Genomic DNA, 115,343 nt, shown 5'->3' on the forward strand with positions numbered 1-115,343 from the left:
CGAATGCGGTGTGTCAGTCACCTAAAATATTGACTGATCTACCGCATTCGCGAGCAAGCCCGCTCCCACATTAACCCGATGCTGTTTCCGGAATCAGCGGCTCTGGCGTTGTTGTAACAACAGGTTGCTAAACCCGGCGCCGGCCAGTTGCTTCTGCGCCACGGTCAGCTGTTCACGGTTGCTGAACGGCCCCACCAGCACGCGATACCAGGTCGCATCCTTAACCGTCCCGGACTCCACCGTCACCGCCTGCCCCAGCAAAATAATCTGCGCGCGTACCCGGTCCGCATCCGCCTGTTTCGGGAACGAGCCCGCCTGCAGGAAGAACTTGGTCACGGGCGCGGCCTTGGTGGTGGCGACCGGCGGCGGTGGCGGCGGGGTAATTCCGGCCAGCGCAGCCTGGGCCCGGGCCGTGTCGATCTTCGCTGCTTCCGCCGGGGTAACCGGCGTAGTCGGCACCGGCTGCGGCGTCGGCAGGGTTTTCTCCGGCACGGCGTCCGGCGGCACGATCACTTCCGATTCCGGCAGCAGCGTGTAGAAGTCGTACTTCGGCTTCACCGGCGCAGTCGGGCTAGGCGGTGTCTTGTTCGCCTCGGCCATTTTCGTGGCCTTCTGCTGTTCTTGCTTGACCCGTTTGACGTCATCGCCCTTGCCCGGGTCGAGCTTCATCAGGAACACCACAAACGCGCCGACCGTCAGGCCGATGGCCATCCACAACCAGCCCGGAATAGGCTTCTTCGCCGGTGCCTGGTAGCGGCTGGCGCCGCGCTTGGGTGCAGGTTTTTTCTTGGCAGCCAACTTACATACGCTCCAGAGTTTCCAGGCCCAACAATTCCAGGCCTTGCTTGAGGGTCCGTCCTGCCAGTGCGGCGAGGCGCAGGCGGCTCTGCTTTTGGGCTTCGTCGTCTGCGGTCAGGATCGGGCAGTTCTCGTAGAAGCTGGAGAACAAACCGGCGACTTCGTACAAATAGGTGCAGAGGATGTGCGGTGTGCCTTTTTCGCCGACGCTGTTCAGCACTTCGCCGAATTGCGCCAGTTTGGCGGCCAGTTCCTGCTCGTGTGGCGCCTCAAGGTTGATCTGGCCTTCGACTTCGCTGAAGTCCTTGCCCAGCTTGCGGAACACACCGGCCACCCGCGTGTAGGCATACAGCAGGTACGGCGCGGTGTTGCCTTCGAAGTTGAGCATCAGTTCGAAGTTGAAGCTGTAGTCGCTGGTGCGGTGCTTGGACAGGTCGGCGTATTTCACCGCGCCAATCCCCACGACGCGGGCGATGTTGCGCAGGTCGGCTTCGGCCAGCTCCGGGTTCTTTTCCTTCACCAGGTTGTAGGCGCGGTCCTGGGCTTCGTTCAGCAGGTCGATCAGCTTCACGGTGCCGCCGTCACGGGTCTTGAACGGGCGGCCATCGGCGCCGTTCATGGTGCCGAAGCCCATGTGTTCCATCTGCATCGGGTGGGTCACGAAACCGGCGCGGCGCGCCACTTCGAACACTTGCTGGAAGTGCAGGGCCTGGCGCTGGTCAACGAAATACAGGGCACGGTCGGCTTTCAGCACGCCGCTGCGGTAGCGCACGGCGGCCAGGTCGGTGGTGGCGTAGAGGTAGCCGCCATCGGCCTTGACGATGATCACCGGCAGCGGGTCGCCGTCGGCGGTCTTGAATTCTTCGAGGAACACGCACTGCGCGCCGTTGCTTTCAACCAGCAGGCCCTTGGCCTTGAGGTCGTTGACCACGTTGATCAGGTCGTCGTTGTAGGCGCTTTCGCCCATCACGTCGGCCATGGTCAATTTGACGTTGAGCAGCTCGTAGATTTCCTGGCAGTGGGACAGCGAGATCTCGCGGAAGCGGCCCCACAGTTCCAGGCATTCGGCATCGCCGGCTTGCAGCTTGACCACCAGGCCACGGGCGCGGTCGGCGAATTCTTCGGATTCGTCGAAACGCTTCTTGGCGGCGCGGTAGAAGTTCTCCAGGTCCGACAGCTCGTTGCTGGTGATCGGGTTTTCCTGCAGATAGGCCATCAGCATGCCGAACTGGGTACCCCAGTCGCCCACGTGGTTCTGGCGGATCACGTCATCGCCGAGGAACTCCAGGACCCGCGCCACGCCGTCACCGATGATGGTGGAGCGCAGGTGGCCCACGTGCATTTCCTTGGCCAGGTTCGGTGCCGACAGGTCGATGGCCACGCGCTGTGCCGGGCCGGCCTTGCGCACGCCGATTTTCGCGTCGGCCAGGGCCGCGTCCAGGCGCGAAGCCAGGGCCTGGGTGTTCTGGAAGAAGTTGATGAAGCCTGGGCCGGCGATTTCAGCCTTGGTTACCTGAGGGTCGGCCGGCAGCGCGGCGATGATTTTTTCCGCCAGGTCGCGCGGCTTCAGGCCGGCCGGCTTGGCCAGCATCATCGCGATGTTGCTGGCGAAATCACCGTGGGTCTTGTCGCGGGTATTTTCCACCTGGATCGCCGGCGTCAGGCCTTCAGGCAACACACCTTCGTTGACGAGTTGGGTGAGGGCTTGTTGGATCAGCTGGCGAATGGTGTCTTTCATGGTGTTCTCTTTCGACCGCAAGCGGTGGCGCGCGATGCGCAGGTGGAAAAACTGGGCATTATCCGTGGCGAGGGCGGGCTTGCCAACCTTCGCGGGACCTTGACGGACGATTAACCTGTGGCGAGGGAGCNNCTTGCTCCCGCTGGAGTGCGTAGCGCTCCCGGCTTTTTTGGGGCTGCTACGCAGCCCAGCGGGAGCAAGCTCCCTCGCCACAGGGGGTTAATACAAATCTACCGGGTCTACGTCCAGCGACCATCTCACTTGTCGCCCGCTTGGCATTTGCTCCAGCGCAAGTAACCAGCTGCTTAATAAACGATGCAGCGGCGCGCGGGCACTGGCTTGCAAGAGTAGCTGGGCGCGGTAGCGCCCGGCGCGGCGTTCCATCGGTGCTGGCACCGGGCCCAATAGCTCGATGCCGGTCAGACCCAGTTCCCCCAGCAAACGTTCAGCCTCGCTGCACGCTTCATCCAGGAAACCTTCGGCCTGCCCTGGCTTGTGCGCTTCGGCCCGCAGCAGCGCCAGATGCGCAAACGGCGGCAAGCCGGCCGAGCGGCGTTCGCTCAAGGCCTGTTCGGCGAAGGCAAAGTAGCCTTGTTCTGTCAGTTGAATCAGCAGCGGGTGGTCGGCCAGGTGCGTCTGGATGATCACCTTGCCCGGCTCTTCGGCCCGCCCGGCCCGGCCTGCGACCTGCACGATCAACTGCGCCATGCGCTCGCTGGCGCGAAAATCCCCGGAGAACAGCCCGCCGTCGGCATCCAGGATCGACACCAGGGTCACCCGTGGGAAGTGATGCCCTTTGGCAAGCATCTGCGTGCCCACCAGAATGCACGGCTGGCCCTTCTGGATCGTGGCGAACAACTGATTCATCGCGTCCTTGCGCGAGGTGCTGTCGCGGTCGACCCGCAGCACCGGGTAATCCGGGAACAGGATGCCCAGTCGTTCTTCGGCGCGCTCGGTGCCCGCACCCACCGGTCGCAAGTCGACTTTGCCGCACTGTGGGCAGTGCCGCGGCACCCGTTCCACATGGCCGCAGTGATGGCAGCGCAACTCGCCGGAGCGCTGGTGCACGGTCATTCGCGCATCGCAGCGATTGCACTCGGACATCCAGCCGCAGTCGTGGCACAGCAGCGTCGGCGCAAAACCCCGGCGGTTGAGGAACACCAGCACTTGCTGGCCCGCCGCGAGGGTTTGCCCGATGGCTTGCTGCATCGGCCCGGAAATGCCGCTGTCCAGCGGGCGACTTTTTACATCCAGGCGCAGGAAGCGGGGCTGCTTGGCACCGCCGGCACGTTCATTGAGACGCAGCAGGCCGTAGCGCCCGGTGTAGGCGTTGTGCAGGCTTTCCAGGGACGGCGTGGCCGAGCCCAGCACAATCGGGATGTTTTCCTGGCGAGCACGCACCAGCGCCAGGTCGCGGGCGTGGTAGCGCAGGCCTTCCTGCTGTTTATAGGAGCCGTCGTGTTCTTCGTCGATGATGATCAGCCCGGGATTTTTCATCGGGGTGAACAGCGCCGAACGGGTGCCGATAATAATGTCGGCCTCGCCGTCCCGGGCGGCGAGCCAGGATTCCAGGCGCTCGCGGTCGTTGACCGCCGAGTGCACCAGGGCGATGCGCGCGTTGAAACGCTGCTCGAAACGCGCCAGGGTTTGCGGGCCGAGGTTGATCTCGGGGATCAGCACCAGTGCCTGTTTGCCGGCTTCGAGGGTTTCGCGGATCAGTTGCAAATAGACTTCGGTCTTGCCGCTGCCGGTGACGCCCGCCAGCAGGAACGCGTGGAAACTGTCGAAACCGGCGCGAATCGCTTCATAGGCGGCACGTTGTTCGGGGTTGAGCGGCAGTTCCGGCTGGGCCAGCCAGTGTTCGTGGCGCTCGCCGGGAGCATGCTTGCGAATCTCCACCTGCACCAGACCCTTGGCCAGCAGCAAGTCCAGGCTGTCCTTGCTCAGCATCAGCTTGCTTAAAAGCTGATGGGCGACGCCGTGGGGATGCTGGGCCAGGGTTGCCAGGGCTTCACGCTGGCGCGGGGCGCGGGCGATGCGCGGGTCGTCCATGCGCGCCCCCGGGACCATCGACCAGAAACGCTCCTGGCGCGCCTCGGCCAGTTCGCCCTGGCGCAACAGCACCGGCAGCGCCCAGCTCAAGGTGTCGCCGAGGCTGTGCTGGTAATACTGCGAGGTCCACAGGCACAGCTTGAACAGCGCAGGCGGCAGCGGCGGCGTGCTGTCGAGGATGGCCACGGCCGGCTTGAGCTTCTCGGCGGACACTTCGCTGTGATCGGCGACCTCCACCAGGATGCCGATCATCTCCCGCCGGCCAAACGGTACCCGTACGCGCATGCCGGGCTGCAACTGCGACCGCAATACGCCGGCAGGGGCCCGATAATCGAACAGGCGGCGCAGGGGCGAGGGCAGGGCGAGGCGCAAAATGGCGTCGGGCACGCGGGGGTTCTCATATGACGGGCGGCGAAGAAGGGCGGGAGCCTAGCAGACCAGCGGTGGATGTGGGAGCCGGGCTTGCCCGCGATAGTATCGACACGGTGCACCTGAGGCACCGCAGCGCCTGCATCGCGGGCAAGCCCGGCTCCCACAGGGCCTTGTGTATGCCGCGCTTTTCTGATGAAAGGGGCCGTTGTGCTTCTTGCGCGTTTAAAAAGGTCTGGTAGAATCCGCGGCCTAATTACGTGCGGTATTCAACAATAGTGTTGATTGGCGGCACGCTAGCCTGAGGAATACACCATGAAAGCCGATATCCATCCAAACTATGTTGCCATCGACGTTACCTGCAGCTGCGGTAACAAGTTCGAAACCCGTTCGACTTTCGGCAAAGCTCTGCCAATCGACGTGTGCAACGAGTGCCACCCGTTCTACACCGGTAAGCAGAAGACTCTGGATGTTGGCGGCCGTGTTGACCGCTTCAAGACCCGCTTCGGTGCTTTCGGCGCTAAAGCTGCTCCTAAAGCCGAGTAAGGCTGGTCCGCTTGGATGGCCTGTATGGCTTGTCCTCGCTGATGAAAAAGGCGTCCCTTGTGGGCGCCTTTTTTGTGTCTGCGATTTGGCTGGCGCCCGCCCAGGCCGAGGTATTCTGCCCGGCGCCCGGCGATGTCGCGACCTTCGACGTGCAGCGGGTAGTGGATGGTGACACCGTGCGCCTCAAGGACGGCCGCAGCATACGCATGATCGGCGTCAATGCCCCGGAAACCGGCAAGCAGGGGCGCACTGATGAGCCCTTCGCCGTGGCCGCTCGCGAGCGCCTGCAAAGTCTGGTGGACGCGAGCGGTGGGCGCATTGGCGTGGTGCCCGGACGGGAGAGCAAGGACCGTTACGGCCGCACCCTGGCCCATCTCTACGGTGCCAATGGAGCAAATCTGGAAGCGCAGTTGCTCGCCGAAGGCCTTGGCTTCCAGGTGGCGGTCGCGCCGAATGTGGAACTGGTGGCCTGCCAGCAAGCCGCCGAACGCAGCGCCCGGCAGGCCCGGCTGGGGGTGTGGCGCCAGTCACCGGTGGTCGATGCGGCGAAGATCCGGCGCTCGGGCTTTGCCGTGGTCAACGGCCGAGTGAGCAAAATCGAACGCAATCGCGGCGGAGTCTGGATTGAGTTGCAGGGCTCACTGGTACTGCGCATTGCACCCAATCTGGTGGGCCGATTCGACAGTGCGCTGTTGAAGGGTTTGCAGGGCCAGTCCATCGAAGCCCGCGGCTGGGTGCTGGACCGCTCCCGACGCGGCGGCCTGGAAAAGGGCCAGGCACGCTGGCTGTTGCCACTGACCGATCCCGGCATGCTCGAGCAGGCGCCGTAAGAAAAAATTGTAGACATTTTTCAGGTCGATTGTGAACAGTTGAGCCCTTGTATCCCGTGGCTCTTGGCCAAAAGTCGTAGGGCAGGGCCCTTGACACCTGTGACTGCCCAGTCTTGTGGGGACTTTGCGACACGCGTATCCTCGGCGGTCCGTCGACCAACAGTAAAAGCGGAATGCCGATATGTCTGATTTGAAAACTGCCGCTCTCGAATATCATGCCCATCCTCGTCCAGGAAAGCTGAGTGTAGAGCTCACCAAAGCCACTGCCACCGCCCGCGACCTGTCGCTGGCCTACAGCCCTGGCGTTGCCGAGCCCGTACGTGAAATCGCCCGCGATCCTGAACTGGCCTACAAGTACACCGGCAAAGGCAACCTGGTTGCAGTGATCTCTGATGGCACCGCGATCCTCGGCCTGGGTAACCTCGGCCCATTGGCTTCCAAGCCAGTCATGGAAGGTAAGGGCGTGCTGTTCAAGCGCTTCGCCGGCATTGACGTATTCGATATCGAAGTCGATTCCGAAAGCCCGCAGGCTTTCATCGACACCGTCAAGCGCATCTCCATCACCTTCGGTGGCATCAACCTGGAAGACATCAAGGCACCTGAGTGCTTCGAGATCGAAAAGGCCCTGATCGAACAGTGCGACATCCCGGTATTCCACGATGACCAGCACGGCACCGCGATCGTTACCGCGGCCGGCATGATCAACGCCCTGGAAATCGCCGGCAAAACCCTTGGCGAAGCCAAGATCGTTTGCCTGGGCGCCGGCGCCGCGGCCATCTCCTGCATGAAGTTGCTGGTGAGCATGGGCGCCAAGCTGGAAAACATCTACATGGTCGACAGCAAGGGCGTTGTGCAGTCCGAGCGTACCGACCTGAACCAGTACAAGGCGATGTTCGCGCATCCGTCCTCCAAGCGTACCCTGGCTGACGCCCTGGACGGTGCAGACGTGTTCGTTGGCCTGTCCGGCCCGAACCTGCTGAGCGCCGAAGGCCTCAAGTCCATGGCCGCCAACCCGATCGTGTTCGCGTGCTCCAACCCGGATCCGGAAATCTCCCCGGAGCTGGCCCACGCCACCCGTAGCGACGTGATCATGGCTACCGGCCGTTCGGACTACCCGAACCAGGTCAACAACGTACTGGGCTTCCCGTTCATCTTCCGTGGTGCCCTGGACGTTCGCGCCAAGCGCATCAACGAAGAGATGAAAGTCGCGGCCGCCAACGCCCTGCGCGAACTGGCCAAACTGCCGGTTCCTCAGGAAGTGTGCGACGCCTACGGCGGCATCAAGCTGGAATTCGGTCGTGAGTACATCATCCCGAAACCAATGGACAAGCGCCTGATCACCCTGATCTCCGATGCCGTGGCCAAAGCCGCAATCGAGACGGGTGTGGCCACCCTGCCGTATCCGAAGAACTACCCGCTGCAAAGCGTGGATGATGTGTTCAACGGCTAAGCCGTTGTAGCGCACCACCAAAAAGCCCCGGCTCTTGCGAGTCGGGGCTTTTTTTGTGGCTGGCAATTGGCTCGAGCCTGGCGGTGATCCAACTGTGGGAGCGGGCTTGCTCGCGAAGACGGTGTGTCAGTCGGCCCATGTGAGCCTGATACTCCGCTTTCGCGAGCAAGCCCGCTCCCACATTGGAACTGCGTGTTAGAACAAGTCGATCGGCGCCGCCTCGTCCGCCGGCAGCGGGCTGCCCGGTGCAACACCATTGCCCAGCTCGTTGACCGACGGCGGCGTGTCCTCGCTCTTGAACAGCTCGAAGTACGCATTCGGCGTGCTCGGCGCTGCTGCACGGCCGCTAACCGGGTCGATCCGCAGGCTCAGGATGCCTTCCGGTTCCGGCTGGGTATGCAGCGGCATATCCTTCAGCGCGGCGCCCATGTAGCTCATCCAGATCGGCAGCGCGACAGTGCCGCCGAACTCCCGGCGACCGAGGCTTTCCGGCTGGTCGTAACCGGTCCATACAGTGGTCACGTAGTCGGCGTTGTAGCCGGAGAACCAGGCATCCTTGGAATCGTTGGTGGTACCGGTCTTGCCGGCGATATCGGCACGGCCCAGGGCCAGGGCGCGACGCCCCGTACCTTTCTTGATCACGTCTTCCAGGATGCTGTTGAGGATGTAGGTGGTACGGCCATCCACAACGCGTTCGGCTACCGCTGGCGCTTGTGGTGCGGCGGGAGCACCGGCTGCCGGGGCTTCGCCTGGCGTCGGCTCGATGGTGATGCCGCCGTTGGCCGGTGCTGCCTGGCCGTCAGTGGCCGCGACGCCATTGACCACGTCGCCCGGGACCCGTGGTGGGTTGGCGGTGAACAGGGTTTCGCCGCTACGGCTTTCGATCTTGTCGATCAGGTACGGGGTGATCTTGTAGCCGCCGTTGGCAAAGGTGCTCCAGCCGGTGGCGATTTCCATCGGCGTCAGCGTGGCGGTACCCAGTGCCAGGGACAGGTTGGGCGGCAGGTCCGACTTGTTGAAGCCGAAGCGGGTGATGTAGTCGATGGTCTTGCCTACGCCCATCGCCTGCAGCAGGCGGATCGACACCAGGTTACGCGACTTGTACAGCGCCTCGCGGACGCGGATCGGGCCGAGGAAGGTGTTGGTGTCGTTCTTCGGGCGCCAGACCTTGTCCAGATACTCGTCGACGAACACGATCGGTGCATCGTTGACCAGGCTGGCGGCGGTGTAGCCGTTATCCAGTGCAGCGCTGTAGATGAACGGCTTGAAGCTGGAACCCGGCTGGCGCTTGGCCTGGGTGGCGCGGTTGTAGTTGCTCTGCTCGAAGGCAAAGCCGCCGACCAGGGCACGGATTGCACCGTTCTGCGGGTCAAGCGACACCAGCGCGCCCTGTGCCACGGGCACCTGGCTGAATTTCAGGCTGTCGTCCTTCTGGCGCTGCACGCGAACCAGGTCACCGACCTGGGCCACGTCCGACGGCTGCTTGGGCATCGGGCCCATGCTGTTGGTGTTCAGGAAAGGGCGGGCCCATTTCATGCTGTCCCACGACACATGCTCTTCGCCGGTGCGCGTCAGTACCTGCACGCCATCTTTCTTCACCTGGGTGACGATGGCGGGTTCAAGGCCGCTGATCGGGCGCTGTTTGCCCAGCTCGACGGTCCAGGCGCTCAGGGTCTTGCCCGGCAGGCGCGATTCAGGGCCGCGGTAGCCATGGCGCTGGTCATAGGCGACCAGGCCATCGTGTACCGACTTGTTGGCGATTTCCTGCAGGTTGCTCGGAATCGTCGTGGTCACGCGGAAACCTTCGGTGTACGCCTCGCCGCCATAGCGGCCGACCATCTCGGCACGGGCCATTTCGGCGATATACGGGGCATTCACTTCCGGGGTCGGCACGTGATAGCTGGCGTTCAGCGGCTCGGCCACCGCACTTTCGTACGCGGCCTGGTCGATCTTGCCCAGCTTGTACATGCGGCCCAGGATCCAGTCGCGGCGCTCTTTGCTGCGCGCCGGGTTGGCCAGCGGGTTAAAGCGTGAAGGCGCCTTGGGCAGGCCGGCAATCATCGCCATCTGCGCCAGGCTGGCGTCACGAATCGACTTGCCGTAGTAAACCTGCGAAGCCGCCTCGATGCCGTAGGCGCGGTTGCCCAGATAGATCTTGTTGACGTACAGCTCAAGGATCTCGTCCTTGGTCAGCTGACGTTCGATCTGCAACGCCAGGAGGATTTCCGTGGCTTTGCGGGAAAAGCTGCGTTCGCTGGTGAGGAAGAAGTTCTTCGCCACCTGCATGGTGATGGTGCTGCCACCGGATTGAATGTGTCCGCTTTTGACCAATTGCGTGGCCGCCCGCACCAGGCTGCTTGGGTCGACGCCATAGTGATTGGCGAAGTTATCGTCTTCAGCCGACAGCAGGGCGTTGATGAAATTGGGTGGAATGTCGGCGAAACGGATCGGTGTGCGGCGCATTTCGCCGAACTCCGCGATCAGTTTTTCATCGCTGCTGTAGACCCGCAAAGGAATCTGCAACTGGATACTTCTCAGGGCCTCTACGGAGGGCAAACCCGGACTAAGGTAGAGATAGGCCCCGCTGAGCACGAGCATCAGCCCGCAGACGATCGCGACAATGGAGTACCCGAAAAACTTCAGCAGACGAATCAAGGCTTTTGGATTTCCAAGGAAAAGAATGGGTTAGGCGTCGGGGCATGCACGGCAAGTGGTGGATCGACCCGGCCAGCAGATAAACGCGGGAAAAAACGCTGGGCATTAAAGCATTTTTCGGCTTCGGGCGTCATTCGCGCCGCTCATACAAGCCGACCGAATGCAGGAAGCCTGGCAGCAATCAGTCCGTAAGACAGGGAAAGTTTTGGGGAGTTTTATGAGAAAGGGATTTTTCAGGCGAAAAGCCGATGCCGTCCTGGGTATCGACATCAATGACACCGGCGTCAGGCTGGTGGAGCTGGAGGCTTCAGGCACTGGCTACAGCGTGCGGGGCTACGCCATGCAGCAGTTGCCGGCCCATGCGGTGGTCGACAGCAGCGTGGTTGATTTCGATGCCGTCGCGCAGGCACTTTCCCGGGCGCTGGTACAGGCGCATACATCACTCAGGCATGCCGCCGTGGCCGTGGCAGGGCCCTCGGTGATTACCCGCGTGCTGGAGATGGACACGGGGCTGACGGATGCTGAAATGGTGCGTCGAATCCATGGGGAAGCAGACCAGTACATTCCTTATCCGCTGGAGGATGTGGCTATCGACTTCCAGGTGCAGGGCCCGTCGGCCCATGACCCGCAAAGCGTCGATGTGCTGCTGGTTGCCTGCCTCAAGGAACAGGTGGAGGCCCGTGAGGCGGTTTTGGCCCTTGCGGGGCTGGCGACGCGGATAGTGGATGTCGAAGCATTTGCATTGGCTCGCGCGGGCAGGCAGGCTTCGGACAGCATCACGCCGGGCCGTCGTGTCGATGGCGCGCAATGGGCCGTGGATGCCCAGGGAATGGGAGTGGCCTGCGGGCTGGCCCTGAGGAGTTTCGACTGATGACACGAATCAACCTGTTGCCGTGGCGCGCAGAACGGAATGAGCGGCGGCGCAAATATTTTCTGGTGTTTTTGGCAGGGGCTGCAGCGGTGGCGCTGGCTGCGGTTTGGCTGGCAGACCAGGTGATCGACCGTGCAATCGATCGGCAGTTGGCTCGCAATAACCAGTTGAGCCAGGGTGTCACCGGGCTCGACTCGCGGATCAAGGCCATCGACGAACTGCATGAGCAGCGCCAGCAGTTGATGGAACGGATGAAAGTTGTGCAGGGTTTGCAGGACGATCGTGCGGCGGGTGCTCAGTTGCTGGACCAGTTGGCCCGTGCCGTGCCGGAGGGGGTGCAGTTGCGCGAAGTGAGCGTCGACGGCGGTTCTGTTTCCATCAGCGGCACGGCCGGATCGAACCGGGACATTGCTCAGTTCATGCGTGGCCTCGAAGCTGCCGAAGACTTGGAAGCGCCCCGGCTTCAACGGGTTCGCGGCGCGCAGGAGGGCGACGACAATGGCTTCCAGTTGACGGTTCGCCATGGTCACTCGGATGAGGTGCGCCAATGAGAGGGGCGTCAGGCCTGCCAGGGCTGACAGAATCCGATATAACCCAGCTCTGCCAGAACGCCGCCAACTGGCCCATGCCGGGCAAGGCGTTGCTGGCTGGCGCGGTGGTTTGCCTGCTGTGGGCGGTGGGCAATACCTTCTACTTGAGTGGGGCGCGGGAGCAACTGCGCCAGCTTGAGTCGCAGGAAGTGGCGCTTGAACAGCAGGTCGCGCTGAAAACCAGCCAGGCTGCCGGCCTGGAGTCCCTGGTCCGCGAACTCGAAACAATGCGAGGCCATTTCGCCAACCTGTTACGGCGGCTGCCTGCCGACACCCAGGTACCCGGCCTGCTTGAAGATATTGGCCGCCTGAGTGCCGCCAATGGCTTGGTGCTGGAGGCCATCGAACTTCGGGATGACCAGCCTCGCGCCCTGTACATCGAATCGCCCATGCAGATTGGCGTCACCGGGACTTTTCACGACCTGGCGGCGTTCATCAACGGCATGGCCAGCTTGCGAGGAATTGTCACGGTGCATGACTTGGCATTCAGTCCTGTCGATCCCTCGGAGTTGCATCTCAGTCTGGTAGCCAGGACCTATCGTCACAACCGCCAGGCGGGCGATGACCCGAAGGTTGATTTGCACCCGCCGGCACAGGCTGTCGCCGAGCCCGGGCCGCAGCAAGTGGCCTACGATTTTGCAGCCTTGCGCGACCCTTTCCAGCCGCTCTCTCGCCAACTGGTTCGACCCGCCGGGCGACCGGCTGCCGGACCTGATCTCGCCAGACCTCGCGGAATCCTCGAAGGCTTCGCCGTGGAGCAGTTCGAAATGGTCGGGACCTTGTCCCTGGGGGCTCAAACCTTCGCCCTGCTGCGCGGAGTGTCGTCTGTCCATCGCCTGGCAATCGGCGATTACCTGGGCCCGGACCACGGGCGCATCACGGCGATTCATGACTCCCATGTCGAACTGGCCGAGCTTTTCCCGGATGGTCAGGGCGCGTGGCTGGAACGCTCGCAAACCCTTGCCCTGAACGTGAACTCATAACGGAAACAAACAATGAAAAGGACTTTTTCGTCCTTCGGTGTGGCGCTATGGATAGCGTTCACGGCACCGATGGTCATGGCTGTGCCCAATCGAATCGACTTGATTCACCTGCCGCCACCTGGCAATGCGCCCCTGAGTACCGGACGCGTGGCATTCACCGGGGACAAGCTGTCCCTCAACTTCCAGAACATCGAGTTGCGCGCGGTGCTGCAGCAGATTGCTGACGTTGCCGGCCTCAATCTGGTGACCAGCGACGACGTGCAGGGTTCGATCACCCTGCGCCTCAAGGACGTGCCCTGGGACCAGGCCCTGGACCTGGTGCTGCAAACCAAGGGGCTGGACAAGCGTGTGACGGCCAATGTGCTGCTGGTCGCGCCGGCCGAGGAGTTGGCCGCCCGCGAGTTGCTGGCGATGGAGTCGCGCAAGCAAATGACTGAGTTGGCACCGCTGCGCCGCGAGTTGCTGCAAGTCAATTACGCCAAGGCGTCGGACCTGGCCAAGCTCTTCCAGTCGGCCGTGGGCCTGGAAGGTGCAACCGATGAGCGCGGCTCGGTGGCGGTGGATGACCGCACCAACAACATCATTGCCTACCAGACCCGGGAGCGGCTGGAGGAGCTGCGCACGATTGTGGCGCAACTGGATATTCCGGTAAGGCAGGTGATGATCGAGGCGCGGATCGTCGAGGCCAATGTGGATTACGACAAAAGCCTTGGCGTGCGCTGGGGCGGGCAACTGAATCGGGGTAACTGGAGCGCTGGCGGGATCAGGAAACCGCTGGCCGAAGGCACCGAGCCGCCTGAAATCCCGCCCAGCTCGCCGTTTGTGGACCTGGGGGCGGTCAACGGCAGCGCCGGCCTGGGTGTCGCGTTTATCACCGACAACCTGCTGCTGGACCTGGAACTGACCACCATGGAAAAAACCGGCAATGGTGAAATCGTTTCGCAGCCCAAGGTCGTCACCTCCGACAAGGAAACCGCGCGAATCCTCAAGGGCACCGAGATTCCCTATCAGGAGTCCAGCTCCACCGGCGCGACCTCGGTGTCGTTCAAGGAGGCCTCCTTGTCATTGGAAGTGACCCCGCAAATCACCCCGGACGGCTGGGTGATCATGGAGGTCAAGGTCACCAAGGACGAGCCCGACTACCTGAACAGGCTCAACGATGTGCCGCCGATCAAGAAAAACGAGGTCAATGCCAAGGTGCTGGTCAAGGACGGGGAGACCATCGTGATCGGCGGGGTTTTCTCCAATACTCAAAGCAAAGTGGTAGATAAAGTGCCATTTTTGGGCGATGTGCCGTATCTTGGCCGCCTTTTCCGGCGGGATGTGGTTTCGGAGAAAAAATCCGAGCTGCTGGTATTCCTGACTCCGCGTATTATGAATAACCAGGCGATTGCTGTGAGTCGTTGATTCTGTGCGAAATTTGATTCTTGTAGGACCGATGGGGGCTGGAAAAAGCACCATCGGCCGTTTGCTGGCCAAAGAGCTGCGCCTGCCATTCAAAGACTCCGATAAGGAAATTGAATTGCGCACGGGCGCCAATATCCCGTGGATCTTCGATAAGGAAGGCGAACTGGGCTTTCGCGACCGCGAGCAGGCGATGATTGCCGAACTGTGCGGCTGCGATGGCGTGGTATTGGCCACCGGCGGTGGCGCAGTGATGCGCGACGAGAACCGCCGGGCGCTGCACGCCGGCGGTCGCGTGGTTTATCTGCACGCGTCTGTCGAGCAGCAGGTGGGCCGCACCGCTCGCGACCGCAATCGCCCATTGCTGCGCACCGCCGACCCGGCAAAAACCCTGCGGGACCTGCTGACGCTGCGCGACCCGCTTTATCGGGAAATCGCCGATCTGGTGGTGGAAACCGATGAGCGGCCGCCACGAATGGTGGTTCTCGACATTCTCGAGCGCCTGGCACAGTTGCCACCCCGTTAAAGCCAGGGCCGAAATGCGCTATCCTCGGCGGCGCGTCATGACCGTCCGAGTTGTGGCGTAGAGCCATCAGGCAGCGTCAGATCCCGACGTTGCCGACAACGTTAATGTAGGGCAGGACGCCTGCTTTCATCTTCAACGCGGGGACACATGCAGACACTTAAGGTCGATCTTGGCGAGCGCAGCTACCCGATCCATATTGGCGAAGGTTTGTTGGACCAGCCCGAGTTGCTCGCACCGCATATTGCCGGGCGGCAAGTGGCGATCATCTCCAATGAAACGGTCGCGCCGCTGTATCTTGAGCGTCTGAGCCGCAGCCTGGCGGCGTACTCGGTGATCTCGGTGGTGCTGCCGGACGGCGAGGCCTTCAAGACCTGGGAAACCCTGCAACTGATCTTTGATGGCCTGCTGACGGCCCGTCATGACCGGCGCACCACGGTGGTGGCCCTGGGTGGCGGTGTGATCGGCGACATGGCCGGCTTTGCAGCCGCCTGCTATCAGCGCGGCGTGGACTTTATCCAGGTACCGACCACCTTGCTGTCCCAGGTCGATTCGTCGGTGGGCGGCAAGACCGGCATCAACCACCCGCTGGGCAAGAACATGGTCGGCGCGTTCTATCAGCCGAATGTGGTGCTGATCGACACTGCCACCCTCAATACCCTGCCACCCCGCGAGCTGTCGGCGGGCCTGGCGGAAGTCATCAAGTACGGGCTGATCTGCGACGAGCCGTTCCTGACCTGGCTGGAAGAACACGTCGACGCCCTGCGCGCCCTCGACCAGGTGGCACTCACCGAAGCGATTTCGCGCTCCTGCGCCGCCAAGGCGCTGGTGGTGAATGCCGACGAGCGTGAGTCCGGCGTGCGCGCCACCTTGAACCTCGGCCACACCTTCGGCCATGCGATCGAGACCCACATGGGCTATGGTGTGTGGTTGCATGGAGAGGCCGTAGCGGCTGGCACAGTGATGGCATTGGAGATGTCGCAACGCCTGGGCTGGATCAGCGCCCAGGAGCGTGATCGCGGGATCCGCCTGTTCCAGCGCGCCGGGTTGCCGGTCATTCCTCCCGAGGAGATGACCGAGGCAGATTTTCTCGAACATATGGCAATAGACAAGAAAGTGATCGACGGTCGACTGCGACTGGTGCTGTTGCGCCGAATGGGCGAAGCGGTAGTGACCGACGATTATCCGAAAGAGATTTTACAGGCCACGCTGGGAGCGGATTACCGCGCCCTGGCCCAGCTTAAAGGTTAATAAGATCCCGATGACTAGTTTGCATGCCGACGAGGCGTTCCTCGGCCATTACCAGTTAAGCCACGACCCTTTTGCTCCTCGGGTGCCTGGTTTCAAGTTTTTCCCTGCGCAACGCAAGCCGGTGCTGGGACAACTGCACCACCTGGCGCGCTACAGCCAGTTGCTGCTGGTGGTCACCGGCCCATTGGGCAGCGGCAAGACCTTGCTGCGCCAGGCACTGGTGGCCAGCACCAACAAGCAATCGGTACAGAGCGTGGTGGTTTCCGCCCGTGGTGCCGGTGATGCGGCAGGCGTGTTGCGTCAAGTGGCCCAGGCCCTCGACGTGTCCACTGCCGAGCCGAATGCGATCCTCAAGCAAGTGGTGCAACTGGGCCTGACCGGCCAGGAAGTCTACCTGCTGGTGGATGACGCCGAGCAGCTCGACGAATCTGCCCTGGAAGCGTTGCTGGCCCTGGCGGCCGGTACGCCTGAAGGGCGCCCGCATGTGTTCCTGTTTGGCGAGTCTTCGCTGATCGCCGAACTTGAACAGATCAGCGGTGAGCAGGAGCTGTTCCACGTCATCGAACTGCAGCCTTACGAAGAAGAAGAAACCCGCGAATACCTGGCCCAGCGGCTGGAAGGCGCAGGGCAGGGCATCGAACTTTTCTCCGCTTCGCAGATCTCTGATATTCACGAAAGCTCCGACGGCTGGCCTGGCACCATCAACCAGGTTGCCCGGGATGCCATGATCGAAGCCATGATTGCCAGCCGCTCAGCGGTAAAGCGTCCAAAGATGGGGTTTACTATGCCGAAGAAGCACGTATTGGCAATTTCTGCCGTTGTCGTGGTTGCCGTCGCCGCCGCCTGGTTGATTCCAGGTCGCAACAAGGCACCGACCACCGCTGGCGCGCCAACCGAACAGGCGCAGTTGCCACTGGGCAAGCCAACGCCGAACGTTGAGTTTGCCAACTCCGGCCAACCCACCAACCTGCCAATGGTCGGCCAACCGGTGATGCGCGGCCCGCTCGCCGAAGAAGCTGGCGGCATCTCCGAAGGCGACGATGGGGTGCCCGTGGAAGGCTCCAGCGCCACGCCGCCGACCGTGACCACCACCGCGCCACCTGCGGGCGTGCCAGCCGGTCAGCCAGCGGCCAAGCCGACGCCAGCGCCAGCCCAGGTCGCCACCGCCAAGCCTGCGCCTGTTGCCAAGCCGGTCGCCCCGGCGCCTGCGGCCAAGCCGGCTCCAGCCGCCAAGCCTGCCGAAAAACCGGCCGTCGTGGCCAAGGCCGCGACTGGCGCTGCCGGCAGCAGCTGGTATGCCAGCCAGCCTACCGGTAACTTCGTGGTGCAGATCCTCGGCACCAGCTCCGAAGCCAACGCCCAGGCGTTCGTGAAAGAGCAGGGCGGCGAGTACCGTTATTTCAAGAAAGTGCTCAACGGCAAGCCTCTCTACGTGATCACTTACGGCAACTTCTCCAGCCGTACAGCAGCGGAATCCGCTATCAAGGCCTTGCCAGCGAAGGTTCAGGCTGGTAAACCTTGGCCTCGCACTGTCGCCAGCGTTCAACAAGAACTGGCAACAACTCGCTGAAGATCCGGCGGCCTTACCCAGGCCGCCCTCTCGGCACCTCAAAAAAAACAACACAGCGTGCAGCCCTGAAGGCCGCGCGCTTTGTGGTGTCTGCGTCACAGTGGCTTTTGAGTCGTAGCGGTCAAAATTAAAAAAGTTTTGACTAGCACAGCATATCGCTTTAAACCTTTCATAAATGCGACATAGATTTGCGACATTTCGTCGCTAAATTTGTGAGCGTCTGTGTCGGTGTGTACAATGACCTCCCTTTTGCCCCCGCTAAGCCGGCGTACGTTCGGCGTGGAAGGTAACCGGTTGAATTGAAAAGAAATTTGCCTCGAAATAAGAGGCAGCCTGGTGAGAAAGTGTCTATGAAAGCAGGTCTGTACCAACCCGATGAATTCAAGGATAACTGCGGTTTCGGCCTGATAGCCCACATGCAGGGCGAGCCCAGTCATACCCTTTTGCAAACGGCCATCGAGGCCCTGACCTGCATGACCCACCGCGGTGGGATCAACGCCGACGGCAAGACCGGTGACGGTTGCGGCTTGCTGATTCAAAAGCCCGACCAGTTCCTGCGCGCAGTCGCCAAGGAACATTTCGGCGCCGATTTGCCCAAGCAGTACGCTGTGGGCATGGTGTTCTTCAACCAGGACCCGGTAAAAGCCGAAGCTGCTCGCGAGAACATGAACCGCGAGATCCTGGCCGCTGGCCTGCAGCTCGTCGGCTGGCGCAAAGTGCCGATCGACACCAGCGTACTGGGCCGCCTGGCCCTGGAGCGCCTGCCGCAGATCGAACAAGTGTTCATCGCAGGCGACGGCCTGAGCGACCAGGACATGGCGATCAAGCTGTTCACCTCTCGTCGTCGCTCGTCCGTGGCCAATGCCGCCGACACCGACCACTACATCTGCAGCTTTTCCCACAAGACCATCATTTATAAAGGCCTGATGATGCCGGCGGACTTGACCGCCTTCTATCCAGACCTGAGCGATGAGCGCCTGCAAACCGCAATCTGCGTGTTCCACCAGCGCTTCTCCACCAACACCCTGCCGAAATGGCCGCTGGCCCAGCCATTCCGCTTCCTCGCCCACAACGGCGAGATCAACACCATCACCGGCAACCGCAACTGGGCCGTGGCCCGTCGCACCAAGTTCGCCAACGACCTGATGGACCTGGAAGAGCTCGGCCCGCTGGTCAACCGCGTGGGTTCCGACTCCTCCAGCATGGACAACATGCTCGAACTGATGGTCACCGGCGGCATCGACCTGTTCCGTGGCGTGCGCATGATCATTCCGCCAGCGTGGCAGAACGTCGAGACCATGGACCCCGACCTGCGGGCGTTCTATGAGTACAACTCGATGCACATGGAACCGTGGGACGGCCCGGCTGGCGTGGTAATGACCGACGGTCGCTACGCCGTGTGCCTGCTCGACCGTAACGGCCTGCGCCCGGCGCGTTGGGTGACCACCACCAACGGCTTCATCACCCTGGCGTCGGAAATCGGCGTGTGGAACTACAAGCCGGAAGACGTGATCGCCAAGGGCCGCGTTGGCCCGGGCCAGATCCTCGCCGTGGACACCGAGACCGGTCAGATTCTCGACACCGATGCCATCGACAACCGCTTGAAGTCCCGTCATCCGTACAAGCAATGGCTGCGCAAGAATGCCCTGCGCATCCAGGCAACCATGGAAGACAACGACCACGGTTCTGCCTTCTACGACGTCGACCAGCTCAAGCAGTACATGAAGATGTACCAGGTCACCTTCGAAGAACGTGACCAGGTGCTGCGCCCACTGGGCGAGCAGGGCTACGAAGCCGTCGGCTCCATGGGCGATGACACGCCAATGGCTGTGCTGTCCCAGCGCGTGCGCACGCCGTACGACTATTTCCGCCAGCAGTTCGCCCAGGTGACCAACCCGCCGATCGACCCGCTGCGCGAAGCCATCGTGATGTCCCTGGAAGTGTGCCTCGGTGCCGAGCGCAACATCTTCCAGGAATCGCCTGAGCACGCTTCCCGCGTGATCCTCAGCTCGCCGGTCATTTCCCCGGCCAAGTGGCGCTCGTTGATGACCCTGGATCGCCCAGGCTTCGACCGGCAGATCATCGACCTGAACTACGACGAGAGCCTCGGCCTGGAAGCCGCGGTGCGCAATGTCGCCGATCAGGCTGAAGAAGCCGTGCGTGCCGGCCGTACCCAGATCGTGCTGACCGACCGCCATATCGCCCCGGGCAAGCTGCCGATCCACGCTTCCCTGGCCACCGGCGCGGTACACCACCGCCTGACCGAAAAGGGCCTGCGTTGCGATTCCAACATCCTGGTTGAAACCGCCACCGCCCGCGACCCGCATCACTTTGCGGTGTTGATCGGCTTCGGCGCCTCGGCGGTGTATCCGTTCCTGGCTTACGAAGTACTCGGCGACCTGATCCGTACCGGCGAAGTCCTGGGCGACCTCTACGAGGTGTTCAAGAACTACCGTAAGGGCATCACCAAGGGCCTGCTGAAGATCCTGTCGAAGATGGGCATCTCCACCGTCACGTCCTACCGCGGCGCGCAATTGTTCGAAGCCATCGGCCTGTCGGAAGAAGTTTGCGAGATGAGCTTCCGTGGTGTGCCGAGCCGCATCAAGGGTGCGCGTTTCGTCGACATCGAAGCCGAGCAGAAAGCCCTGGCCGCCGAAGCCTGGAGCGCGCGCAAGCCGATCCAGCAAGGCGGCCTGCTGAAGTTCGTGCACGGTGGCGAATACCACGCCTACAACCCGGACGTGGTCAACACCCTGCAAGCCGCCGTGCAGCAAGGCGACTACGCCAAGTTCAAGGAATACACCGCGCTGGTGGATAACCGCCCGGTGTCGATGATCCGCGATTTGTTCAAGGTGAAAACCCTGGACACGCCGCTGGCCATCAGCGAGATCGAGCCACTGGAATCGATCCTCAAGCGTTTCGACTCCGCCGGTATTTCCCTGGGCGCCTTGTCGCCTGAGGCTCACGAAGCCCTGGCCGAAGCCATGAACCGCCTGGGTGCGCGTTCAAACTCCGGCGAAGGCGGTGAAGACCCGGCGCGCTACGGCACCATCAAGAGCTCGAAAATCAAGCAGGTCGCCACTGGCCGCTTTGGTGTGACCCCGGAATACCTGGTCAACGCCGAAGTGCTGCAGATCAAGGTTGCCCAGGGCGCCAAGCCGGGCGAAGGCGGGCAACTGCCAGGCGGCAAGGTCAACGGCCTGATCGCCAAGCTGCGTTATGCAGTGCCGGGCGTGACGTTGATTTCACCGCCGCCGCACCACGACATCTACTCGATCGAGGATTTGTCGCAGCTGATTTTCGACCTCAAACAAGTCAACCCGCAGGCCCTGGTCTCGGTGAAACTGGTCGCGGAAGCCGGCGTGGGCACCATCGCCGCCGGTGTGGCCAAGGCCTATGCCGACCTGATCACCATCTCCGGCTACGACGGCGGCACCGGCGCTTCGCCGCTGACCTCCATCAAGTACGCCGGCGCACCGTGGGAACTGGGCCTGGCTGAAACCCACCAGACCCTGCGCGGCAACGACCTGCGCGGCAAAGTCCGGGTGCAGACCGACGGTGGCCTGAAAACCGGCCTCGACGTGATCAAGGCCGCAATCCTCGGCGCCGAAAGCTTCGGCTTCGGCACCGCGCCAATGATCGCCCTGGGCTGCAAATACCTGCGCATCTGCCACCTGAACAACTGCGCCACCGGCGTGGCCACTCAGAACGAGAAGCTGCGCAAGGACCACTACATCGGTACCGTCGACATGGTGGTGAATTTCTTCACCTACGTCGCCGAGGAAACCCGTGAGTGGCTGGCCAAGCTGGGCGTGCGTTCCCTGGAAGAGCTGATCGGCCGTACCGACCTGCTGGACATCCTTGAAGGCCAGACCGCCAAGCAACAGCACCTGGACCTGACGCCGCTGTTGGGCAGCGATCACATCCCGGCCGACAAGCCACAGTTCTGCCAGGTTGACCGCAACCCGCCGTTCGACAAGGGCCTGCTGGCCGAGAAGATGGTCGAGATGGCCACTTCGTCGATCAACGACGCAAGCGGCGGCGAATTCGCCCTGGATATCTGCAACTGCGACCGTTCCATCGGCGCACGCATCTCCGGCGAAATCGCGCGCAAGCACGGCAACCAGGGCATGGCCAAGGCGCCGATCACCTTCCGCTTCAAGGGCACCGCTGGCCAGAGCTTCGGTGTGTGGAACGCCGGTGGCCTGAACATGTACCTCGAAGGCGACGCCAACGACTACGTGGGCAAGGGCATGACCGGCGGCAAGCTGGTGATCGTCCCGCCAGTGGGCAGCGTCTACAAGACTCAAGACAGTGCCATCATCGGCAACACCTGCCTGTACGGCGCAACCGGCGGCAAGCTGTTTGCCGCGGGCACGGCCGGTGAGCGTTTCGCAGTGCGTAACTCCGGTGCCCACACCGTGGTTGAAGGCACGGGCGATCACTGCTGCGAGTACATGACCGGTGGTTTTGTCGCGGTGCTGGGCAAGACCGGCTACAACTTCGGTTCGGGCATGACCGGCGGTTTCGCCTACGTGCTCGACCAGGACAACACCTTCGTCGACAAGGTGAACCACGAGTTGGTGGAGATCCAGCGGATCAGCGGCGAAGCGATGGAATCCTATCGCAACCACTTGCAGCATGTGCTGGACGAATATGTCGAGGAAACCAACAGCGAATGGGGTCGCAACCTCGCTGAAAACCTCGATGACTACCTGCGTCGTTTCTGGCTGGTCAAGCCCAAGGCTGCCAACCTGAAATCGTTGCTTTCCAGCATCCGTGCCAACCCGCAGTGATATGCGCCTGAAGAGTTTGATGAGGTTTTAACATGGCTGAACGTCTGAATAACGACTTCCAGTTCATCGATGTCGGGCGCAAAGATCCGAAGAAGAAACTGTTGCGTCAACGCAAGAAAGAGTTCGTGGAAATCTACGAGCCCTTCAAACCCCAGCACTCGGCCGACCAGGCCCACCGCTGCCTGGGTTGCGGTAACCCGTATTGCGAATGGAAGTGCCCGGTGCACAACTTCATTCCGAACTGGCTGAAGCTGGTGGCCGAGGGCAACATCCTCGCCGCCGCCGAGCTGTCTCACCAGACCAACACCCTGCCGGAAGTGTGCGGCCGGGTGTGCCCGCAGGACCGTCTGTGCGAGGGTGCGTGCACCCTCAACGACGGCTTCGGCGCGGTGACCATCGGTTCGGTGGAGAAGTACATCACCGACACCGCGTTCGCCATGGGCTGGCGCCCGGACATGTCCAAGGTCAAGCCGACCGGCAAGCGCGTCGCGATCATCGGCGCGGGCCCGGCGGGCCTGGGCTGTGCCGACGTGCTGGTGCGTGGCGGCGTGACCCCGGTGGTGTTCGACAAGAACCCGGAAATCGGTGGCCTGCTGACCTTCGGCATCCCCGAGTTCAAGCTGGAAAAAACCGTACTGAGCCATCGTCGCGAAGTCTTCACCGGCATGGGTATCGAGTTCCGCCTCAATACCGAAATCGGCAAGGACGTGACCATGGAGCAACTGCTCGAAGAATACGATGCCGTGTTCATGGGCATGGGCACCTACACCTACATGAAGGGTGGCTTCGCCGGTGAAGACCTGCCGGGCGTGTACGACGCTCTGGACTTCCTGATCGCCAACGTCAACCGCAACCTGGGCTTTGAAAAGTCGCCGGAAGATTTCGTCGACATGAAAGGCAAGAAGGTCGTGGTGCTGGGCGGTGGTGATACCGCGATGGACTGCAACCGCACTTCGATTCGCCAGGGCGCCAAGTCGGTGACCTGTGCCTACCGTCGTGACGAAGCCAACATGCCGGGTTCGCGCAAAGAGGTGAAGAACGCCAAGGAAGAAGGCGTGAAATTCCTCTACAACCGCCAGCCGATCGCTATCGTCGGTGAAGACCGTGTCGAAGGCGTGAAAGTGGTCGAGACCCGTCTCGGCGAACCGGATGCCCGTGGCCGTCGCAGCCCTGAGCCGATCCCGGGTTCCGAAGAGATCATCCCGGCAGACGCCGTGGTCATCGCCTTCGGTTTCCGCCCAAGCCCGGCGCCTTGGTTCGAGCAGTTCGAAATCCAGACCGACAGCCAGGGCCGTGTTGTAGCCCCGGAACAAGGCCAGTACAAACACCAGACCAGCAACCCGAAAATCTTCGCCGGTGGCGACATGGTGCGCGGGTCTGACCTGGTAGTGACGGCCATCTTCGAAGGCCGCAACGCCGCCGAAGGGATCCTGGATTACCTGCAGGTCTGACCCCGATCCCGGATTGAAATGGGATCAAAATGTGGGAGCGGGCTTGCTCGCGAATGCGGTATATCAGTCACCAGATGTGTTGGCTGACCCACCGCTTTCGCGAGCAAGCCCGCTCCCACATTTGTTTTGTGGCGCTTTCATATCCGCGACAAATTGACCCGATAGACAAAAGGCACGGCTCTTGCCGTGCCTTTTGCGTCGCGCTCTGAGAAAATGCCCGCACTTTTTTTGCGGATGCCGACATGACTGCCCTCAAGAACGACCGTTTCCTTCGTGCCCTGCTCAAGCAACCCGTGGACGTCACCCCTGTGTGGATGATGCGCCAGGCCGGTCGCTACCTGCCGGAATACCGCGCCAGTCGCGCCCACGCCGGCGACTTCATGAGCCTGTGCATGAACCCGGAGTTCGCCTGCGAAGTCACCATGCAACCGCTGGACCGCTATCCACAGCTGGATGCGGCCATCCTGTTCTCCGATATCCTGACCATCCCTGACGCCATGGGCCAGGGCCTGTACTTCGAAACCGGCGAAGGCCCGCGTTTCAAGAAAGTCGTCAGCACCCTGGCCGACATCGAAGCCCTGCCGATCCCCGATCCCCACAAGGACCTGGGCTACGTCATGGATGCGGTCAGCACCATCCGCCGCGAGCTGAATGGCCGCGTGCCGCTGATCGGCTTCTCCGGCAGCCCGTGGACCCTGGCCACCTACATGGTCGAAGGCGGCTCGTCGAAAGACTTCCGCAAGACCAAGGCCATGCTGTACGACAACCCGCAAGCCATGCACCTGCTGCTGGACAAGCTGGCGCAGTCGGTCACCTCCTACCTCAACGGCCAGATCATGGCCGGCGCTCAGGCGGTGCAGATCTTCGACACCTGGGGTGGCAACCTGTCGGCGGCGGCGTACCAGGAGTTCTCCCTGGCCTACATGCGCAAGATCGTCAGCGGCCTGATCCGCGAACACGAAGGCCGCAAGGTGCCGGTGATCATGTTCACCAAGGGCGGCGGCCTGTGGCTGGAAAGCATCGCCGACGCCGGCGCCGACGCGCTGGGCCTGGACTGGACCTGCGACCTCGGCGAAGCCCGTCGCCGCGTGGGCAACAAGGTTGCGCTGCAAGGCAACATGGACCCGACCGTGCTGTACGCCAAGCCGGAAGCCATCCGTACTGAAGTGGGCCGCATCCTCGCCAGCTACGGCAAAGGCAGTGGTCACGTGTTCAACCTTGGCCACGGCATTACTCCGGAAGTTGATCCGGAGCACGCAGGTGCGTTCCTGCGGGCGGTGCACGAGTTGTCGGCGCAGTATCACGAGTGATCGCGCGGCAATGAAAAAGCCCGGCAGATGCCGGGCTTTTTTGTAAGCGCTGGTTAAGCTTTGGCTTCCTGCAACGGCGGCAGCTTCGCCAGCTTCAACGCCACCAGCAGCGCGACGATCAACAGCGCAACGATGAACCCGCCAATCCCGTTCCACCCGGCGTAGTGCCAGAAGAAACCACCCGCCGTCCCCGCAATACTCGACCCCACGTAGTAACTGAACAGGTACAGCGACGACGCCTGGCCCTTGGCTTTCAGCGCGCGGCGGCCGATCCAGCTGCTGGCTACCGAGTGGGCGCCGAAGAAGCCGAAGGTGAAGATCAGCATGCCGGGCACTACCAGCCACAGCGGAGTAAACAGCGTCAGGGCGATACCGCCGAGCATCAGCACGATGGTGCCCCAGAGCACGCGACGACGGCCCAGGCGGTCGGCCAGGGAGCCGATTTTCGCCGAGCTGTAGATACCCGAGAGGTAGACCAGCGACAGCAGGCCTACCACGGCCTGGCTCAAATCGTACGGGTCCGCCAGCAAGCGGTAGCCGATGTAGTTGAACATCGTCACAAAGGCGCCCATCAGCACGAAGGCTTCGAGGAACAGCCACGGCAGGCCGGCGTCCTTGAAGTGCATGGTGAAGCCGTCCACCAGGCTGCGCGGGTGCAGGGTGCTGGCGCGGAAGTTGCGCGATTCGGGGAGGATCTTCCAGAACACCGTGGCCGCGATCAGCGCCAGGGCGCCGATGATCAGCATCGCGGTGTGCCAGCTGACGAAGTCGATCAGTACGCCGATGATCAAGCGCCCGCTCATCCCGCCAATGGCGTTACCACCGATGTACAAACCCATGGCCAGGCCGATGTGTTGCGGGTGGATCTCTTCACTCAGGTAGGTCATGGCCACCGCTGCCAGGCCGCTGAGGGACAGGCCCACCAGTGCGCGCATCAGCAGGATGCCTTCCCAGCTTGGCATCAGGCCGCTGGCGATGGTGCACAACGCGGCGCAGAACAGTGCGGCAACCATCACCGGCTTGCGCCCCAGGGTGTCGGAAATCGGCCCGGTGATCAGCAGGCCAATGGCGAGCATGCCGGTGGCCACCGAGAGAATCAGGCTGCTTTGCGCGGCATTGATGGAAAATTCGTGGGACAGCGCCGGCATCATCGGCTGTACGCAGTAGAGCAGGGCGAAAGTGGCGAAACCGCCGGAGAACAGCGCCAGCACCGTGCGCATGAACATCGGAGTGCCTTTTTCGATGTACTGCTCGTTGAGCTGTGCCACCACTTCATCGAGGGCGGTGGGCGGTACTTCTTGAGCAAGCGGAGCGACAGCAGATTTCACGCGGGACCTCGGGGAGGAAAGGCTGCCAGGGCTGGCAATGCAAAAAAGAATATAGCTCCCTATTGATTCTTTCCAATATATTGTTCGACCTGTTTAAGAGTTTTTACGACCTAATGAGGTTTTCATGGAACTGCGCCACCTGCGTTACTTCATCGCCGTGGCTGAAGAGCTGCATTTTGGCCGCGCCGCGCAGGTGCTGGGGATCTCCCAGCCGCCCCTGAGCCAGCAGATCCAGGCGCTGGAGCAGGAGATAGGTGCGCGGTTGTTTGAGCGTACCAATCGTCGGGTCGAGCTGAGCGAGGCCGGCAGGTTGTTCCTGCAAGAGGCACGGTTGGTGCTGGCGCAGGTGGATAAAGCGGCGGACGTGGCACGTCGGGCGCAGTTGGGGGAACTGGGGGAGTTGAAGATTGGCTTCACCTCTTCTGCGCCGTTCAACTCCAGCATCCCACAGGCGATCTTCGCGTTTCGCCAGGCATTCCCGGCGGTGCATTTGAATCTGCAGGAGATGAGCAGCACGGAGGTGGCCGAGTCGCTGGTGGATGAGTCGATTCAGGTGGGGTTGATGCGACCGTTGCCGTTGCCCGATTCCCTGAGCGTCGTGGAACTGATGCGCGAGCCCTTGGTGGCCGTGCTGAACGCCGGGCATCCGCTGGTGGAGGGGAGCGAGCGGGGTTTGCACCTGGCGCAATTGGCCGAAGAACCGTTTGTGTTTTTCCCGCGGACTTACGGCAGCGGGTTGTATGCCCAATTGATGAGCCTGGCGCGTGATGCCGGCTTCAGCCCGCACTTCGCGCAGGAGGCTGGGGAGGCGATGACCATCATCGGCCTGGTGGCGGCGGGGTTGGGTGTCTCGGTGTTGCCGGCGTCGTATCAGCGGATCCGCATTGATGGCGTGGTGTATCGCACGTTGCTGGATCAGGAGGCGGTGACGGCGGTGTGGCTGGTGCAGCGCAAGGGTCAGCAGACGCCGATGGCCAAGGCGTTTGTCGAGCTGCTGACCCGCAAGGCATTGGTATGACCGACGCATAACCTGTGGCGAGGGAGCTTGCTCCCGCTGGGCTGCGCAGCAGCCCCGAAACCCGACGACTGAGTTTTACCAGGCAACCCTCAATCGCAGGTTTCAGGGGCGCTTCGCGCCCCAACGGGAGCAAGCTCCCTCGCCACAGGGAAGCGGGTGTTTCAGTTCTGCTTCGACGTCCCGGTCTGCTGGAGCAACTGCGCCGTGTCACTCACACCATTGGTGCGCAACGCCGCCAGGATGTCACGGTCCAGCATGCTCACCCAGCGGTTGTAGTTGCGGTGAATCTTGCCGTCCTTGTAGCCCAGGTCGCGGCTGTCGCGGTAGGTGATGGCGTAGCTGGTGGCGGTGTAGCGGATGTCGATTTCAGCGTGGAACTGGTTGCGCACGTTGATCTCGGCCTGCACCAGTTGCGGGCTCAGGCGCTGCACCACCCATTGGCGTTTGTTCAAGGCCGCGATAATGGTCTGCTTCATTTTTTCTTCGTTGACCTGCGGGTTCGCCGGCAAGTCGTGCTGGGTGTTGAGCACCGGTTTGTTGGTGCAGCCAGCGGTGGTGAGCAGGGCCAAAGCGACCAGTGTTGCGCGTAGCAGGGAAGACATTCCATTTCTCCAGTCAGTAAAAAAACTTAGACCCAGCGGCGGAAGATCAGCGAAGTGTTGACGCCGCCAAAGGCAAAATTGTTGTTCATCACGTAGTCGCTGTGCAGCTCGCGGAACTCACCTTGCAGGTAGTCCAGCTCGCCGCAGCGCGGGTCGACTTCGTCGAGGTTGAAGGTGTGCACGTATTGGTTGCGGTTCATCATCTCGATGCTGAACCACGACTCCAGCGCGCCGCATGCACCCAGGGTGTGGCCGAGGAAACTCTTCTGCGAACTGATGGGCATGCGGCTGCCGAACAGGCTGCTGGTGGCCAGGGTTTCGGCGATGTCGCCCTGGTCGGTGGCGGTGCCATGGCCGTTCACATAGCCGATCGCGTCGGGCGCAAGCCCCGCATCTTCCAATGCCAGTTCCATGGCGCGGCGCATGGTGGCCTGTTCCGGGCGGGTGGTGTGCTGGCCGTCGGCGTTGCTGCCGAAGCCGACGATTTCGGCGTGGATATGCGCGCCACGGGCCAGTGCATGTTCCAGCTCTTCGAGTACCAGGATGCCGCCGCCTTCGCCGATCACCAGGCCGTCGCGGCCACTGTCGTAGGGACGCGGGCTGGTTTGTGGTGCATCGTTTTTCAGGCTGGTGGCGTACAGCGCATCGAACACCATGGCTTCGGTAGGGCACAGCTCTTCGGCGCCACCTGCCAACATCAGCGGCAGGCGGCCGAACTTGATGGCCTCATAGGCGTAGCCGATGCCCTGGCTGCCGCTGGTGCACGCGCTGGACGTGGGGATCAGCCGGCCGGTGAGGCCGAAGAAAATGCTGATATTCGCCGCCGTGGTGTGGGGCATCATCCGCACGTAGGAGTTGGCGTTCAGCCCCTCGGCCACCGAGTTCAGCAGCATATTGCCGAAGGCCTTGATCTCGTCGGTGCTGCCGGTGGACGAGCCACAGGCCACGCCCATGCGCCCGTCCTTGATCGACTCGTCGCCCAGCAAGCCGGCGTCTTTGAGCGCCTGCTCCGCCGCCCATACCGCCAGCCGGGAAACCCGGCCCATGCTGCGCAGTTGCTTGCGGGTCCAGTGGGCGGGCACCACGAAATCATCGATCGGCCCGGCCAGCCGGGTGTTCAGTTCGGTGAAACGGTCCCACTCGTCCATGCGCCGGATGCCGCTGCGGTTGGCGCGGAAGTTGGCGGCGATGGTTGCCCAATCGCTGCCCAGGGACGTAACGCCGGCCATGCCGGTGACCACCACACGTTTCATCAGCACAGGCCTCCATTCACGGCCAGCACTTGGCGGGTGATGTAGCCGGCTTCTGCCGACATCAGGAAATTCACCGCCCCGGCGACTTCTTCCGGAGTGCCCATGCGCTGGGCGGGGATCATTTTCATCAGCTCTTCCACCGGTACGTTCTCATCGAGCATCGCGGTGTCGATCAGCCCGGGGGCCACGCAATTGACGGTGATCTTGCGCTTGCCCAGCTCGATGGCCAGGGCCTTGGCGGCGCCGATCAGGCCGGCCTTGGACGCGCTGTAGTTGACCTGGCCGCGGTTGCCGATCAGCCCGGATACCGAGGTGATGCACACGATCCGCCCGGCGGCGCGACGACGAATCATCGGCATCATCACCGGGTGCAGCACGTTGTAGAAACCGTCGAGGTTGGTGCGCATCACCACGTCCCAATCGTCTTCTGACAGCGCTGGAAACGCGCCGTCGCGCGTCAGGCCCGCATTGAGCACCACGCCGTAATACGCGCCATGGGCTTCCACGTCGGCTTCAAGGATCTCCTTGCAGCTGGCGCGGTCCGCCACATCGAATTGCAACACCCGGGCCTTGCGCCCCAGCGCTTCGATTTCGACCTGCACCGCATCCGCCTCGGCACGCCCGCTGCGGCAGTGCAGCACGATGTCGTGCCCGGCCTGGGCCAGGCGCACAGCGATAGCGCGGCCGATGCCACGGCTGGAGCCGGTCACCAATACGGATTCAGTCATGGCGTGGTGTCCTTCGATTCATCTAAATAGTTGGCCGCCTGGGGCGGTCGAAATACGTTCAAGCGCGCGCTGGCCTGGATGCCGTGACCGGTGAGGTGGCATTCGAACACACCCATGCCGTTGTCGTCTTCCAGGGAGCGCAGGCCGTGGATGGTCAGCTCGGTGCCTGCGGGAAAGTGCTCGACGTTGCACTCGAACTTGCGCGTGCCCAGCAGGAAGCCCAACTCCACGGCTTCACCTTTCTGGCGCGCGCGGCAACCGGCGTAGGCCGCGACGCTTTGCGCCATCAACTCAATGCCGACCCACGCGGGCAGGCTGCCATCGGCGCGGTTGAAAAGACCGCCGGGCTTGACCGTCAGGCGGGTCTGGATCTGTTCTTCATCAAAGCTCAAGACCTGATCGATCAGGATCATGTCACCGGCGTGGGGCAGCAGTTCGGCGAGCGGCCAATCAGTCATGGGGCGTCTCCGATAATCAGGCTGACGTTGTTGCCGCCGAAGGCAAACGAGTTGCTCATCAGGCAGCGTTTTTCCAAGGCGTCGCCGGGCGACGCCCACTTCAGTACGGGCAGGTCGGGGTCCGTCTGGCCATCCCAGACATGCGGCGGCACTACGCCTTCTGCCAGGCTCAGCCAGCAGAACGCCGCTTCCAGCGCGCCGGCGGCGCCCAGGGTGTGGCCGGTCATGGGTTTGGTCGAGGAGCAGGCTACGCCGTCCGGGAACAGGGCCGCGACCGCCAGGCTTTCCATGGCATCGTTATGTTGGGTAGCGGTGCCGTGCAGGTTCAGGTAACCGATTTGTCCGGGCGCCAGTTGTGCGCTGGCCAGGGCCTTGCGCATCGCTTGCAACGCACCCTTGCCGGTAGGCTCGGGGGCGGAAATATGGTGGGCGTCGCAACTGGCACCACTGCCCAGCAGTGCGACCGGCGCCGGGGTTTTGCTCATCAGGAACAACACGGCGGCTTCGCCGATATTGATGCCGTTGCGGTTCAGCGAAAACGGATTGCAGCGCTCTGCCGAAACCGCCTCCAGCGACGAAAAACCATTGAGGGTCAGCTTGCACAGCGTGTCGACACCACCGCAGATCACCGCATCGCACACGCCCAGGTCCAACAGGCGTTGGGCACTCATCAGCGCTCGTGCGCTGGAGGTGCAGGCGGTGGAAATCACGTAGGCCGGGCCGCTCAGTTGCAGCCAGTCGGCGAGGAAATCGGCCGGGGCGCCAAGCGCCTGTTGCTGATAGTCGTAGTCGGCGGGGAACTGGTTTTCCCGCAGATAGTGGGCGATGCCACGGCTGGCTTCATCGATGCCCGAGGTGCTGGTGCCGAGCACGATGCCAATGCGCGACGCGCCGAACGTCTGGATCGCTTGCCGGATCTCGTCGTCAATCTGCAACGCGGCTTCCAGCAGCAACTGGTTATTGCGGCTGCGATGGGATTCCAGCCCGGGCGGTATCGCCGCCAGTTCACCGTGCACAGCGGCCACCGGCAACACACGCTCCGGCACCCAGCCGCTTTCGGCGCGCATGCCGGAGCAGTCGCCGGCAAACAGGCTGCGGCTGACTTCGCGCTTGTCGCGGCCCAGGGCGCAGATCACGCCGAGGGCATTGAGGTAGGCGCTCATCGGGCAGCCCCTAGCGGCGAGATGTGGTAGGTAAGGTGTTGCCCGATCACGTCCACGCGAAACACCAGGGAGGAGTGATAGGTGATCTTCCAGTGGGACGGCAGGGTGCGGATCAGGTCCATTTCCTGGGTGCCGGGGTACAGCCTGGAAACTTCATCCGCCGAGGTCAGGGCGAACAACAGCGCGGCAAACAGTTCACGCGCCTGGGGATTGGGCGGCAGCAGACCGTCGGCCTGCCAGGCGCCATTGATCAGCATCTGCCGAGCCTGGGGAATGCCCAGCGGGTCCATCATCGACCAGCGAATCCCGCCGCCTTCGCGCTGCATCACCAGCAACCAGTCCTGGCGTTGGCCATCCTGTTCGCGTTGTACGTGCAGTTGCAGTGGCAGGCTCAGTACCGGGTTTTTCGACGGCAACGGCGGCTGGCTGGCGCACGCGCCCAGCAGCAACAGACAGCCGATCAACAGCATTCGGATCATGTTTCAGCGCTCGCCAGAGGTTTGCGGGCGACCACGTTGACCAGGGTTTCTTCGCGCTGGCCGGCCGGTTTTGGCTGGCGCAGGCCCCAGCGTTCAAGCAGGCCGAAGTCGGTGGCGCGGCTCCACCACAGGTACGGATACGAGACGTTCTGCGGGCCGAACTCAAAGCCCTGCTCGCGAATCATTTCAAGGTACTCCTCGGCGCTTTTCTGCACATGCATCGGGTGACGAAACAGCCAGCGGATTACCCAAGTGTCGATATAGGCCTCGGTGGATTCGGCAAACAGCAGGTAGCCGCCCGGCTTGAGCACCCGATAGAACTCTTTCAGGGCGCGATGTTGTTCCACCAGATGATGGAAGGTCTGGTGACAGAACAGCACGTCGACACTGGCGTCGGCCACGTCGAGGGTCGCGCAATCGCTGCCGATCAACTCGATGGCGATGCCCTGGCGCGCGGCTTCGGCGCGGCTCAGGTCGAGGCTGTGTGGGTCAGCATCCAGGCCGATCAGGCGCTCGGGGGCGAACACTTGCTGCAAATACTGGAACGACTTGCCCTGGCCGCAGCCGGCGTCCAGTAGCACCGGAGCAACCGGCAGCGGTTCGCTGAACAGGCTGCGCAGGTCGTTAATGGCCACGCGCAGCACATGGTGCTGCCAGGTGTGGCTGCGCAGGAACCAGAAGCCGAATTTGGTTTCTTCGACGTAGTTCTTGCTGAGGTATTGGCTGCTCATCGTTTCTTCCTTGTCCCGGACGGGGCGGCCCACGGTGCCAGCATGAAGCTGAACGCCAGCCCCAGGCTTACCGATAGCCCAAAATTACTCACCGCCGGCGTGCTGGAAATGGCCAGCAGGCCGAACGATAGCCAAGTAGTCACGGCCGCCAACAGTGTGCCCAACAGGCTCACGGCGGCGCCGCCAATTTGTTCACGCATCAGGATCGCGTAGTCGACGCTGATGGCGGTCACCAGCAGCAGGCCGAACAGGCTGAACAACGTCAGCGGCTGCCCCAGCCAACCCAGGCTGGCCAGGCTGCACAGCGCCGCCAGCAACGGCAGGGCGACGATGCGCAAGGCGCCGCCGAAGCCGAACGGCAGGATCAGCAGCAGTACGATCAACACGCAGGACATCAATTTCAATTCGGCAGCGCTGATTTGCGTCGCGGCAAACACCTGGTTCAAGTCGCCCAGGCGGTCCACCAACTGCACGCCGGGCAGATCCAGGGCCTGCACCCGCAGCAAGGCCGGGTTGTTCAACCCTTGCAGGCTCACCATCGCCGCCACGCCACCGTCGACATTCCCCAGCCACAGCGTGCGCCATGGCTCGGCCAGCGGGCCGACCAGTGCTGCGTCGATGTCTTCGGTGGGCAAGGCCTGCAACTGGGCCAGCTCGGCTTGCAGCGCGCTGGCGGGCACACCGAGGTCCAGCAATGGCTGCCAGTACTGCGGCAGCTGTTTCAGGGCCTCGCGCAGTTGCTGTTGCTCCGCCGGCGCGCTGACCAACTGGTTGAGCGCCAGGTAACCCTGGAGCTTGTCCATGTTCACCAACTGATCCAGGCGCTGGCTCAGCGCGGCCTGGCGTTCCAGCAGCTGCTGCTGGTTGTCCGCCCGCACCAGGAAGAACTGGCTGGTGGGCTGGAACCCGGTAATCCGCGCAACGGCCTGGGCTTCCTGCAGCAACTGCGGCGGCGCACCGATCCACTGGCGGATATCGTTTTTGCTGTTCAGGTGCCACAGCCCACCGGCGCAAAACACCAACACCAGTACCAGCAACACCGGGCTTGGCAGGCGCTTGAGCAGCGACTCGCGCACGCTCAGCAGGAACTCGGCAATGCGCAGGGGCCATTGCGCCGGGCGCAGCTCGACGCCTTTGAGCAAGGCCGGCAACAGGCACACGGCCGACAGGTAAGCGCCCACCAGACCGGCAGCGGAGAACACCGCGATTTGCGTCAGCGCCGGGAACGGCGTCCACGCCAGGGCCAGGTAACCGATGCAACTGGTGGCCAGGCTCAGGCTCAGGCCCGGCAAGGTCAGGCGCAAGGCCGGCCAACTGCGCCAAGGGCTCATGCTCCAGCTCTTGGACAGGTAATGCAGCGGGTAATCCACCGCCACGCCGATCAGGCTCGAGCCCAGCACCAGCGTGATCACATGCATATGCCCGAACAGCGCCACACAGGCCACCGCACCAAACAGCATGCCCACCAGCACCGGCACGAACGCCAGCAACACCCGCCAGCGGCGGAACGCAAGCAGCAGCAATAACAGGATGCCTACCGTCGCGCCGCCGCCGACCCAAGTGATTTCCCGCGTGGCCTGCTGCTGACCATTGGCTGCATACAGCAGGCCGCTTGCGGCGAGCAATTGCGCGCCTTGCTGGTCGGCCTGCTCGCGGCTGGCCTTGAGCAGTTCAGCCACTTGCAGCGGCAGTTTCATGTCGAAGGCATTGCCGGTGGTGCGGGCCCGCAGCAGTACCCAGCTTTTGCCGTCGGCATCGGCGATCAGCGCGCCGCTGCCGATATCCAGCTGCACCGAACCGTGTTGCGGCTGGCTGTTCTGGATGCGCCCGGTGAGGCCCAGCCAATCGTCCTGGCTCGGCACCAGGCTGAAGCCGGTGAACGGGTCGAACAGCGCCTGAACCCGCTGCTGAATAAACGCCTGGGGCTCGTCGATCAGTTGCTCGCGATCCTTGGCCGAGAGCATCGCCAGCCGGCCTTGCAGCAACTGCTGACGCAGGGCCGGCAGGTCGGCTTGGAGGTTCCACTGAACTTTCTCAAACAGGCCGCTGGCTTGCCAGGCTTCGCCCAATTGTGTCGCCATGGCCACGGCTTTTTGTCGATCGGCATGCCCCACCAGCACCAGCATTTCGCGGTTCAGTGGTTCCTGCATGCGCTGTTCGGCGCGCAGCTCCAGCGCATCCGGCGCGGTGCCGGGCACCAGTTCCATCAGGTTCGCCGACAGCGGTGCGCCATGGCGCCATTGCCAGCCCGCCAGGGCCAACACGGCCACCAGCAGGATCAGGAACAGGCGCGGCAACCAGCGTTCACTCGGCAAAGTCGTGTTGCTCCGCGTCGCTCAAGGGCTGGCTGCTGGTGCTGTCCTGCATGCGCAGTACGGTGCTGTCGCCCTGGGTTTCCAGCAGCTCGATCTTCTGCACCAGTTCGCCGCCGTCGATATTGATTTGGGTGAACACCTGCTTGAGCAGCAGCGAGCGCGGGATCAGCGTGAGTTTCCACTGCTGGGCTTCGCCTTGCAGCTGCAGCTCGAAGTCACGCTGCAAGCCGCTGCTGTCACCCTGCAACACGGCGAGGAACAAACGGTTCTGCTCGGCGCCGGCGCTCTTGTTCGGCAGCAATTGCCAGCCGTTGGCGTCACGCCGGGCGATGCCGTTGGCGCTGATGCGGTAGTCCTGTTGCAGCGGGGTTTTCAGCAGCCACAGCAGGCCGTGGTCCTTGGCCAGGACGAAGGTGCCCTTGCTGGTCAGCGGCTGCGGCAGCGCGCGCAGGTGTTTTTCCTGGGTGAAGTTGCCGTGGATCACCGACGGTTTTGCCAGCTGATCGCTGAGTTGTTGCAGGTCGAAAGCATGGGCCAGGCCTGGAATGCTTAACAACAGGATTAGCGCGGTCCTTGTGGGAGCGAGCTTGCTCGCGAAGAACCTGAGGGCGCCGAGAAGTGTCAGGCGTCTCGCGTTATCGTTGACGACCATCGCGGGCAAGCCCGCTCCCACAGGGTTGTGTGTCATGACAGCGCCCTCTCGACTGCGTCGACAAATACCTTCGGCGATGCCAACTGCATTTCGCGGCTGGCAATTTCCACCGCCACTTGCACGGTGCTGGCGCGGGTCAGACGCTCACCGGTGGCCTTGTCGCTGATCAGGTAATTGACCTTCAAGCGGTTCTCCCACTCCACCAGGCTGGCGCGCACGTTGATGGTCTGGCCGAAGGTTGCACCGCGCACATAGCGCAGTTGCATATCGATCACCGGCCAGGCGTAACCCGCTTGCAGCATCGCTGTGTAGTTGTGGCCGAGCTTGTCCAGCAAGGCGCAGCGGGCGACTTCCAGGTACTTTACGTAGTGCCCGTGCCACACCACGTTCATGGTGTCGATGTCGAAAAACGGCACGAGGATTTCAGTGTCGCAGTGCAACACGCCGGGGCTACGCATGCAGCCTCCAGTGTTGCTCGGCGATGCGTTTCAGGCACAGGCGCAATTCGCCTTCCAGGGCGCGGTCTTCGATGACCGGCGGGAAGTCTTTGGCCAGCTCGTCGTGCATGGCGGCCAGCGCCGGCGGCAGCGGGCGCGCATCTTCAGCCTGGGCCCGCAGCCATACGCCCTGGTTGGCGGCGAGCAAAGTGGCGGCGGCGACTTGTTCGGTCAGTTCCAGCACACGAATCGCATCGCGGGCGGCGATGGTGCCCATGCTCACCTTGTCCTGGTTGTGGCACTCGGTGGAGCGCGAGAACACGCTGGCCGGCATGGTGTTTTTCAGCGCTTCGGCGGTCCAGGCGCTGGTGCCGATCTGCACAGCCTTGAAGCCGTGGTTGATCATCGCCCGCTCGGCTGGCGCACCGGACAAATTGCTCGGCAAGCCGTGGTTGTAACGCACGTCCACCAGCAGCGCGAGCTGGCGGTCCAGCAGGTCGGCGACGTTGGCCACCAGGGTCTTGAGGCTGTCCATGGCGAAGGCGATGTGGCCGCCGTAGAAGTGGCCGCCGTGCAGCACGCGTTCTTCTTCGGCGTCGATGATCGGGTTGTCGTTGGCGCTGTTGAGTTCGATCTCGATGAACGAGCGCAACCAGTTCAGGCTGTCGGCCAGCACGCCCAGGACGTGGGGGGCGCAGCGCAGGGAGTAACGGTCTTGCAGGCGATGCAGCGGCGCGGTCGGCGCGTCGATGGCCAGATCCTTGCGCAGCCAGGCGGCGACTTGCATCTGCCCCGGGTGCGGCTTGGCGGCAAACAGGCGCTCGTCGAAATGCTCCGGGTTGCCTTGCAGCGCCACCACGTTCAGCGCGGTGATGCGCGTGGCCAGTTGCAGCAGGTAGTCGGCGCGGGCGAAGGCCAGGCAGGCGAGGCCGGTCATCACGGCGGTGCCGTTCATCAGTGCCAGGGCCTCTTTCGGGCGCAGTACCAGCGGGTCCCAGCCCAGCTCGCGGTGCACCTCCGCCGCCTGGCGGCGTTCGCCACGGAACAGCACTTCGCGCTCGCCTGACAAGGTCGCGGCCACGTAGGACAGCGGCGTCAAATCACCGCTGGCGCCCACCGAGCCTTCTTCCGGAATCAGCGGCAGCACGTCAAATTCCAGGAACGCGTGCAGGCGCTCCAGCAACTCCACGCGCACGCCCGACACGCCATGGCAAAGCGACTGCAACCGCGCCGCCAGCACCGCGCGGGTGGCTTGCGCATCCAGCAACTTGCCCAGGCCGCAGCCGTGGAACGTGTAGAGGTGGCGGGGCAGCGCTTCGACGTGCTCCAGCGGCACCGCCACCACGCACGAGTCGCCGTAGCCGGTGGTCACGCCGTAGATCACGCCTTCCTTGTCCAGCAACGAATCCAGGAACTGCGCGCCCTTGGCGATGCGCTGGCGGTACTTGGCATCGGCTTGCAGTTGAGTCGGCGCCTGACGGTTGGCCAGGGCCAGCACGTCTTCGATGCGCAGGGGAATTTCGCCGAAGGTTACCGGCTCAAGATGCGTCGTCATCGGTCTTCCAGAAAGGGTAAAAGTTGAACCATTGTTGGGGCGCTTCCAGGCAGAACTGGCCCAGGCGCTCGGCGTAGCGGGCGGTCCATTGTGCGATCACCTGCTGGCGGTCGCTGCGTTTCCATTCGATCAACCGGGCGAACGGCTCGATGATCAGGCGATAACGGCCTTGATGCTTCAAGCACATCAGCAGGTTGACCGGGCATTTCAGCAAACCGGCCAACAGCCACGGGCCTTGGGGGAAGGCGGCGTCATGGCCGAGGAAATCCACGCGTACCGTGCGCCCGCCATGCAGCGGTACGCGGTCGCCGGCAATCGCCAGCCACTCGCCGTCGTCGAGGCGCTGGCTGAGCAGCATCATCACCGCCGGGTCGAGTTCGCTGACCTGGATCAGGCGCAGATTGGTCGCCCCGGCTTCGCCCAGAATCCGGTTGAAACGTTCAGCGTGCTTGGTGTGCACCAGCACGTTCATGGTGACCTTTTCGCCAAGCTCGGCGAGGGCGCGGCACACCTCAAGATTGCCCAGGTGCGCGCCCACCAGCATCTGCCCGCGTTCGCTGCGCAGCTGGCCGCGCAGTTGGGCCGGGTCGATGATTTCGATCTGCTCCAGGCGCAGCTTGCCGTTCCATACGTCGAGCTTGTCCAGCAGGGCGTCGGCGAATGCCATGAACTGGCCGAAGACGCTTCTGTGGGTAGGGCGCAGGTCGTCGCGCCGGCTCCAGTCGGCCAGGCGCTGCTGGTATTGCCAGGCGCTTTGGCGGGCCGTGCGGCCGAACAGAAAGAAGTAGAAAACGATGCCGTAGAGCAGCGGGCTCAGCAGCCGGCGCCCGAGGACCTTGGCGGCGAAGGCGGTGAATTTCATCAGCCAGAAGCTGCCGCGCTCCTCGCGGTCGGCCCAGTGCTTGGTGTCCTGGCTCATGCCTGCCACCGGCGCCAGAGGATCATCGGCGCGCGCACCAACATGCCGAAGAACAGCCGGGTGTGCATCGAGGAAATCAGCGCGTTGTCATGGAACAGGCGAAAGTGCGACAGGCCGTCGGCGGGGTAGTGCACCTTGGTCGGCAGCCAGCGCATCGGCTGGTTGCGCCAGGCCAGGCGCACCAGGATGTCGGAGTCGAAATCCATGCGTTTGCCGATGTTGGCCGAGTCCATCAAGGCCAGGGTCGGTGGCAGTGGGTACACGCGAAAGCCGCACATGGAATCGCGGATCTGCAGCGACAAGGTATTGATCCACACCCAAACGTGGGTCAGGTAGCGCGCGTAAAGGCGGCCCTTGGGCACGCTGTCGTCGTATTCCGGGTAGCCGCAGATCACCGCATTCGGGTGGGCGCGGGAGGCGTCGAGGAAGGTACCGACTTCCCGCAGGTCGTGCTGGCCGTCGGCGTCCACTTGCAGGGCGTGGGTGAAACCCAGGCGTGCGGCTTCGCGAAAGCCGGCCATGACGGCGGCGCCTTTGCCCTGGTTGGCGGGCAGGGTCAGCAGGGACACGTTGTCGAGGGTTGCCAGTTGCGCCAGCACGGCGGCGCAGGCGGCGCTGCTGCCGTCGTCTACCAGCAGGCATGGCAGGCCGCTGGACAGCACGCTATGAACCACGGCGGGCACGGCGGCTTCGTGGTTATAGACCGGGATCAAGGCGCAGGGCTTATGCATAACAGATACCCCATTGGCAGAAGCGCTGTGCGTGGCGAGGGAGCTTGCTCCCGCTGGGCTGCGAAGCGGCCCCAACACAGGCGACACCGATTTGCCTGACAAACCACAGTGCCTGGGTTGGGAGTGCTGCGCACTCCAGCGGGAGCAAGCTCCCTCGCCACAAAAGCTTAATCACTGACCCTCCCCAGCACGATCCGCCCACTGGAGCAGGCGGCCGCCTCATTGCGGTAGGCGAAGTACAACTTGCCGCGCTCCTGGTCGAACCGCAGGTGCAGTTCGATCCGGTCATCCGGGCGTACCAGTTGCTGGAACTTCAGCACTTCCATCCCGGCGAACGGCCCCGGCAGCTTGAGCAGTTGCTGGCCCAGGCTCAGCGCCCAATCCACTTGCACCACACCCGGTAGCACCGGGGTTTGCGGGAAGTGGCCGCTGAAGTAGGCGAGGTCCGGCGGGATCGCCAGTTGCAGGGTCCATTCACCGTTGGCTTCGACTTGTTCCAGTACTTCCGGGGCTTTCGGGCGCGGTGCCAGCAGCAGGGCTTCGACGTCGGCCTGGGGCAGCTTGCCTTGGGTGTTCAGCGGCAATTGGCGCAACAGGCGCCAGCGGCGGGGCAGCGCCAGGGCTTCGCAGTGTTGGCTCAAGTGCTGGCGCAGGGTTTGGGTGACGGTGCGCCGGCCCTGGTTACGCAGGGCATGCAAGCCGTCTGCGCTGAGCACCACGAGGGCGCCGAGGGAGGCGCGGTTTTCCTGCACCACGCCCAGGCGCGTTTCAGCGACCCAGGCATGGTCCATCAGCGCCTGTTCCAGCATCGGCAGGGAGATGCGTTTTTCTTCCAGCTTGACGATGCGGTCCAGGCGGCCGAGCAATTCGAAGCGGCCGTCGGCGTGGATGGTGGCGGCGTCGGCGGTCTGTTCGACATGGCCGGCGGGCAAGTATGGCGAGGCGATGCGCAAGGCGCCGTCGGCGTCCTGGCTCAGCTGCACGTCGGCAAACGGCTGCCACGGTTGTTCGCCCTGGCGCCAGGCGATGCCGCCGGTTTCCGAGCTGCCGAGGATTTCCGTCGGCCATTGCTGCAAACGCTGATGCAGGCTGCCGGCGGCTTCAAGGGGCAAGGCGCCGCCGGAGGAAAACACCCGTTTGACCGGTGTAAGCGCTGGCCAGTCGAGGTTGTCACCCATGCGCTTGAGGAGCGCCGGGCTGGCGACCCAGGCAAATTGCGCATGCTCGCGGCTGGCGCGCTGCAAGTCCTCGGGAAATGCCAACTGTTGGCGCACAAAGGTGCGCCCGGCACACAACGGCCACAGCACCCGGAACAGCAAGCCATAGATATGCTGGGTGGCGACGCTGCCGATGATGCAGGCCTCGCCGAGGTCGGCGCCCCACAGGGTTTCCAGCGCCTGGACCTCGTTGGCCATCTGGCGCAGGGTTTTGTCGATGCGCTTGGGTTCGCCGCTGGAGCCGGAGGTGCACAGGCTCAGGCAGCAGGCATCCAGGTCCAGGGCTGCGGCGCTTGATGGCGCTTGATACAGCGCATCCAGGTCGCCGGCCTCGGTCAGCCAGGCGTCGACGGCATCGTCCCAGCGTTGGCGCGTCTGCGGTTGCAGGTCGGCGGGCAACAACACGCTGACGCCTGCGCGCCACGCACCCAGCAGGGCGATCGCCAGCAAGCCGGCATCTTCCAGGTACACCGCCAGGCGCTGGATGCCCCGGGCTTGCAACCCGGCGGCCAGGCTCAGGGACTTCTCCCACAGGTGTGGGTGATCCAGGGCAGGTTCGGTGGTGACCAAACGCTGCTCCACAGGCTCAAGCAGCAAGTGCTCAAGATTCAACCAATTCATACGCGGCCTCGAACCCTTTGTCGTACCAGCCATTCCACGGCAAACAACAGCCCCATCAGCCCGTAGGCGATCATGCCGTTGTACAACGTCCACCAGCTCAGCGGCGCCCACAGGGTGAGGGCGGCGGCGAGCAGGCCGTTACACAGGAAAAATACACTCCACACCACGGTGACCTGGCGGGTATACACAATCGCTTCTTCGGGCAGTTGCGGCTCGCTCATGCGCGCCAGGCGCTCGACCATCGGCGGCCCGTATTTCAGGCTCAGGCCGAACAGTGCCAGCATGAAGGCGCTGACCAGGCTCGGGTACCAGCGCAGCATCTGCGGGTTGTCGAACCAGGCGAGCAGCAGGCAAAAGACAATGATCGCCGCCGCCATCCAGCGGCTGCCCGGGCGCCTGGCGCCGGTCAGGGCGCGCAACAGCCACAGGCTGCCCAGCAGCAGGCCAAATTGCCACGGGGCAAAATGCTCAGTGCCGTAATACACCGCAAAAGGGTACAGCAGCCCCGCCAGCAACAGGCCAAGGCCGATCAGCCGGCTCATGCGGCCGGTTGAACCAGACGGTAGACCGCCTCGACCACGTCATTCACGGTACGCACGGCCTTGAACTCTTCGGCGGCGATTTTCTTGCCGGTCTGGCGCTTGATGTGGTCGATCAGGTCCACTGCATCAATGCTGTCGATTTCCAGGTCCTGGTACAGGTTGGCGTCGAGCGTGACGCGTTCCGGTTCCAGTTCAAACAGTTCCACCAGGGCGTCGCGCAAGGTGTTGAAAATATCGTCACGAGTTTGCATGGTACGGTCTCAAGCTGCCTGTCGGGCCGTGACGAACGCCGCGAGGCTGGCCACGTTGGTGAAGTGATTGCGGGTGTCCTTGGCGTCGGCATCGATCTTGATGCCGTACTTTTTCTGGATCGCCAGGCCCAATTCCAGGGCGTCGACTGAATCCAGGCCAAGGCCTTCGCCGAACAGGGTTTGCTCGTTGCCGATGTCGCTCTCGCTGATGTCTTCCAGGCCCAGGGCCTCAATGATCAGCGTTTTTATGTCGTGCTCAAGGCTGTGTGGGTTGCTCATCTTCGGCGAGCTCCTTAATAAAATACTGGTGCAGGTAATCGTTGAGCTTGCGTGATGCCTGGGGCGCGGGCCCTTGTGCGGCAAACGCCTGTGGTTCTATATCGGCACCCACGCGCAAACTGAAGTGAAAGCGGCGATTCGGGATGCGATACCAGGGTTCGGCCTTGGTCAGGGTGGTGGGGCTGACCTTGATCACTACCGGAGTGATGATGCTCGCACCGCGCAGGGCAATGGCGGCGGCGCCGCGATGAAAGGTCGGTGCCTGGCCCGGTGAGGTGCGGGTACCTTCCGGGAAAATGATCAGGGTCTGGCCGTCCCGCAGGGCATCGGCGGCGGCGTCGAGCATGTCGGCGCTGCCGTCGTTGCTGATGTAGCCGGCGTCGCGCACCGGGCCCCGGGTGAAGGGGTTCTGCCACAGGCTCTGCTTGACCACGCAGTTGGTTTGGCGCATCTGGGCGATCAGGAACACCACGTCCACCAGCGATGGGTGGTTGGCAATGATCATCTGGCCCGGGCGGCCGAGCTTTTCCGCGCCTTCGACGCTGTAGGTCAGGATGCCCAGGCGCATCATCATGCGGATAAACAACCAGAACAGGCAGCTGATGGTGTGGCGGGCGCGTCGCTGATGCTGTTTGGCATCACCCGGCAGGCAACTGAGCAGCGGAAACACCAGGACACGCAGGCACAGGCCGCCGAGGCCAAACAGGGCGAAGGCGGTGGCAGTGGCGAACAGGCGCCAGTAGTAGGCCTTCCGGGGCTTTTCGGTCAGGACTTGCGTTGCCAGTTCCATACTCGGTTCTTCCAGGCATGTTGGCAGGCGCCCTGTTCGTTCAGCAGGGTGCGCAGCAGGTTCAGGGCGTGGGGCCACTGGGCTTTGGTGGTGGGTTGGACAGCGGCTGTATTCAGTTCCAGCTGCCACTCGTCGCCCGGTGTCAGCAGCAGGCCGAGGGCGTAGGGGAAGGGCACGTCCTCGATCCAGCGCGCATAGGCTTCGGGGGGCTGTTCCTCGGTAATGATCAGCAATACAGCCGTTGCGCCTTCATTGAGCAGGGCAGCGGCTTCGAGCATGCCGTGCTCCAGGCCATCGCCGGCGGCGGCGAGGGCGGTCATTTCGCTGGTTTCATTGCGCAGGATCGACCACAGGCCAATCACCGCGTTATGCACCGACAGGCTGAACTGGGTCGGCGACAGGGGCTCGTCGTTGGCCAGGTCGCTGAGAATATCGAGGGTGCGTGGGGTTTCGCCGTGACGGGAAACAAACACCAATGGCAACTGTTGCAAGCCTTCGGCCAGGGGCCAGCCCACACTGAAGGCCATGCGCGCCAGGCGGCTCAGGCGCCGGCGCTGCATGGCCGGCAGGAAGGACACATCGGGTGCCGCGTCGGTGCGGGCGAGCAATGTCGGCTGCCGGCACCAGGTGCGCCAGTCGTCCGCGCTTTCGAGCCCGGGAGCCCAGGCGCGCCATTGGGCGATGTTGAAATTGATCACTGAGAAGTTATCCCGCCCCTGCGGGCTTCCTTGTGCGGCCATTGGCCCCGAATACCGGGACAGGGTGCAATCGCCGAATGGCGCGCATTATCCCGGTGCTGCGGGGTTCTAGCAAACTTTGGTAAAGAATTGTTCACGGATAATTACAAATTCGCTGGAAAGAATTACCGATTGTCCATCATGCAGGTAGGGCAGCAGGTGTCAGGCAATTCCTGCTTTGTCGGACAGACGGGAAATTGTTATGCGAGATAGAGCCTCTGATGCTGTAGTACAGGAACAAACGAGGTAGCTAACGGGCGCTTTTGCCCTCTACACTCGGGTCATTCATTGATACACGGAGGTTTTTCCATGCGGCGCGTGGTGTTCAACCAAAAAGGCGGTGTTGGCAAGTCCAGCATTGCCTGCAACCTGGCGGCGGTCAGCGCCAGCGAAGGCTATCGAACCCTGTTGGTGGACCTCGATGCCCAGGCTAACTCTACCCAGTACCTCACCGGGCTGACCGGCGACGATATCCCCATGGGAATCGCCGACTTCTTCAAGCAAACCCTGTCTTCCGGGCCGTTTTCGAAGAAGAACCAGGTGGATATCTACGAAACCCCGTTCGACAACCTGCACGTCATCACCGCCACCGCGGAACTGGCCGACTTGCAGCCCAAGCTCGAGGCCAAGCACAAGATCAACAAGCTGCGAAAGCTGCTGGATGAATTGAGCGAGGACTACGACCGGATCTACCTGGATACGCCGCCGGCGCTGAACTTTTATGCCGTTTCAGCGCTGATTGCCGCTGATCGCGTGCTGATCCCCTTCGATTGCGACAGCTTCTCCCGCCAGGCGCTGTATGGCCTGTTGGCCGAGATCGAAGAATTGAAGGAAGACCACAACGAAGGGCTGGAAGTGGAAGGCATCGTGGTCAACCAGTTCCAGGCCCGGGCGAGCCTGCCGCAGCAGATTCTGGATGAATTGATTGCCGAAGGGTTGCCGGTACTGCCGGTGTACCTGACCAGTTCGGTGCGCATGCGTGAATCGCACCAGGCGAACATGCCGCTGATCCACCTGGACCCACGGCACAAGCTGACACAGCAGTTTGTGGAATTGCATAACTTGCTGGAAAACGCGTGATTTAGCAGGCAACACATCACCCATGTGGGAGCGGGCTTGCTCGCGAATGCGGTGGATCAGTCGAATTCTCTATTGACTGACTCACCGCATTCGCGAGCAAGCCCGCTCCCACATTTGGTCTTTGTTCCTACAGGGAAATCGTCGTCTTGCGCCGTTGCCTACAGTTACGCCAGAATCCGCCGGCTTGTGCGTCTGGATGGGCGTCTCTAAGGTTGCTCGGTCGCTGAATTCTCAGTGATCGGGTTTAGTAGCCCGAGTGTTTGTCGTTAAGTGCATAAGCTTCATCTTTCAGGCGCTGAGTCTGTGCTTGATGGTAGCTGTGCGTAGGGCGTCTTCGGGCGCGCCGGCTTCGACATTTCCCGGTCTACTAACCTGCGTACAGCTGCCACCCTAATTCGTTTAGTAGCGATCAGATGGCGGCTCCAATCAGGAATGTCGACCATGTTTAAAGCTACTCCAAATCCCCCGTCGTACCTTTTTACAGTCAGCCCCGGCCAAGCCACCGAAACCCTGATCCTCAATACCTACGAAACCTTCTCCTCAGTCACCACCCTCTTGCTCGACCTTTCCGACGACCTCACCGGCAAGCAGCGCGATGTCGCGTTGGCCATTCATCAATTGAGCGAATTGGGCGTATTGCTGATGGGGCAGGTGATGGGGCGGGGCGTCCCGCTACCTCAAACGCCCTGACTGCGCAGCCAGCTCATCAACTGCGGTAACGGAAACGCACCGCTCTGACGCGCCACTTCCCGGCCATTCTTGAACAGGATCAGGCTGGGAATCGAGCGAATCCCCAACTGAGCGGATAACTGCTGATTGGCCTCGCTATCGAGCTTGGCCAATCGACACTTCCCGGCCAACTGCCCGGCGGCCTGCTCAAACACCGGCGCAAACGACTTGCACGGCCCGCACCATTCGGCCCACACATCCACCAGCAACGGCAGGCCGCCCTTGATCTGGCTGGCGTAATCGCCCTGTTTCAGCTCAAAGGGTTTGCTTAACAGCACCGGTTGCTTGCAGCGCCCGCATTTAGGCGCATCGCCCAGGCGTTCATTGGGGATGCGGTTAAGATCGTTGCAGTGGGGGCAGGGGATTACTAGAGAGTCGGACATGCTGGGCTCCGTGAAAGTGGCCAATGGGTTCTATTTGGAGCCGGGAAGGGTGTTTATCAAGGTTCGACGCTAGTGACGTACGCGTTCACATTTTTGGTGGTGACTTCTATCGCGGCGTATCTAGGCTGTTGAAGGGTGCTTGGAATTGCGCCACTGGTCCGCCAAGGAATATCGCAGATTGCGATATTTTTTCGGCAAGACTAACCTTCATAGCAAGATGCGATAAGGATGTTGCATGCGAGTGATCAGCGAAAAAAGGATATGGGAAGCGAAAGAAAGATGGCCGCATTCAGCCACGGCACTGGATGAGTGGTATCGCAGAATGAAACGCAACAGTCCCGCCGACTTTGCGTCGATGAAAGGAATGTTCCCTGCAACAGACAAAGTCGGGCAGTTCCATGTGTTTGACATCGGGGGCAATAAGCTGAGGTTGATTGCCTTCGTGCATTACCAAGTACAACGAATTTATATCAAGTACCTGTTCGATCACCGTGAATATGAGCAAGGTAAATGGAAGGAGAAAATCAGATGAGCGCACTCATCAGGCAGGCTGCCGAACACTGGCAATTTGTTTCGCCATTGCTGCGCAAGCCAAGAAACGAGGCGGACTACGATACCTTGGTCAGCGCCCTCGACGAATTGCTGGACCTGATAGGCGAAGATGAATCCAGCCCGCTCATGAGCCTGGTGGATATCCTCAGTGACTGGATCGAGGCCTACGATCTCGAGCACCGGCCGATGCCCGTTGCCAGTGGCGTTGAAGTGCTACGTTCAATGATGCGAGAGCATGGCTTGACCCAAAGTGATCTCCCGGGCGTTGGTGCGCAGTCGGTTGTCTCTGAAGTACTTAGTGGCAAACGCCAGCTCAACCTGCGGCAGATTCGTTGGCTGGCGGAGCGCTTTGGGGTTTCAGTGGAGACCTTTATCTAGGTCGCGCTATGAAGAACAACTAATCTCCAAATGCTTCCCCCAATCCGGCGGCCGCTGGGCGTATCGTTCCATCCCCGGCTGCTCTTCAAACGGTTTGGTCAGCACTTCATGCAGCCGGCGCACTTCGCTGTAATCCCCAAGCTCCGCCGCCTGGATGGCGTTCTGCGCCAAATAGTTGCGCAGGATATAAAGCGGATTCACCCCATGCATCCGCTCACGTCGCTGTTCTTCTGTGCCGCTGGCGTCGCGCTCCACACGGGCTTTGTACAGGTCTGCCCACTCATCAAATCCCTTGAGGTCGACAAAGTCGTCGCGCAACCGCGCCACGGCCAACGCGGCTGATTCATCCCCCAGCCGGCGGAAGAACAGGGTGTAATCGACGCCGCTGTTCTGCATCAGTTGCAGCAGGCGCTCCACCAGTTTCTGATCGTCATCTTCGGCGGTGGTGAGGCCCAGTCGGCGGCGCATCAGGTCCAGGTAGTGGGCCTGGAACAACGGCAGATACAGCCCCAGCGTTTCCCGCAGCGCCTCGACGCTGATAAACGGCGTCAACGCCTGGGCCAGTGCGCTCAGGTTCCACTGCCCGATCGGCACCTGGTTGCTGAAGGAATAACGCCCTTCATGGTCGGAGTGGTTGCAGACGAACTGCGCGTCGAAATCGTCCAAAAATGCAAACGGCCCGAAGTCGAAGGTGATGCCGAGGATCGACATGTTGTCGGTGTTCATCACTCCATGGCAGAACCCATAGGCCTGCCACTTGGCGATCAACTCGGCATTACGCTCGACGATTTCGCGGAACATCGCCAGGTACGGCTCGGGCTGTTCCATGCATTCCGGGAAGTGCAGGGACAGCACGTGCTCCGCCAATTGCTTCTGCAATTCAGGCTTCTTGGTGTAGTAGAAATATTCGAAATGCCCAAAGCGCACGTGGCTGTGGGCCAGGCGCAGCACCATGGCGGCGCGCTCCTGTTTCTCGCGCCACACCGGCGTGGTGGAACCGATCACACACAGCGCACGATTGCTGGGAATGCCCAGCGCATGCAGTGCTTCCGACGCCAGAAACTCCCGGATCGACGAGCGCAACACCGCACGACCATCGCCCATGCGCGAGTACGGGGTTTGCCCGGCACCCTTGAGGTGCAGGTCCCAATGCTCGCCGGCCTGGTTGTACACCTCGCCCAGCAACAATCCGCGGCCATCCCCCAGTTGCGGGTTGTACGAGCCAAACTGATGCCCGGAATAGATCATCGCCCGCGGCTCGGCCTCGGCCCACAGCTTGTGCCCGCCGAACAGCTCGGCAAATACCGGCGTTTCGGCCACGCCAGGGTCGAGATCCAGCAGCGCCATGGCTGCCTCGCTCGCCACCACTAAACGCGGTTCGTCGATGGGCTCGGGCAGCACATGGGTTGAGAAGCCGTCGCCCAGGCGGGCGAAGCGGTTGTCGAAGGTCAGTTCGTCGAGGGCTTTCAACGGCCATCTCCTGAGCAGAATGTCCGACCATTCTGCTGGGGAGAGCGCGTTTAGTCGAGTTTGGCGGGCGGCGGCTCGGGCAGGTCCTGGTCCTGGGCGGGCGGCAGGATGGTCCGGTTTTCTTCTTCCACCGGCACCAGCTTGTATTCCTGGCCATGCAGGTTCTTCAGGTAAACCTCCATCTGCCGGAACGAGATGTTGATGTGGTGGTTCTTGAACTCGCGGTTGATGAAGCGGTTGACCTCATCGATCACCGGGTTGCGATCGCCCAGGTCCCGCACATGCATGCGCAGTTCGTGATCGAGGGTGCTTTCACCGAAGTTGAGGAAGTACACGTGGGGCGCCGGGTCCTTCAGCACGCGTGGGTTTTCGGCGGCGGCCTTGAGCAGCAATTCCTTCACCAGGTCCAGGTCCGAGCCGTAGTCCACGCCCAGTTTCAGGGTGACCCGGGTGATGGTGTCGGTCAGCGACCAGTTGATCAGTTGCCCGGTGATGAACGTCTTGTTCGGGACAATGATGTCCTTGCGGTCGAAGTCGGTGATGGTGGTGGCGCGGATGCGGATCTTGCTCACCGTGCCCGACAAGTTGCCGATGGTGATGGTGTCGCCGATCCGTACCGGGCGCTCGAACAGGATCATGATGCCGGAGATGAAGTTGGCGAAGATTTCCTGCATCCCGAAACCCAACCCCACCGACAGCGCGGCCACCAGCCATTGCAACTTGTCCCAGCTCACGCCGAGGGTCGACAGGGTGGAGACAAACCCGACGCCGGCAATCACATAGGACAGCAAGGTGGTGGTGGCGTAGGCGCTGCCCTGGGCCAGGTCGAGCTTGGACAGCACCAACACTTCCAGCAAGCCGGGCAGGTTGCGCGCCAGGGCGAAGGTGATGCCGATGATGATCAGGGCGCCGAGCAAGTCGCCGATGCTGATGGGCACCATGCTGATATTGGCGCCGGTGCCGCTGGTGTATTCGTAGAGGGTGACGTTGTCCAGGTAGGAAAACACCGAGATCAAGTCGGACCACACCCAGTACAACGCAGCGATAAAGCCGCCCAGCAGCGCCAGGCGAATCAGGCGCATCGACTGTTCGTTGACCTGTTCGATGTCCAGGGTCGGCTCTTCGATCACTGCTTCACCCTCACCGGCTTCCTTGGCGGCCTGGCGTTTGGCCAGGGCCCGTGCATAGGCCAGGCGCCGTGCCGCAACACCCAGGCCACGTACGAAGGTGGCTTCGATCACCAGCCAGAACATCAGCAGGTACAAGGTGTTGATCAGCCGGTCGCTGAGCTTGAGGGCGGTGTAGTAGTAGCCAAAACATACGGCGATAAACAGCGCCACCGGCAGTGCCGTAAACACCAGGCCCACGGCCTTGCGAAACAGCGAGGCTTTTTCGTGGGTCGGGCTGTTGAGCAGCAGGCGCCCGAGCAGCCACGCCATCAGTGCGTAGCAGGTCAGTACCACGCCGATGCCCAGCACATCGTCGGCCAGCGCTGCCGGCTGATGTTCGGCGATGGCCACCACGGCCACCAACGCCAGTACCACGAGCCCGAGCTTGCGTACCCAGCCCTGGAGGAATTCGACCTGGGGTTTTTCCCAGCGGAAGTGCAATTCGGCGACGCCGCCAGGCGCGAGGATCCGATACGCGGTGTAGAACACCAGCCACGCCTGGGCGATCTGCAGCAGGGCGGCGCCGAGGTTGGCGTTTTGCCCGCGGGCGTCGATCTGCAACGCATAGCCGCAGAGTGCCAGGCCCAGGGCCACCGGCATCGCCAGCGCGATATTCACCAGGATCGCCACCGGCGTGTGCCACTGGCTGTCGCGTTTGAAGTGGCCGATGTCCATATGGATTTTTTTCAGCCGGGCATACAGGTAGCTGCGACGCCACAGCAGCGCGCCGATCAACAACAGCAGGGGCAGGAACAGCAGCGGGCGCTGGGTCAGGCCGTCATACAGCTCGCTGACGCTGGAGGCCCACGGCAGGGTATTGACCTGTTTGCTCAGGTGCGCCGGTACGGTTTCCAGCCATTCGGTATCCAGCGGCTTGTTGCTGGGAATCCAGAACATCTGTTCGTCGAGGGTCGCCCGCAAGGTGGTGGCGGTGCTCAGCAGTTGTTTCTGGTTCAGTTGCAGGGTGATGGATTCGTTGAGCAGTGCGCTCAGTTCCCGGCTCAAGCGTTCCAGCAGGTCGCTGCGGGTGATCGCCAGTTCCAGCAGGGTGCGCCGCAGTTGTGGCGTCACCTGGTCGGCCGGCTGGTTGGCCAGCAAGCTGTCGACGTAGGTGCTCGGGGTGCTGATCAGTTCGCGCTGTTGATTGACCTCGAACTGGTACAGGCGAATGTTGGCGATGTCATCCGCCAGGTCGCGGTCCACGGTCAGGCGCGGGAGGGCCTGCTTCTGTTTGTAGAGGATCTTGGACAGTAGCAGGCTGCCCTTGAGCACGTTGATCTGCTCGTCCAGCGCCGAGTCGCTTTGGGTCACGCTGTCCAGTTGCTGCTTGGTTTGCAGGTTTTTCTGGGTCAGCTCGTTGAGCCGGTCAGTGCTTTTGAGCAGGTAGTCGGACAGTTTCAGGTTGGCCGCGCTTTCCGTGGCGAGCAGGCTGCTGCCACCGGCCTTCTGGGCTTCGATGGACTGCTGGGTCACGGTTTCCTGGGACTGGGCCAGGCGTTTCTGGTTGATCAGGGTTTGCAGGTCCTGGATTTCCTGCTCCAGGCGCGCGGTCTTTTCCAGCACCAGGTCGTGCTGGCTGTTGCCCAGGTCTTGCAGTTGGCTGTTGCCGGCCAGTTCCTGGCGGCGCAGGGGAATCAGCGCGTTGAGGGCGGCCAACTCGGCGTTCAGCTGGTTGCGCTGGTCACCGCTGAGGGTCTTGCCGTTGTCTTTACCGGCCTTGAGGGTCGCGTTGATCTGCTGGATGCGTGTCTGGCTGCTGCTGATTTCGGTCTGGGCGCGCTCGGGACGGGTCTGGGCCGCGATGGTCAGGCTGTTGGCGTCGGCCAGTTCCTTTTGCAGGTCGCCTTGCTGGGTGGTGCGCTGCACCAGCAGTTGTTCAAGTTGCGGCACCGGCAAGGTGGCGTAGCGCTGGGCGACCGGAATCACCTTGGTGGCCTTGAGGCGAGTCAGTTCGCGCTGGTTGTCGACGGTCTGGCGCGGCGCGTCTTCGAGCTGGCGCTTGAGGTCCACCAGGCGCTGCTGGTAGTCCTGCTGGTTGCCCAGGAAGGTGAGCGTTTGCTGCAGGATGCTTTGCAGCGCCTTCATGTCGGCGTCGGGCAGTTTGCGGTCCGGCAGCTTGTCCAGGGTTTGCTGGACGGAATCGATGCTGGGCGGGTCGGCCGCGTGTACGGTGCCGACGCAGAGAGTCAGGCCCAGCAGGGCAGTGGCGAGAAAAGTGCGCAGGGTTGTCATAGAGACCGGTCGAGCAAGGTGAAAAATAGGGGGCGTCCCGACATCGACTGGCGCGCCGTCGCCCCGCAGTTTAGAGGAAGAGTCCGGGGCCCGGGCGACTTCCTTCGGGGAATCTGACGCCGACTTTGCCGATCTTGTTCCCGTCCATGACCGCGACGGTCCAGATGGTGTTGTTCCACTCCACCTGGTCGCCGACGACCGGCGCACCGCCGACTTTCTGGGTGATGAAACGACTCAGTGGCATGTCCGGGTCGATGCCCTCGAGCTTGAGCCCGTACAGGGCCGAAACCGCGCCCAGCTGGGCGTCGCCTTCCAGGACGAAGTCACCGAAGAAGCGCAGGTCGAGGCCCCGTTGTGGTGCCTGGCTGAACAGTTTGCCGAGGGCCGGCAAGTTGTGTTCATGGCCGATTACGCATAGCAGATCGTCGACTTCGAGCACCGTACTACCCGACGGATGGAGCAGTTGCTGGCCACGAAACAGCGCGGCGATCCGCGTGCCTTCGGGCATTTTCAGCTCCCGCAGGGCGGCGCCGATGCACCATTTTTCGGCGCCCAGGCGGTAGACGAACAGCTCCCACTCGCTGGTGACGTGCACTTCCAGGGCCGCCCGGGAAATTGGCGCAGGCTCTGGCGGTACCGTCACTTTCAACAGTTTGGCGACCCACGGCAGGCTCGTACCCTGCACCAGCAAAGACACCAGCACGATAAAGAACGCCAGGTTGAAGTACAGCTGCGCGTGGGGCAGGCCGGCCATCAGCGGGAACACCGCCAGAATGATCGGTACCGCACCGCGCAGGCCGACCCAGGCGATAAAGGCTTTCTCTCGGCCATGGAAGGCCTTGAACGGCAAGAGGCCGACGATCACCGACAGCGGCCGTGCGAAGAGAATCATCCACAGCGCCAGGCCCAGGGCCGGCAGCGCGATGGGCAGCAGGTCATGGGGCGTGACCAGCAGGCCCAGCACCAGGAACATGCCGATCTGTGCCAGCCAGGCCATGCCGTCGAGCATATGCAAAATGCCGTGCCGGCTGCGCACCGGGCGGTTGCCGATCACCAGGCCGCACAGGTAAACGGCGAGGAAGCCGCTGCCGTGCAGGGCGTTGGTCAGGGCGAACACGAAAAGGCCGCCGGAAATCACCAGGATCGGGTAAAGGCCGTTGGCCAGGTTGATCCGGTTGACCATCTGCAGCATCAACCAGCCGCCGCCCAGGCCGATGATGCCGCCGATGCCAAACTCACGGATCAAGTGGCCCAGCAGGCTCCAGTGCAGGCCGGTCTGGCCGCTGGCAAGCATGTCGATCAGGGTGACGGTGAGGAACACCGCCATCGGGTCGTTGCTGCCGGATTCGATTTCCAGGCTGGCGGTGACCCGTTCGTTCAGGCCTTTGCCGCCCAGCAGCGAGAACACCGCTGCGGCGTCCGTGGAGCCGACGATGGCGCCGATCAGCAGGCCTTGAATGATGTTGAGGTTGAACAGCCAGGCGGCTGCCATGCCGGTGAGGCCGGTGGTGATCAGCACCCCGACCGTCGCCAGGGACAACGCAGGCCAGAGGGCTACACGGAAACTGGCTACCCGCGTTCGCAGTCCGCCGTCGAGCAGGATCACGGCCAGGGCGAGGTTGCCCACGAGGTAGGCAGTCGGGTAGTTGTCGAAGATGATGCCGCCGCCGTCGACGCCGGCGATCATGCCCACGGCCAGGATGATCACCAGGATCGGAATCCCCAGGCGGGACGAAAGAGAACTCACCAGAATGCTCGCACCTACCAGCAACGCGCCGATCAAGAACAGGCTGTTGATGGTCGTCGCATTCAAAGGCAGTACTCCATGAGCAGGAAAGACGAGGCGCAAACTGACCATGCAGTCTGCGTGCCAGCGATTCTAACCTGTTGAATTGCTGTGCTGTCAAAAAGGTTTTGAATGGCTGGCGCATATTCAATGTGGGAGCGGGCTTGCTCGCGAAAGCGGTGTGTCAGTCGCCTTATGCGTATCTGATCCACCGCATTCGCGAGCAAGCCCGCTCCCACATTTTTAGCCCTGCGGTATCCGTTAAAGCCTGAACCGCCCCACCATCCCGTTCAAATCCACCGCCAACCGCGACAGCTCACTGCTCGCCGCACTGGTCTGGCTGGCGCCGGTCGCCGACTGCACCGACAAGTCACGAATATTCACCAGGTTGCGATCCACTTCCCGCGCCACCTGCGCCTGCTCTTCAGCGGCACTGGCGATCACCAGGTTGCGCTCGTTGATTTCAACGATGGCGGTATTGATGGTGTCCAGCGACATCCCCGCACCCTTGGCGATGTTCAACGTCGATTCCGCCCGCTCGGTGCTGTTGCGCATCGAATCCACTGCATGCTCGGTACCGGCCTGAATGCTGCCGATCATCCGCTCGATTTCGCTGGTGGACTGTTGGGTGCGGTGGGCCAGGGCCCGCACCTCATCCGCCACCACCGCAAAACCACGCCCGGCTTCACCGGCACGCGCCGCTTCAATCGCGGCGTTCAGGGCCAGCAGGTTGGTCTGGTCAGCCAAGCCACGAATCACGTCCAGCACCTTGCCGATGTCCCGGGACTCTTCCGCCAGGTTGCCGATCAAGGTGGCAGTGGCTTGCACGTCGCTGCTCATGCGTTCAATGGCGCTGACGGTTTCCTGCACCAAATCACGTCCATCGCCCGCAGACGACGTGGCGTTCTTCGAGGCTTCGGAAGTGCTGACCGCGTTGCGGGCCACTTCTTCAACCGCGCTGGTCATCTCGTTCACCGCCGTGGCGGCCTGTTCGATTTCGTTGTTTTGCTGGGTCAGGCCACGGGCGCTTTCGTCGGTCACGGCATTCAGCTCTTCCGCGGCGGAGGCCAATTGGGTGGCCGAGCCGGAAATGCGCTGCAAGGTGTCCTTCAATTTGTCCTGCATCTTGGCCATTGCCAACAGTAGTCGGCCGGCTTCGTCGTTGCCTTCCACCTTGATCGGGCGCGTCAGGTTGCCTTCGGCGATTTCCTCGGCGGCATCCAGGGCCTGGGCGATCGGCAGGGTGATGCTGCGGGTCAGCAACCAGGCGAACAGCATGGTCAGCGCCGTGGCGAGGATCAGCAGGATCACCACCAGCTCAAACGCCATGTCGTACTGGTCGGCGGCTTGCTGGTTGGTGGCCAGCGCCATCTTGTTGTTGATGTCCAGCAGGCGGTTCAATACGGCGTTGACCTGATCCGAGTTGTTCAGCAGCTCGGTATTCAGCAGCGTGCGCAGCTCTTCAACCTGATTGGCCCGTGACAGGCTCTTCATGCGCTCTTCAATCTGATGGTACTGGGCCAGCAGACGCACGTATTCATCGTAGGCAGCACGTTCTTCGCTGCTGTCGATCAACTTCTCGTAGACCGCCTGGGCCGTACGAATCTGCTGATTGCGCACGTCAAAAGACTCAAGGGTCTTTTGCTGGACGTCAGGCTCGCGGTTGGTCAGCAGGCGATACGACAGCACCCGCAGGCGCAGGGTCAGTTGAGTGAACTCGTCCAGGGCGCGAATGCTCGGCACGCTGCTAAGGGTGATGTCTTCCGTCGCCGCACGGATCTTGCTCATCTGGTTCAGTGCGAACACACCGAGAAACAACATCAGCGCGCCAATCAACGCGAAGCCGAGAAAGGCCCGCGGCGCGATATTCATATTACGAAGAGACATGTTGTGATCCTGGGGAGAAGCGCGATCCATGCGGGGTTTGAGCGGGGTGTCCATGACCTATCGGTCATACGACTAAAGTCTTGAGGGGGTGCGCGCTTTTGTCGCAGATCGGGGCGGGCCGACGGGATTCAGGAACCAGATGCCATAAATGCAGTCACTAAGGCTCGAAAGCGTGGCCTGCCCTGTAAAATCAAGGCCCCGCGCCAGGGATAACCCTGGCATCCGAGGTGAATTTTCTTTATCGTCACCGCCCTTTGAAAAAGCCCGAGAAATCAAAATGTTAGAAGCATCCCTCAGCCAATTGGAACAACTGGTCAGCGACCTGGTACAGCAGAACCAGGATCTACTGGGCACCAACGAATCCCTCAAGGCCGAACTGGCTCGTGCCAAGGATGAAAACGACAGCTTGCAGCTGAACCTGATGGAACAGGAAGAAAAGCAGGGCGCCACCGCTGCCCGTATCCAGGCGTTGGTTGAGCGTGTGAGCGCAGGTCCTGTCGGCGCATGAATGAAGGGATAAAGGTCGTTTCGATTCTCGGTGAGGATTACTCGATCAAGGCACCGGAGGGGGAAGACAACACCCTGATGAGCGCCGTGACGATGCTCAAGGCATCCCTGGCCACCACCAAGAAAAAGTACCCGACGTTGATCGGTGACAAGCTATTGGTGCTGGCGGCGCTGAACCTGTGCGCCGAGCAGATCGAAATGCAAAAGCACCATCAGCAGGAACTCGACCGTTACCAAGAGCAAGTCAGCGCCACGGTCGAGGTGATTTCCAAGGCAATCGGAACGCCTTAGAACCACTCATCCTGCATCCCCAGGCACGTGTCATCGCGTGCCTCGAGAATCGCCAGTTCATGATGGCAGCCCGGTATTTCCCATGTCAGGAAGTACCGGGCTGCCTGGAGCTTGCCCTTATAGAAGGCGACATCGGCAGCATTGCCCCTGGCCAGCCCTTCCTCGGCGCGAATTGCCTGTTCCAGCCAGCGCCAGCCAATCACCGTATGCCCGAACACCTTCAGGTACAGCGCCGAATTCGCCAGGCTGCTGTTGACCTTGCCCTGGGCGAGATCCGTCAACAGGCCGAGGGTGACTTCTTGCAGGCGCGCCACCAGTTGTTCCAGCGGTTCCCGCAAGGCATTCAGCGACGGATACTCCTGTGCCCGTGCGCCGGTCTCGGCGATCAGGCGGATCAGTTGCTTCAAGCCCGCACCGCCGTTCTGCGCCAGTTTGCGCCCGAGCAAGTCCAGCGACTGAATTCCGTGGGTGCCTTCATGGATCGGGTTCAGGCGGTTGTCGCGGTAGTACTGTTCCACCGGGTATTCGCGGGTGTAGCCGTGGCCGCCGAGGATCTGGATCGCCAGTTCGTTGGCCTTCAGGCAAAACTCCGATGGCCAGGATTTGACGATCGGCGTCAGCAGGTCCAGCAGTTCGTGGGCCTGTTTGCGCGCAGCTTCGGTTTCCAGGGTGGTGGTGTCGTCGAACAGGCGCGCGGCGTACAAGCCAAGGTCGAAGGCGCCTTCCACGTAGGCTTTTTGGGTCAACAGCATGCGTTTGATATCGGCGTGCTGGATGATCGACACCGGCGCGGTGTTGGGATCCTTGCTGTCGGGCAAGCGGCCTTGCGGACGTTCACGGGCATATTCCAGGGAATACAGGTAGCCGGCGTAACCCAGCATCACCGCGCCCATGCCCACGCCGATCCGCGCTTCGTTCATCATCTGGAACATGCAACTCAGGCCCTGATGCGGCTGGCCCACCAGGTAGCCGACGCACTCGCCGTTATCGCCGAAATTCAACGCGGTCGAGGTGGTGCCACGCCAGCCCATCTTGTGAAACAGCCCGGCCAGCAGCACATCGTTGCGCTTGCCCAGGCTGCCGTCGTCGTTGACCAGGAACTTGGGCACGATAAACAGCGAAATGCCCTTCACCCCGGCAGGTGCGTCCGGCAGCTTGGCCAGCACCATGTGCACGATGTTCTCCGACAGCGGGTGATCGCCGCCGGAGATGAAGATCTTGTTGCCCTTGAGGCGATAGCTGCCATCAGCCGCCGGCTCTGCGCGGGTACGAATATCCGACAGCGATGAGCCCGCATGGGGCTCGGTCAGCGCCATGGTGCCAAAGAAGCGGCCTTCGATCATCGGTTGCAGGAAGCGTTGCTTCTGCTCCTCGGTGCCGAAGCTCTCGATCAGGTTGGCGGCGCCCATGGTCAGGAACGGGTAGGACGTAGATGCGGCGTTGGCCGACTGGAAGTGGGCGAAACACGCCTGGGAGAGCAGGGTGGGCAGTTGCATGCCACCGGCTTCGAAGCTGCGGGCGGCGTTGAGAAAACCGGCTTCGAGGAAGGCATCTACCGCCGGTTTCACCTCGGGAATCAGAATCGCCTGACCGTTTTCGTAGCGGGGCTCGTTCTCGTCGCCCTTGCGGTTATGCGGGGCGAAGAACTTCTCGGCAATGCTGCGGGCGGTGCCGATGGCGGCGTCGAAGGTTTCACGGTTGTGTTCGGCAAACCGCTCGCGCTGGGTCAGGCCCTCGGCATCGAGGACTTCGTACAGCTCGAAAGCCAGATTGCGGGAACTGAGCAGCGTCTCGGACATGGCGGCTTACCTGTGTGGGAATGGGCCTGAGTCTAAGTGCGCAAATAGAGGCTGGATAGCAAGATTGATCTGGGTGATGGAGGAGCAAAACAACAGCGGTGAGTTGCAAACACGGTCAGTGTGGGAGCGGGCTTGCTCGCGAATGCGGTGGATCAGTCAGTACATCTGGCGACTGACACTGCGCATTCGCGAGCAAGCCCGCTCCCACATTTTGACCGCGTTTCGTCAGTTAGCCGATAGTCATCAGGCTGGCATTACCACCCGCAGCAGCAGTGTTGACGCTCAACGCCCGTTCGATCACCAGGCGCTCCAGGGCAATCCCGGTTTCGCCCGAAGACAAACCGTGAACCCCGACAATCGCCCCGCCACGCTTGGCCACTTGCTGGCAAACCCCGCGCAGTTGGTCGGAATCACCGTGATGCAGCACGGCATCAAACACGGTTTCATCCTTGGTCCAGTCAGCCACCCGCGTGATCTTCGCCTGAATATCCTTCGGCAAGCGTGCGAACACGGCCTTGGTCAATTCAGTTTCCGGCCATACCGCCGAGCCGCCGACTGCCAGCACGGCCGCCAGTTGCGTCAGCAGGTCGCCTTCCACTTCCGCCAGGCACAACACGTGCTCGCGGGGCAGGATGGCATAGCTGTTGCGCTCGCCGGTCGGGCCGGCCAGTTGGCGGGTGATACCGCTTTGGGATTGCGCGGCGAACTGCACGCACAGGGCGCTCAAGTCGCTCAGCTTGTTGCTGTCGGCCCAGGCTTTCAGGGCGGTCAGCGGCTTGCTCATGGCCTCCCGCAGGCGAACATCCGGTGCGGCCAGTGCATCACCACGAACGAAGGATTGCTCGATGGCGTCCGTAGGACGGGTCGACAGCAGACGGTACAGATACAGCGGGCCGCCAGCTTTCGGGCCAGTGCCCGACAAGCCTTCGCCACCGAACGGCTGCACGCCGACCACGGCACCCACGATGTTGCGGTTAACGTAGACGTTACCGGCATGGACGTTGTCGATCACCTTGGCGATGGTCTCGTCGATGCGGGTGTGCACGCCCAGGGTCAGGCCATAGCCGGAGGCATTGATCTGGCCGATAAGCTGGTCGATCTCTTTGCGCTTGTAGCGCACCACGTGCAGCACCGGGCCGAAGATCTCCCGTTGCAGTTCGTCGAAGCTTTCCAGTTCGATCAGGGTTGGCATCACGAAGGTGCCGCGCTTGATCTCTTCGCTATCGGCAATGGCGACCTGGTAAACGTTGCGGCCTTTGTCGCGCATGGCCTGGATATGTTTCTCGATGCCAGCCTTGGCTTCGGCGTCGATCACCGGGCCGATATCCACCGACAGGCGCTCCGGGTTGCCGAGGCGGCATTCAGCCATGGCACCTTTAAGCATTTCGATGACGCGGTCAGCGGAATCTTCCTGCAAGCACAGTACGCGCAGGGCCGAGCAACGTTGGCCGGCACTGTCGAAGGCCGAGGACACTACGTCGATCACCACTTGTTCGGTGAGCGCCGAGGAGTCGACGATCATTGCGTTCTGGCCACCGGTTTCGGCGATCAGCGGAATCGGACGACCCTGTGCATCCAGACGGCCGGCGACACTGCGTTGCAGCAAGCGCGCAACCTCGGTGGAACCGGTGAACATCACGCCCTTGACGCGATCATCACCCACCAGGCGCGCACCGACGGTTTCGCCCTGGCCCGGCAGCAGTTGCAGCACGCCTTCCGGAATCCCGGCTTCCAGCAGCAGGCGCACGGCTTGTGCGGCCACCAGCGGCGTTTGTTCGGCAGGCTTGGCCAGTACCGGGTTGCCGGCGGCCAGCGCAGCGGCGACCTGGCCACTGAAGATCGCCAGCGGGAAGTTCCACGGGCTGATGCACACCACGGGGCCCAGCGGGCGGTGAGCGTCGTTGGTGAAATCGTTGCGAGCCTGCACCGCGTAGTAACGCAGGAAGTCCACGGCTTCACGCACTTCGGCGATGGCGTTGGCGAAGGTCTTGCCGGCTTCGCGGGCCAGCAGGCCCATCAGCGGCTGGATCTCGCCTTCCATCAGGTCGGCGGCACGTTCCAGGATCGCGGCGCGTTCGGCGGGCGGGGTGGCCTGCCAGATTGGCGCAGCGTTCAGGGCACACTGGATGGCGTTGTCGACGTCTTCGACAGTTGCTTCCTGTACGTGGCCGACCACGTCACGCAGGTCAGAGGGGTTCAGCACCGGCACAGCGGCTTCATTGCTGGAAGCGCAACCGAGCATCGGCGCGGCTTTCCAGTTGTTATGCGCGGTAGCCAGCAAGGCGCAGGACAGCGACGCCAGGCGGTGTTCGTTGGCCAGGTCGATACCGGCGGAGTTGGCGCGCTCGGCACCATACAGGTCACGCGGCAGCGGGATACGCGGGTGCGGCAGGCCGAAGCCGCCTTCCAGCGTCGCCATCTGCTCGATGCTGGCCACTGGATCGGCCACCAGCTCCTGGATCGAGATGGATTGGTCGGCAATACGGTTGACAAACGAGGTGTTGGCGCCGTTTTCCAGCAGGCGACGCACCAGGTAAGCCAGCAGTGTTTCGTGGGTGCCGACGGGTGCGTACACGCGGCACGGACGGTTCAGCTTGCCTTCGGAGACCTTGCCTACAACCTGCTCGTACAGAGGCTCGCCCATGCCGTGCAGGCATTGGAACTCGTACTGGCCGGGGTAATAGTTCTGACCGGCAATATGGTAAATCGCCGACAAGGTGTGAGCGTTGTGGGTGGCGAACTGCGGGTAGATAACTTCCGGTACCGAAAGCAGTTTGCGTGCGCAGGCAATGTAGGAAACGTCGGTGTACACCTTGCGGGTGTACACCGGATAGCCTTCCAGGCCTTCGACCTGGGCGCGCTTGATTTCGCTGTCCCAGTACGCGCCTTTTACCAGGCGGATCATCAGGCGGTGGCGGCTGCGGCGTGCCAGGTCGATCACGTAGTCGATCACATACGGGCAACGCTTCTGGTAAGCCTGGATCACAAAACCGATACCGTTCCAGCCGGTCAGTTGCGGCTCGAAGCACAGGCGTTCCAGCAGGTCGAGGGACAGCTCCAGGCGATCGGCTTCTTCGGCGTCGATGTTCAAACCGATATCGTATTGCTTGGCCAGCAGGGTCAGCGACAGCAGGCGCGGGTACAACTCGTCCATCACGCGCTCGTACTGCGCACGGCTGTAACGCGGGTGCAGGGCCGAGAGCTTGATGGAAATGCCCGGGCCTTCATAAATCCCGCGACCGTGGGACGCCTTGCCGATCGAGTGGATGGCTTGTTCGTACGAGGCCAGGTATTTCTGGGCGTCATGTTCGGTAAGTGCGGCTTCACCGAGCATGTCGTAGGAATAGCGGAAGCCCTTGGCTTCGAACTTGCTCGCATTGGCCAGGGCTTCGGCGATGGTTTCACCGGTGACGAACTGCTCGCCCATCAGGCGCATGGCCATGTCGACGCCCTTGCGGATCATCGGCTCGCCGCTCTTGCCGATGATGCGGCTCAGGGACGAGGTCAGGCCGGCTTCGTTGTGGGTGGCGACCAGTTTGCCGGTCAGCAACAGGCCCCAGGTGGCGGCGTTGACGAACAGCGACGGGCTGTTGCCCAGGTGCGGGTGCCAGTTGCCGGTGCTGATCTTGTCGCGGATCAGTGCGTCGCGGGTGCCCTTGTCCGGGATGCGCAGCAGCGCTTCGGCGAGGCACATCAGCGCTACGCCTTCCTGGGACGACAGGGAGAATTCCTGCAGCAGGCCCTGGACGATGCCTGCACGGCCGCCGGCGCTTTTCTGGTTGCGCAGTTTCTCGGCGATCGAAGAGGCGAGCTTGTTGGTGGCCTCGGCCATTGCCGCGGGCAGGCGAGCCTGCTCGATCAGCATCGGCACCACTTCCGGCTCCGGGCGACGGTAGGCGGCGGTGATCGAGGCGCGCAGTACGGATTGCGGCAGGATGCTTTCGGCAAATTCCAGAAAGCACTGGTGGGCGTGGTCGGTCTGGACCTCGCCGGCTTCTTCCGCGTCCTTGCTGCCCAGGCCGTTGAGCTCGGCCAGGGTTGCACCACCCTCGAGTTTCTCCAGGTAATTGAAAATCGCCTGCTTGATCAGCCAGTGCGGCGTGCGATCAATGGAGGTCGCGGCCGCCTTCAGGCGCTCGCGGGTCGGGTCGTCAAGTTTGACCCCAAGGGTGGTCGTAGCCATCTTTTTATCCTCATGGGTGCCACTACTGCGTGGCATCAGCTGGCGGCAAGATTAGCTTTGCGCCGAGAGAGGTGCAACCGGGTGCAACCCTTTTTATCCATGAATTTTTTGATGCTGATCGGGAAAAATTATCGCCGCAGCCGAATCGGCTGCGCCTTGGTGCATTTGCTTATGACTTTGGCTGCTCTTGCTCCGAAAAGGAGCAAAAACACGGTGTTTTCCACAAAAAACATCGAGGTGCAACTTATTCTCAAGAAACTGGTTGCACCTTATTTGCTTTGTTGAATAGCATTCGCGCCCAAGGTGCAACCTCTTACTGACGGTTCATCGGCTGATGGCTTTCCTGGGGAAACGTCAGTCATAAATGCGCGGCGCCAGGCTTCGTCTATCCACTAGCAAAGTGGATGGCCGTCCGGACAGACCGCCGCTACATAAAAACAAAGCCAGGGCGTAACTCAATGAGCGTAAGTAATCCTACCCTGATCACATTTGTGATCTATATCGCTGCCATGGTGCTGATCGGCTTCATGGCCTATCGCTCCACCAACAACCTTTCCGACTACATCCTCGGCGGTCGCAGCCTCGGCAGCGTGGTTACCGCGCTTTCGGCCGGTGCCTCGGACATGAGCGGCTGGTTGCTGATGGGCTTGCCCGGCGCGATCTACATGTCTGGCCTGTCGGAAAGCTGGATTGCCATCGGCCTGATCGTCGGTGCCTACCTGAACTGGCTGTTTGTAGCCGGCCGCCTGCGGGTGCAGACCGAGCACAACGGCGACGCCCTGACCCTGCCGGATTACTTCTCCAGCCGTTTCGAAGATAAAAGCGGCCTGCTGCGAATCATCTCTGCGGTGGTGATCCTGGTGTTCTTCACCATCTACTGCGCTTCCGGCATCGTGGCTGGCGCCCGTCTGTTTGAAAGCACCTTCGGCATGTCCTACGAGACCGCGCTGTGGGCCGGTGCTGCCGCAACCATTGCCTACACCTTCGTCGGTGGTTTCCTGGCCGTGAGCTGGACCGACACCGTGCAAGCCACGCTGATGATCTTCGCCTTGTTGCTGACCCCGATCATCGTGCTGCTGGCCACCGGTGGCGTCGACACCACCTTCCTGGCGATCGAAGCGCAGAACCCTGACAACTTCAACATGCTGAAAAACACCACCTTCATCGGCATCATTTCGCTGATGGGCTGGGGCCTGGGTTACTTCGGCCAGCCGCACATCCTCGCGCGTTTCATGGCGGCGGATTCGGTGAAATCGATTGCCAATGCCCGTCGTATCTCCATGACCTGGATGATCCTGTGCCTGGGCGGCACCGTGGCGGTGGGCTTCTTCGGTATCGCCTACTTCTCGGCGCACCCGGAAGTCGCCGGTCCCGTGACCGAGAACCACGAGCGTGTGTTCATCGAGTTGGCCAAGCTGCTCTTCAACCCATGGATTGCCGGTGTGCTGCTGTCGGCCATCCTGGCGGCGGTAATGAGCACCCTGAGCTGCCAGTTGCTGGTGTGCTCCAGTGCCCTCACCGAAGACTTCTACAAAACCTTCCTGCGTAAAAACGCCTCCCAGGTCGAGCTGGTATGGGTCGGTCGCGCCATGGTGCTGTTGGTGGCGCTGATTGCCATCGCCATGGCCGCCAACCCGGAAAACCGCGTACTGGGCCTGGTGAGTTACGCCTGGGCCGGTTTCGGTGCTGCGTTCGGTCCTGTGGTACTGATCTCCGTACTGTGGAAAGGCATGACGCGTAATGGCGCATTGGCCGGCATCCTGGTGGGTGCGATCACCGTGATCGTGTGGAAGCACTTCAGCCTGTTTGGCCTGTACGAAATCATCCCGGGCTTCATCTTCGCCAGCCTGGCGATCTACTTCGTGAGCAAGCTGGGCGCTCCGACGGCTGGCATGCTTCAGCGGTTTGACGCAGCCGAGGCGGATTACAACCTCAACAAGTAATCGGCGGGGGCTTGAATGCCCGCTGAAGTGAAAACGGCCCGCATCTTTTGGATGACGGGCCGTTTTTTTTGCCTTCCAGATCTCGCAGTGTTGTTTTCACAGGTTCAGATGATCACTGAAGTAAACGGCCAATGTAAGCGCTCGCCTGGTGGCTGTGAGCGTTGAATGTGAGGCGGTTTTTATACTTTGGGAAAAGGGCTACAAACTACCGTCAGCTATCTGACAGTAGTTTGTGAAAGGGCATCCACCGATTTTGAATTCGTGGTTTTTCAGTCGTGGTCAGTGTCCGGCTGGTTGAGAAAAATCAGCACACCCAGGATCGCCATATAGAACTTGAACGCCGCTTCCTGGCCGTTCCACTGATGGGATTGCCACATCAGGAACCACTCGCCGCCGATCACCATAAAGCCGAAGAACCACACCACGAAACCCAGGGTCAGCCCGACGATTGCGCTTTTCTTGGCGCGATTGAAGTCGATACCTGTGGCACGACGAGCCCGCCACAAGGCCAGTGCTCCACGCGCCAGCAGCACGGCCGTCAGTGCTTCACCGGCGATGATCAGCCAATATGCACCGTGCCACAGCCATGGGGTGGTGATGGCGCGATACATCGCGGCGTTGCCGGGGAAGGTGGTGTCCATGCTCAGCACATGTTTGACGAAGGCAAAGTTGGAGCCGTAGTCGGTGATGTTGCTGAAGGCCACGAGTGTGGCGAAGGCTGCCAGGGCAAGGGTCAGGACGATTTTTGCGTAGCGGGTGGCCATGTTTTTTCCATTGTCATGGGGCGACGGGGGACGAATAAGCTAGCACGCTGGTGGTAGGGCTTCGATGCCTGATACATGAAGATTAAAGCGCCTGCGATGTAGGGATTTACTGATTTGCCTGCAGCGCACTCAGCTCGGCAAACAGCTGGTGCAGAATCGGCCACCCACTACTCGCAGAGAAACACCGGATGTTCGCTCCTGCCAATCAAAGTGCCTTTAGCCTGACCCTCGACGGTGTGCCAAGTGTTCTCAAGGTACGTGAGTTCACTGGCGATGAATTCATCAGCCTGCCCTATCGTTTTGACCTTGAACTGGTCAGCGAGCAACCCGACCTTGACCTGGAAAGCTTGATGCATCGCCAGGCGTTCCTGGGGTTTGATGCGCATGGCCATGGTATTCATGGCCAGGTTTATCGGGTGGCACAAGGCGACTCGGGCAAGCGCCTGACGCGTTATCAGATCACGCTGGTTCCGCGGTTGGCTTATCTTGAGCACAGCGCTCACCAGCGGATTTTCCAGAACCGGACGGTGCCGCAGATCATTGCACTGGTGCTGGAAGGGCAGGGTATCCAGGCGGATGCCTTCTCGTTTCAACTGAGCGGGGTGTACCCCGAGCGTGAGTACTGCGTTCAGTTTGGCGAAACCGATCTGGCGTTCATCCAGCGCTTGTGCGCCGAGTCGGGCATTCACTACCACTTCCAGCATCACCCCGAGCGCCACCTTTTGGTGTTCGGCGATGACCAGAGCGTGTTCGCCCAGCCTGAGCAAGCCACTCAATACGCGGCGGGTTCGGGGATGGTTGCCGACACGCCGGTGATCAAGCGTTTTACCCTGCGGTTGAAGACCCGTACCACCGATGTGAATCTGCGGGACTACGACTTCAGAAAGCCACGCCTGAGCTTGGAAAGCACGGTGTCCGGCGGCCAGCGTCCCATGCTGGAGGAACAGTGTTATCCCGGGAATTTTACGGATCGCGCTCAGGGTAAATACCTGGCGCAACGTAGGTTGGAGCGCCATCGCGGTGACTTTCGCCAGGCCAGTGGCCATAGCGACCAGCCGTCCCTGGTCAGCGGGCGGTTCCTGAGGATGGAAGGGCATCCTCGCCAGGAATGGAATGATTTGTGGCTGGTCACCCAGGTGACGCATGCAGGGCGCCAGCCTCAGGTGCTGGAGGAGTCGACCATCGACGCCTCAGGTGATGAATCGGCTCAGGGCTACAGCAATCACTTTGTCGTAACGCCATGGGAGGTGCCGTTTCGAACACCGCTGCTGGTATCGCGACCGCCGGTGTCTGGCTATCAAAACGCCGTGGTTACAGGGCCGGCAGGCAGCGAGATCCATTGTGACGAGTATGGCCGGGTCAAGGTGCAGATGGCCTGGGATCGCGCCGGGGAGCACGACGAACATTCCAGTTGCTGGCTGCGGGTGGCCAGTGGCTGGGCCCATGAGCACTACGGCTCGGTGTTGATCCCGCGGGTGGGCATGGAGGTGCTGGTGGGTTTCGTCGACGGCGACGCCGACACGCCGCTGGTGGTCGGTTGCCTGGCCAATGCCGCCACGCCGGTGCCGCTGGACCTGCCAGCCGACAAGACCCGCAGCATCTTCCGTAGCCAGACCAGCCCCGGCGGCGGTGGCTACAACGAGCTGCGCATCGAGGACCGCAAGGGTGCCGAGGAAATCTACCTGCGCGCCCAGCGCAACTGGACCCAGCATGTACTGCACGACCAGCACGTGCAGGTCGACAACCGGCGCGACGTGATCGTCAAAGGCCTTGATCGTCACGAGCTTCAGGGCGAAGAACAGCGCACCACCCACGGCAACCGCCTGACCGAACTCAAGCAGGACGATCACCTGATGGTCGCGGGCTCCCAGCAGGTACGTGCCGGGTTGACCATTCACATCGGTGCCGGGCAAAACGTCGTTATTGATGCGGGTGCCAGCGTGACCCTCCAGGCCGGTGGGCAGTGGATCAACGTTTCGGCGGGCGGGATTTTCAGCAGCACGCAAATCCAGCTTGGCGGCTCCCCGGCACCGGCGGGAGCGCCGCTGACGCCGGGGCTGCAGGAAAAGTTGCTGGCGGTAATACCTGCACCGTTGAGTGCCGTCCAGGTGTTAAGCCTGAAGCGCAGCGCACCCTTTTGCGAAGAGTGCGAGCGCTGCAGGAATGGCGTGTGCAATACGCCCCTGCATCGCAATACATCACTGCCCGCGGGTGCGCCATGATTTCTCCCGGGCAGTGGCTTGAGGCTGCGCCGTTGCAGGCGGGCGAGCAGTTGTTTGCGGTGATGGGCAATGCCAGCGACTGCAAGCCGCTCGATGCGTGGCGGCGTACCGACGGACGTGCACTTAGCCCCATCTGGGCGGGCAGCGAGTATGCAGCGTGGGAGGAGGTCATGCCCTACGTCGCGGTGGTCGCCGTGGACAGCGCTTTTCTGAAATGGGCCGCCGAATGCGAAGGTATCGACTGGGGTTGGCTGGCGGTGTCGTCCTGTTCCTTGCACACCGTCGTCGAGCATCTGCGCAGCCTGACCAAGGTACTGTTGCCGGAAGGGCCGGCGGTGTTCTTTCGCTTCTGGGACGGTGCTTATGCCCTGCCTGTGTTGCAGGCGCTGGGGCCACAGGCAAAGGAGTTGCTCCCGGTGTTCAGTCGCTACTGGATCAATGGTCGCCAGCATGAGGTAGCGGTTACAGCGGCGGGAGCGGCGAAGCCCGGCCCATGGTGGCAAGTGCCGCCGCATGTTCTCCAGCACCTGGGTGAGCAATCGAGCGTTACGCAGGTGGACAACCTGTTGCAATGGCTGGAAGAACAGCGCCCGGACCTGTACAGCGCCTTTGTGCCGGCGACCTTGAAGCACAAGGTCGCCTGGTTCGTGCGCCGGCCGGATGTCAGCCATCAGGCGCTGGCCGCCTGGCTGGCCTCAGAGCTGGGTTGAGGTCAGCGACTGCTGCAGGTCCTCGATCAGGTCTTCAATGGCCTCGATGCCCACCGACAGGCGAATCATCTCCGGCTTCACCCCGGCCTTCGCCTGCTCCTGTTCATTCATCTGGCGATGGGTGGTGGACGCCGGGTGGCAGGCCAGGGACTTGGCATCGCCAATGTTCACCAGGCGCTTGAAGATCTGCAGCGAATCGTAGAAACGCACGCCTGCCTCATAACCACCCTTCAGGCCGAAGGACAGAATCGCCGACGGTTTGCCCTGCATGTATTTCTGCGCCAGGTGATGGTGGGGGTGATCCGGCAGGCCGGCGTAGCTGACCCACTCCACCAGTGCGTGGTCTTGCAGGAAGTGGGCAATCTTCAAGGCGTTTTCGGTGTGGCGCTCCATGCGCAGGGCCAGGGTTTCCAGGCCTTGCAGCAGCAGGAATGCATTCATCGGCGCCAGGGCCGCGCCGGTGTTGCGCAGCGGCACGGTACGGGCGCGGGCAATGAACGCCGCCGGGCCGAATTTTTCGGTATAGACCACACCGTGATAGGCCGGCTCCGGCTGGTTGAGGCCGGGGAATTTCTCCGGGTACTGGGTCCAGGGAAAGGTGCCGCTGTCGACGATCACGCCACCCAGCGAGTTGCCGTGGCCGCCCACGTATTTGGTCACCGAATGCACGACGATGTCCGCGCCGAACTGGATCGGCTTGCACAGGATTGGCGTGGCCACGGTGTTGTCCACCATCAGCGGCACGCCACGGGCGTGGGCGACGTTGGCCAGGGCTTCGATATCGATGATATTGCCTGCCGGGTTGCCGATGCTCTCGCAGTACACCAGTTTGGTGTTGTCATCGATCAGCTCGGCGATGGCTTCGGCGCAGTCGTCACGGGCGAAGCGCACGTCAACACCGAAGCTCGGCAGCAAGTGGGCGAACAGGGTGTAGGTGCCACCGTACAGTTGCGGGGTGGTGACGATGTTGTCACCGGCACGGGTCAGGGTCTGGATCGCGTAGTGGATCGCCGCGCTGCCGGCCGACACCGCCAGGGCCGCGATGCCGCCTTCCAGCGCCGCGATGCGTTGCTCCAGCACGTCGTTGGTGGGGTTCATGATGCGCGTGTAGATATTGCCGGGCACGTCGAGGTTGAACAGGTCGGCGCCGTGCTGGGCGTTATCGAATTCGAAAGCGACGTTCTGGTAGATCGGCACGGCGACGGCCTTGGTAGTCGGGTCCGACTTGAAGCCATGGTGCAAAGCGATGGTGGCGTCTTTCATGAGTTGTTATGACCTCCATGGATAATTGCTCGCCACAATAAATCCGCTTTCGCACCGCCAATTAGACTATTTTCGGCAGCGCCCCTGTGTTTGCGGCATAAGCGCCACCTGACGCGCAGCCCTGCACCTTTGCCTGCGTAAAAGGTAAACTTCGCCCCCTGCGCAGGAGCAACCATGAATTATCGTCACGCCTATCACGCCGGCAACCACGCCGATGTCTTCAAACACCTGACCTTGACCCGCCTCATCGCCCTGATGTCGCGCAAGGAGCAGCCGTTTGCCTATCTCGACACCCACGCCGGCATTGGTCTGTACGACCTGCAGGGCGACCAGGCGAACCGTACCGGTGAATACCTGGAAGGCATCGCCCGCCTGTGGGGCCAGGCCGACCTGCCGCCGCTGACCGCCGATTACATGCGTGTGCTGCACGAGATGAACCCGGATGGCGAATTGCGCTACTACCCGGGTTCGCCGGAGCTGGCGCGACGCCTGACTCGTCCTCAGGACCGCGTGCTGCTCAACGAAAAGCACCCGGAAGACGGCCTGCTGCTCAAGGACAACATGAAGGGTGATCGTCGGGTGAAAGTCCACCTTGGCGAAGGTTGGCACGTGCCACGGGCATTGCTGCCGGTGCCGGAAAAGCGTGCGTTGATGTTGATAGACCCGCCGTTCGAGAAGCTCGACGAGATGCAGCGCTGCGCCGCGTCCCTCAAGGAAGCCGTGAGCCGGATGCGCCAGACGGTGGCTGCGATCTGGTACCCGGTGAAGGACCAGCGCATGCTGCGCCGCTTCTACCAGGACCTGGCCGGTACCGGTGCGCCGAAGTTGCTGCGGGTGGAATTGCTGGTGCATCCGCTGGACACGCCCAACACCCTGACCGGTTCGGGTCTGGCGATTGCCAATCCGCCGTGGGGGCTGGAGGAGGAGTTGCGTGAGCTGCTGCCGTGGTTGTCCAAGCAGCTTGGGCAAACCCAGGGTGGCTGGCAGATGGATTGGCTTATCGCCGAGTAAGCCAATCGCAAGGTATTGAAGACCCAATGTGGGAGCGGGCTTGCTCGCGAAAGCGGTGTATCAGAAACACATTCAGTGACTGACACTCCGCTTTCGCGAGCAAGCCCGCTCCCACATTTTTATCGGTGTCGCTCTTAGATCGGGCAGGTCACGCCGGTGCCGCCTATTCCGCAGTAACCCTGCGGATTCTTCGCCAGGTACTGCTGGTGGTACGCCTCGGCGAAATACACCGTCGGCGCTTCTTCGATTTCGGTGGTGATGGTGCCCAGGCCCGCCTTGGTCAATTCCGCCTGATAAGCCTCTGCGCTGGCCTTCGCCGCCTCCAGGTGCTCCGGCTTGACCGCGTAGATCACCGAACGATACTGGCTGCCGATGTCATTGCCCTGGCGCATGCCCTGGGTCGGGTTGTGCAGTTCCCAGAACATTTTCAGCAGCTCTTCGTAGCTGATCTTGTCCTGGTCAAACACCACCAACACCACTTCGCTGTGGCCGGTCAGGCCTGAGCAGACTTCTTCATACGTCGGGTTCGGCGTGTAGCCGCCGGCATAACCCACTACCGTGCTGACCACACCGTCACGCTGCCAGAAACGACGCTCTGCACCCCAGAAGCAACCCAGGCCGAAGATCGCAAACTCTACGTTGTCGACAAACGGGCCCAGCAGCGGGTTGCCGTTGACGAAGTGCGTCTCGGGCAGCGACATCGGGGTTTCACGGCCAGGCAAAGCTTGTTCTTGAGTGGGAAGCACGTTTTTATTCACCAGGATTTCCGAGCGCAAGACCATGATCAGTCCTCTCAGTCAGATTGAGTTACAAGTAAGAATTCAGACTGCCAGTGTGCCCGAGTGTTACCGCGCTGTCAGGCGATTGGCCCGCGAGGATAGCGTTTAAGCATCGTCAGCAGCTCGGCCCCCGGGATTGGCCGGTCGAACAGGTAGCCCTGGCCGACGTCGCAACGGTGGCGGCGCAGGAACGCCAGCTGCTCGGCAGTCTCGATGCCTTCGGCCACCACCTTGAGCTTGAGGTTGTGGGCCATGGCGATCACCGCCGAGGTGATTTCCATGTCGTCCTGGTTGTCCGGGATTTCATGGATGAAGCTGCGATCAATCTTGATGATGTCGATCGGGAATTTTTTCAGATAGCTCAGCGACGAGTAACCGGTACCGAAGTCATCCATCGCCAGGGTCAAGCCGAAACTCTTCAGTTGGTCCAGTTGCAGGCGCGTGTCTTCGGTGGCTTCCAGCAGCAGGCCTTCGGTCAACTCCAGTTCCAGCAGGTTGGCCGGCAACTGTTCTTCCTTGAGGATCGTGGCAATCGAGGCCACCAGGTCCAGGTCGGAAAACTGCTTGGGCGACAGGTTGATCGCCACTTGCAGGTTGCCCATGCCGGCGGCGGTCAGCTGTCGGCTCATGCGGCAGGCCTGGCGGGCGATCCATTTGCCGATGGGGATGATCAGCCCGGTCTCTTCCGCCACGCTGATGAATTGATCGGGGCGGATCATGCCCTTTTCCGGATGGTTCCAGCGTAACAACGCTTCCATCCCCAGCAGACGACCGCTGCGCAGGCACAGCTTGGGCTGGTAGAACACGTCCAGTTCGTTCTGGGTCAGGGCGCGGCGCAGGTTGTTTTCCACGAACAGTTTGTAGCTGGCTTCGGCATTCAGCGCTTCGGTAAATACCTGCACCTGGTGCTTGCCGTTGGCCTTGGCCTTGTGCAGCGCCAGGCCGGCGTTGCGCATCAGGGTCTGCGGGTCGCGGCCATGCAGCGGCGCGCAGGCGAGGCCCACGGAGCCGGTGACGCTGATCAGCTGGTTGTCGACGAACATCGGCTTGTCGAGGGTCGCCAGCAACTGGCTGGCGACCTGCTGGCCGGTTTCAAGGTCGGTATCGTCCAGCAGCACGGCAAATTCGTTACTGGCAAATCGCGCCAGGCTGCCACTGGCGGTCAGGCTGTTGCGCAGGCGCCGGGCCAGGCTGATCAGCAGCTTGTCGCCGGTCTGGTGGCCGAGGCTGTCGTTGATCCGCTTGAAGTTGTCGATGTCCACCAGCAGCAGGCTGATGGGGCTGTCGCTGTCCCGGGCAAAGCGTTCGTCCAGGTTGCGGATGAACGCCGGGCGGTTGCCCAGGTTGGTCAGGTTGTCGGTGTAGGCCAGCCGCTCGATGCGCTGCTGGGCCAGCTTGGTCTGGGTGATGTCTTCGTAGATGCCGATGTAATGGGTCAACTCACGGTTATCGCCATAAACCTTGGAGATCGACAACTGGCCCCAGTAGGGTTCGAGGTTCTTGCGCCTGCTCTTGAACTCGCCTTGCCAACTGTTGCTCTTGGCCAGGCTTGAAGGCGCGTCGAACAGCAGCTCGCTTAGGTTCTCCAGCGCCGGCAGTTCCGACAGTTGGTGGCCGTGGACTTCATCGGTGCTGTACTGGGTGATCGCGGTAAAGCTTGGGTTGACGTATTCCACCACGCCGTCGCAATTGACCAGCAGGAACGCATTGGCGCTTTGTTCCACGGCTCGCTGGAACAAGTGCAGGGCACTGGTGGCGGTGCGGCGGTTGTGGTTGTTGATCACCTGGGCGAACTGGTCGGCCAGCTCGCCGGCAAAGGCGATCTCGTCGGACTGCCAGACGCGGGTGCTGCCACTTTGCTCCAGGCACAACACGCCGACCACATTGCCATCGACGCGGATGCTGGCGTCGAGCATGGCGTGGGTATCCCGCGGGCGCAGGCTCTCGGCCATTTCACGCGTGCGTGGGTCGCGCATGGCGTTGGTGGCGTCGATGGCACGGCTGGTTTGCAGGGCTTCCAGGTAATCCGGGAAGCCACTGGCATCGATAGACTCTGGCAGGTGGTGCTGCTGATCGGCGCGGTGATAAGCGGAAATCGGCACCAGATGCTGGTTTTCGAGGTTCCAGATGCTCGCGCAGTCGATCTGGTAGATATCGCAGGCACTGCGGGTGATCAGCTCGGCGGCTTCCTGCAGCGAGTTGTTGGTGCTGTAGCGCTGGCGGGCCAGCAGCAGGATCAATTCCTGCTGGGCGCGTACCCGCTCAAGGTGTTGCAGTTGTTCCTGCTGGGCGCGCTGGTTGAGTTCCAGGGCAATCTGCAAGCGGCTGTTCTGGCTCTCCAGGTCTGCCGCAGGGGCCGGTGGGAGATCACTGAACAGGCCGTCGACCACCATCAGGTAGCCGCGCAGCAGGTGACGATTGTGTTGTTTGTAGGCTTCACCCAGTTCCAGCAGGCTCAACGGGCCGTCGTTGGTGTGCAGGGTGTAGCGCACCAGGTAATGCGGGCTGATGGTCAGCTGTTCCTGGATCGCATCATGCAGCTGATAGCGCGCCTGGGGCTCCATCAGGCTGGCGTAGGGCGAGCCGATCAGGGCGCACAGTTCCATCGCGGGCAGGCCGAACTGGCGTTCGCAATTGGGGTCGAGGTACAGCAGGGCCCAGCTAGCCTCATTAAGCCGCTCGAAACGCAGCATACCGAGGCGCGAAGGCACCGGTAATTGCGTCACTACCTCGGCCGCCGTACGGGCGACATCGGGTTGGCTTTTCATGGGGAAACTCGCTTGGAAAAATGCGCATCGCGCCGGGCTCACGCCCTCGTTACTGTTGCCTGCGGCAAGGTTGCATCATGCAGCACAGGCTGACAAGAGAGGATGAAGGCTAAGTGCTATAAGTGGGTTATCGGCCAGCGAGCGGTTTTCTGCAACCGGGGTGATGGGCGGTGTACAACCTCGATTTCCGTGTCCAGGTTTTCCCTGGAAAGCAGGCAAAAAAAGCCCCGCCAATTGGCGGGGTTGAGGTACGAGCGTGGCGCTCGGAAATCGTTGAAGCCAGGTCTTCTGCATGGGCAGAAGACCTGTTGTGGCTTAAAGCAGGATGGTGCGGATGTCGTTCAGCAACTGGCTCAGGCGCTGGGTGAAGCGTGCGGCAGCCGCGCCGTTGATCACACGGTGATCGTAGGACAGCGACAGTGGCAGCATCAGCTTCGGCTGGAACGCTTTACCGTCCCACACAGGCTGGATAGTGGCCTTGGAAACACCCAGGATCGCCACTTCCGGCGCGTTGACGATTGGCGTGAAGCCAGTGCCGCCAATGTGCCCGAGGCTGGAGATGGTGAAGCACGCGCCCTGCATGTCGTCCGGGGTGAGCTTCTTGTCGCGGGCCTTGGCAGCCAGTGCAGCAGCCTCAGCGGCAAGCTGCAGCAGGCTCTTCTGGTCGACGTTCTTGATGACCGGTACCAGCAGGCCATCCGGAGTGTCGACGGCAAAGCCGATGTGCACGTACTTCTTGCGAATGATCGCCTTGCCGCTTGGCGCCAGCGAACTGTTGAAGTCCGGCAGCTCCTTGAGCAAATGTGCGCAAGCCTTGAGCAGCAGGGGCAGCACGGTCAGCTTCACGCCGGCCTTCTCGGCCACGGCTTTCTGCGCAACGCGGAATGCTTCCAGGTCGGTGATGTCGGCCTGGTCGAACTGGGTCACGTGCGGGATGTTCAGCCAGCTGGCGTGCAGGCCGGCCGCGCCGATTTGCATCAGGCGGGTCATCGGCACTTCTTCGATTTCGCCGAAGCGGCTGAAGTCGACGGTGCGGATCGGCGGAATGCCCGAGCCACCGGTAGCAGCGCCGGCAGCCGGAGCTTCCTTGGCCTTCTGCATCATGGATTTGACGTAAACCTGCACGTCTTCCTTGAGCACGCGACCGTGAGGACCGCTGGCGGTTACCGCGCTCAACTCGACGCCGAATTCACGGGCCAGTTGGCGCACGGCAGGGCCGGCATGAACCTTGGCACCGCTTGGCGCAGGTGCAGCCGCCGGAGCCGGTGCGGCCTCGGCTTTTGCAGCAGGCGCAGGTGCAGGCGCGGCGGCAGCCGGTGCGGCTTCAGCCTTGGCGGCCGGAGCAGCGGCGGCTGGAGCGGCAGCAGCAGGAGCCGAAGCGCCCGCTACTTTCAGCTTGAGGATGAAGTCACCAGTGCCGACTTCGTCTTCCAGCTTCACGGCAATGCTTTCCACCACGCCGGCTGCCGGCGAAGGGATTTCCATGGAGGCCTTGTCGGACTCCAGGGTGATCAGCGATTGATCAGCTTCGACGGTGTCGCCGACTTTAACCAGCAGTTCGATGATCTTGGCCTTGCCCGACGAACCGATGTCCGGAACATGAATGTCCTGGACTGTTTCGGCGGCAGGTGCAGCCGCCGGAGCCGCAGGGGCCTCGGCAGCAACGGCAGGCTTCTCGGCGGCAGGCGCCGGGGCAGCAGCAGGAGCGGCCGCCGCAGGGGCCGCATCAGCGGCACCTTCGATTTCCAGCTCAAGCAGTTCGTCGCCTTCTTTCAGGCGATCGCCCAGCTTCACTTTCAGGCTTTTGACCACGCCGGCCTTGGGAGCAGGGATTTCCATGCTCGCCTTGTCCGATTCCAGGGTCAGGATGCTCTGGTCGGCTTCGACGGTGTCGCCGACCTTCACAAACAGTTCAATTACTTCACCTTCACCGCTGCCGATGTCAGGTACGCGAATGAGTTCGCTCACAGAAAGTCTCCTCAGCAGTCCAGTGGGTTGCGTTTTTCCGGGTTGATCCCGAACTTGACGATAGCGTCTGCTACCACCTTGGGTTCGATTTCACCACGGTCAGCCAAGGCTTCCAGGGCTGCCAACACCACGAAGTGACGGTCGACTTCGAAGAAGTGACGCAGCTTCTTGCGGCTGTCACTACGGCCGAAACCGTCGGTGCCCAGGACTTTGAATTCCTTGGACGGTACCCACTGACGAATTTGTTCAGCAAACAGTTTCATGTAGTCGGTAGAGGCGATAACCGGACCCTTACGGCCAGCCAGGCACTCTTCGACGTAGGTGCGCGCAGGCTTCTGGCCTGGGTGCAGGCGGTTGCTGCGCTCTACGGCCAGGCCGTCGCGACGCAGTTCGTTGAAGCTGGTAACGCTCCATACGTCAGCACCGACGTTGAACTCTTCACGCAGGATTTTTGCAGCTTCACGCACTTCGCGCAGGATGGTGCCGGAGCCCATCAGTTGCACGTGGTGAGCGGCTTCCTTGGTGTCTTCTTCGAGCAGGTACATGCCCTTGATGATGCCTTCCTCGACACCGGCCGGCATGGCTGGCTGCTGGTAGGACTCGTTCATCACGGTGATGTAGTAGAAAACGTCCTGCTGCTCTTCGGTCATCTTCTTCATGCCGTCCTGGATGATCACCGCCAGCTCATAGCCGTAGGTTGGATCAAAGGTGCGGCAGTTCGGGATGGTGCCCGCCAGGATGTGGCTGTGACCGTCTTCGTGTTGCAGGCCTTCGCCGTTCAGCGTGGTCCGCCCGGCAGTACCGCCGATCAGGAAGCCACGGGTACGGCTGTCGCCTGCTGCCCAAGCCAGGTCGCCAATACGCTGGAAACCGAACATCGAGTAGAAGATGTAGAACGGCAGCATCGGCTGGTTGTGGCTGGAGTACGAAGTACCGGCAGCGATGAAGGAGCTCATGGCGCCCGCTTCGTTGATGCCTTCTTCGAGGATCTGGCCCTTCTTGTCTTCCTTGTAGAACATCACCTGGTCTTTATCGACTGGCTCGTAGAGCTGGCCGACGGAGGAGTAGATGCCCAACTGACGGAACATGCCTTCCATACCGAAGGTACGGGCTTCGTCCGGGATGATCGGCACGATACGCGAGCCGATTTCCTTGTCCTTGACCAGCTGCGCGAGGATCCGCACGAAGGCCATGGTGGTGGAGATTTCACGGTCGCCCGAGCCGTCCAGGATTGCCTTGAGGGTATCCAGTGGCGGAGTCGGGATGTTGAAGCTCTTGGCGCGGCGCTGTGGCACGAAACCGCCCAGTGCAGTGCGACGCTCGCTGAGGTAGCGGGCTTCGGCGCTGTTTGGCTCCGGCTTGAAGAACGGCAGGTTCTCCAGCTCTTCGTCCTTGACCGGGATGTCGAAGCGGTCGCGGAACAACTTCAGGCTGTCGACATCGACTTTCTTGGTGTTGTGCGCAGTGTTCTTCGCTTCGCCGGCACCGGTGCCATAACCCTTGATGGTCTTGGCCAGGATGACGGTCGGTTGTTCTTTGTGGTTGACCGCTTCGTGGTACGCCGCGTAGACCTTGTACGGGTCGTGGCCGCCACGGTTGAGTTTCCAGATCTCGTCGTCGGACAGGTCTGCAACCATTGCCTTGAGTTCAGGCGTGTTGAAGAAGTGTTCACGTACGAACGCGCCGTCTTTGGCTTTGTAGTTCTGGTACTCGCCGTCGATGACTTCGTCCATGCGGCGTTGCAGGATGCCGTCGACGTCCTTGGCCAGCAGTGGGTCCCAGAAACGGCCCCAGATGACTTTGGTCACGTTCCACTGAGCACCACGGAACACGCCTTCGAGTTCCTGGATGATCTTGCCGTTGCCGCGAACCGGGCCGTCGAGGCGCTGCAGGTTGCAGTTGATGACGAAGATCAGGTTGTCCAGCTTCTCGCGACCGGCCAGGGAGATGGCGCCCAGGGATTCCGGCTCGTCACACTCGCCGTCGCCCAGGAAGCACCAGACTTTCTGCTTGCCTTCAGGGATGAAGCCACGGGCTTCCAGGTACTTCATGAAGCGTGCCTGGTAGATCGCCTGGATCGGGCCCAGGCCCATGGATACCGTCGGGAACTGCCAGAAATCAGGCATCAGCCAAGGGTGCGGATAGGACGAGAGGCCCTGGCCGTCGACTTCCTGGCGGAAGTTGTTCATTTGTTCTTCGGTGATGCGGCCTTCCATGAACGCACGGGCGTAGACGCCTGGCGAGGTGTGGCCCTGGAAGTAGATCAGGTCGCCGCCATGTTCTTCGGTCGGGGCCTGGAAGAAGTAGTTGAAGCCGATGTCATACAGGGTTGCGCTGGAAGCGAAGCTGGAGATGTGACCGCCCAGGTCAGAATCTTTCAAGTTCGTGCGCATTACCATCGCCATGGCGTTCCAGCGTACCAGCGAGCGAATGCGGCGTTCCATGAACAGGTCGCCAGGCATGCGTGCTTCGTGGGTTACCGGGATGGTGTTGCGATACGGCGTGGTGATGGCGTAGGGCAGTTGCGAGCCGCTGCGGGTCGCGAGTTCGCCCATACGGGTCATCAGGTAGTGAGCACGGTCTTCGCCTTCTTTGTCGAGAACCGATTCCAGGGCGTCCAGCCATTCCTGGGTTTCGACGGGATCGAGGTCTTGCATGGCTTGCTCCAGGGCGGAAAGGCTACCAGAATCGGTTGCCTGAAGTTTGCGACTGGCCTTGTGGGCAGACGACATAAATTCTTGGATGGCCGAAGGTTGCTTCGGCGTCCTGTAGTTTTACTACAAATCGTCGGCCATTTCAGCCTTTCGAATGTATATACGAGTAGTAAAACTACACAAGACTGAGCGGATTGCTCGGTCTAGCTGGCGAGCATAATCGTTATTGTTGATCTTTTGCGAACAAGAAAGGGTAGAGATTTGATGTTGACTGCCAAAAAAGAAAAATTTTCAGCTATTTCTAACCTTTGTTCGACAGTCCTTCACCGAGCGTGGTTCTTGCGTTCACAGCTACAAGCCCTTTACGCGCCGATCAAGGATAGACCATGAGCCTTCCAATGCAGGCCGAACTCCCGGCCATCCTGCTTCCATTTGCCAAGCGGGCCGAGCAGTCATTTCGTGACGCCGTGGCCGGATTGGACGGCGATAATGGCCTTTCTGAGTGGACGCCGCAACGTTGGGCTGACTTCGCCCGTGTGTGCGCCGCCAGTGATTTCGTCATTGAACAGAGTGTTCGTGACCCTTTGATGTTGCTCGAGCTGGTGGCCTGGGGCGAACTGGACCGCAGCTTTGCCCCCGGCGAGCTGTGCGGACAGATTGCGACGGCCGTGCAACAAGCCGAGACAGAAGACGAACTGGGCCGGGTTCTGCGCCGCCAGCGCACCCGCCAGCAGGTGCGGATCATCTGGCGCGACCTGACCCGACAGGCGGACCTGGTGCAAACCTGCCGCGACCTGTCGGACATGGCCGACGCCAGCATCGACCAGGCCTATCAGTGGTTGTACCAGCGCCACTGCGTATTGTTCGGCACACCCACGGGCCGTCGCAGCGGCGAACCGCAGCACATGGTCATCCTCGGCATGGGCAAGCTCGGCGCAGTGGAGCTGAACCTGTCGTCCGACATCGACCTGATCTTCGCCTACCCCGAAGGCGGCGACACGGTTGGCGTGAAGCGCTCGCTGGACAACCAGGAGTTCTTCATCCGCCTTGGTCAAAAACTGATCAAGGCCCTGGACCCGATGACCGTCGACGGCTTTGTGTTCCGGGTCGACATGCGCCTGCGACCTTACGGCTCAGCCGGGGCGCTGGTGCTCAGTTTCAACGCGCTGGAGCAGTACTACCAGGACCAGGGCCGCGACTGGGAACGCTACGCCATGATCAAGGCGCGGGTAGTGGCCGGTGACCAGGTGGCCGGTGCGCAACTGCTCGACATGTTGCGACCGTTTGTCTACCGGCGTTACCTGGACTTTTCCGCCATCGAAGCGCTGCGCACCATGAAGCAGTTGATCCAGCAGGAAGTGCGGCGCAAGGGCATGGCCGAGAACATCAAGCTCGGCTCGGGCGGCATCCGTGAAGTCGAATTTATCGCCCAGGCGTTCCAGCTGATCCACGGTGGCCGTGACCTGAGCCTGCAGCAGCGCCCACTGTTAAAAGTGCTGGGTACCCTGGAAGGCCAGGGTTACCTGCCGCCGGCGGTGGTCGCCGAGCTGCGCGATGGCTATGAATTCCTGCGCTACACCGAGCACGCGATCCAGGCGATCGCCGATCGCCAGACGCAGATGCTCCCGGATGGCACCGAAGACCAGGCGCGGATTGCCTTTATGCTGGGCTTTCCGGACTGGACCGCGTTTCATGAGCGCCTGATGTACTGGCGTGGCCGGGTGGACTGGCATTTCCGCCAGGTGATTGCCGATCCGGATGAAGAAGAGGGCGAAGAGAGCGAGTTGATGGTGGGCGGTGAGTGGTTGCCGTTGTGGGAAGAGTCCCAGGACGAGGAAGCCGCCTGCCGTCAGTTGCAGGAAGGCGGTTTTACCGACGCGCCCAAAGCCTTGAAAACCCTGGCCGGCCTGCGCAGCAGTCCGCAATTGCGTGCCATGCAGCGCCTGGGTCGCGAGCGTCTGGATGCATTTATCCCGCGCTTGCTGGCCCAGGCCGTCGAACATGCCAACCCGGACCTGGTGCTGGAGCGCGTCCTGCCCTTGGTCGAAGCCGTCGCCCGGCGTTCCGCTTATCTGGTGTTGCTGACGGAAAACCCCGACGCCCTGCGTCGCCTTCTGACCCTGTGCGCCGCCAGCCCGTGGATTGCCGAGCAGATCACTCGCTTCCCGCTGCTGCTGGACGAACTGCTCAACGAAGGCCGCCTGTTCAAGCCGCCGCTGGCGCCGGAACTGGCCGCCGAATTGCGCGAGCGCCTGACGCGCATCCCCGAAGATGACCTTGAGCAGCAGATGGAGGCCCTACGGCACTTCAAGCTGGCCCACCGCCTGCGGGTGGCCGCCTCGGAAATCGCCGGCAGCCTGCCGCTGATGAAAGTCAGCGACTACCTGACCTGGCTCGCCGAAGCCATCCTCGAACAAGTGCTGGCCCTGGCCTGGCGCCAGACGGTTGCCCGCTACGGCTCGCCGCAACGGGTGGACGGCACCTTGTGCGATCCTGGCTTCATCATTGTCGGTTATGGGAAAGTCGGCGGCATCGAATTGGGGCATGGTTCGGACCTGGACCTGGTGTTTATCCATGACGGTGACCCCCAGGCCGAAACCGACGGCGCCAAGCCGATTGACGGCGCGCAGTTCTTTACCCGGCTGGGGCAGCGAATCATTCATCTGCTGACCACCCAGACCAACTCGGGCCAGTTGTATGAAGTGGACATGCGCCTGCGGCCTTCGGGCGCATCCGGTTTGCTGGTGAGTTCCCTGGGCGCATTTGCGCGTTATCAGGAAAACGAAGCCTGGACCTGGGAGCACCAGGCGCTGGTGCGTGCGCGAGTGCTGGTAGGCAGTCAGGATGTGGGCCGTGCTTTCGAGCAGGTACGGGCGCAAGTGCTGGGCCGCGCGCAGGACCTGGACAAGCTGCGCCAGGAGGTCAGCGAGATGCGCGCCAAGATGCGCGACAACCTCGGCACCAAGTCCACGGCGGCGGGAACGGCGGCGAATGCCTTCGAACCCACGGCGTCGTTCGACCTCAAGCAGGACGCCGGAGGTATCGTCGATATTGAATTTATGGTGCAATACGCGGCTCTGGCGTGGTCTGCGCAACATCCATCGTTGCTGCGCTACACCGACAATATCCGCATTCTGGAAGGCCTGGAGCAGGTCGGGCTGATGCCCGCCGCCGATGCCCATTTGCTGCGCGAGGTGTATAAAGCCTACCGTTCCGCCGCTCACCGCCAGGCCCTGCAGAACGAGGCCGGTACGGTGGCCGGGGACCAGTTCGCTGACGAACGGCGCCAGGTGCAGCGAATCTGGCATGAACTGGGGTTAAGCTGAAACACTATATAAGGCGGGGAGGCATGAGCCTCCCCGTATCGTTTGTGGAAACTACATGAATATTCTGATCGTTGGGCCCAGTTGGGTCGGTGACATGGTGATGGCGCAGACACTGTTCCAGTGCCTCAAGCAACGTCATCCCGACTGCCAAATCGACGTGCTCGCCCCCGAGTGGAGCCGGCCGATCCTTGAGCGCATGCCCGAGGTGCGTCAGGCCTTGAGCTTCCCGCTCGGCCACGGCGCGCTGGAGCTGGCGACCCGTCGACGCATCGGCAAGTCCCTGGCCAGCCGGTACGATCAGGCGATCCTGTTGCCCAACTCGATGAAGTCGGCACTGGTGCCGTTCTTCGCCGGTATTGCCAAACGCACCGGCTGGCGTGGCGAGTTTCGCTATGGCCTGCTCAACGATGTGCGCAAGCTCGACAAGGCCCGTTACCCGCTGATGATCGAGCGCTTCATGGCCCTGGCCTACGCGCCGGGAGCCGAGTTGCCGACGCCTTATCCGCGCCCGAGCCTGCAAATCGACCCGGTCACCCGCGACGCCGCCCTGGCCAAGTTCGGCCTGGAGCTGGACCGTCCGGTGCTGGCGCTGTGCCCTGGCGCGGAGTTTGGCGAGTCCAAGCGCTGGCCTTCGGAGCATTACGCCAAGGTTGCGGAGATGAAGATTCGCGAGGGCTGGCAGGTCTGGTTGTTCGGCTCGAAAAACGATCATTCGGTGGGCGAGGATATTCGCCAGCGCCTGATCCCGGGGCTGCGCGAAGAGGCGGTCAACCTGAGCGGCGACACATCCCTGGCCGAGGCCATCGACCTGCTGTCCTGTGCCGACGCGGTGGTGTCCAACGACTCCGGCCTGATGCACGTGGCCGCGGCGCTGAACCGCCCGCTGGTGGCAGTGTATGGCTCGACGTCTCCCGGGTTTACCCCGCCGCTGGCCGACAAGGTCGAAGTGGTGCGCCTGGGCCTGGATTGCAGCCCGTGTTTTGATCGCACCTGCCGCTTCGGCCACTACAACTGCCTGCGCCAGTTGCTGCCGCAACCTGTCAGCGACGCGTTGCAGCGGTTGCAGGGCACTGTGGTCGAGGTTCGTTAAGTTGCGGGTTCTGGTAATCAAGACCTCATCCCTGGGCGATGTGATTCATGCCTTGCCGGCGTTGACCGACGCGGCGCGGGCGATCCCGGGCATCCGGTTTGACTGGGTGGTGGAAGAAGGCTTCGCCGAGATTCCCACCTGGCACCCGGCGGTGGACAAGGTGATCCCGGTGGCGATCCGCCGCTGGCGCAAGAACCTCTGGCAGACCTTCAAGAGTGGCGAATGGCGGCGCTTCAAGAAGAGCGTGCAGTCGACCAAATATGACCTGGTGATCGACGCCCAGGGCCTGCTGAAAAGTGCCTGGCTGACCCGCTACGTACGTGCCCCGGTGGCCGGTTTCGACAAACAGTCGGCTCGCGAGCCATTGGCGGCGCACTTCTATTCCCGACGCCTGGCCGTGGCCCGTGGGCAGCACGCGGTGGAGCGCTTGCGCCAGCTGTTTGCCGTCGCCCTCGGTTATGACCTGCCAAAAGGCCTGGGCGACTACGGCCTCAGTGTCGACAAGCTGCTGGGCCTGCCGCCGAAAAAACCGTTTGTACTGCTGCTGCACGGCACCACCTGGGACACCAAGCACTGGCCGGAAGCCTACTGGCGCGACCTGGCCGAGCGCATGGACCGCTTTGGCGTGGACGTGAAGTTGCCGTGGGGCAATGCCGCCGAAAAAGCCCGGGCTGAACGCCTGGCCCAGGGCCTGAAAAACGCCGAAGTGCTGCCCAGGCTGAACCTCGCGGGCGTGGCCCGGGTGCTGGCGGGTGCGAAGGCGTGTGTTGCGGTCGACACCGGCCTTGGCCACTTGGCCGCAGCGCTGGATGTGCCAACGATTTCCCTGTTCGGCCCTACCAATCCTGGCCTGACCGGGGCTTATGGCAAGGCGCAGATTCACCTGGCCAGCGACTTCCCGTGTGCGCCTTGCCTGCAAAAGAAATGCACTTATCAACCGACTGCCGAAGACCAGCGTCGGTTCGATCTCAAGCGCGAGTGGCCCCTGTGCTTCACTCGCCTGAACCCTGAGCGTGTCGCAACTCGTTTAAGCACGTTGTTACTGGCTGAGGAACACTGATGCAACTGGCTTTTGTCCTCTACAAATACTTCCCCTTTGGTGGCCTGCAGCGCGACTTCATGCGTATTGCCCTGGAGTGCCAGCAGCGCGGGCATCAGATTCGCGTCTATACGCTGATCTGGGAGGGTGACGTGCCGCTGGGCTTTGAAGTACTGGTGGCGCCGGTCAAGGCGCTGGTCAACCATCGGCGCAATGAAAAGCTCTACGCCTGGATCCAGGCCGACCTGGCCAAGCGCCCGGTGGACCGCGTGGTGGGCTTCAACAAGATGCCGGGGCTGGACCTGTACTTCGCCGCCGACGGCGTGTTCGAAGACAAGGCGCAGAACCTGCGCAACCCGATGTATCGCTGGTTCGGCCGGTACAAGCACTTTGCCGAATACGAGCGTGCAGTGTTCGACAAAGACGCCAAGACGCAGATCATGGTGCTGTCCGAACACCAGCAGCAGCTGTTCACCCAGTATTACGGGACCCAGGCCGAGCGTTTTCATTTGTTGCCGCCGGGCATCGCCCGCGACCGCCGCGCGCCGCCCAATGCTGCCGAGATCCGCGCCGAGTTTCGTCGCGAATTCGGCCTGGCCGACGATGATTTGCTGCTGGTGCAGATTGGCTCGGGCTTCAAGACCAAGGGCGTCGATCGCAGCCTCAAGGCCGTGGCCGCGCTGCCGTCGAGCCTGAAGAAACGCACCCGGCTATTTGTAATCGGCCAGGACGACCCCAAAGTATTCCAATTGCAGAGTGCTGCGCTGGGCCTGGGCGACCAGGTGCAGTTCTTCAAGGGCCGCAGCGATATCCCGCGCTTTCTGCTGGGCGCCGACCTGTTGATCCACCCCGCGTACAACGAGGCGGCCGGCATGGTGCTGATCGAAGCGGTGGTCGCCGGCCTCCCGGTGCTGGTGAGCAAGGTCTGCGGCTACGCGTTTTACATCGACAAGGCCCAGAGTGGGCGGGTGTTGGACGAACCGTTCGAGCAGGCCCAGCTCAACCAGTACCTGGTGGATATGCTCGACGATCCACAAGCGCGCGCGGCCTGGAGCCGCAATGGTCTGGCCTTCGCTGAGACGGCCGACCTCTATAGCATGCCGCAGTACGCTGCGGACCTGATTCTGGCGGAGCCAAACCGATGAAGTTGATTCTTGCCGAACCGTTCAAGACCCTGTGGGCCGGACGCGATGCGTTCGCCGAAGTCGAGAAGCTGGACGGCCAGGTGTTTCGTGAGCTGGCCGCGCGCCGTACCCTGCGTACGGAAGTGGAAGGCCGCCATTATTTTGTAAAGATCCACCGGGGAATTGGCTGGGGTGAAATCCTCAAGAACCTGATCACGGCCAAGTTGCCTGTCTTGGGCGCGGGCCAGGAGTGGGACGCGATCCAGCGTCTGCAGGAACTCGGCGTGCCCACCATGACCGGCGTGGCCTTTGGTGAAAAGGGCAGCAACCCGGCCGACCAGCACTCGTTCATCGTCACTGAAGAGCTGGCGCCTATCGTCAGCCTTGAAGACCTGACCATGGACTGGGTCAAACAGCCGCCCGTGCCGGCGATTCGGCATGCCTTGACCGTTGAGCTTGCGCGCACCCTGGGCACGATGCACCGGGGGGGCGTGAACCATCGTGATTGCTACCTGTGCCACTTCCTGTTGCACACCGACCAGCCGGTTACCGTGCACAACATCAAGCTCTCGGTGATCGACCTGCACCGTGCCCAGGTGCGTTCGAAGATTCCCCGGCGCTGGCGTGACAAGGACCTGGCGGGGCTTTACTACTCCGCCCTGGAGATCGGTTTGACCCGGCGCGACAAACTGCGGTTTCTCAAGGCGTACTTCCAGCAACCTTTGCGCCAGATCCTGGGCGAGCAAAGCGCGCTGCTGTCGGCGTTGGAACGCATGGCCGCCAAGCTTTACGCACGCAAGCAACGATACGGGGATGCGCTCTGATGGCGGGTTGGAACCTGGAACCCGCTTACGCCGCCCTGGCGGATGACTTTGGTAGCCTGGAAGCCGTGTTCGCCCTGCAAGGCGAGCGGCTGACCCGCGATCCGTTGTCCGAAGTGATTCGCGTGGAGCGCGGCGGGGTCAACTATTACGTCAAGCGCTACGTCGGTGCAGGCAAGGGGTTGCGCCGCTATCTGGGCAAGCCACGAGTCAAGTCCGAATGGCAGAACCTCAAGCGCTTTGCCAAGTGGGGCATACCCACCGCCGATGTGATCGCCTGGGGCCTGGAGCGTAAAGGCCTGGCGTATCACCGCGGGGCGATGATCACGCGCGAGCTGCCGAAGACTGAAGACTTGTCGGCATTGGCCGAGCGCAATGACCCGCAACTGTCAGACCCGGTGTGGGTCAACAAGATCAGTCGCCAGCTCGCTGAATACACGCGGACCATGCACGACCACCGGTTTACCCACAACGATTTGAAGTGGCGCAACTTGTTGGTAGACGACCAGCAAACCCTGTACCTGATCGATTGCCCCAATGGCGATTTCTGGCGCGGGTTCTGGCTCAAGTACCGCATTACCAAGGACCTGGCCTGCCTGGACAAAGTCGCCAAGTATCACTTGTCGGCTACCCAGCGCCTGCGCTTCTACATGCAATACCGTCAGCGCAAACACTTGAGTGCGGCGGACAAACAGCGAATTCGCCACGTGGTGAAGTTTTTCGAGGGGCGAGAATGAGTGATTTCCTGGCGGCCGAAGATCGAGCATTGCTTGAGCGCAACGGCCTCGGCACTTTCGACGCGCTGTGGGCCAAGCAACTGGATGCGGTGGACGAGCCCAATACCAGCCGCGGCGGCTGGAGCAGCGTGTTTCGCCTCGAACTCGAAGGCCAGGGCTACTACCTCAAGCGCCAGAGCAACTACCTGACGCGCACCTTGCACCGCCCGTTTGGCGAGCCGAGTTTTGCCCGCGAGTTTCGTAACATCAGCCGCTATCGGCAGTTGGGTATTCCGGCATTGCAGGCGGCGTTTTTCGGTGAGCGCAAAGTGGCCGGAGAGCATCGGGCGATGTTGCTGACCCGGGCGCTGGATGGTTGGAATGACCTGGATTCATTGCTGGAGCAATGGTCTGAGTTGAGCGACGTGCAGCAGCGGGCAATCCTGCTGGCCTGCGGTCAGCTTGCTCGTCAGTTGCACAGCGTGGGCCAAGTGCATGGCTGTTTTTATCCCAAGCATATTTTCCTGCAGGCCACCGGCGACGGGTACGCGGCGCAGTTGATCGACCTGGAGAAAACCCGCCCGCTGCTGTTCGGCTGGCGTGACCGGGTCAAGGACCTGGAACCGCTGTTGCGCCGTGCGCCGCAGTGGTCGGACGATCAGGTTCGCCAGCTGTTGGCGGCCTACCTGGACCAGCCGCAGGACAGCGCATTGGTTGCCACCTGGCACCAGCGCCTGGCGGCCCGGCGCAGTCATAAGGAGAACCGCTGATGCGTTTGTCCGAACTGAAAAATGCCGGCCGCACGCCAAGCCTGCCCCTGAGCATCGAACTGGCAGACGCTGCCGGGCCTGGGCAGTTGCAACTGCTGAGCCTGCTGCGGGTATTGCCGGGCCAGCGTTATGTCGGCGCAGCTGTGTGGCGCGGGCGCCCGGTGCTGGCCAAATTGTTGGTGGGCAGCAAGGCGGCGCGGCATTTTCAGCGTGAACTCAAGGGCGTGCGGCTGTTGGCCGAGCAAGGCCTGACCACGCCGCTGTTGCTGGCCGATGGTCTGCAAGAGGGTGAGGGCGGTTGGCTGCTGTTCGAGTTTCTTGAAGGCGCCGACAGCCTGGCTGATGCTTGGCAGGCTGTTGAGCACCTGCCGCCGCTGGCTGACCAGCAGCAAGCGGTGCTCGCCGAAGCGCTGGGTGCGATTGCGCAGATGCACGCCAAGGGCCTGTGGCAGGATGACCTGCACCTGGACAACCTGCTGCGTCAGGACGGCAAACTGTATTTGATCGACGGCGCAGGGATCTGTGTCGAAGAGGCGGGCAAACCGCTGTCGCGTAACCGGGTGCTGGAAAACCTTGGGGTGTTTTTCGCGCAGTTGCCGAAAAACCTCGAGCCGTTTACCGAAGAGTTGCTGGTGTATTACCTGCTGAGCAATGGCGAACACGCGTTGCCGCTCGAAGCGTTGCAGAAGCAGGTACGCAAGGTCAGCGTCTGGCGCTTGAAGGACTTCCTGAGCAAGGTTGGCCGGGAGTGCACGCTGTTCAGCGTCGTGCGCGGGCCGTTCGCCCTGCGCGCGACTCGTCGTGAGGAAGAAGCGGCGATGCTGCCGGTGCTGGCGCAGGCCGATGCGCTGCTGGATCAGGGCCACCTGTATAAAACCGGCGGGGCGGCCAGTGTCGCCAAGGTCGAGGTGGCCGGTCGACCACTCGTGATCAAGCGCTACAACATCAAGGGTTTTGCCCATTGGCTCAAGCGCTTCTGGCGCCCGAGCCGGGCCTGGCATTCGTGGCGCGAAGGCAATCGCCTGGCGTTCCTCGGCATCGCCACGCCCAAGCCGCTGGCGTTGCTGGAAAAGCGCTTCCTGTGGCTGCGCAGCCGCGCGTATCTGGTGACCGAGTACCTGCCGGGGCCGGACATTATCGAGCGGTTCGCGCCGTATGTTGAGAGTGGCGAGGCACCCGAGGCCGAATTGCAGGCCCTGGATAATTTGTTCGCAGAGTTGATCCGCGAGCGCATCAGCCATGGGGATTTCAAGGGGCATAACCTGTTCTGGCACACGGATCGCTGGGCGCTGATCGACCTGGATTCGATGTGTCAGCACACGTCCTTGAGCAGCTTCGCTCCGGCATATGCCAGGGATCGGGCAAGGTTTATGCGTAACTGGCCTGAGAGCAGTGCGTTGTATCGGGTGATTGATCAGCGGTTGCCAAAGGCAGTGGGCTAGGGGTTTAGGGCCGCTGCGCGGCCCAACGGGAGCAAGCTCCCTCGCCACAAGTTCGATGGTCAGTTTCTAAAATGTGTACTCGGCGCCTGCGCCGGCGTACCAGGAGCGTCCCGGCGCTGCTTCGTAATAGCGGCCGTTGCCGTCTCCGACGATGACCGACCCTACGTACTGGCGATCCAGCAAGTTATCCAGGCGCAAGGTCTGGTGAAAGGTCCAGTGCTCCACCTTCTGCTCAAACCGCGCGCGCCAGTTGAATACGCTGTAGCCCGGTGCCGCGTGTTGCTGGTTGGTGTCTTCGACGTAGACCTTGCTGCGGTACATGCCTTCCACGGCGGTGCTGACCCAGTCCCGGGGTTTCCAGTTGAGCTCTGCGAATAGTGTGGTTTGTGGCACACCGGGGAGGTAGTTGCCTTTGTCCACCGGTTTGCCGCCGCCAATGAAGTCGCTGTCGTAGGTGGCTTGCAGGCGGGTGTAGGCGATGTTGGTGCTCCACTGCTCGCTGAGCTGGCTTTCGATGCCCAGCTCGAAGCCACGGCGCAGGGTGCGGCCGGCGTTCTGGTAGCTGGTGCGGCCGCCGATCGATTGGTCCACCACCAGCTCGTCCTCGGTGGTGATCTGGAAGACAGCGGCGTTGACCCGGGTGTCGTTCAACTGTGCCTTCACGCCCACTTCATACTGCGTGCTTTCCGACGGCTTCAGGCCGAAGTTGAACCCTTCGATGTTGCCCGGCGCGTACGCCAGTTCCGCCTGGGTTGGCGTCTCGAACCCCTTGCCGGCACTGACGTAGCCGTGCAGGTCGGGCGTGAAGGCGTACATCACGCTCACGGACGGTGTGTTCTTCTGATAGGTCTTGTTGCCGCTGGAGTCGCCGTTGCTCAGGAACTGGTCGTCGACATCCAGTTCCATGGTGCTGTGGCGTACCCCGGCTTGCAGGGTCCAGCGATTGATGGCCCAGTTGGCCTGGATGTAGGGGTCGAGGCTGCGGGCGGTGTCGATTTCATCCCGGCGCAACTGGCCTTTTACGCCAAGGGTGTTGCCGCTGTAATTCTGGTAGCCGTGGCGGCTGTCTTCGCTCTGGTCGAAATCCAGGCCGGTGATGATCATCAGCTCGCCCGGCACGCTGTCGACCGGTTGCATCCAGCGCACGGAGCCGCCGTAGAACTTGCGGTCGAACTGCACCACGCCGCCGCCGCGTTCGTTGGCGGGCGTTCCCTTGGGAATCGACAGGTACTGAATCACGCTCCGTCGCCCGGTATAGGCATTCACCTGCAGTGTGGCGTCACCGAAATACCGCTCGTAATTCATCCCCAGTTGCTGGTGGTCGATGCTTTTGCGGGTGTTGTACAGCTCGGCGGCGCTGCTGACCGAGCGCGGGTCGGCCTTGTACGCATCCCACGCCTGCCCCAGCGGATCCTGCGTGCCGTTCTGTTCCAGGCTGCTGTAGATCAGCGCCAGTTTGCTGTCTTCATCGGGCTCGAAATTGAGCTTGGCAAAGGTCTGGTCGCGGCGGGCGCTGCTGTGGTCGCGATAACCGTCGGTGTCCATGCGCGAGGCGTCCAGCACGAAGCCTGCGCCGTCTGCCGCGCCTTCGGCGGTGAGGTGGTTCTTGCTCAGGCCGTCACTGCCCACCAGCGTCTCGGCACCGATGCGCGGCGGGCCTTCGCCGTTGCGGGAGAACATCTGGATCACGCCGCCGGCATTGCTGCCATACAGCGTGGCGGCCGGGCCGCGCAGGACTTCGATGCGCTCGGCGGTGTCGAGGTTGAACGTCGCCGCCTGGCCCTGACCGTCCGGGGTGCTGGCGGGTATGCCGTCGGCGATCAGCTTGATACCGCGCACACCAAATGCCGAGCGGGCACCGAAGCCACGGGAGGAAATCTGCAAGTCCTGGGCGTAGTTCTGGCGATTTTGAACCACCAGGCCGGGCACGCGGGACAGTGCCTCTGAAGCATTGATGCCCAGTTGGCCATCGCTGATTTGCTCACGGCTGATGCTGTCCACCGAATACGGCAGGTCAAACGACGGGCTGGCACTGCGCGAACCGGTGACCACGCTGGGGTCCAGGACCAGTGGCGCTTCATCGGCCTGAGCGCTGCTGTACAGGCCAAGCAGTCCGGGAAGCAGCATCGCAAATCGAGTGGGTACAACAACTTTCATGAGTAAACCAGCATCCATGGCGCACAAAAGTGCGCGAGTTTAACGATTCAGCCAGCTTTTGCCATTTCGGAATCTTCTTACATGGCGCGGCGGTGCGTGGGGTCTGGGTCACCAACAGGGCCGATGTTAGCGTTGCTGGCCATTCAGAGGGGTTGCCATGACGCTAAAAATGACTGCTGCGCTAAGCATTGGAATCCTTGTGTTGAGCGGCTGCGGAACGGCCAATACGCTGTTGCGCGAAGACGCGGCGGCGGCACGTGAACTCAGGAAGCAAAAAACCTACTGCCAGTCGATTCCCCGTGTCTACAGCGGGGTTGCCTTTGATTTCTGCCTGCTGCACGCCGCGCCGGACCTCACTGGCGTGCTGATGCCATTCGTTCTATTGGATATAACGGTCTCGGGCATTGTTGATACAGTGGTCCTGCCCTATACGGTCTACAAGCAAGGTACCGATGGCAACATCAGTATCTATTGGCGCCCGGGTTCATAAACGGATCCGGCAAGGTTGTATGGGGCAGGGATGAATGCCCACACTTATGCCAAATGGAGTTGTCCGTGAGTCTTGCAACCAGAGTCCTTCTCGCCGCTGTACTGGTATCCACCACCGGTTGCGGCACCATCAACACGGTGTTTCGCCCGGACGCCGTTGCCAGCCAGAACCTCAAGGAATCGCGCAGTTATTGTGAAAACGTGCCGCGTATCTACAGTGGGGTGATCTATGGTTTCTGCACCTTGAACGGCGCGCCCGACACCACCAAAGAGCACACGCGCGATGCCTCCGGCTCCCTGCCGATCTTCGCCGCCGAGCTCGTGGCCTCCGGCTTGCTCGACACCCTCGTGCTGCCCTACACGGTCTACCGCCAGAACAAGGACGGCAGCATCGAGATTTTCCGCTAGGCCTGCAGTGACAACCGGTCGCCACAATCCCTAGATCATCCCGCGCCGTGTTTACGCTATAATCCCGCCCTTTAGCTGTTTCTCGCCCAGGCGGGGAGCACACTTTTTTCAGGCGTGACGCGCCTGCATGCAGACTAAAAGAGGCTAGACCCCTGTGGCATTGACGATTCTTGGCCTGTCCGGCGCCCTTAGCCATGATCCTTCCGCAGCCTTGTACATCGACGGCAAGCTGATCGCGGCCGCCGAAGAAGAGCGCTTCGTACGCGACAAACATGCAAAGAACCGCATGCCCTACGAGTCGGCGAAGTTCTGCCTGGAACAAGCCGGTATCAAGCCTTCCGACGTTGATGTGGTGGCGATTCCGTTCGCCCCCATCAGCCTGTTCGGCGAGGCCCGCTGGCACTACGCCAAGCGTTACTGGTACGCCCCGGACCGCGCCCTCGACGCGATCCTGATGGGCAACCGTCGCTACAAGCGCTATCGCAACAAGATCGTCTGGTGCCTGGAGCAACTGGGCTTCGATCCGAAGAAAATCAAGATCGAACCGGTTGAACACCACCTGGCTCACGCCTCCAGTGCCTACCATTGCTCGGGCTTCCAGGAGAAGACCGCGATCCTCGGGATCGACGGCAAGGGCGAGTACGCCACCACCTTCTTCGGCTACGGCGAAAACGGCAAGATCCACAAGATCAAGGAATTCTACGATCCGGACTCCCTCGGCGGCCTGTATGGCGCGATCACCGAGTTCCTCGGTTTCGAGATGCTCGACGGTGAGTTCAAGGTCATGGGCATGGCGCCGTATGGCGATGCCAGCAAGTACGATTTCTCGCGCCTGGCCTCCTTTGAAAACGGCGAGCTGGTGATCAACACCGACTACGCCAACGTCATCGGCCTGCGCCGCTACAAAGAGAAGGGCAAGGGTTTCTACTTCTCGCCAAAACTGATCGAGTGGCTGGGTCCGAAGCGCGAAGGCGATATCGCCGACGAGCCGTACATCCACTACGCGGCCAGCATGCAGGCGCTGTTCGAGAAGCTGGCGTTGCAGATGATCGACCATTACCTGGGCGACATCCTCAAAGACACCGGCAAGCTGGCGTTTGCCGGCGGCTGTGCGCTGAACGTCAAGCTGAACCAGAAGATCATTGCCCGCGACGACGTCAAGGAGCTGTTCGTGCAGCCGGCGTCCGGCGATGCCGGTACTGCGGTGGGTGCAGCCGCCTACGTGTCTCACGCCCGTGGCGTACCGGTTGAGAAGATGGAACACGTCTATCTCGGCCCGTCCTACAGCAACGAAGACGTGATCGCGGCGTGCGCCAAGCACGAGAGCAAGCCGGTTTGGCGCAAGATTGAAAACATGCCCAAGCGCATCGCCAGGATCATGGTCGACGGCAACCCGGTGGCCTGGTTCCAGGGCCGCATGGAGTTTGGCCCGCGTGCCCTGGGCGGTCGTTCGATCATCGGTTGCCCAAGCGCCACCGGCGTGGCTGACCGGATCAACCACCAGATAAAGTTCCGCGAGCGCTGGAGGCCTTTCTGCCCGTCGATGCTCGACACCGTTGCGCCACAGATGATCAAGGTCGATCACCCGGCGCCGTTCATGACCTTCACTTTTGAAGTGTCGGAAGAGTGGAAAACCCGCGTGCCGGAAGTGGTCCATGAAGATGGTACCTCCCGTGCCCAGGTGCTCAAGCGCGAATACAACCCGCGCTACTACGACATGATGAAAGAACTGGAAGTACTGACCGGCAATGGTGTGTCGCTGAACACCTCGCTCAACCGTCGTGGCGAAGCGATGATCTGCTCGCCGACTGATGCGCTGAACATGTTCTTCGGTTCCGACCTGCAGTACCTGATCATGGAAGACATCCTCGTGGTCAAGGACGGCGTGGACCCTTATGACGCCGTGGTCTAAATGCTGAACCGCTTCCAGGGCTGGCGTGAACGTGGCTGGACGCCTGTCGAGGCCGAGGTTTACGCCCAGGCCTGGCAGCGTTTTGGCGGCAGCGTGGCGACTCATCCGCAGATCGTCGAGCGGCTGGCGCACCTGGCGCAGATTCCGGTGCGCTACCTGGGCTGGGAGCAGGACGGTGAGCTGAAGGGCGCAATTGCTACCTGGGGGCGCGACCTGGCCCTGTCCAAGGACGTGCTCAAGCGCAAAGGCAAAAAAGGCCTGTTTGATCTGGGTAACGCCGAGATCATCCTGCCGATTGCCGCCGATGCGCAGGTGCCGTTGCGCCATCGCGCGCGTTATCTCTCTGCATTGAATGAAGGGCGCGTGAGCACCCTCAGGCCCCAGGCCGAGCAGTTGGCCATGGCGCGCACACCGGAAGAGCTGTCGAAGAAGTTTCGCTACAACCAGCGCCGCGAACTGCGTTTGCTGGAAGAGGCGGGCGGCGTGGTGCGGGCGGTCGGCGAGTTTTCCAGCAGCGAACTGGCGGCGATTTATTGCGACCTGTTCCAGCGGCGTTGGGGCTTCCCGGCCGCAGGTGCCGAGCGTTTGGCCGAGGTGCTGGAGTTGCTCAAGGAATTCCTTTTCGGCTCGGTGCTGTTTCTCAATGACGCGGCGATTGCCGTGCAACTGGTGTATCAGGTGCAGGCGCCGCAGTGGGTCAGCGCCGAATACGTCAACGGCGGTGTCGACCCTGAAACCAAGACGTTCAGCCCCGGCAGCGTGCTGAGCTTCCTCAATACCCAAAGTGCCTGGGAGCAAGCGCGGGCGAGCGACAAGCCGCTGCGTTTCTCCTTCGGGCGTTCCGACCGTGAATACAAGGAGCGCTGGTGCAACCCGGTGCCGGTGTTCAGCGTATGAGTCGCAAACAGCAATTGCTCAAGCAGCACCGGCGCAACAAGCGTATTGCGCTGTTGGTGGGTCTGTTGCTATTGGTGGCTGTCGGTGTGCTGGTGGCCTGGTGGTTGCCACTGGTGCTGGCCGTGGTGCTGTGGGCCGCGCATGAGGCCTGGTTTGCCGATCATCTGTTCTACTCGCCTAAAGACGACTATGAGTACGCGTTTCCTGAAGGGAGCGAGTGCACGGGCCTGCGTCTTGAAGCCGGGCGCCTGCTGTTGGACACGCCTCTGGTGGGTGATGAAACCCTGATCGTCGGGGTTGAACTCAAAAGCTCTTGGCTCGGGCGTTTTCTCGATCCTGCGGTGGAGTTATCGGGCCTGGATGCACCAGACCGGCAAGTCTTCGAGCGGGGGGGGGCAGGACGGCGCTACCTCAACCTGACAGGCATGGGCGAAGCGCTGGCCAGCGGTAAGATGCGCTTGCGCGGGCGCTTCTGCCGGATCAAGGGGCAGCCTACGCTCTGGTTGTTCCGCCAGCCGGATTACCGTCGCCAGCGCGTGATGGTCATTGCTCCCCATGCCGACGATGCCGAACTGGCTGCCTTCAGCCTTTACAGCCAGGCCGATGAGAGCTGGATCGTCACCGTTACAGCGGGCGAAATCGAAGCCGATCACTATCAGCAGATGGGCATGCCCAAGGCCGATGCCGCACGACTCAAAGGCCGCCTGCGTGCCTGGGACAGCGTCACCGTGCCGCGTTGGGCGGGCGTTCCCGAAGCGCAGTGCGTGCAGTTGGGGTACTTCTGCATGCAGCTTGCAGCGATGCAGGCCGCACCGGATCAGCCCCAGGCTTCCCGGGAAGCTCAGTTGGACGATACGCGGCTGTTTCGCCAGTTCAATGCCCTGGCCTTGCCCGGGGATGTGGACGGCGCCCCGACCTGGAATAACCTGATTGCCGACCTGCGGGCATTGCTGCTCAAGGCGCGCCCGCAGGTGATCGTGTTGCCGACGCCGTTGCTGGATCCGCACCCGGATCACATCTGCGCCCACGCCGCGATTCTCGAAGCCTTGCAAGGCCTGGAGTGGCAACCGGGCACGTTGCTCGGCTACGCCAACCACCTGCATGATAACGATCGTTGGCCCATGGGTGATTCGGGCGCTGGCGTGGCCTTGCCGCCGCGTTTTGATGCCTCCCGTGAACTTGTGCCTTGCAGCTTGCCGCTGACGCTGAGCCAGCAGCGGGACAAGGCCATGGCCCTGGGCATGATGCACGACTTGCAGCCGCGGGCGCCGTTCAAGCGACGCGTGCGCAGGTGGTTGCAGCAATTACTGGCGGGCCGTAGTCCATCGCCTTACGGAGAGAATGAGTTCTTCCGCAAGGCGGTGCGCCGTCATGAGTTGCTCTGGGTGTTGAAGCAGGATTGAGACCTTATTGAAGGCAGGCTTGCAGCGCCTGCCGCCCCTTTTCGCCGGGCTGCGCGCCCGCAGCCAGATTGCAGCATGGAGAGTTATGAAACCTCGTTTCAAGGTTTTGCAGTTACAGCCGGACTACAACGTCAAGACCCACGACTTCGCCGACCTCGGCGAGCAGATCGTCAAGGCCTTGCCGGCTGAACGTTTCGAGGTCACATCCGGGTTCCTCAGCGGCCGCCCGCTGCCCGGCCAGCCCCTGAGCGTGGCTGAGCACTCCCATTATTTCGAGTTGCCGGAAAAGTCCCTCAAGGGCATTCGTTTCGGCGCGATGTGGCAGATCTACAAATATTGCCGCGAGCAGAAATTCGACGTGGTCATCTGTAACCGCTTCAAGTCGGTGAACATGATGCTGTCGCTCAACCGCTGGTTGAAGATCCCCCTGTGCATCGGCATCTCCCACGGTTTTGGCGAGTACGCCCGGGGCTACCGTCGGCGCCAGACGCAGAAGTGGGTCAGCCCGGCGTGGCGATTCGTCGGGGTGTCGGCAGCGGTCAGGGATTACCTGGTGGACCTCAACTGCGGGTTCACCCGCGAAAACACCACCTTTGTCACCAATGCCATCGACATCCCCCAGGCCGAAGCCTTGCAGTTGCCACGGGATGAAGCGCGCGAGGCCCTGGGCCTGCCGCTGGATGCACGGATGATTGGCGCCCTGGGCCGCCTGGTGCCGATCAAGGGCCACACCCATTTGTTGCAAGCGTTCGCCACCCTCAAGGACAAATACCCTGAGGCCCAGGTGGGGATCATCGGCTCCGGCCGCGCCGAAGCAGACCTGCGCGCCGATATCGAGCGCCTGGGCCTGACCGGCCGTGCGCACCTGCTGGGCTTTCGCGAAGATGGCATGAAGTATGTGCGCGGTTTCGACATCTGGACCATGCCGTCGTTGTTCGAAGGCCTGGGCCTGGCGCTGCTGGAAGGCATGAGCGGCCATTTGCCGGTCATCGCCTCCAATGGCCCGGCGATGCTGCCGTTGGTGCAAGGTGCCGGCGGCCTCTCCCATGATCCGGGCAATGTCGAGCAGTTGGCGGCAGCACTGGACACTTACCTGGCGCTGAGCGACGAAGAGCTGCGTGCCAAGGGTGAGCAAGTGTTCCGCTACCTGGAAGAAAACCACACCTTGGACGAGTTCCGGCACAAGTATTTGAACCTGATCGAAACCGGTCTGCGTGAAGTAGGTAAAGCATGAGTCTGCAGCAACCCCTGGTCACTGTGATCATCGCCTCCTACAACCACGGGCCGTACATCGAGCAGAGCATTCTCAGTGTGCTCGGCCAGACCTACGCCAATATCGAATTACTGGTGGTGGACGACGGTTCCAAGGATGACAGCGTGGAGCGCATCCAGCGCTTGCAGGCCGAACACGGGTTTGATTTCCAGGTGCAGCAGAACCAGGGCCTGACCAATACCCTGAACGGTGCCATCGCTCGCGCCAAAGGCAGCCTGATCGCGCCATTCGGCTCCGATGACATCATGCTGCCCGAGCGCATCGCCACCCAGGTTGCCTACATGGAAGGCAAGCCGAAGGTGGGTATTTGCGCCGGCAATATCGAGTTGATTGATGGGGACGGCAAGCCATACCCGGAGAAGAAGCAGCGCCGCGACTTGGCGTTTCGCAGCCTGGATTTCGATGACCTGTTCCTCGATCGCAAGCCCTTTCCGCCGGCACCGACGCTGATGATCCGTCGGCAGGCGCTGGAAGAGGTCGGAGGGTTCGATCCGCTGATTCCGCTGGAAGACTTGCTGATCGAATTGAAGATCACCCACGCCGGGTACACCATCGACGTGTTGAACGTGGTGATGGCGCGCTATCGCCAGCACGCGACCAACACCTACAAGAATCACCGCTACATGATCCAGAACATCCTCAAGACCTACGGGTTGTTCAGCGATCATCCCGCCTACGATCAGGTTCGCTACAACTTCCTGAACTCGATGTTCCTCAAGACCGCCGACCGTGACCGCCCACTGGCGCGGGAGATCCTCAAGCAGATTCCGTTGAAGTTCTGGGGTCGCAAGACCTTGCGTGGGTTGGTGCGGCTGTACCTGGCGCCGCAGCGCAGCTCATAGGGCTTCGGCCGGGCCATTGCGTTCACCTCAATGGCCCGGGGCCTGCAACCCCGGCGCTTCAAACCATCACTTGGCCGGGTTCGCTACCTGCGCAACCGGACGATTGAGCCTGGACACCTGGTCACGGATCTTCGCCGTGGCGCTTGGCGATGCAGCCGAAGCGTAGCCAGCGGCGAGTTGCTCAAAGTGGGTTTCGAACAACCAGTTGCGGTCCTGGGGATAACGCTGCATGTGCCGCAGGTTGCGCTGGCGCAGGGCGTTACGCAGCGGCGATGGGTAGATGCGCATGTCTGCCACGTCAATCAGGCCGAACTCGCCATCATCCATCAAAAGTACGTTGCCCAGGTGCAGGGAGCGGAAGTACACGCCGCGCTCGTGGAGCTGGGCCATGAACCGGCCGAAACGTTCGATCAGCGATTCCCGCAGGCTGCTGTCCAGGCTTTGCAGGGCCTGGCGCAGGGTCAGGCCGGGGAGCGGCTGATAACGTACGGCGCTGCTCGCATCCTTTAATTGATAGAGATTGAGGATGACCGGTGATGGAATCCCCAATGCACGCAGTTGCTCGCTGTTGCTGGCAAAGCGCTCTGAATAGGGATTGAAGCTGCCTGAGGTGTACCAGCGACGAGGGCGGAACAGCTTGAGGAAGCTGCCATCCTCCAGGCGCAGGACCTTGGGCCCCAGGCCATCGGCTTCGATCACGTGGGCGTTGGCGCACAGCTGTTCGAAGTCTTGCGATTTCAGGCGTTGAACCGGCATGCGCAGCAGGCTGCGGCGACGCTGGGCGATGCTCAGGCCGGCGATCAGTGCCAGCGGGATCCACAGCAGGAACCAGTGCTCTTTTGGTCGCGAGAGAATGCCGCCGCCTTCGGTCAGGCCGGCACCGATGCCATAGGCCAGCAGGGAGGAGGCCAGGATGAACAATGGCTGCGCACGTTCCTTGAGGCTTTTGTACAGGCCCCAGCCGAGCATGAATATCCACGGGATGAAGCCGATGATGCCGACGTAATAGAGCACGCCGAGGGCAAAGCTGTGGGGTTCGCGCAGTTGATTGCCGTCGGCGAGTGTCAGGTACAACTCTGAGTCGTAGCTGTGGCCGATCCAGGGGTGTTCGGCAATACGCTCAAGCGACATGCTCCAGAGTTCGAAGCGGGACGAGCTGCCACGATTGGTGATCAGTTCGGGATAGAGCAGCAGCAGCGCCGCGGCCCCCAGCGCCATACAGGCGATCAGCAGGGCCGAGCGCCGATTGCGAGTGATGAAACTTAGCCAGAGCACGGCAAGGAGCAGGGCAACCAGCGGCGTTCTCGAGCCGGTGGCCATCACTGCAGCGCCCATGATTGCCAGTGCCGGAACGCTGAACCAGAGTACGTGCGCACGCTTGGTGGTCATGCATACGTACAGCCAGTAAATGCAGAAGAATCCGAATACGTGAGAGCTCAGCAGCGGATTATCAAGAGCGCCACGCCCGCCGATCATTCGCGAGCCATCCGAGAGGTGGGGAGCAAAAGCCACCAGGCTGCAGGCGCTCGATATCAGCGCAATCAGCGCGGCACAGAAGAAGATCGGCTTGAACAGTTCGCTGCGGTAATGCAGCAACAGTCCTAAGCCGACAAACAACGTGAAGGTATTCGGTGGCCGCTTGAACAGGTCGGAGTCTGTCGTGGCCTCAGGGCTCCAGAGCAGGCTGGTGAGCGCCCAGCCCGAGAAAACCAGGAAGGCAATCGCCAGGGGCTCGCGCAATACCTGCTTGAATTCCGTCGGGCGCAGGCACAGCAGCAACAGTGTCGGCGCTGCGAACAGCAGGTAGTAGAACCTGTGCAGCACGTTTCGATTGGTGACGAAGAACAGCGAACTCAGGAGCAACAACAAGCCGATGGGCAGAATCCACAAACAGAGGAAGTCGAAAACGCGATTTGAGCCATAGGTAAGGCGCTTGGAGTGCATACAGAAAAGCCGTTCCAGAATAAAGAAAGCCGACCATACTAAAGTAGTGGCTATATAATGTCGTCCGTTGGATCCAACGGGGCTGCGGTTGTGCCGCGTGCAAGTACAACAGAGAAGCTGTGCTAAAGTCAGCCTCCTTTTTCAAAACCGCCGCGTGATATGACCGACTCCAGTCCGAGCGCAAGCCCTTCGAGCTTGAAAATATACTTCCGCCTGCTCAGCTACGTTAAGCCCTATGCCGGCTTGTTCGCGCTGAGTATCGTCGGCTTTCTGATTTTCGCTTCGACCCAGCCGATGCTGGGCTACATCCTCAAGTACTTTGTCGATGGCCTGTCCAACCCTGAAGCGGTGTTGTTCCCCACGGTGCCTTTCCTGCGTGACCTGCAACTGCTGCAGGCCGTGCCGTTGCTGATCATCCTGATCGCCGCGTGGCAGGGCCTCGGTTCGTTCCTGGGCAACTACCTGCTGGCCAAGGTTTCCCTGGGCCTGGTCCACGACCTGCGGGTGCAGTTGTTCAACAACCTGCTGACCCTGCCGAACCGCTATTTCGACAATCACAACTCCGGGCACCTGATCTCCCGCATCACCTTCAACGTGACCATGGTCACCGGTGCTGCGACCGATGCCATCAAGGTGGTGATTCGCGAAGGCATGACGGTGATCTTCCTGTTCGCCTCGCTGCTGTTCATGAACTGGCGGCTGACCCTGGTGATGATCGCCATCCTGCCGTTGATTGCCGTGATGGTCAGCACCGCAAGCAAGAAATTCCGCAAGCAGAGCAAGAAGATCCAGGTTGCGATGGGTGACGTCACCCACGTTGCCTCGGAAACCATCCAGGGCTACCGCGTGGTGCGCAGCTTCGGCGGTGAGGTGTATGAGCAGAAGCGCTTCCTCAAGGCCAGCCTGAGCAACACCAACAAGCAACTGCGCATGACCCGCACCGGCGCGATCTATACGCCGGCGCTGCAACTGGTGATCTACAGCGCCATGGCAGTGTTGATGTTCCTGGTCCTGTACCTTCGCGGTGATGCGTCGGCGGGTGACATGGTGGCCTACATCACGTTGGCCGGCCTGTTGCCCAAGCCAATCCGCCAGCTGTCCGAAGTCAGCTCGACCATCCAGAAAGGCGTGGCCGGTGCCGAAAGTATTTTCGAGCAGTTGGACGAAGACGTGGAAATCGATCGCGGCACCATCGAGCGCGACAAGGTCAGCGGCCGCCTGGAAGTGCGCAACCTGAACTTCACCTACCCGGGCACCGAGCGTCATGTGCTCAAGGACATCACTTTTACCGCAGAGCCCGGGCAGATGGTTGCCCTGGTGGGGCGTTCGGGTAGCGGCAAGTCGACACTGGCCAGCCTGATCCCGCGTTTCTACCACCATGAGAGCGGTGAGATCCTGCTCGACGGCGTGGAAATCGAAGACTATCGCCTGCTCAACCTGCGTCGGCACATCGCCCAGGTGACCCAGCATGTGACCCTGTTCAGCGACACGGTGACCAACAACATCGCCTACGGTGACCTGGCCGGCGCACCGCGGGCCGATGTCGAGGCGGCAGCGGCCGATGCCTATGCCAAGGACTTCATCGACCAGTTGCCCAAGGGCTTCGACACCCAGGTCGGCGAAAACGGCGTGCTGCTGTCCGGCGGCCAGCGCCAGCGCCTGGCAATCGCCCGGGCCTTGCTCAAGAACGCGCCATTGCTGATCCTCGACGAGGCCACCTCGGCGCTGGACACCGAATCGGAGCGCCATATCCAGGCCGCCCTGGACAAGGTCATGCAAGGCCGCACGACCCTGGTGATCGCTCACCGCCTGTCGACCATCGAGAAAGCCGACCTGATCCTGGTGATGGACGATGGCCGGATAGTCGAGCGCGGTACCCACGGCGAATTGCTGGCGCAAAACGGTTACTACGCCCGGCTGCATGCCATGGGCCTGGACGCGCCGATCCCGGCCGACATCACCTGATCTGCAGGAGCCGGCTTGCCGGCGATGGCCACCGCGGTTGCACTGAAAAACCGCGGTGGCCGCATCGCCGGCAAGCCGGCTCCTACATTGCACAAGCCTTTGACAACCCTGTGGTAATATCGCGCCCCTGTTCATTTTGTATGTGGGTTGCTCCATGAAGTTGTCCATGCCGCGATTCGATCAAGCCCCTGTCTTGGTGGTCGGCGATGTCATGCTCGACCGTTACTGGCATGGCGGTACCTCACGGATTTCCCCTGAGGCACCGGTACCGGTAGTCAAGGTCGAGCAAATCGAAGACCGTCCAGGTGGCGCTGCCAACGTTGCCCTCAATATTGCCGCCCTCGGCGCCCCGGCATCCCTCGTGGGTGTGACCGGCGACGACGAGGCTGCCGACAGCCTGGCCAACAGCCTGAAGGGTGCGGGTGTGCGTGCGCTGTTCCAGCGTATTCCCCACCAGCCGACCATCGTCAAGCTGCGGGTCATGAGCCGGCACCAGCAATTGCTGCGTATCGATTTTGAAGAACCCTTCGCCACCGACGCCCTGGTGCTCAGCGCCCAGGTCGACGAGATGCTCGAAGGCATCAAGGTGCTGGTGCTGTCCGACTACGGGAAAGGCGCCTTGAAAAACCATCAGGTACTGATCCAGGCCGCCAAGGCCCGGGGCATTCCGGTGCTGGCAGATCCCAAGGGCAAGGACTTCTCGATTTATCGGGGCGCCAGCCTGATCACGCCGAACCTCAGCGAATTTGAAACCATCGTCGGCGGTTGTGTCGATGAGCACGAGCTGGTGACCAAGGGCGCCCAACTCATGGCCGACCTCGACCTGGGTGCCTTGCTGGTGACCCGTGGCGAACACGGCATGACCTTGCTGCGTCCTGATCACCCGGCCATGCACCTGCCGGCGCGGGCCCGTGAAGTGTTCGACGTGACCGGTGCCGGTGACACCGTGATTTCCACCCTGGCCGCGGCAATTGCGGCGGGCGAGGAACTTCCCCATGCGGTGGCCCTGGCCAACCTGGCAGCAGGTATCGTGGTCGGCAAGCTCGGTACGGCGGCCATCAGTGCACCTGAGCTGCGCCGCGCCATCCAGCGATCCGAAGGCTCGGAGCGCGGCGTGTTGAGCCTTGAGCAACTGTTGCTGGCGATTGACGATGCCCGTGCCCATAACGAGAGCATTGTCTTCACCAACGGTTGCTTCGACATCCTCCACGCCGGTCACGTGACCTACCTGGAGCAGGCGCGGGCCCAGGGCGATCGCTTGATCGTGGCAGTCAACGATGATGCGTCGGTCAGCCGCCTCAAGGGGCCAGGCCGGCCGATCAACAGTGTCGACCGTCGCATGGCGGTGCTGGCAGGTTTGGGTGCGGTGGACTGGGTGATCAGCTTTGCCGAGGCGACCCCGGAAAACCTGCTGGCCCAGGTCAAGCCGGACGTGCTGGTCAAGGGCGGTGATTATTCCGTCGACCAGGTGGTGGGTGCCGATATCGTCAGTGCCTACGGTGGCAAGGTCAAAGTGCTGGGGTTGGTGGAAAACAGCTCGACCACGGCGATTGTCGAGAAGATCCGCAATAACTGATGGTGGGAGCGGGCTCGTGTGGGAGCGGGCTTGCTCGCGAAAGCGGTGGGTCAGCTGGCAGATGCAGTGACTGATACACCGCATTCGCGAGCAAGCCCGCTCCCACATTTGACCGCCGCGACCTGATGTCCGGTTACGGGTTGGCTTTTTTCTTCGGCACGATCTTGCGCAAGATCTGCCGCGCCTTACCCGTCAAGCGCTTCAATTTCGATTCTTTCTCCGGTGCACTCAGCCCTTGCTGGCGCAGCCAGTCCTTCCAGCGGATCCGCTCATCCCGCACGATCCAGCCTTCCTGCTGGGCAAAGCTTTCAGCCAGATACAACCCTCGCGTACTCGCCGGATACAGCTGATCCTTCTTCAAGGTATACAGCTCCGCACACGGCTGCCCGTCCTTCAGCGGCATCAGGTACAGGTCCGGGCGCTGGCGGTCCAGGCGGGCCACCAATTGGTCGCCCTCCAGGCGCTCGTCCACATGAAACAGGCTCAGGGACTTCGCCTCCTTGGGCACTTCCAGGCGCAAGTCATAAATCAACTGCAGCGAAGCCGTGGGCAGGTGCACGTAGGCGCGTGGCCGTTCAATCAATTGCATGGTGGCGCAGCGCACCGGGCGCGCGGCCCCGGACAGCGGTGAGAGACGGAACGGCAACGCTTCGCGGTAGTGCAGGGCCGACGAGTAGGGCGCCGGCAGCCAGGTGTCATTGAAACGACCGCCCAGCCAGCCTTCCGGGGTTTCCAGCAGGCATTCCTCGGCGATTTCCTGGATGGCGGTGTGCAGTGGCAGGTTCAGTTCGTGGGCCGGCACATAGCCGGAGATCAGCTTGAGCACGACGTCGCCACGGTCTTGTCGGCGCTGGCGCACCAGCACCCAGTAATCGCGGTTCTGCCAGTGCAGCGTCAGGCGCACCGAGACCCCAAGGTTGGCCAGCTCCAGCACGAAACGCTCGGTGTCTTTCACCTCCACCGGCTTGCGCCGTTGCAGGGTCTGGGCGAAGTTGAGCGGCATGCCGACGCTCTGGTAGCTCAAGCCTTCGGGGGTTGCTTCGACGTGCAGCGGCAGTGTCTTGAAGTTGCTGGGGTTCTTTCTTATGAGCGTTCGCGGCATGTCGGCTCCTTCTTGCGTCGGGGTCGGCCGCGTCGGCGGCATCAGAGTTGGCGAATGACCTTGGCAGCGGTCGCCACGTTGTGGGCGAGGTGCAGCGGATTAATGGTCCCGACAATAGCACTGGCAACGCCAGTTTGCGCAAACAACAACATGAAACTGGCGTGAATTGGATCCACTCCGGATTCCAGGCAGACATGGCCACTGGCTAGTGCCTTTTTCACCAGGATGCCCTTGCCGTGTGCGGCGGCATAATCAATGACGGCTTTCTCGGCCTGTTCGTTCAAATTGTAGGTGACCATGGCGCAATCACCTTGTTCCAGAGCCTTTACACCGCCCTCGACGGTTTTGCCGGAGAAGCCGAAACCACGGATCTTGCCCTCGCGCTTGAGGTCTTCCAAGGTCTGGTAAACCTCGCAATCATTGAGGATATGCAGGTCGTTGCCGTCGGAGTGCACCAGCACCAGGTCGATAAAATCCGTTTCCAGTCGTTTCAGGCTGCGCTCCACCGAAAGCCGGGTGTGGGCTGCGCTGAAGTCGTGATGGGATACGCCTTCGGCAAATTCTTCGCCCACCTTGCTGACAATTACCCATTCCTGGCGCTGGCCGCGCAACAGCGGGCCCAGGCGTTCTTCGCTGCGGCCATAGGCGGGCGCAGTGTCGATCAGGTTGATGCCCAATTGCCGGGCCTGGCGTAACAGCATCCGCGCCGCATCGTCATCGGGAATCTGGAAGCCACTGGGGTATTTCACCCCTTGGTCGCGGCCTAGCTTGACGGTGCCCAGGCCCAGCGGCGAGACCAGCAGGCCGGTGCTGCCCAGCGGGCGGTGGAGGTCGTGCAGAGTCGGCAGGGTCATGGCAGCAGTTGCTCCCAGGCGGGTTGGGCGATGGCGGGTTTCGGCAGCTCGGGCAGTTTTTCGGTAGTTCCGGGCTTGATGCCGTCACGCTCCAGTGCGTTGATCACTCGATCGGCGAAATCCGGTGCCAATGCCAGCTTGGTCGGCCAGCCCACCAACAGGCGATCCTGTTCGGCGAGGAACGCGTTGTCCGGGCGGGTCAGGCCTGACTGCAATGGTTCGGCGCGGTCGACGCGCAAGGTGGCCCATTGGGTCTGGCTCATGTCGATCCAGGGCAGCAACTGCCCCAGCTCTTTTTGGGCGGTGGCGATCTGTTGCTCCGGGGTACGGGCCACACCTTCGGCTTCGGCGATATCGCCGCCCAGGTACCACACCCAATTGCCGTCGGCGGCGGGATGCGTGGTCACGGTAATGCGCGGTTTGGTGCCGCCCCCCAGGCAGTGGGCGTACAGCGGCTTCAGGCCGGGGCCCTTGGCGATGATCATGTGCAGAGGTCGGCGTTGCATGGCGGGCTGGCTCAGGCCCAGGGCGCCGAGAAGGTCAGCGGTGCCGCCGCCGGCGCTGATGACGATACGCTGGGCGCGGATCTCACGGCCATCGACCTTCAGGCCGACCAGTGTGCCTTGTTCCAGCAAGGGTTCGATCTGTTTGCCCGCGAGCAAACCGTCGCCGGCCAGTTGGGCCAGGCGTTCGATAAGGCTTGGGACGTCGATCACCAGTTCGGCCAGGCGATAGACCTTGCCCTTGAAGCGGCGATCTTGCAGGGCCGGTGGCAGGTCATCGCCCTTCACTTGATCCACGCGGCCACGCACGGCCTTGCTCGCGAAGAAACTGGTGAGGTTGCCGGCGATGGTGCCCGGCGACCACAAATAGTGGGCTTCGGACAGCAGGCGCACACCGGAGAGATCCAGTTCACCGTTGCCCGCCAGGGCTTCGCGCCAGCGGCGGGGCATGTCGGCGATGGCTTCGGAGGCACCGGTCAGGGCGCCGTGCAGTGCGTATTTGGCGCCGCCGTGGATGATCCCCTGGGACTTCACGCTTTGCCCGCCACCGAGGGTGGCGCTTTCCACCAATACCGTGGAAAAGCCCTGGCGGCGCAGGCGCGCATTGAGCCAGAGGCCGGCAACCCCGGCGCCGACAATCAGAACGTCGGTGGAAATAACGGATGGCATGCAGCGACCTCAGTGTTCAAGACAGGCTGCGCAGTATACAGGCTCATGAAGTGAATCTTCGCCCCAACGCTCCCGGATGACAGACGCACCGCAGGAGCTGTCGAGTGGAACGAGGCTGCGAGTTTCGGCCTCAATTGAATCTCACGTGAACGCTCAGTGCCCGGCCGTTTTCGAGAACAACTGAATCACCACCACGCCCAGCACAATCAGGCCCATGCCCAGCATCGCCGGGATATCCAGTTTCTGCCCGTAGATAAACAGCGCGGCGATGCTGACCATCACGATGCCCATCCCGGCCCACACTGCATACGCGACACCCACCGGCACGGTGCGCACCACCAGCGTGAGCATCCAGAAGGCCACGCCGTAGCCGACGATCACCAGCAACAACGGGATTGGCGTGCTGAAACCCTTGATCGCTTTCATGGAAACGGTGGCGATCACTTCCGAGCAGATGGCAATGGCCAGGTAATAGTAGGCGGCGTTCATGGGTAAATCCTCGGTACAGGGGTTCAACCGCAGGAGCGAGCCTGCTCGCGAAAATCGTCAACGATAACGCAGCGTTCTCAGGTTTTTCGCGAGCAAGCTCGCTCCTACAAAGGTTGGCATTTTAGAGACTTGTCAGATGCGGTAAAGTCATTACCTATCCGAATTTAAGATGGGTTGAGCCATGAGCGTGCAGTGGAGTCTTGAGCAAATGCGCCTGTTTGTCAGCGTCGCCGAGCAGCGTTCATTTTCGGCGGTGGCGCGGGACCAGCGTCGGGCGCAATCGGCGGTCAGCAATGGGATTGCCCTGTTGGAGGCGGACCTGGGCGTATCCCTGTTTGATCGCAGCAGCGGCCGCCAGCCCCGTTTGACCGAGGCGGGCACGGCACTGCTCGAGGAGGCGCGGGAAGTCTTGCGCCAGTGCGAGCGCCTGAATGGCCGTGCCTTGTCATTGATGCGCGGTGAAGAGGCGCGCCTGCGCCTGGCCCAGGATGAAGCCATGCTCTATCAGCCGGTGCTCGATAGCCTCGAAGCGCTGGCGGGAAAATTTCCCAGCCTGGAAGTGCAGTTGTCCAGCGCCGCCCAAGGCGATGTCGCGCGCAAGCTGGTGGAGCGCAAGGCGGATCTGGGCCTGCTGTTCTATCACGATCAGATTCCCGAAGCGTTGGAGCGCCGCGTGCTGGGCAGTGTGGAGATGGTGACCGTGTGCGGTATCGGGCATCCCATGGCCAAGGAACAGTTCGTGGATTGCCAGCGCCTGGCGCAGTTTCGCCAATTGCTGATGGCGACCCAGACCAGTGTGTATCCCGGCAGCGAGGCCGCCAGCCCGCAAGTGTGGCGGGCTGACAGTTTCTACGTGCTGGCCGAATGGCTGGCGCGCGGCCTGGGTTGGGCCTGGTTGCCGCGGCATGTGGTGCAGTATCCGGCCTATCAGAACCAGATGGTCGAACTGAACAGCGAATGGACCCCGCCGGCGCTGGTGGTGGAGCTGGTCTGGCGTCGCGACGAGCCCCTCGGCCCGGCCGCGCGTTTCCTCGCCGAACGTTTTGCCGAGTGCTTGCAGGCGATCGACTGAAAAAGCCGATAAACTCCGCCGCCATGAATAGAACTCTCTACAGCTGTCTGTTTTACCTGGCGCTGCCGTTGGTGGCTTTACGTCTGTGGCTGCGGGCCCGCAAAGCGCCTGCTTACGCGAAGCGCGTGGGTGAACGCTTCTCCTGGGGCTTGCCGGTGATGCAACCCGGCGGGATCTGGGTGCATGCGGTGTCGGTGGGCGAAAGCATCGCCGCTGCGCCGATGATTCGCGGGCTGCTGGAACGTTATCCACAGCTGCCGATCACCGTCACCTGCATGACGCCCACCGGTTCCGAGCGCATCCAGGCGTTGTTCGCCAACGAGCCGCGCATCCAGCACTGCTACCTGCCGTACGATTTGCCCTGTGCGGCCAAGCGTTTTCTCGATCGCGTGCAGCCGAAACTGGCGGTGATCATGGAGACCGAACTGTGGCCCAACCATATTCACCAGTGCGCCAAACGCGGGATTCCCGTGGCATTGGCCAACGCGCGGCTGTCGGCTCGCTCGGCCAAGGGCTACGGGCGTTTCGCCAGGCTGACCGCGCCGATGCTGGCGGAAATGAGCCTGTTCGCCGTCCAGACCGAAACCGAGGCCGAGCGTTTTCGCAGCCTGGGTGCACGGCCCGAGACTGTCGAAGTCACCGGCTCGATCAAGTTCGACCTGACCATCGACCCGCAACTGCTGGCGCGCGCCGCCGCGTTGCGTGAACAGTGGCACGCCAGTGAACGCCCGGTGTGGATCGCCGCCAGCACCCACGAAGGCGAAGACGAAGTGGTGCTCGCTGCCCATCGCCAGTTGCTTGCCAGTTATCCCAATGCGTTGCTGATCCTGGTGCCGCGCCATCAGGAGCGCTTCAACCCGATGTTCGAGCTGTGCCAGCAGCAGGGTTTCGCCACGGTGCGTCGCTCCAGCGGCGAGGCGGTGACGGCGCAAACCTCGGTGTTGCTGGGCGACACCATGGGCGAGTTGCTGTTTCTGTATGCCCTGGCCGACAGCGCTTTTGTCGGCGGTAGCCTGGTTGCCACGGGCGGGCATAACCCGCTGGAACCGGCGGCCTTGGCCAAGCCGGTTATCTGCGGGCCCCACGTGTTCAACTTCCTGGAAATCAGCGCAATGATGCGTGACGCCGGTGCGTTGCAGGAAGTGGACGATGCCGAGGGTTTGGCGGTGGCGGTGCAGCGTTTGTTCGAGCTGCCGCGTGACGCGCAGAGAATGGGGCAGGCGGGGCTGGCGGTGATGCGCGCCAATCAGGGGGCGTTGAAGCGTTTGCTGGATGGGTTGGGCAGACTGCTTAACGTCTAACAACATAAATCAAATGTGGGAGCGGGCTTGCTCGCGAATGCGCAGTGTCAGTCAGCGAATAAGTCGACTGATACACCGCCTTCGCGAGCAAGCCCGCTCCCACATTGGGTTATTTGGCAGTCTTAGTAACCCGGGTTAGCCTTCAGCTGCGCCGCGGCGGCCTTGGCCAGGTCCGGCGGCAGGAAGTCCTTGTCCGGGTTGTAGTCGGCCTTCAGGTAACGCGCCAGATCCTGCAAGTCCCCCGGGTTCAACGTGCCCGCCGCCTGCTTCAAGCGCAGGTTGTCGAGGATGTAGTCGTAGCGGCTGTTGTTGTAGTTGCGCACCGAGGTGTACAGCTGGCGCTGGGCGTCCAGCACATCGACGATGTTGCGCGTGCCCACCTGGTAACCGATTTCCGTGGCTTCCACCGCGCTCTGGTTGGAGATGATCGACTGGCGGCGCGCCTGTACCTGCTCCACATCGGTGTTCACCGCGCGGTGCAGGTTGCGGGTGTTTTCCACCACCTGGCGACGCAGGCCTTCGCGCTGCTGCTCGGTCTGCCCCAGGCGGGAATAGGATTCGCGCACTTGCGAGCTGGTCAGGCCGCCGCTGTACAGCGGGATGCTCAACTGCAAGCCTACGGTGCGTTGCGAAACGTCACCGTGATACGGCTGGCCAAAGGCGCTCGGGTTGCTGAAGCCCAGGGCGTCGTTGTCACCTTTTTCATATTGCGCCACGGCATCCAGCGTCGGCGCGTGGCCGGCCTTGCGTTGCTTGAGGGTTTCTTCGGCGGCGGTGACGGCATAGTTGCTGGCCAGCAGGTTCAGGTTCTGGCGGCCGGCGGTTTCGACCCAGGCCTTGGCGTCGTTCGGCGCCGGCGGCAGCACCGGCAGCGTGTGGACGATGCCCTGGATCGAGTTGTACTGGCGGTTGGTCAGGGTGATCAGCGCTTCGAAGGCGTCGTCCACCTGACGCTGGGCCAGGATGCGGTTGGCCCGTGCGGTGTCGTAGCTGGCCTGGGATTGCAGCACGTCGGTCTTGTCCGACAGGCCGACGTCAAAGCGTTCGTTGGACTGGTCCAGCTGGCGCTTGAACGCGGCTTCTTCGGCCTTGGTGGACGCCAGGTTGTCCTGGGCCCGCAGCACGGCGAAGTAGTTTTCGGCGCTTTGCAGGATCAGGTTCTGTTCGGTGGCCGAGAGTTGCAGCGCGGCCTGCTCGTTGACGGCTTCAGCGGCTTGCAGCTGGAACCAGCGATCAGCGCGGAACAGCGGCTGGCTCAAGGTCGCGCGCCAGGAATGGGCGTCGCGGTTGACCGTGGCGGCGGGCTGGTCCAGCTGGGTGCGCACATTGTTGATGTCGGCACCGGCCGACAGGTTCGGCAGCAACCCGGCGCGGGCCTGGGGCACCACTTCTTTCTGCGCGCCGTATTGGGCTCGGGCGGCGGCCAGGTCGGCGTTGTTGTCCACCGCTTCCTGGTAGACGCTGACCAGGTCGGTTTTGGTCGTCAGGGGCGCTTCAGCTGCCCAGACCAGTCCGTTGGTCGCACAAGACACGGCAAGAGCCAGTGAAAGTTTGCGCAGCATGAGGCGATCCCTAGAATAAATATTACAGCGATAATTTGGAGCCCAAGGCTAAGGCGGCCCATTCCTGGCGTCAAGACCTCAGGCAGTCACCGAGTGTAGTGGCGCTATCACGGCACAACAATCCTGTAATTACGCCATTCATCACGATGAATGCACCGCCGTTGGCAATTTGCCTGCTCCATGGTCTAGACTGGCCGCGTTCTTGTCGGGGTGCCTTGTTGGAAGGCTGAGATCGGTAAATACCGGATCCCGTTGAACCTGATCAGGTTAGCGCCTGCGTAGGGAACAAGATTTCTCGTCACCCGGCGAGTCCTCTTGTGCTTCGTCCGGGATGTTGTTCGACAATCGAACAGCCCGTGCGCCAAGCACAGCACTGTCACAGTGCGTCCATCCGTCACAGGTTCACTCCGACAAAAATCCACCGCCTGGATAGTTGGAGAGCCCGTGATGAGCATCGAATTAAAAAGCCAAAAATCAAAAAACACCGTGCACTTGAGTGAATCGGCCAAGGTCGACTCCGGTTCCGTGCAGCCGTTTACCCGCTCGCAAAAAATCTACGTCCAGGGCACCCGTCCGGATATCCGCGTGCCGATGCGCGAAGTCAGTCTCGACGTGACCCCCACCGACTTCGGCGGCGAAATCAATGCGCCCGTAGTGGTCTACGACACCTCAGGCCCCTACACCGACCCGAACGTGATCATCGACGTGCGCAAAGGCCTGGGCGATGTGCGCTCGCCGTGGATCGAATCCCGCGGCGACACTGAGCGCCTGTCGGGCTTGAGCTCGCACTTCGGCCAACAGCGCCTGAGCGATGCCGAGCTGACCGCGCTGCGTTTTGCCCACGTGAAAAACCCGCGCCGTGCCAAGGCCGGGGCCAACGTCACCCAGATGCACTACGCCCGCAAAGGCATCATCACCGCCGAGATGGAATACGTCGCCATCCGCGAAAACATGAAGCTGGAAGAGGCCCGCGCCGCCGGCCTGCTGGACCAGCAGCACGCCGGCCACAGCTTCGGCGCCAGCGTGCCGAAAATCATCACCCCGGAATTTGTCCGCGAAGAAATCGCCCGTGGCCGCGCGATCATCCCGGCCAACATCAACCACACCGAACTGGAACCGATGATCATCGGCCGTAACTTCCTGGTGAAGATCAACGGCAACATCGGCAACAGCGCCCTGGGTTCGTCCATCGAAGAAGAAGTGGCGAAACTGACGTGGGGCATTCGCTGGGGGTCGGACACGGTGATGGACCTGTCCACCGGCAAGCACATCCATGAAACCCGCGAGTGGATCATCCGCAACTCGCCGGTGCCGATCGGTACCGTGCCGATCTACCAGGCCCTGGAAAAAGTCGGCGGCGCCGCTGAAGACCTGACCTGGGAGCTGTTCCGCGACACCCTGATCGAACAGGCCGAGCAGGGCGTCGACTACTTCACCATCCACGCCGGCGTATTGCTGCGCTATGTACCGCTGACCGCCAAGCGCGTCACCGGCATCGTGTCCCGTGGTGGTTCGATCATGGCCAAGTGGTGCCTGGCGCACCACAAAGAGAACTTCACCTACACCCATTTCGACGAAATCTGCGAAATCATGAAGGCCTACGACGTCAGCTTCTCCCTGGGAGACGGCCTGCGCCCGGGCTCGATTGCCGACGCCAACGACGCCGCACAATTCGGCGAGCTGGAAACCCTCGGCGAGTTGACCAAGATTGCCTGGAAGCACGACGTGCAAACCATGATCGAAGGCCCGGGCCACGTGCCGATGCAGTTGATCAAGGAGAACATGGACAAGCAGCTGGAGTGCTGCGACGAGGCGCCGTTCTACACCCTCGGTCCGCTGACCACCGACATCGCCCCGGGTTATGACCACATCACCTCGGGCATCGGGGCGGCGATGATCGGCTGGTTCGGTTGCGCGATGCTCTGCTACGTCACGCCGAAGGAGCATTTGGGCCTGCCGAACAAGGACGATGTGAAGACCGGGATCATCACCTACAAGATCGCGGCCCATGCGGCGGACTTGGCCAAGGGGCATCCGGGGGCGCAGATTCGTGACAACGCGTTGAGCAAGGCGCGCTTTGAATTCCGTTGGGAGGACCAGTTCAACCTGGGCCTGGACCCGGACACGGCGCGTTCTTACCACGATGAAACCTTGCCGAAGGACTCGGCCAAGGTCGCGCATTTCTGCTCGATGTGCGGGCCGAAATTCTGCTCGATGAAGATCACCCAGGAAGTGCGTGAGTACGCGGCCAACCAGCGCATTGAAGCGGTGGATGTGGACGTGGCCAAGGGACTGGCGGAGCAGGCGGAGCGGTTCAAGCAGGAAGGTAGCCAGCTGTACAAAAAGGTCTGAATCAGAACCTGTGGCGAGGGAGCTTGCTCCCGCTGGAGTGCGCAGCGCTCCCGGAATCTGGATCGGTGTCTTGACTGACACTCATCGGTTGCAGGTTTTGGGGCGGCTTCGCCGCCCAGCGGGAGCAAGCTCCCTCGCCACAGGGGACTTTGCTGATTCAAATAATAGTGTCCCTCTGAGATAACACCCTTGAGCATTCAACCCAGCACCTATTCCCCAGACATCGCAGTGCCCTTGGACAAACGCGTCTTCGGCGCCCGCGATCTCTTTTCCCTGTGGTTCTCCCTGGGCATCGGCCTGATGGTCCTGCAAACCGGTGCACTGTTGGCGCCGGGCCTGGGCCTCTCCGGTTCCTTACTGGCAATTTTCCTCGGCACTTTGGTCGGCGTGCTGTTGCTGGCCGCCGTCGGCGTGATCGGCAGCGATACCGGCCTGTCATCCATGGCCGCCCTGAAACTCAGCCTCGGCACCAAGGGCGCAAGCCTGCCGGCGCTGCTGAACCTGCTGCAGCTGATCGGCTGGGGCTCATTCGAAATCATCGTGATGCGCGACGCCGCCAGCCTGTTGGGCGCCCGCGCGTTCAGTGAAGGCAGCCTGCTGACCAGCCCATTGTTCTGGACCCTGGTATTCGGCGCCCTCGCGACCTTGCTTGCCGTCAGCGGTCCGCTGACCTTCGTGCGGCAGATCCTGCGCAAGTGGGGCATCTGGCTGCTGCTGGCCGCCTGCCTGTGGCTGACCTGGAACCTGTTTGCCAAGGCCGACCTGGCCACTCTCTGGGCCCAGGCTGGTGACGGTTCGATGCCGTTTGCCGTTGGCTTCGATATCGCGATTGCCATGCCGCTGTCCTGGCTGCCACTGATTGCCGACTACTCACGTTTCGGCAAACGCGCGAAAAACGTGTTCGGCGGCACGGCACTGGGTTTCTTCATCGGCAACTTCTGGCTGATGAGCCTTGGCGTGGCCTACACCCTGGCGTTTGCGCCGAGCGGTGAAGTGAATGCGTTGCTGCTGGCATTGGCCGGAGCCGGCCTGGGGATTCCGCTGCTGCTGATCCTGTTGGATGAATCAGAAAACGCGTTCGCCGATATTCACTCGGCGGCGGTGTCCAGCGGGATTCTGTTGCGCTTGAAAGTCGAGCACCTGGCATTGGCCATTGGCGTTATCTGCACGCTGATCGCCTGCTTTGCACCGTTGGCGCAGTACCAGAACTTCCTGCTGCTGATCGGCTCGGTGTTCGCGCCGCTGTTCGGCGTGGTGCTGGTGGATCACTTCATCCTGCGCCGTCGTGGCCATGGTGTTGCCGCCAACCTGCGCTGGCCGGCACTGCTGGCGTGGCTTGGAGGGATCAGCACCTATCACCTGTTGGCGAATCTGTACCCGGATGTCGGCGCGACCCTGCCGGCGCTGGTGCTGGCAGGGCTGTTGCACTTTATCCTGGGCCGGGCCTTCAGTGGCGTGCGGGCACCAGCTCAGGCTTGATCACGCCGGTGAGGCGCGCATAGGGGATGGTCATTTCGATCAGCCCCAATGCGTACGGCGCGATGGTGGTCACGTTGTACTTGAGCACCACGCCATTGCTGGTCAGCGCCACATTCGGGGTTTTCTGGAACGGCCAGTTCTTCACGAACTCCGGGTCACGGTCCATCTGCGAGTTGATCAGCCAGTTGTTGTGGGCGACTTTCGCGGTCTTCCAGAATGCATCTTCCTGGCCCGGCAACAGCATG

The 115,343-nt window shown here is 62.0% G+C and carries 91 protein-coding genes and 1 riboswitch (1 of these 92 running past the window's edge); of the genes, 46 read left to right on the forward strand and 45 right to left on the reverse strand.

The annotated features are described in order from the left end of the window. Positions 1–93: 93 nt before the first annotated feature. The 3 genes from HX869_RS06105 to HX869_RS06115 form a co-directional block, all read right to left on the reverse strand. Positions 94–798 (reverse strand): SPOR domain-containing protein, encoded by a 705-nt coding sequence (locus HX869_RS06105; protein ID WP_003209324.1) that lies wholly within the window; start codon positions 796–798, stop codon positions 94–96. Between the two features lies 1 nt (position 799). Continuing rightward, on the reverse strand, positions 800–2,536 hold the full coding sequence (argS, locus tag HX869_RS06110; RefSeq protein WP_003209327.1) for an arginine--tRNA ligase: 1,737 nt from the start codon (positions 2,534–2,536) through the stop codon (positions 800–802). A 219-nt stretch (positions 2,537–2,755) separates the two neighbouring features. Further along, on the reverse strand, positions 2,756–4,975 hold the full coding sequence (locus HX869_RS06115) for a primosomal protein N' (RefSeq protein ID WP_178902867.1): 2,220 nt from the start codon (positions 4,973–4,975) through the stop codon (positions 2,756–2,758). A gap of 297 nt (positions 4,976–5,272) precedes the next feature. Here HX869_RS06115 and rpmE point away from each other — a divergent pair, with 297 nt between their 5' ends. From rpmE to HX869_RS06130, 3 genes are all read left to right on the forward strand, one after another. Then, positions 5,273–5,503 (forward strand): 50S ribosomal protein L31, encoded by a 231-nt coding sequence (rpmE, locus tag HX869_RS06120; protein ID WP_003209330.1) that lies wholly within the window; start codon positions 5,273–5,275, stop codon positions 5,501–5,503. Between the two features lie 41 nt (positions 5,504–5,544). Further along, positions 5,545–6,333: a thermonuclease family protein gene (locus tag HX869_RS06125; protein WP_178902893.1), complete on the forward strand. Its 789-nt coding sequence runs from the start codon at positions 5,545–5,547 to the stop codon at positions 6,331–6,333. Positions 6,334–6,514: 181 nt separating this feature from the next. Next, positions 6,515–7,783 carry a malic enzyme-like NAD(P)-binding protein gene (locus HX869_RS06130; RefSeq protein ID WP_003209334.1) on the forward strand — a complete coding sequence of 423 codons (1,269 nt, stop codon included), beginning with the start codon at positions 6,515–6,517 and terminating at the stop codon, positions 7,781–7,783. 195 nt (positions 7,784–7,978) lie between these two features. On the opposite strand, the gene HX869_RS06135 is transcribed toward HX869_RS06130, so the two are convergent. Further along, entirely contained in the window at positions 7,979–10,435 is a 2,457-nt protein-coding gene (locus tag HX869_RS06135) for a penicillin-binding protein 1A (protein ID WP_372865157.1), read from the reverse strand. Between the two features lie 220 nt (positions 10,436–10,655). On the opposite strand from HX869_RS06135, the gene pilM reads away from it, so the two are divergent. The 10 genes from pilM (at position 10,656) to hemE (ending at position 25,187) form a co-directional block, all read left to right on the forward strand. After that, positions 10,656–11,309, forward strand: a complete 654-nt coding sequence (pilM, locus tag HX869_RS06140) for a type IV pilus biogenesis protein PilM (protein WP_023659347.1) — start codon at positions 10,656–10,658, stop codon at positions 11,307–11,309. After that, a complete protein-coding gene (locus HX869_RS06145) occupies positions 11,309–11,860 on the forward strand; it encodes a PilN domain-containing protein (RefSeq protein ID WP_003209339.1) in 552 nt (183 codons plus the stop codon). The genes pilM and HX869_RS06145 overlap by 1 nt, the downstream gene beginning before the upstream one ends. After that, positions 11,857–12,882, forward strand: a complete 1,026-nt coding sequence (locus tag HX869_RS06150) for a pilus assembly protein PilP (RefSeq protein ID WP_178902869.1) — start codon at positions 11,857–11,859, stop codon at positions 12,880–12,882. The genes HX869_RS06145 and HX869_RS06150 overlap by 4 nt, the downstream gene beginning before the upstream one ends. Positions 12,883–12,951: 69 nt before the next feature. Then, positions 12,952–14,289 (forward strand): type IV pilus secretin PilQ, encoded by a 1,338-nt coding sequence (locus HX869_RS06155; protein WP_178902894.1) that lies wholly within the window; start codon positions 12,952–12,954, stop codon positions 14,287–14,289. A gap of 4 nt (positions 14,290–14,293) precedes the next feature. Beyond that, positions 14,294–14,812, forward strand: a complete 519-nt coding sequence (aroK, locus tag HX869_RS06160; protein ID WP_003209345.1) for a shikimate kinase AroK — start codon at positions 14,294–14,296, stop codon at positions 14,810–14,812. Between the two features lie 147 nt (positions 14,813–14,959). Then, positions 14,960–16,060 carry a 3-dehydroquinate synthase gene (aroB, locus tag HX869_RS06165; protein ID WP_003209346.1) on the forward strand — a complete coding sequence of 367 codons (1,101 nt, stop codon included), beginning with the start codon at positions 14,960–14,962 and terminating at the stop codon, positions 16,058–16,060. Positions 16,061–16,070: 10 nt separating this feature from the next. After that, positions 16,071–17,630, forward strand: coding sequence for an SPOR domain-containing protein (locus tag HX869_RS06170; protein WP_003209350.1), 1,560 nt, complete (start codon positions 16,071–16,073; stop codon positions 17,628–17,630). Between the two features lie 350 nt (positions 17,631–17,980). Further along, on the forward strand, positions 17,981–22,426 hold the full coding sequence (gltB, locus tag HX869_RS06175; protein WP_003209351.1) for a glutamate synthase large subunit: 4,446 nt from the start codon (positions 17,981–17,983) through the stop codon (positions 22,424–22,426). Between the two features lie 32 nt (positions 22,427–22,458). After that, the gene (locus HX869_RS06180) at positions 22,459–23,877 is read left to right on the forward strand and encodes an FAD-dependent oxidoreductase (RefSeq protein ID WP_003209353.1); all 1,419 of its coding nucleotides are present in this window, start codon (positions 22,459–22,461) and stop codon (positions 23,875–23,877) included. 242 nt (positions 23,878–24,119) lie between these two features. Next, positions 24,120–25,187 carry a uroporphyrinogen decarboxylase gene (gene hemE / locus HX869_RS06185; RefSeq protein WP_087692524.1) on the forward strand — a complete coding sequence of 356 codons (1,068 nt, stop codon included), beginning with the start codon at positions 24,120–24,122 and terminating at the stop codon, positions 25,185–25,187. Between the two features lie 53 nt (positions 25,188–25,240). Here the strand turns inward: hemE and HX869_RS06190 are convergent, their stop codons facing one another. Then, on the reverse strand, positions 25,241–26,458 hold the full coding sequence (locus HX869_RS06190; RefSeq protein WP_371132458.1) for an MFS transporter: 1,218 nt from the start codon (positions 26,456–26,458) through the stop codon (positions 25,241–25,243). Between the two features lie 181 nt (positions 26,459–26,639). On the opposite strand from HX869_RS06190, the gene HX869_RS06195 reads away from it, so the two are divergent. Further along, positions 26,640–27,533 (forward strand): LysR family transcriptional regulator, encoded by an 894-nt coding sequence (locus HX869_RS06195; RefSeq protein WP_003209358.1) that lies wholly within the window; start codon positions 26,640–26,642, stop codon positions 27,531–27,533. Between the two features lie 161 nt (positions 27,534–27,694). On the opposite strand, the gene HX869_RS06200 is transcribed toward HX869_RS06195, so the two are convergent. From HX869_RS06200 to HX869_RS06290, 19 genes are all read right to left on the reverse strand, one after another. Continuing rightward, positions 27,695–28,135, reverse strand: coding sequence for a hypothetical protein (locus HX869_RS06200; RefSeq protein WP_003209360.1), 441 nt, complete (start codon positions 28,133–28,135; stop codon positions 27,695–27,697). 26 nt (positions 28,136–28,161) lie between these two features. Further along, on the reverse strand, positions 28,162–29,388 hold the full coding sequence (locus HX869_RS06205) for a beta-ketoacyl-ACP synthase (protein ID WP_008439241.1): 1,227 nt from the start codon (positions 29,386–29,388) through the stop codon (positions 28,162–28,164). Continuing rightward, positions 29,388–30,116, reverse strand: coding sequence for a 3-oxoacyl-ACP reductase FabG (gene fabG / locus HX869_RS06210; RefSeq protein ID WP_087692521.1), 729 nt, complete (start codon positions 30,114–30,116; stop codon positions 29,388–29,390). Before fabG ends, HX869_RS06205 begins: the two co-directional genes overlap by 1 nt. After that, positions 30,113–30,574: a hotdog family protein gene (locus HX869_RS06215; RefSeq protein ID WP_102604305.1), complete on the reverse strand. Its 462-nt coding sequence runs from the start codon at positions 30,572–30,574 to the stop codon at positions 30,113–30,115. Before HX869_RS06215 ends, fabG begins: the two co-directional genes overlap by 4 nt. Further along, positions 30,571–31,737: a beta-ketoacyl-[acyl-carrier-protein] synthase family protein gene (locus tag HX869_RS06220; protein WP_008439238.1), complete on the reverse strand. Its 1,167-nt coding sequence runs from the start codon at positions 31,735–31,737 to the stop codon at positions 30,571–30,573. Before HX869_RS06220 ends, HX869_RS06215 begins: the two co-directional genes overlap by 4 nt. Continuing rightward, on the reverse strand, positions 31,734–32,216 hold the full coding sequence (locus tag HX869_RS06225) for a hypothetical protein (RefSeq protein WP_023659350.1): 483 nt from the start codon (positions 32,214–32,216) through the stop codon (positions 31,734–31,736). Before HX869_RS06225 ends, HX869_RS06220 begins: the two co-directional genes overlap by 4 nt. Beyond that, on the reverse strand, positions 32,213–32,947 hold the full coding sequence (locus HX869_RS06230) for a class I SAM-dependent methyltransferase (protein WP_177080418.1): 735 nt from the start codon (positions 32,945–32,947) through the stop codon (positions 32,213–32,215). The genes HX869_RS06225 and HX869_RS06230 overlap by 4 nt, the downstream gene beginning before the upstream one ends. After that, a complete protein-coding gene (locus HX869_RS06235) occupies positions 32,944–35,262 on the reverse strand; it encodes an MMPL family transporter (protein WP_178902870.1) in 2,319 nt (772 codons plus the stop codon). The genes HX869_RS06230 and HX869_RS06235 overlap by 4 nt, the downstream gene beginning before the upstream one ends. Next, a complete protein-coding gene (locus HX869_RS06240) occupies positions 35,252–35,914 on the reverse strand; it encodes an outer membrane lipoprotein carrier protein LolA (RefSeq protein WP_178902895.1) in 663 nt (220 codons plus the stop codon). The genes HX869_RS06235 and HX869_RS06240 overlap by 11 nt, the downstream gene beginning before the upstream one ends. A 32-nt stretch (positions 35,915–35,946) precedes the next feature. Continuing rightward, positions 35,947–36,372, reverse strand: coding sequence for a thioesterase family protein (locus tag HX869_RS06245; protein WP_178902871.1), 426 nt, complete (start codon positions 36,370–36,372; stop codon positions 35,947–35,949). Beyond that, positions 36,365–37,906, reverse strand: coding sequence for a histidine ammonia-lyase (gene hutH, locus HX869_RS06250; RefSeq protein WP_177047539.1), 1,542 nt, complete (start codon positions 37,904–37,906; stop codon positions 36,365–36,367). The genes HX869_RS06245 and hutH overlap by 8 nt, the downstream gene beginning before the upstream one ends. Then, positions 37,890–38,825, reverse strand: a complete 936-nt coding sequence (locus tag HX869_RS06255; RefSeq protein ID WP_003209381.1) for a glycosyl transferase — start codon at positions 38,823–38,825, stop codon at positions 37,890–37,892. The genes hutH and HX869_RS06255 overlap by 17 nt, the downstream gene beginning before the upstream one ends. Beyond that, on the reverse strand, positions 38,822–39,556 hold the full coding sequence (locus tag HX869_RS06260) for a glycosyltransferase family 2 protein (protein WP_177054806.1): 735 nt from the start codon (positions 39,554–39,556) through the stop codon (positions 38,822–38,824). The genes HX869_RS06255 and HX869_RS06260 overlap by 4 nt, the downstream gene beginning before the upstream one ends. Positions 39,557–39,723: 167 nt before the next feature. Further along, complete coding sequence (locus HX869_RS06265; protein WP_177008296.1) at positions 39,724–41,394, reverse strand: acyl-CoA synthetase family protein; 1,671 nt, start codon at positions 41,392–41,394, stop codon at positions 39,724–39,726. Next, positions 41,391–41,936: a membrane protein gene (locus HX869_RS06270; RefSeq protein ID WP_008439202.1), complete on the reverse strand. Its 546-nt coding sequence runs from the start codon at positions 41,934–41,936 to the stop codon at positions 41,391–41,393. Before HX869_RS06270 ends, HX869_RS06265 begins: the two co-directional genes overlap by 4 nt. Next, positions 41,933–42,187 carry an acyl carrier protein gene (locus HX869_RS06275; RefSeq protein WP_003209389.1) on the reverse strand — a complete coding sequence of 85 codons (255 nt, stop codon included), beginning with the start codon at positions 42,185–42,187 and terminating at the stop codon, positions 41,933–41,935. The genes HX869_RS06270 and HX869_RS06275 overlap by 4 nt, the downstream gene beginning before the upstream one ends. 9 nt (positions 42,188–42,196) lie before the next feature. Then, positions 42,197–42,466 (reverse strand): phosphopantetheine-binding protein, encoded by a 270-nt coding sequence (locus HX869_RS06280; RefSeq protein ID WP_003209392.1) that lies wholly within the window; start codon positions 42,464–42,466, stop codon positions 42,197–42,199. Then, on the reverse strand, positions 42,444–43,256 hold the full coding sequence (locus tag HX869_RS06285; RefSeq protein WP_178902872.1) for a 1-acyl-sn-glycerol-3-phosphate acyltransferase: 813 nt from the start codon (positions 43,254–43,256) through the stop codon (positions 42,444–42,446). The genes HX869_RS06280 and HX869_RS06285 overlap by 23 nt, the downstream gene beginning before the upstream one ends. Then, the gene (locus tag HX869_RS06290; RefSeq protein ID WP_178902873.1) at positions 43,232–43,954 is read right to left on the reverse strand and encodes a beta-ketoacyl synthase chain length factor; all 723 of its coding nucleotides are present in this window, start codon (positions 43,952–43,954) and stop codon (positions 43,232–43,234) included. The genes HX869_RS06285 and HX869_RS06290 overlap by 25 nt, the downstream gene beginning before the upstream one ends. 348 nt (positions 43,955–44,302) lie before the next feature. On the opposite strand from HX869_RS06290, the gene HX869_RS06295 reads away from it, so the two are divergent. Both HX869_RS06295 and HX869_RS06300 read left to right on the forward strand, forming a co-directional pair. Then, positions 44,303–45,073, forward strand: coding sequence for a ParA family protein (locus tag HX869_RS06295; protein WP_178902874.1), 771 nt, complete (start codon positions 44,303–44,305; stop codon positions 45,071–45,073). A gap of 441 nt (positions 45,074–45,514) precedes the next feature. Further along, on the forward strand, positions 45,515–45,763 hold the full coding sequence (locus tag HX869_RS06300) for a DUF6124 family protein (RefSeq protein ID WP_177028668.1): 249 nt from the start codon (positions 45,515–45,517) through the stop codon (positions 45,761–45,763). On the opposite strand, the gene trxC is transcribed toward HX869_RS06300, so the two are convergent. Further along, positions 45,751–46,185 carry a thioredoxin TrxC gene (gene trxC / locus HX869_RS06305; protein ID WP_178902875.1) on the reverse strand — a complete coding sequence of 145 codons (435 nt, stop codon included), beginning with the start codon at positions 46,183–46,185 and terminating at the stop codon, positions 45,751–45,753. The genes HX869_RS06300 and trxC overlap by 13 nt on opposite strands. A gap of 235 nt (positions 46,186–46,420) precedes the next feature. Here trxC and HX869_RS06310 point away from each other — a divergent pair, with 235 nt between their 5' ends. Both HX869_RS06310 and HX869_RS06315 read left to right on the forward strand, forming a co-directional pair. Beyond that, on the forward strand, positions 46,421–46,717 hold the full coding sequence (locus HX869_RS06310) for a type II toxin-antitoxin system HigB family toxin (RefSeq protein ID WP_093202502.1): 297 nt from the start codon (positions 46,421–46,423) through the stop codon (positions 46,715–46,717). Next, on the forward strand, positions 46,714–47,115 hold the full coding sequence (locus tag HX869_RS06315) for a type II toxin-antitoxin system HigA family antitoxin (protein ID WP_008439186.1): 402 nt from the start codon (positions 46,714–46,716) through the stop codon (positions 47,113–47,115). Before HX869_RS06310 ends, HX869_RS06315 begins: the two co-directional genes overlap by 4 nt. A gap of 6 nt (positions 47,116–47,121) precedes the next feature. Here the strand turns inward: HX869_RS06315 and selO are convergent, their stop codons facing one another. The 4 genes from selO to HX869_RS06335 form a co-directional block, all read right to left on the reverse strand. Continuing rightward, complete coding sequence (gene selO / locus HX869_RS06320) at positions 47,122–48,585, reverse strand: protein adenylyltransferase SelO (RefSeq protein WP_178902876.1); 1,464 nt, start codon at positions 48,583–48,585, stop codon at positions 47,122–47,124. A 50-nt stretch (positions 48,586–48,635) separates the two neighbouring features. Then, positions 48,636–51,986: a mechanosensitive channel MscK gene (gene mscK / locus HX869_RS06325; RefSeq protein ID WP_008439184.1), complete on the reverse strand. Its 3,351-nt coding sequence runs from the start codon at positions 51,984–51,986 to the stop codon at positions 48,636–48,638. Between the two features lie 70 nt (positions 51,987–52,056). Next, positions 52,057–53,799 (reverse strand): potassium/proton antiporter, encoded by a 1,743-nt coding sequence (locus HX869_RS06330; protein WP_003209410.1) that lies wholly within the window; start codon positions 53,797–53,799, stop codon positions 52,057–52,059. Positions 53,800–54,033: 234 nt separating this feature from the next. After that, positions 54,034–55,659 carry a methyl-accepting chemotaxis protein gene (locus HX869_RS06335; RefSeq protein ID WP_023659353.1) on the reverse strand — a complete coding sequence of 542 codons (1,626 nt, stop codon included), beginning with the start codon at positions 55,657–55,659 and terminating at the stop codon, positions 54,034–54,036. A gap of 277 nt (positions 55,660–55,936) precedes the next feature. Here HX869_RS06335 and HX869_RS06340 point away from each other — a divergent pair, with 277 nt between their 5' ends. Together HX869_RS06340 and HX869_RS06345 are read left to right on the forward strand one after the other, a co-directional pair. Next, complete coding sequence (locus tag HX869_RS06340) at positions 55,937–56,167, forward strand: hypothetical protein (RefSeq protein WP_010169256.1); 231 nt, start codon at positions 55,937–55,939, stop codon at positions 56,165–56,167. After that, entirely contained in the window at positions 56,164–56,457 is a 294-nt protein-coding gene (locus HX869_RS06345; protein ID WP_003209415.1) for a cell division protein ZapA, read from the forward strand. Before HX869_RS06340 ends, HX869_RS06345 begins: the two co-directional genes overlap by 4 nt. On the opposite strand, the gene HX869_RS06350 is transcribed toward HX869_RS06345, so the two are convergent. Both HX869_RS06350 and putA read right to left on the reverse strand, forming a co-directional pair. Continuing rightward, on the reverse strand, positions 56,454–58,256 hold the full coding sequence (locus HX869_RS06350) for an acyl-CoA dehydrogenase (RefSeq protein WP_178902877.1): 1,803 nt from the start codon (positions 58,254–58,256) through the stop codon (positions 56,454–56,456). The two genes, HX869_RS06345 and HX869_RS06350, sit on opposite strands and share 4 nt — an antisense overlap. A gap of 229 nt (positions 58,257–58,485) precedes the next feature. After that, on the reverse strand, positions 58,486–62,439 hold the full coding sequence (gene putA / locus HX869_RS06355) for a trifunctional transcriptional regulator/proline dehydrogenase/L-glutamate gamma-semialdehyde dehydrogenase (protein ID WP_178902878.1): 3,954 nt from the start codon (positions 62,437–62,439) through the stop codon (positions 58,486–58,488). A gap of 29 nt (positions 62,440–62,468) precedes the next feature. Here putA and HX869_RS06360 point away from each other — a divergent pair, with 29 nt between their 5' ends. Further along, entirely contained in the window at positions 62,469–62,759 is a 291-nt protein-coding gene (locus HX869_RS06360; protein ID WP_157222894.1) for a hypothetical protein, read from the forward strand. 138 nt (positions 62,760–62,897) lie between these two features. Then, the gene (gene putP, locus HX869_RS06365; protein ID WP_003209422.1) at positions 62,898–64,382 is read left to right on the forward strand and encodes a sodium/proline symporter PutP; all 1,485 of its coding nucleotides are present in this window, start codon (positions 62,898–62,900) and stop codon (positions 64,380–64,382) included. Between the two features lie 269 nt (positions 64,383–64,651). Here the strand turns inward: putP and HX869_RS06370 are convergent, their stop codons facing one another. Next, positions 64,652–65,146, reverse strand: a complete 495-nt coding sequence (locus HX869_RS06370; protein WP_008439179.1) for a DUF2165 family protein — start codon at positions 65,144–65,146, stop codon at positions 64,652–64,654. A gap of 188 nt (positions 65,147–65,334) precedes the next feature. On the opposite strand from HX869_RS06370, the gene HX869_RS06375 reads away from it, so the two are divergent. Both HX869_RS06375 and HX869_RS06380 read left to right on the forward strand, forming a co-directional pair. Then, on the forward strand, positions 65,335–67,368 hold the full coding sequence (locus HX869_RS06375) for a type VI secretion system tip protein VgrG (protein ID WP_178902879.1): 2,034 nt from the start codon (positions 65,335–65,337) through the stop codon (positions 67,366–67,368). After that, the gene (locus HX869_RS06380) at positions 67,365–68,078 is read left to right on the forward strand and encodes a DUF4123 domain-containing protein (RefSeq protein WP_178902880.1); all 714 of its coding nucleotides are present in this window, start codon (positions 67,365–67,367) and stop codon (positions 68,076–68,078) included. Before HX869_RS06375 ends, HX869_RS06380 begins: the two co-directional genes overlap by 4 nt. Here HX869_RS06380 and HX869_RS06385 read toward each other — a convergent pair. Then, the gene (locus HX869_RS06385; protein ID WP_178902881.1) at positions 68,064–69,341 is read right to left on the reverse strand and encodes an O-acetylhomoserine aminocarboxypropyltransferase/cysteine synthase family protein; all 1,278 of its coding nucleotides are present in this window, start codon (positions 69,339–69,341) and stop codon (positions 68,064–68,066) included. The two genes, HX869_RS06380 and HX869_RS06385, sit on opposite strands and share 15 nt — an antisense overlap. A 174-nt stretch (positions 69,342–69,515) precedes the next feature. Between HX869_RS06385 and HX869_RS06390 the strand changes: the two genes are divergently transcribed. Continuing rightward, positions 69,516–70,352 (forward strand): 23S rRNA (adenine(2030)-N(6))-methyltransferase RlmJ, encoded by an 837-nt coding sequence (locus tag HX869_RS06390; protein ID WP_003209435.1) that lies wholly within the window; start codon positions 69,516–69,518, stop codon positions 70,350–70,352. 134 nt (positions 70,353–70,486) lie between these two features. Here HX869_RS06390 and msrA read toward each other — a convergent pair whose 3' ends face one another. From msrA to aceE, 4 genes are all read right to left on the reverse strand, one after another. Beyond that, positions 70,487–71,134: a peptide-methionine (S)-S-oxide reductase MsrA gene (gene msrA / locus HX869_RS06395; protein WP_003209436.1), complete on the reverse strand. Its 648-nt coding sequence runs from the start codon at positions 71,132–71,134 to the stop codon at positions 70,487–70,489. A 74-nt stretch (positions 71,135–71,208) separates the two neighbouring features. Beyond that, entirely contained in the window at positions 71,209–73,899 is a 2,691-nt protein-coding gene (locus tag HX869_RS06400; RefSeq protein ID WP_178902882.1) for a bifunctional diguanylate cyclase/phosphodiesterase, read from the reverse strand. Between the two features lie 315 nt (positions 73,900–74,214). Then, on the reverse strand, positions 74,215–75,867 hold the full coding sequence (gene aceF / locus HX869_RS06405; RefSeq protein WP_178902883.1) for a dihydrolipoyllysine-residue acetyltransferase: 1,653 nt from the start codon (positions 75,865–75,867) through the stop codon (positions 74,215–74,217). 11 nt (positions 75,868–75,878) lie between these two features. Further along, on the reverse strand, positions 75,879–78,524 hold the full coding sequence (gene aceE / locus HX869_RS06410) for a pyruvate dehydrogenase (acetyl-transferring), homodimeric type (RefSeq protein ID WP_003209439.1): 2,646 nt from the start codon (positions 78,522–78,524) through the stop codon (positions 75,879–75,881). 383 nt (positions 78,525–78,907) lie between these two features. Here aceE and glnE point away from each other — a divergent pair, with 383 nt between their 5' ends. From glnE to HX869_RS06450, 8 genes are read left to right on the forward strand one after another with little or no spacing between them, the layout of a single operon-like run. Continuing rightward, on the forward strand, positions 78,908–81,847 hold the full coding sequence (gene glnE / locus HX869_RS06415) for a bifunctional [glutamate--ammonia ligase]-adenylyl-L-tyrosine phosphorylase/[glutamate--ammonia-ligase] adenylyltransferase (protein WP_032899861.1): 2,940 nt from the start codon (positions 78,908–78,910) through the stop codon (positions 81,845–81,847). 55 nt (positions 81,848–81,902) lie between these two features. After that, entirely contained in the window at positions 81,903–82,937 is a 1,035-nt protein-coding gene (waaF, locus tag HX869_RS06420) for a lipopolysaccharide heptosyltransferase II (protein ID WP_178902884.1), read from the forward strand. A gap of 1 nt (position 82,938) precedes the next feature. Next, positions 82,939–83,997 (forward strand): lipopolysaccharide heptosyltransferase I, encoded by a 1,059-nt coding sequence (gene waaC, locus HX869_RS06425; RefSeq protein ID WP_003209442.1) that lies wholly within the window; start codon positions 82,939–82,941, stop codon positions 83,995–83,997. Continuing rightward, complete coding sequence (locus HX869_RS06430; protein ID WP_177039698.1) at positions 83,997–85,121, forward strand: glycosyltransferase family 4 protein; 1,125 nt, start codon at positions 83,997–83,999, stop codon at positions 85,119–85,121. Before waaC ends, HX869_RS06430 begins: the two co-directional genes overlap by 1 nt. Beyond that, complete coding sequence (gene rfaP / locus HX869_RS06435) at positions 85,118–85,924, forward strand: lipopolysaccharide core heptose(I) kinase RfaP (RefSeq protein WP_134325629.1); 807 nt, start codon at positions 85,118–85,120, stop codon at positions 85,922–85,924. The genes HX869_RS06430 and rfaP overlap by 4 nt, the downstream gene beginning before the upstream one ends. Next, on the forward strand, positions 85,924–86,658 hold the full coding sequence (locus HX869_RS06440) for a lipopolysaccharide kinase InaA family protein (RefSeq protein WP_003209451.1): 735 nt from the start codon (positions 85,924–85,926) through the stop codon (positions 86,656–86,658). The genes rfaP and HX869_RS06440 overlap by 1 nt, the downstream gene beginning before the upstream one ends. Next, positions 86,655–87,407: a lipopolysaccharide kinase InaA family protein gene (locus HX869_RS06445; RefSeq protein WP_008439156.1), complete on the forward strand. Its 753-nt coding sequence runs from the start codon at positions 86,655–86,657 to the stop codon at positions 87,405–87,407. The genes HX869_RS06440 and HX869_RS06445 overlap by 4 nt, the downstream gene beginning before the upstream one ends. Beyond that, complete coding sequence (locus HX869_RS06450) at positions 87,407–88,849, forward strand: lipopolysaccharide kinase InaA family protein (RefSeq protein ID WP_178902885.1); 1,443 nt, start codon at positions 87,407–87,409, stop codon at positions 88,847–88,849. The genes HX869_RS06445 and HX869_RS06450 overlap by 1 nt, the downstream gene beginning before the upstream one ends. A gap of 66 nt (positions 88,850–88,915) precedes the next feature. On the opposite strand, the gene HX869_RS06455 is transcribed toward HX869_RS06450, so the two are convergent. After that, positions 88,916–91,006, reverse strand: coding sequence for a TonB-dependent receptor (locus HX869_RS06455; RefSeq protein ID WP_032899860.1), 2,091 nt, complete (start codon positions 91,004–91,006; stop codon positions 88,916–88,918). A gap of 157 nt (positions 91,007–91,163) precedes the next feature. Here HX869_RS06455 and HX869_RS06460 point away from each other — a divergent pair, with 157 nt between their 5' ends. From HX869_RS06460 to HX869_RS06490, 7 genes are all read left to right on the forward strand, one after another. Continuing rightward, positions 91,164–91,496 (forward strand): YceK/YidQ family lipoprotein, encoded by a 333-nt coding sequence (locus HX869_RS06460; protein WP_010169294.1) that lies wholly within the window; start codon positions 91,164–91,166, stop codon positions 91,494–91,496. A gap of 53 nt (positions 91,497–91,549) precedes the next feature. Then, positions 91,550–91,903 (forward strand): YceK/YidQ family lipoprotein, encoded by a 354-nt coding sequence (locus HX869_RS06465; protein ID WP_102367968.1) that lies wholly within the window; start codon positions 91,550–91,552, stop codon positions 91,901–91,903. 154 nt (positions 91,904–92,057) lie between these two features. Continuing rightward, positions 92,058–93,815: a carbamoyltransferase gene (locus HX869_RS06470; protein WP_008439143.1), complete on the forward strand. Its 1,758-nt coding sequence runs from the start codon at positions 92,058–92,060 to the stop codon at positions 93,813–93,815. Then, entirely contained in the window at positions 93,816–94,712 is an 897-nt protein-coding gene (locus HX869_RS06475) for a GNAT family N-acetyltransferase (protein WP_178902886.1), read from the forward strand. Continuing rightward, positions 94,709–96,115 (forward strand): PIG-L deacetylase family protein, encoded by a 1,407-nt coding sequence (locus HX869_RS06480; RefSeq protein ID WP_178902887.1) that lies wholly within the window; start codon positions 94,709–94,711, stop codon positions 96,113–96,115. Before HX869_RS06475 ends, HX869_RS06480 begins: the two co-directional genes overlap by 4 nt. An 85-nt stretch (positions 96,116–96,200) precedes the next feature. Then, on the forward strand, positions 96,201–97,349 hold the full coding sequence (locus tag HX869_RS06485; protein WP_134325632.1) for a glycosyltransferase family 4 protein: 1,149 nt from the start codon (positions 96,201–96,203) through the stop codon (positions 97,347–97,349). Further along, positions 97,346–98,230 carry a glycosyltransferase gene (locus tag HX869_RS06490; RefSeq protein ID WP_178902888.1) on the forward strand — a complete coding sequence of 295 codons (885 nt, stop codon included), beginning with the start codon at positions 97,346–97,348 and terminating at the stop codon, positions 98,228–98,230. Before HX869_RS06485 ends, HX869_RS06490 begins: the two co-directional genes overlap by 4 nt. 66 nt (positions 98,231–98,296) lie before the next feature. On the opposite strand, the gene HX869_RS06495 is transcribed toward HX869_RS06490, so the two are convergent. After that, the gene (locus tag HX869_RS06495; RefSeq protein WP_008439137.1) at positions 98,297–100,174 is read right to left on the reverse strand and encodes an O-antigen ligase family protein; all 1,878 of its coding nucleotides are present in this window, start codon (positions 100,172–100,174) and stop codon (positions 98,297–98,299) included. Positions 100,175–100,333: 159 nt separating this feature from the next. On the opposite strand from HX869_RS06495, the gene msbA reads away from it, so the two are divergent. Together msbA and hldE are read left to right on the forward strand one after the other, a co-directional pair. After that, on the forward strand, positions 100,334–102,139 hold the full coding sequence (gene msbA / locus HX869_RS06500) for a lipid A export permease/ATP-binding protein MsbA (protein WP_003209481.1): 1,806 nt from the start codon (positions 100,334–100,336) through the stop codon (positions 102,137–102,139). A 154-nt stretch (positions 102,140–102,293) separates the two neighbouring features. Then, positions 102,294–103,715: a bifunctional D-glycero-beta-D-manno-heptose-7-phosphate kinase/D-glycero-beta-D-manno-heptose 1-phosphate adenylyltransferase HldE gene (gene hldE, locus HX869_RS06505; protein ID WP_003209486.1), complete on the forward strand. Its 1,422-nt coding sequence runs from the start codon at positions 102,294–102,296 to the stop codon at positions 103,713–103,715. A 133-nt stretch (positions 103,716–103,848) separates the two neighbouring features. On the opposite strand, the gene HX869_RS06510 is transcribed toward hldE, so the two are convergent. The 4 genes from HX869_RS06510 to HX869_RS06525 all read right to left on the reverse strand — a co-directional run bounded on the left by HX869_RS06510 (position 103,849) and on the right by HX869_RS06525 (position 107,332). Next, positions 103,849–104,817: a hypothetical protein gene (locus HX869_RS06510; RefSeq protein ID WP_003209488.1), complete on the reverse strand. Its 969-nt coding sequence runs from the start codon at positions 104,815–104,817 to the stop codon at positions 103,849–103,851. A 41-nt stretch (positions 104,818–104,858) separates the two neighbouring features. Continuing rightward, on the reverse strand, positions 104,859–105,671 hold the full coding sequence (locus HX869_RS06515; RefSeq protein ID WP_003209490.1) for an aldo/keto reductase: 813 nt from the start codon (positions 105,669–105,671) through the stop codon (positions 104,859–104,861). Continuing rightward, entirely contained in the window at positions 105,668–106,843 is a 1,176-nt protein-coding gene (locus HX869_RS06520; protein WP_003209491.1) for an FAD-binding oxidoreductase, read from the reverse strand. Before HX869_RS06520 ends, HX869_RS06515 begins: the two co-directional genes overlap by 4 nt. Positions 106,844–106,996: 153 nt before the next feature. Then, positions 106,997–107,332 (reverse strand): multidrug efflux SMR transporter, encoded by a 336-nt coding sequence (locus tag HX869_RS06525; protein WP_003209492.1) that lies wholly within the window; start codon positions 107,330–107,332, stop codon positions 106,997–106,999. A gap of 181 nt (positions 107,333–107,513) precedes the next feature. Here HX869_RS06525 and HX869_RS06530 point away from each other — a divergent pair, with 181 nt between their 5' ends. Both HX869_RS06530 and waaA read left to right on the forward strand, forming a co-directional pair. Beyond that, the gene (locus tag HX869_RS06530) at positions 107,514–108,404 is read left to right on the forward strand and encodes a LysR family transcriptional regulator (protein WP_008439125.1); all 891 of its coding nucleotides are present in this window, start codon (positions 107,514–107,516) and stop codon (positions 108,402–108,404) included. Between the two features lie 23 nt (positions 108,405–108,427). Next, the gene (gene waaA / locus HX869_RS06535; protein ID WP_178902889.1) at positions 108,428–109,705 is read left to right on the forward strand and encodes a lipid IV(A) 3-deoxy-D-manno-octulosonic acid transferase; all 1,278 of its coding nucleotides are present in this window, start codon (positions 108,428–108,430) and stop codon (positions 109,703–109,705) included. Positions 109,706–109,827: 122 nt separating this feature from the next. On the opposite strand, the gene HX869_RS06540 is transcribed toward waaA, so the two are convergent. Beyond that, positions 109,828–111,267 (reverse strand): TolC family outer membrane protein, encoded by a 1,440-nt coding sequence (locus HX869_RS06540; protein WP_102604279.1) that lies wholly within the window; start codon positions 111,265–111,267, stop codon positions 109,828–109,830. A 196-nt stretch (positions 111,268–111,463) separates the two neighbouring features. Beyond that, positions 111,464–111,569: riboswitch (TPP riboswitch) on the forward strand. Positions 111,570–111,714: 145 nt separating this feature from the next. Here HX869_RS06540 and thiC point away from each other — a divergent pair. Together thiC and cytX are read left to right on the forward strand one after the other, a co-directional pair. Next, positions 111,715–113,619 carry a phosphomethylpyrimidine synthase ThiC gene (thiC, locus tag HX869_RS06545; RefSeq protein WP_008439122.1) on the forward strand — a complete coding sequence of 635 codons (1,905 nt, stop codon included), beginning with the start codon at positions 111,715–111,717 and terminating at the stop codon, positions 113,617–113,619. Positions 113,620–113,808: 189 nt separating this feature from the next. Then, the gene (gene cytX, locus HX869_RS06550; RefSeq protein WP_177008312.1) at positions 113,809–115,098 is read left to right on the forward strand and encodes a putative hydroxymethylpyrimidine transporter CytX; all 1,290 of its coding nucleotides are present in this window, start codon (positions 113,809–113,811) and stop codon (positions 115,096–115,098) included. Here the strand turns inward: cytX and HX869_RS06555 are convergent. Beyond that, on the reverse strand, positions 115,067–115,343 hold the final stretch of the coding sequence (locus tag HX869_RS06555; RefSeq protein ID WP_087692488.1) for an RsiV family protein. Its footprint extends 470 nt past the window's final position; 277 of the gene's 747 nt are visible here — the last part of the coding sequence; its start codon lies off the right edge, out of view; its stop codon occupies positions 115,067–115,069. The genes cytX and HX869_RS06555 overlap by 32 nt on opposite strands.

It is taken from the genome of Pseudomonas sp. P7779, assembly GCF_013386315.1.
Lineage (GTDB): Bacteria > Pseudomonadota > Gammaproteobacteria > Pseudomonadales > Pseudomonadaceae > Aquipseudomonas.

What these genes read in the sequence shown, in the direction of transcription:
- HX869_RS06255 (WP_003209381.1), bottom strand. Translation starts at nt 38,825, where the DNA reads ATGAGCCAGGACACCAAGCACTGGGCCGACCGCGAGGAGCGCGGCAGC.
- HX869_RS06280 (WP_003209392.1), bottom strand. Translation starts at nt 42,466, where the DNA reads ATGAGCAACCCACACAGCCTTGAGCACGACATAAAAACGCTGATCATT.
- HX869_RS06230 (WP_177080418.1), bottom strand. Translation starts at nt 32,947, where the DNA reads ATGAGCAGCCAATACCTCAGCAAGAACTACGTCGAAGAAACCAAATTC.
- HX869_RS06345 (WP_003209415.1), top strand. Translation starts at nt 56,164, where the DNA reads ATGAATGAAGGGATAAAGGTCGTTTCGATTCTCGGTGAGGATTACTCG.
- HX869_RS06380 (WP_178902880.1), top strand. Translation starts at nt 67,365, where the DNA reads ATGATTTCTCCCGGGCAGTGGCTTGAGGCTGCGCCGTTGCAGGCGGGC.
- HX869_RS06240 (WP_178902895.1), bottom strand. Translation starts at nt 35,914, where the DNA reads ATGGTCGTCAACGATAACGCGAGACGCCTGACACTTCTCGGCGCCCTC.
- HX869_RS06200 (WP_003209360.1), bottom strand. Translation starts at nt 28,135, where the DNA reads ATGTCTTCCCTGCTACGCGCAACACTGGTCGCTTTGGCCCTGCTCACC.
- HX869_RS06300 (WP_177028668.1), top strand. Translation starts at nt 45,515, where the DNA reads ATGTTTAAAGCTACTCCAAATCCCCCGTCGTACCTTTTTACAGTCAGC.
- HX869_RS06130 (WP_003209334.1), top strand. Translation starts at nt 6,515, where the DNA reads ATGTCTGATTTGAAAACTGCCGCTCTCGAATATCATGCCCATCCTCGT.
- HX869_RS06370 (WP_008439179.1), bottom strand. Translation starts at nt 65,146, where the DNA reads ATGGCCACCCGCTACGCAAAAATCGTCCTGACCCTTGCCCTGGCAGCC.
- HX869_RS06125 (WP_178902893.1), top strand. Translation starts at nt 5,545, where the DNA reads ATGAAAAAGGCGTCCCTTGTGGGCGCCTTTTTTGTGTCTGCGATTTGG.
- HX869_RS06515 (WP_003209490.1), bottom strand. Translation starts at nt 105,671, where the DNA reads ATGACCCTGCCGACTCTGCACGACCTCCACCGCCCGCTGGGCAGCACC.
- fabG (WP_087692521.1), bottom strand. Translation starts at nt 30,116, where the DNA reads ATGACTGAATCCGTATTGGTGACCGGCTCCAGCCGTGGCATCGGCCGC.
- HX869_RS06390 (WP_003209435.1), top strand. Translation starts at nt 69,516, where the DNA reads ATGAATTATCGTCACGCCTATCACGCCGGCAACCACGCCGATGTCTTC.
- HX869_RS06225 (WP_023659350.1), bottom strand. Translation starts at nt 32,216, where the DNA reads ATGATCCGAATGCTGTTGATCGGCTGTCTGTTGCTGCTGGGCGCGTGC.
- waaF (WP_178902884.1), top strand. Translation starts at nt 81,903, where the DNA reads ATGAATATTCTGATCGTTGGGCCCAGTTGGGTCGGTGACATGGTGATG.
- gltB (WP_003209351.1), top strand. Translation starts at nt 17,981, where the DNA reads ATGAAAGCAGGTCTGTACCAACCCGATGAATTCAAGGATAACTGCGGT.
- HX869_RS06260 (WP_177054806.1), bottom strand. Translation starts at nt 39,556, where the DNA reads ATGCATAAGCCCTGCGCCTTGATCCCGGTCTATAACCACGAAGCCGCC.
- hldE (WP_003209486.1), top strand. Translation starts at nt 102,294, where the DNA reads ATGAAGTTGTCCATGCCGCGATTCGATCAAGCCCCTGTCTTGGTGGTC.
- HX869_RS06195 (WP_003209358.1), top strand. Translation starts at nt 26,640, where the DNA reads ATGGAACTGCGCCACCTGCGTTACTTCATCGCCGTGGCTGAAGAGCTG.
- HX869_RS06315 (WP_008439186.1), top strand. Translation starts at nt 46,714, where the DNA reads ATGAGCGCACTCATCAGGCAGGCTGCCGAACACTGGCAATTTGTTTCG.
- HX869_RS06400 (WP_178902882.1), bottom strand. Translation starts at nt 73,899, where the DNA reads ATGAAAAGCCAACCCGATGTCGCCCGTACGGCGGCCGAGGTAGTGACG.
- aceE (WP_003209439.1), bottom strand. Translation starts at nt 78,524, where the DNA reads ATGCAAGACCTCGATCCCGTCGAAACCCAGGAATGGCTGGACGCCCTG.
- msrA (WP_003209436.1), bottom strand. Translation starts at nt 71,134, where the DNA reads ATGGTCTTGCGCTCGGAAATCCTGGTGAATAAAAACGTGCTTCCCACT.
- glnE (WP_032899861.1), top strand. Translation starts at nt 78,908, where the DNA reads ATGAGCCTTCCAATGCAGGCCGAACTCCCGGCCATCCTGCTTCCATTT.
- HX869_RS06445 (WP_008439156.1), top strand. Translation starts at nt 86,655, where the DNA reads ATGAGTGATTTCCTGGCGGCCGAAGATCGAGCATTGCTTGAGCGCAAC.
- HX869_RS06285 (WP_178902872.1), bottom strand. Translation starts at nt 43,256, where the DNA reads ATGGAACTGGCAACGCAAGTCCTGACCGAAAAGCCCCGGAAGGCCTAC.
- rpmE (WP_003209330.1), top strand. Translation starts at nt 5,273, where the DNA reads ATGAAAGCCGATATCCATCCAAACTATGTTGCCATCGACGTTACCTGC.
- HX869_RS06145 (WP_003209339.1), top strand. Translation starts at nt 11,309, where the DNA reads ATGACACGAATCAACCTGTTGCCGTGGCGCGCAGAACGGAATGAGCGG.
- mscK (WP_008439184.1), bottom strand. Translation starts at nt 51,986, where the DNA reads ATGACAACCCTGCGCACTTTTCTCGCCACTGCCCTGCTGGGCCTGACT.
- msbA (WP_003209481.1), top strand. Translation starts at nt 100,334, where the DNA reads ATGACCGACTCCAGTCCGAGCGCAAGCCCTTCGAGCTTGAAAATATAC.
- HX869_RS06340 (WP_010169256.1), top strand. Translation starts at nt 55,937, where the DNA reads ATGTTAGAAGCATCCCTCAGCCAATTGGAACAACTGGTCAGCGACCTG.
- HX869_RS06495 (WP_008439137.1), bottom strand. Translation starts at nt 100,174, where the DNA reads ATGCACTCCAAGCGCCTTACCTATGGCTCAAATCGCGTTTTCGACTTC.
- HX869_RS06220 (WP_008439238.1), bottom strand. Translation starts at nt 31,737, where the DNA reads ATGAGCGCCTACCTCAATGCCCTCGGCGTGATCTGCGCCCTGGGCCGC.
- HX869_RS06155 (WP_178902894.1), top strand. Translation starts at nt 12,952, where the DNA reads ATGGTCATGGCTGTGCCCAATCGAATCGACTTGATTCACCTGCCGCCA.
- hutH (WP_177047539.1), bottom strand. Translation starts at nt 37,906, where the DNA reads ATGACGACGCATCTTGAGCCGGTAACCTTCGGCGAAATTCCCCTGCGC.
- HX869_RS06525 (WP_003209492.1), bottom strand. Translation starts at nt 107,332, where the DNA reads ATGAACGCCGCCTACTATTACCTGGCCATTGCCATCTGCTCGGAAGTG.
- rfaP (WP_134325629.1), top strand. Translation starts at nt 85,118, where the DNA reads ATGAAGTTGATTCTTGCCGAACCGTTCAAGACCCTGTGGGCCGGACGC.
- HX869_RS06375 (WP_178902879.1), top strand. Translation starts at nt 65,335, where the DNA reads ATGTTCGCTCCTGCCAATCAAAGTGCCTTTAGCCTGACCCTCGACGGT.
- HX869_RS06215 (WP_102604305.1), bottom strand. Translation starts at nt 30,574, where the DNA reads ATGACTGATTGGCCGCTCGCCGAACTGCTGCCCCACGCCGGTGACATG.
- HX869_RS06540 (WP_102604279.1), bottom strand. Translation starts at nt 111,267, where the DNA reads ATGCTGCGCAAACTTTCACTGGCTCTTGCCGTGTCTTGTGCGACCAAC.
- waaA (WP_178902889.1), top strand. Translation starts at nt 108,428, where the DNA reads ATGAATAGAACTCTCTACAGCTGTCTGTTTTACCTGGCGCTGCCGTTG.
- thiC (WP_008439122.1), top strand. Translation starts at nt 111,715, where the DNA reads ATGAGCATCGAATTAAAAAGCCAAAAATCAAAAAACACCGTGCACTTG.
- putA (WP_178902878.1), bottom strand. Translation starts at nt 62,439, where the DNA reads ATGGCTACGACCACCCTTGGGGTCAAACTTGACGACCCGACCCGCGAG.
- aroB (WP_003209346.1), top strand. Translation starts at nt 14,960, where the DNA reads ATGCAGACACTTAAGGTCGATCTTGGCGAGCGCAGCTACCCGATCCAT.
- HX869_RS06460 (WP_010169294.1), top strand. Translation starts at nt 91,164, where the DNA reads ATGACGCTAAAAATGACTGCTGCGCTAAGCATTGGAATCCTTGTGTTG.
- HX869_RS06440 (WP_003209451.1), top strand. Translation starts at nt 85,924, where the DNA reads ATGGCGGGTTGGAACCTGGAACCCGCTTACGCCGCCCTGGCGGATGAC.
- HX869_RS06170 (WP_003209350.1), top strand. Translation starts at nt 16,071, where the DNA reads ATGACTAGTTTGCATGCCGACGAGGCGTTCCTCGGCCATTACCAGTTA.
- HX869_RS06465 (WP_102367968.1), top strand. Translation starts at nt 91,550, where the DNA reads ATGGAGTTGTCCGTGAGTCTTGCAACCAGAGTCCTTCTCGCCGCTGTA.
- HX869_RS06475 (WP_178902886.1), top strand. Translation starts at nt 93,816, where the DNA reads ATGCTGAACCGCTTCCAGGGCTGGCGTGAACGTGGCTGGACGCCTGTC.
- HX869_RS06295 (WP_178902874.1), top strand. Translation starts at nt 44,303, where the DNA reads ATGCGGCGCGTGGTGTTCAACCAAAAAGGCGGTGTTGGCAAGTCCAGC.
- trxC (WP_178902875.1), bottom strand. Translation starts at nt 46,185, where the DNA reads ATGTCCGACTCTCTAGTAATCCCCTGCCCCCACTGCAACGATCTTAAC.
- HX869_RS06520 (WP_003209491.1), bottom strand. Translation starts at nt 106,843, where the DNA reads ATGCCATCCGTTATTTCCACCGACGTTCTGATTGTCGGCGCCGGGGTT.
- HX869_RS06275 (WP_003209389.1), bottom strand. Translation starts at nt 42,187, where the DNA reads ATGCAAACTCGTGACGATATTTTCAACACCTTGCGCGACGCCCTGGTG.
- argS (WP_003209327.1), bottom strand. Translation starts at nt 2,536, where the DNA reads ATGAAAGACACCATTCGCCAGCTGATCCAACAAGCCCTCACCCAACTC.
- HX869_RS06430 (WP_177039698.1), top strand. Translation starts at nt 83,997, where the DNA reads ATGCAACTGGCTTTTGTCCTCTACAAATACTTCCCCTTTGGTGGCCTG.
- HX869_RS06455 (WP_032899860.1), bottom strand. Translation starts at nt 91,006, where the DNA reads ATGAAAGTTGTTGTACCCACTCGATTTGCGATGCTGCTTCCCGGACTG.
- HX869_RS06205 (WP_008439241.1), bottom strand. Translation starts at nt 29,388, where the DNA reads ATGAAACGTGTGGTGGTCACCGGCATGGCCGGCGTTACGTCCCTGGGC.
- pilM (WP_023659347.1), top strand. Translation starts at nt 10,656, where the DNA reads ATGAGAAAGGGATTTTTCAGGCGAAAAGCCGATGCCGTCCTGGGTATC.
- HX869_RS06485 (WP_134325632.1), top strand. Translation starts at nt 96,201, where the DNA reads ATGAAACCTCGTTTCAAGGTTTTGCAGTTACAGCCGGACTACAACGTC.
- HX869_RS06310 (WP_093202502.1), top strand. Translation starts at nt 46,421, where the DNA reads ATGCGAGTGATCAGCGAAAAAAGGATATGGGAAGCGAAAGAAAGATGG.
- HX869_RS06530 (WP_008439125.1), top strand. Translation starts at nt 107,514, where the DNA reads ATGAGCGTGCAGTGGAGTCTTGAGCAAATGCGCCTGTTTGTCAGCGTC.
- hemE (WP_087692524.1), top strand. Translation starts at nt 24,120, where the DNA reads ATGACTGCCCTCAAGAACGACCGTTTCCTTCGTGCCCTGCTCAAGCAA.
- HX869_RS06335 (WP_023659353.1), bottom strand. Translation starts at nt 55,659, where the DNA reads ATGTCTCTTCGTAATATGAATATCGCGCCGCGGGCCTTTCTCGGCTTC.
- HX869_RS06265 (WP_177008296.1), bottom strand. Translation starts at nt 41,394, where the DNA reads ATGAATTGGTTGAATCTTGAGCACTTGCTGCTTGAGCCTGTGGAGCAG.
- HX869_RS06270 (WP_008439202.1), bottom strand. Translation starts at nt 41,936, where the DNA reads ATGAGCCGGCTGATCGGCCTTGGCCTGTTGCTGGCGGGGCTGCTGTAC.
- HX869_RS06180 (WP_003209353.1), top strand. Translation starts at nt 22,459, where the DNA reads ATGGCTGAACGTCTGAATAACGACTTCCAGTTCATCGATGTCGGGCGC.
- HX869_RS06245 (WP_178902871.1), bottom strand. Translation starts at nt 36,372, where the DNA reads ATGCGTAGCCCCGGCGTGTTGCACTGCGACACTGAAATCCTCGTGCCG.
- HX869_RS06150 (WP_178902869.1), top strand. Translation starts at nt 11,857, where the DNA reads ATGAGAGGGGCGTCAGGCCTGCCAGGGCTGACAGAATCCGATATAACC.
- HX869_RS06385 (WP_178902881.1), bottom strand. Translation starts at nt 69,341, where the DNA reads ATGAAAGACGCCACCATCGCTTTGCACCATGGCTTCAAGTCGGACCCG.
- HX869_RS06510 (WP_003209488.1), bottom strand. Translation starts at nt 104,817, where the DNA reads ATGCCGCGAACGCTCATAAGAAAGAACCCCAGCAACTTCAAGACACTG.
- HX869_RS06450 (WP_178902885.1), top strand. Translation starts at nt 87,407, where the DNA reads ATGCGTTTGTCCGAACTGAAAAATGCCGGCCGCACGCCAAGCCTGCCC.
- HX869_RS06350 (WP_178902877.1), bottom strand. Translation starts at nt 58,256, where the DNA reads ATGTCCGAGACGCTGCTCAGTTCCCGCAATCTGGCTTTCGAGCTGTAC.
- HX869_RS06490 (WP_178902888.1), top strand. Translation starts at nt 97,346, where the DNA reads ATGAGTCTGCAGCAACCCCTGGTCACTGTGATCATCGCCTCCTACAAC.
- HX869_RS06480 (WP_178902887.1), top strand. Translation starts at nt 94,709, where the DNA reads ATGAGTCGCAAACAGCAATTGCTCAAGCAGCACCGGCGCAACAAGCGT.
- putP (WP_003209422.1), top strand. Translation starts at nt 62,898, where the DNA reads ATGAGCGTAAGTAATCCTACCCTGATCACATTTGTGATCTATATCGCT.